The organism is Paenibacillus sp. GCM10028914 (assembly GCF_042666275.1).
In the GTDB taxonomy this organism is placed as follows: domain Bacteria; phylum Bacillota; class Bacilli; order Paenibacillales; family Paenibacillaceae; genus Paenibacillus_AQ.
Genome location: NZ_JBHTFO010000012.1, coordinates 1 through 115,343, shown reverse-complemented (window position 1 = coordinate 115,343; position 115,343 = coordinate 1). Strand labels below are relative to the sequence as shown.

The 115,343-nt window shown below is 42.7% G+C and carries 77 protein-coding genes, 1 rRNA gene and 1 riboswitch (1 of these 79 running past the window's edge); of the genes, 67 read left to right on the top strand and 11 right to left on the bottom strand.

Going from position 1 to position 115,343, the window contains the following annotated elements:
• Window positions 1-676, top strand: partial view of an ABC transporter permease gene (locus ACFQV5_RS10710; protein ID WP_379246507.1) — the 3' portion only. Its footprint begins 299 nt before the window's first position; only the last 676 of its 975 coding nucleotides appear in the window; its start codon lies beyond the left edge, outside the window; its stop codon occupies window positions 674-676.
• 117 nt (window positions 677-793) lie between these two features.
• The gene (locus ACFQV5_RS10705) at window positions 794-1,804 is read left to right on the top strand and encodes an ABC transporter substrate-binding protein (RefSeq protein ID WP_379246505.1); all 1,011 of its coding nucleotides are present in this window, start codon (window positions 794-796) and stop codon (window positions 1,802-1,804) included.
• A gap of 74 nt (window positions 1,805-1,878) precedes the next feature.
• Here ACFQV5_RS10705 and ACFQV5_RS10700 read toward each other — a convergent pair whose 3' ends face one another.
• Window positions 1,879-2,742, bottom strand: a complete 864-nt coding sequence (locus ACFQV5_RS10700; protein WP_379246503.1) for an AraC family transcriptional regulator — start codon at window positions 2,740-2,742, stop codon at window positions 1,879-1,881.
• 157 nt (window positions 2,743-2,899) lie between these two features.
• Between ACFQV5_RS10700 and ACFQV5_RS10695 the strand changes: the two genes are divergently transcribed.
• From ACFQV5_RS10695 to ACFQV5_RS10580, 24 genes are all read left to right on the top strand, one after another.
• Window positions 2,900-4,690, top strand: coding sequence for an L-fucose isomerase (locus ACFQV5_RS10695; RefSeq protein WP_379246501.1), 1,791 nt, complete (start codon window positions 2,900-2,902; stop codon window positions 4,688-4,690).
• A gap of 32 nt (window positions 4,691-4,722) precedes the next feature.
• Window positions 4,723-5,382: a class II aldolase/adducin family protein gene (locus ACFQV5_RS10690; protein ID WP_379246499.1), complete on the top strand. Its 660-nt coding sequence runs from the start codon at window positions 4,723-4,725 to the stop codon at window positions 5,380-5,382.
• Window positions 5,383-5,440: 58 nt separating this feature from the next.
• Window positions 5,441-6,943, top strand: coding sequence for a rhamnulokinase (locus ACFQV5_RS10685; protein WP_379246497.1), 1,503 nt, complete (start codon window positions 5,441-5,443; stop codon window positions 6,941-6,943).
• Between the two features lie 55 nt (window positions 6,944-6,998).
• Window positions 6,999-7,430 (top strand): L-fucose mutarotase, encoded by a 432-nt coding sequence (gene fucU, locus ACFQV5_RS10680; RefSeq protein ID WP_379246495.1) that lies wholly within the window; start codon window positions 6,999-7,001, stop codon window positions 7,428-7,430.
• A 290-nt stretch (window positions 7,431-7,720) separates the two neighbouring features.
• Window positions 7,721-9,496: a sensor histidine kinase gene (locus tag ACFQV5_RS10675; RefSeq protein WP_379246493.1), complete on the top strand. Its 1,776-nt coding sequence runs from the start codon at window positions 7,721-7,723 to the stop codon at window positions 9,494-9,496.
• A 293-nt stretch (window positions 9,497-9,789) separates the two neighbouring features.
• A complete protein-coding gene (locus ACFQV5_RS10670; protein WP_379246491.1) occupies window positions 9,790-10,965 on the top strand; it encodes an ABC transporter substrate-binding protein in 1,176 nt (391 codons plus the stop codon).
• Window positions 10,966-10,989: 24 nt separating this feature from the next.
• Complete coding sequence (locus tag ACFQV5_RS10665) at window positions 10,990-12,627, top strand: response regulator transcription factor (protein WP_379246488.1); 1,638 nt, start codon at window positions 10,990-10,992, stop codon at window positions 12,625-12,627.
• A 187-nt stretch (window positions 12,628-12,814) separates the two neighbouring features.
• A complete protein-coding gene (locus ACFQV5_RS10660; protein ID WP_379246486.1) occupies window positions 12,815-13,828 on the top strand; it encodes an S-layer homology domain-containing protein in 1,014 nt (337 codons plus the stop codon).
• 275 nt (window positions 13,829-14,103) lie between these two features.
• Window positions 14,104-19,266: an endo-alpha-N-acetylgalactosaminidase family protein gene (locus ACFQV5_RS10655; protein WP_379246484.1), complete on the top strand. Its 5,163-nt coding sequence runs from the start codon at window positions 14,104-14,106 to the stop codon at window positions 19,264-19,266.
• A gap of 100 nt (window positions 19,267-19,366) precedes the next feature.
• On the top strand, window positions 19,367-23,332 hold the full coding sequence (locus ACFQV5_RS10650; protein WP_379246482.1) for a family 20 glycosylhydrolase: 3,966 nt from the start codon (window positions 19,367-19,369) through the stop codon (window positions 23,330-23,332).
• 29 nt (window positions 23,333-23,361) lie between these two features.
• A complete protein-coding gene (locus tag ACFQV5_RS10645; RefSeq protein WP_379246480.1) occupies window positions 23,362-28,767 on the top strand; it encodes a glycoside hydrolase family 2 TIM barrel-domain containing protein in 5,406 nt (1,801 codons plus the stop codon).
• Window positions 28,768-29,004: 237 nt separating this feature from the next.
• The gene (locus ACFQV5_RS10640) at window positions 29,005-33,891 is read left to right on the top strand and encodes a discoidin domain-containing protein (RefSeq protein ID WP_379246478.1); all 4,887 of its coding nucleotides are present in this window, start codon (window positions 29,005-29,007) and stop codon (window positions 33,889-33,891) included.
• A 27-nt stretch (window positions 33,892-33,918) separates the two neighbouring features.
• Window positions 33,919-36,939 carry a DUF4838 domain-containing protein gene (locus ACFQV5_RS10635; RefSeq protein ID WP_379246476.1) on the top strand — a complete coding sequence of 1,007 codons (3,021 nt, stop codon included), beginning with the start codon at window positions 33,919-33,921 and terminating at the stop codon, window positions 36,937-36,939.
• Window positions 36,940-37,016: 77 nt separating this feature from the next.
• Complete coding sequence (locus ACFQV5_RS10630; RefSeq protein WP_379246474.1) at window positions 37,017-40,112, top strand: cohesin domain-containing protein; 3,096 nt, start codon at window positions 37,017-37,019, stop codon at window positions 40,110-40,112.
• Between the two features lie 51 nt (window positions 40,113-40,163).
• Entirely contained in the window at window positions 40,164-40,889 is a 726-nt protein-coding gene (locus tag ACFQV5_RS10625; protein ID WP_379246472.1) for a cohesin domain-containing protein, read from the top strand.
• A gap of 48 nt (window positions 40,890-40,937) precedes the next feature.
• A complete protein-coding gene (locus tag ACFQV5_RS10620) occupies window positions 40,938-43,949 on the top strand; it encodes a sialidase domain-containing protein (protein WP_379246470.1) in 3,012 nt (1,003 codons plus the stop codon).
• 108 nt (window positions 43,950-44,057) lie between these two features.
• Window positions 44,058-47,858 carry an alpha-L-fucosidase gene (locus ACFQV5_RS10615; protein WP_379246468.1) on the top strand — a complete coding sequence of 1,267 codons (3,801 nt, stop codon included), beginning with the start codon at window positions 44,058-44,060 and terminating at the stop codon, window positions 47,856-47,858.
• 247 nt (window positions 47,859-48,105) lie between these two features.
• The gene (locus ACFQV5_RS10610; protein ID WP_379246466.1) at window positions 48,106-49,836 is read left to right on the top strand and encodes a DUF4091 domain-containing protein; all 1,731 of its coding nucleotides are present in this window, start codon (window positions 48,106-48,108) and stop codon (window positions 49,834-49,836) included.
• A 250-nt stretch (window positions 49,837-50,086) separates the two neighbouring features.
• Entirely contained in the window at window positions 50,087-51,457 is a 1,371-nt protein-coding gene (locus ACFQV5_RS10605) for an extracellular solute-binding protein (protein ID WP_379246464.1), read from the top strand.
• Between the two features lie 85 nt (window positions 51,458-51,542).
• The gene (locus ACFQV5_RS10600) at window positions 51,543-52,439 is read left to right on the top strand and encodes a carbohydrate ABC transporter permease (protein WP_379246462.1); all 897 of its coding nucleotides are present in this window, start codon (window positions 51,543-51,545) and stop codon (window positions 52,437-52,439) included.
• Window positions 52,440-52,485: 46 nt separating this feature from the next.
• A complete protein-coding gene (locus tag ACFQV5_RS10595; protein WP_379246991.1) occupies window positions 52,486-53,319 on the top strand; it encodes a carbohydrate ABC transporter permease in 834 nt (277 codons plus the stop codon).
• A gap of 44 nt (window positions 53,320-53,363) precedes the next feature.
• Complete coding sequence (locus ACFQV5_RS10590) at window positions 53,364-57,488, top strand: beta-N-acetylglucosaminidase domain-containing protein (protein ID WP_379246460.1); 4,125 nt, start codon at window positions 53,364-53,366, stop codon at window positions 57,486-57,488.
• Between the two features lie 171 nt (window positions 57,489-57,659).
• Window positions 57,660-59,150: an amidase family protein gene (locus ACFQV5_RS10585; RefSeq protein ID WP_379246458.1), complete on the top strand. Its 1,491-nt coding sequence runs from the start codon at window positions 57,660-57,662 to the stop codon at window positions 59,148-59,150.
• A gap of 79 nt (window positions 59,151-59,229) precedes the next feature.
• Window positions 59,230-59,760 (top strand): hypothetical protein, encoded by a 531-nt coding sequence (locus tag ACFQV5_RS10580; protein WP_379246456.1) that lies wholly within the window; start codon window positions 59,230-59,232, stop codon window positions 59,758-59,760.
• A 97-nt stretch (window positions 59,761-59,857) separates the two neighbouring features.
• Here the strand turns inward: ACFQV5_RS10580 and ACFQV5_RS10575 are convergent, their stop codons facing one another.
• Complete coding sequence (locus ACFQV5_RS10575; protein WP_379246454.1) at window positions 59,858-60,997, bottom strand: zinc-dependent alcohol dehydrogenase; 1,140 nt, start codon at window positions 60,995-60,997, stop codon at window positions 59,858-59,860.
• 202 nt (window positions 60,998-61,199) lie between these two features.
• Here ACFQV5_RS10575 and ACFQV5_RS10570 point away from each other — a divergent pair, with 202 nt between their 5' ends.
• Together ACFQV5_RS10570 and ACFQV5_RS10565 are read left to right on the top strand one after the other, a co-directional pair.
• A complete protein-coding gene (locus ACFQV5_RS10570; protein WP_379246452.1) occupies window positions 61,200-61,544 on the top strand; it encodes a PadR family transcriptional regulator in 345 nt (114 codons plus the stop codon).
• Window positions 61,545-61,548: 4 nt separating this feature from the next.
• Window positions 61,549-62,556, top strand: a complete 1,008-nt coding sequence (locus ACFQV5_RS10565) for an HAAS signaling domain-containing protein (protein ID WP_379246450.1) — start codon at window positions 61,549-61,551, stop codon at window positions 62,554-62,556.
• A gap of 108 nt (window positions 62,557-62,664) precedes the next feature.
• On the opposite strand, the gene ACFQV5_RS10560 is transcribed toward ACFQV5_RS10565, so the two are convergent.
• Window positions 62,665-63,924: an MFS transporter gene (locus tag ACFQV5_RS10560; protein ID WP_379246448.1), complete on the bottom strand. Its 1,260-nt coding sequence runs from the start codon at window positions 63,922-63,924 to the stop codon at window positions 62,665-62,667.
• A gap of 212 nt (window positions 63,925-64,136) precedes the next feature.
• Here ACFQV5_RS10560 and ACFQV5_RS10555 point away from each other — a divergent pair, with 212 nt between their 5' ends.
• Entirely contained in the window at window positions 64,137-64,658 is a 522-nt protein-coding gene (locus ACFQV5_RS10555; RefSeq protein WP_379246446.1) for a hypothetical protein, read from the top strand.
• A gap of 57 nt (window positions 64,659-64,715) precedes the next feature.
• Here the strand turns inward: ACFQV5_RS10555 and ACFQV5_RS10550 are convergent, their stop codons facing one another.
• Window positions 64,716-66,707: a S9 family peptidase gene (locus tag ACFQV5_RS10550; RefSeq protein ID WP_379246444.1), complete on the bottom strand. Its 1,992-nt coding sequence runs from the start codon at window positions 66,705-66,707 to the stop codon at window positions 64,716-64,718.
• A gap of 206 nt (window positions 66,708-66,913) precedes the next feature.
• Between ACFQV5_RS10550 and ACFQV5_RS10545 the strand changes: the two genes are divergently transcribed.
• From ACFQV5_RS10545 to ACFQV5_RS10515, 7 genes are all read left to right on the top strand, one after another.
• Window positions 66,914-67,309 carry an MmcQ/YjbR family DNA-binding protein gene (locus ACFQV5_RS10545; RefSeq protein ID WP_379246442.1) on the top strand — a complete coding sequence of 132 codons (396 nt, stop codon included), beginning with the start codon at window positions 66,914-66,916 and terminating at the stop codon, window positions 67,307-67,309.
• Window positions 67,306-68,289 carry a LacI family DNA-binding transcriptional regulator gene (locus ACFQV5_RS10540; RefSeq protein ID WP_379246440.1) on the top strand — a complete coding sequence of 328 codons (984 nt, stop codon included), beginning with the start codon at window positions 67,306-67,308 and terminating at the stop codon, window positions 68,287-68,289. The genes ACFQV5_RS10545 and ACFQV5_RS10540 overlap by 4 nt, the downstream gene beginning before the upstream one ends.
• A 160-nt stretch (window positions 68,290-68,449) precedes the next feature.
• Window positions 68,450-69,928, top strand: coding sequence for a glycoside hydrolase family 32 protein (locus ACFQV5_RS10535; RefSeq protein WP_379246438.1), 1,479 nt, complete (start codon window positions 68,450-68,452; stop codon window positions 69,926-69,928).
• 22 nt (window positions 69,929-69,950) lie between these two features.
• A complete protein-coding gene (locus ACFQV5_RS10530; RefSeq protein ID WP_379246436.1) occupies window positions 69,951-71,363 on the top strand; it encodes a sucrose-specific PTS transporter subunit IIBC in 1,413 nt (470 codons plus the stop codon).
• Window positions 71,364-71,485: 122 nt separating this feature from the next.
• Complete coding sequence (locus tag ACFQV5_RS10525; protein ID WP_379246434.1) at window positions 71,486-71,665, top strand: hypothetical protein; 180 nt, start codon at window positions 71,486-71,488, stop codon at window positions 71,663-71,665.
• A gap of 54 nt (window positions 71,666-71,719) precedes the next feature.
• Window positions 71,720-71,797, top strand: a riboswitch (ZMP/ZTP riboswitch).
• A 71-nt stretch (window positions 71,798-71,868) separates the two neighbouring features.
• Complete coding sequence (locus ACFQV5_RS10520) at window positions 71,869-72,714, top strand: bifunctional 5,10-methylenetetrahydrofolate dehydrogenase/5,10-methenyltetrahydrofolate cyclohydrolase (RefSeq protein WP_379246432.1); 846 nt, start codon at window positions 71,869-71,871, stop codon at window positions 72,712-72,714.
• A 166-nt stretch (window positions 72,715-72,880) separates the two neighbouring features.
• On the top strand, window positions 72,881-73,156 hold the full coding sequence (locus tag ACFQV5_RS10515; protein WP_379246430.1) for a hypothetical protein: 276 nt from the start codon (window positions 72,881-72,883) through the stop codon (window positions 73,154-73,156).
• Window positions 73,157-73,171: 15 nt separating this feature from the next.
• On the opposite strand, the gene ACFQV5_RS10510 is transcribed toward ACFQV5_RS10515, so the two are convergent.
• Window positions 73,172-73,396, bottom strand: a complete 225-nt coding sequence (locus ACFQV5_RS10510) for a hypothetical protein (protein ID WP_379246428.1) — start codon at window positions 73,394-73,396, stop codon at window positions 73,172-73,174.
• Window positions 73,397-73,649: 253 nt separating this feature from the next.
• On the opposite strand from ACFQV5_RS10510, the gene ACFQV5_RS10505 reads away from it, so the two are divergent.
• From ACFQV5_RS10505 to ACFQV5_RS10475, 7 genes are all read left to right on the top strand, one after another.
• Window positions 73,650-76,508 (top strand): Na+/H+ antiporter subunit A, encoded by a 2,859-nt coding sequence (locus ACFQV5_RS10505; RefSeq protein ID WP_379246426.1) that lies wholly within the window; start codon window positions 73,650-73,652, stop codon window positions 76,506-76,508.
• 2 nt (window positions 76,509-76,510) lie between these two features.
• The gene (locus ACFQV5_RS10500) at window positions 76,511-76,849 is read left to right on the top strand and encodes a Na(+)/H(+) antiporter subunit C (protein WP_379246424.1); all 339 of its coding nucleotides are present in this window, start codon (window positions 76,511-76,513) and stop codon (window positions 76,847-76,849) included.
• Window positions 76,842-78,323 carry a Na+/H+ antiporter subunit D gene (locus ACFQV5_RS10495; RefSeq protein WP_379246422.1) on the top strand — a complete coding sequence of 494 codons (1,482 nt, stop codon included), beginning with the start codon at window positions 76,842-76,844 and terminating at the stop codon, window positions 78,321-78,323. Before ACFQV5_RS10500 ends, ACFQV5_RS10495 begins: the two co-directional genes overlap by 8 nt.
• A 5-nt stretch (window positions 78,324-78,328) precedes the next feature.
• Entirely contained in the window at window positions 78,329-78,805 is a 477-nt protein-coding gene (locus ACFQV5_RS10490) for a Na+/H+ antiporter subunit E (RefSeq protein ID WP_379246420.1), read from the top strand.
• Complete coding sequence (locus tag ACFQV5_RS10485; protein WP_379246418.1) at window positions 78,805-79,089, top strand: Na(+)/H(+) antiporter subunit F1; 285 nt, start codon at window positions 78,805-78,807, stop codon at window positions 79,087-79,089. Before ACFQV5_RS10490 ends, ACFQV5_RS10485 begins: the two co-directional genes overlap by 1 nt.
• The gene (gene mnhG, locus ACFQV5_RS10480) at window positions 79,082-79,474 is read left to right on the top strand and encodes a monovalent cation/H(+) antiporter subunit G (protein WP_379246416.1); all 393 of its coding nucleotides are present in this window, start codon (window positions 79,082-79,084) and stop codon (window positions 79,472-79,474) included. The genes ACFQV5_RS10485 and mnhG overlap by 8 nt, the downstream gene beginning before the upstream one ends.
• Window positions 79,475-79,547: 73 nt before the next feature.
• Window positions 79,548-80,057 (top strand): hypothetical protein, encoded by a 510-nt coding sequence (locus ACFQV5_RS10475; protein ID WP_379246414.1) that lies wholly within the window; start codon window positions 79,548-79,550, stop codon window positions 80,055-80,057.
• Window positions 80,058-80,147: 90 nt separating this feature from the next.
• On the opposite strand, the gene ACFQV5_RS10470 is transcribed toward ACFQV5_RS10475, so the two are convergent.
• Window positions 80,148-80,756: a TVP38/TMEM64 family protein gene (locus tag ACFQV5_RS10470; RefSeq protein ID WP_379246412.1), complete on the bottom strand. Its 609-nt coding sequence runs from the start codon at window positions 80,754-80,756 to the stop codon at window positions 80,148-80,150.
• 333 nt (window positions 80,757-81,089) lie between these two features.
• Here ACFQV5_RS10470 and ACFQV5_RS10465 point away from each other — a divergent pair, with 333 nt between their 5' ends.
• Window positions 81,090-81,956, top strand: coding sequence for a YitT family protein (locus ACFQV5_RS10465; protein ID WP_379246410.1), 867 nt, complete (start codon window positions 81,090-81,092; stop codon window positions 81,954-81,956).
• A 71-nt stretch (window positions 81,957-82,027) separates the two neighbouring features.
• Here ACFQV5_RS10465 and ACFQV5_RS10460 read toward each other — a convergent pair whose 3' ends face one another.
• Both ACFQV5_RS10460 and ACFQV5_RS10455 read right to left on the bottom strand, forming a co-directional pair.
• A complete protein-coding gene (locus ACFQV5_RS10460; RefSeq protein ID WP_379246408.1) occupies window positions 82,028-82,240 on the bottom strand; it encodes a hypothetical protein in 213 nt (70 codons plus the stop codon).
• Window positions 82,241-82,276: 36 nt separating this feature from the next.
• Complete coding sequence (locus ACFQV5_RS10455) at window positions 82,277-82,846, bottom strand: thymidine kinase (RefSeq protein WP_379246406.1); 570 nt, start codon at window positions 82,844-82,846, stop codon at window positions 82,277-82,279.
• Between the two features lie 472 nt (window positions 82,847-83,318).
• On the opposite strand from ACFQV5_RS10455, the gene ACFQV5_RS10450 reads away from it, so the two are divergent.
• Entirely contained in the window at window positions 83,319-84,641 is a 1,323-nt protein-coding gene (locus ACFQV5_RS10450; protein ID WP_379246404.1) for an ATP-binding protein, read from the top strand.
• A 44-nt stretch (window positions 84,642-84,685) separates the two neighbouring features.
• On the opposite strand, the gene ACFQV5_RS10445 is transcribed toward ACFQV5_RS10450, so the two are convergent.
• Window positions 84,686-85,759: a branched-chain amino acid aminotransferase gene (locus tag ACFQV5_RS10445; protein ID WP_379246402.1), complete on the bottom strand. Its 1,074-nt coding sequence runs from the start codon at window positions 85,757-85,759 to the stop codon at window positions 84,686-84,688.
• A gap of 123 nt (window positions 85,760-85,882) precedes the next feature.
• Here ACFQV5_RS10445 and ACFQV5_RS10440 point away from each other — a divergent pair, with 123 nt between their 5' ends.
• Together ACFQV5_RS10440 and ACFQV5_RS10435 are read left to right on the top strand one after the other, a co-directional pair.
• Window positions 85,883-86,776 (top strand): LysR family transcriptional regulator, encoded by an 894-nt coding sequence (locus tag ACFQV5_RS10440; protein WP_379246400.1) that lies wholly within the window; start codon window positions 85,883-85,885, stop codon window positions 86,774-86,776.
• A 36-nt stretch (window positions 86,777-86,812) separates the two neighbouring features.
• Window positions 86,813-87,154 (top strand): DUF952 domain-containing protein, encoded by a 342-nt coding sequence (locus ACFQV5_RS10435; protein ID WP_379246398.1) that lies wholly within the window; start codon window positions 86,813-86,815, stop codon window positions 87,152-87,154.
• Window positions 87,155-87,271: 117 nt separating this feature from the next.
• Here the strand turns inward: ACFQV5_RS10435 and ACFQV5_RS10430 are convergent, their stop codons facing one another.
• Window positions 87,272-89,338, bottom strand: coding sequence for a beta-galactosidase (locus ACFQV5_RS10430; protein ID WP_379246989.1), 2,067 nt, complete (start codon window positions 89,336-89,338; stop codon window positions 87,272-87,274).
• A 66-nt stretch (window positions 89,339-89,404) separates the two neighbouring features.
• Here ACFQV5_RS10430 and ACFQV5_RS10425 point away from each other — a divergent pair, with 66 nt between their 5' ends.
• From ACFQV5_RS10425 to ACFQV5_RS10355, 15 genes are all read left to right on the top strand, one after another.
• Complete coding sequence (locus ACFQV5_RS10425; protein ID WP_379246396.1) at window positions 89,405-90,823, top strand: sulfatase family protein; 1,419 nt, start codon at window positions 89,405-89,407, stop codon at window positions 90,821-90,823.
• A 221-nt stretch (window positions 90,824-91,044) separates the two neighbouring features.
• The gene (locus ACFQV5_RS10420; protein WP_379246394.1) at window positions 91,045-94,701 is read left to right on the top strand and encodes a hypothetical protein; all 3,657 of its coding nucleotides are present in this window, start codon (window positions 91,045-91,047) and stop codon (window positions 94,699-94,701) included.
• Between the two features lie 75 nt (window positions 94,702-94,776).
• On the top strand, window positions 94,777-97,071 hold the full coding sequence (locus ACFQV5_RS10415; protein WP_379246392.1) for a helix-turn-helix domain-containing protein: 2,295 nt from the start codon (window positions 94,777-94,779) through the stop codon (window positions 97,069-97,071).
• A 188-nt stretch (window positions 97,072-97,259) separates the two neighbouring features.
• Window positions 97,260-98,891 (top strand): type 2 periplasmic-binding domain-containing protein, encoded by a 1,632-nt coding sequence (locus ACFQV5_RS10410; RefSeq protein WP_379246390.1) that lies wholly within the window; start codon window positions 97,260-97,262, stop codon window positions 98,889-98,891.
• Window positions 98,892-99,017: 126 nt separating this feature from the next.
• The gene (locus tag ACFQV5_RS10405; RefSeq protein WP_379246388.1) at window positions 99,018-99,938 is read left to right on the top strand and encodes an ABC transporter permease; all 921 of its coding nucleotides are present in this window, start codon (window positions 99,018-99,020) and stop codon (window positions 99,936-99,938) included.
• A gap of 15 nt (window positions 99,939-99,953) precedes the next feature.
• A complete protein-coding gene (locus ACFQV5_RS10400) occupies window positions 99,954-100,847 on the top strand; it encodes a carbohydrate ABC transporter permease (protein ID WP_379246386.1) in 894 nt (297 codons plus the stop codon).
• Between the two features lie 204 nt (window positions 100,848-101,051).
• A complete protein-coding gene (locus ACFQV5_RS10395) occupies window positions 101,052-101,828 on the top strand; it encodes an ABC transporter ATP-binding protein (RefSeq protein WP_379246384.1) in 777 nt (258 codons plus the stop codon).
• Window positions 101,829-101,872: 44 nt separating this feature from the next.
• On the top strand, window positions 101,873-102,892 hold the full coding sequence (locus ACFQV5_RS10390) for an aliphatic sulfonate ABC transporter substrate-binding protein (RefSeq protein WP_379246382.1): 1,020 nt from the start codon (window positions 101,873-101,875) through the stop codon (window positions 102,890-102,892).
• Window positions 102,893-102,923: 31 nt separating this feature from the next.
• Window positions 102,924-103,781 carry an ABC transporter permease gene (locus ACFQV5_RS10385; RefSeq protein ID WP_379246379.1) on the top strand — a complete coding sequence of 286 codons (858 nt, stop codon included), beginning with the start codon at window positions 102,924-102,926 and terminating at the stop codon, window positions 103,779-103,781.
• Entirely contained in the window at window positions 103,778-104,614 is an 837-nt protein-coding gene (locus ACFQV5_RS10380) for an ABC transporter permease (protein WP_379246377.1), read from the top strand. Before ACFQV5_RS10385 ends, ACFQV5_RS10380 begins: the two co-directional genes overlap by 4 nt.
• A gap of 30 nt (window positions 104,615-104,644) precedes the next feature.
• Window positions 104,645-106,012 carry an LLM class flavin-dependent oxidoreductase gene (locus ACFQV5_RS10375; protein ID WP_379246375.1) on the top strand — a complete coding sequence of 456 codons (1,368 nt, stop codon included), beginning with the start codon at window positions 104,645-104,647 and terminating at the stop codon, window positions 106,010-106,012.
• 198 nt (window positions 106,013-106,210) lie between these two features.
• Complete coding sequence (locus tag ACFQV5_RS10370) at window positions 106,211-107,029, top strand: DUF2935 domain-containing protein (RefSeq protein WP_379246373.1); 819 nt, start codon at window positions 106,211-106,213, stop codon at window positions 107,027-107,029.
• A gap of 258 nt (window positions 107,030-107,287) precedes the next feature.
• Entirely contained in the window at window positions 107,288-108,181 is an 894-nt protein-coding gene (locus tag ACFQV5_RS10365; RefSeq protein ID WP_379246371.1) for an EamA family transporter, read from the top strand.
• Window positions 108,182-108,386: 205 nt separating this feature from the next.
• The gene (locus ACFQV5_RS10360; protein WP_379246369.1) at window positions 108,387-109,127 is read left to right on the top strand and encodes a GTP pyrophosphokinase; all 741 of its coding nucleotides are present in this window, start codon (window positions 108,387-108,389) and stop codon (window positions 109,125-109,127) included.
• Window positions 109,128-109,161: 34 nt separating this feature from the next.
• Entirely contained in the window at window positions 109,162-110,559 is a 1,398-nt protein-coding gene (locus ACFQV5_RS10355; protein WP_379246367.1) for a protoporphyrinogen oxidase, read from the top strand.
• An 89-nt stretch (window positions 110,560-110,648) separates the two neighbouring features.
• Here the strand turns inward: ACFQV5_RS10355 and ACFQV5_RS10350 are convergent, their stop codons facing one another.
• Entirely contained in the window at window positions 110,649-111,428 is a 780-nt protein-coding gene (locus ACFQV5_RS10350) for a Crp/Fnr family transcriptional regulator (RefSeq protein ID WP_379246365.1), read from the bottom strand.
• 279 nt (window positions 111,429-111,707) lie between these two features.
• Between ACFQV5_RS10350 and ACFQV5_RS10345 the strand changes: the two genes are divergently transcribed.
• The 5 genes from ACFQV5_RS10345 to ACFQV5_RS10325 form a co-directional block, all read left to right on the top strand.
• The gene (locus tag ACFQV5_RS10345) at window positions 111,708-112,145 is read left to right on the top strand and encodes a GAF domain-containing protein (RefSeq protein ID WP_379246363.1); all 438 of its coding nucleotides are present in this window, start codon (window positions 111,708-111,710) and stop codon (window positions 112,143-112,145) included.
• 132 nt (window positions 112,146-112,277) lie between these two features.
• Window positions 112,278-112,931: a response regulator transcription factor gene (locus ACFQV5_RS10340; RefSeq protein WP_379246361.1), complete on the top strand. Its 654-nt coding sequence runs from the start codon at window positions 112,278-112,280 to the stop codon at window positions 112,929-112,931.
• A complete protein-coding gene (locus ACFQV5_RS10335; protein ID WP_379246359.1) occupies window positions 112,924-114,078 on the top strand; it encodes a PAS domain-containing sensor histidine kinase in 1,155 nt (384 codons plus the stop codon). The genes ACFQV5_RS10340 and ACFQV5_RS10335 overlap by 8 nt, the downstream gene beginning before the upstream one ends.
• A 199-nt stretch (window positions 114,079-114,277) precedes the next feature.
• Window positions 114,278-114,841 (top strand): hypothetical protein, encoded by a 564-nt coding sequence (locus ACFQV5_RS10330; RefSeq protein WP_379246357.1) that lies wholly within the window; start codon window positions 114,278-114,280, stop codon window positions 114,839-114,841.
• Between the two features lie 346 nt (window positions 114,842-115,187).
• Window positions 115,188-115,343, top strand: a 16S ribosomal RNA gene (locus ACFQV5_RS10325); the annotation flags it as partial.

Genomic DNA, 115,343 nt, shown 5'->3' with positions numbered 1-115,343 from the left:
AATATTGACAGGCGCACTCTGTGGATTGCTCTCCGGAACCGCTGTCGCTAAGCTCAAGATTCCGCCGTTTATTGCAACACTGGCAATGATGATGATTGCTAAAGGATTAGCTTTGGTTATCTCAGGAGCGAAGCCGATCTACTTTAATGATGATGAGATTTTTATGGAGGTTGCACAAGGTTCTATACTCGGATTTTTGATACCTGGCTTTGATATTCCGAATGCGGTTCTTATCTTCTTCATCGCCGCGATCATCGGTTATATCATTCTGTCGAAAACCATCATTGGTCGATACAATTTTGCGCTTGGAAGCAACGAGGAGGCAACGCGCTTATCCGGTGTTAACGTTAACTATTGGAAGATCGTCATTTATACACTGACCGGGGCTTTTACCGGGCTCGCTGGTGTACTGATGGCATCGCGACTCAATTCAGCGAATCCAGCCTTAGGTGCGGGATACGAGCTCGAAGCCATTGCAGCGGTTGTAATTGGCGGAACTTCTCTAAGCGGGGGGAAAGGAACGATTGTAGGGACGGTTATCGGAGCATTGATCATGAGCGTGCTTACAAACGGTTTGCGTATTCTGTCTGTTCCTCAAGAGTGGCAGACGGTTGTTGTAGGGATCGTTATTATCTTGGCAGTGTATGCTGATATCCTTCGTCGCCGGAAAGCTTAGAACAGAAATCTATACTTATTTCCGAGTTCAATCCAATGCAACACTTTACTAGGTAGACGCTTCCTGAAGAAGGAGGATCTATAGATTGCAATCATTTCATAAACAAGGGGAGAATGGATGATGAAAAAGCTTTCAATACTTGCGATGGTACTTATGTTAACAACAAGCCTGCTTGCAGCGTGCGGGACGTCAAAGAATGCTGGAAACGGCGGTGATCCAAGCCCTAGCGACAATGGATCAGGCGCACAAGCAGCGGGGGAAATTTACATCCCGATTGTTTCGAAGGGGTTCCAGCATCAATTCTGGCAAGCAGTGAAAGCGGGAGCAGAGCAAGCAGGGAAAGAATTTAATGTGAAGATTACTTTTGAAGGTCCGGAGACGGAGTCTCAAGTGGATAAGCAGATTGAAATGCTGCAGGCTGCGCTTGATAAAAAACCAAGTGCCATCGGATTCGCAGCGCTTGACAGCCAAGCTTCCATCCCACTTTTGAAGAAAGCGAAGGAGAATAACATTCCGGTTATCGCTTTTGACTCTGGAGTGGATAGCGACATCCCGCTTGCAACAGCATCTACAGATAACTTGGCAGCATCTGCACTGGCAGCTGACAAGATGGCAGAGTTGATTGGTAATGAAGGCAAAATTGCAATGATCGTCCATGATCAGACGAGTGTAACGGGAGTTAACCGCCGGGATGGATTCAAGAAGCAGATTGAAGAGAAATATCCGAACATTCAAATCGTAGATATTCAGTATGGCGGGGGAGACCACTTGAAATCGACTGACCTTGCCAAAGCGATTATGCAAGCGCATCCAGATCTTAAGGGCTTCTTCGGAGCTAACGAAGGTTCAGCGATTGGTGTGATCAATGCTGTTGCGGAGTTGAAGAAGGAAGGACAGATAACGGTTGTTGGATTCGATTCAGGTAAACAACAAATCGATGCGATTAAAAATGGTAGCATGGCAGGAGCGATTACTCAAAATCCAGTTGGTATTGGTTATGAAACGGTAAAGGCGGCTGTCGCAGCGATTAAGGGTGAGAAGATTGAGCCAGTTATCGATACTGGATTCTACTGGTACGACAAGAACAATATTGATAGTGATGAGATTAAGGCTGTTATTTACGAATAGTAGTTTCTTAGGTGAAATCGGGTCGATTAGAAAAGAAAATGTCTTCTTTTCTAATCGACTTTTTTGATTGGTGTTTAGTTCTTGAATTGAATGTCTCGCTCTTGATCCCTGAAGGAGCTCGGAGTCTGTCCTGTTACCTTCTTGAACAGCATAGAGAAGTACTTCTCATTCCCGTACCCTACCTGGGATGCCACTTCGTGCACGGGATTATTGGTGTTTGTGAGAAGTCGCTTAGCTTCTTCAATTCGCCGGGATATCAAGTAATTAAAAGGAGAATCTCCAGTCTCTTTTTTGAACAGGTGGGACAGATAGTGCTGGCTAACATATAACGTATCAGCAATGTCTTTCAAGCTGATGCTCTGTGTATAATGCTTATCAATGAATTGCTTGGTACGTAGCGCGATTTCATTCTTTCCCTTAAGTTCTTGAAATTGATGCTTCACATCCACAATCCGGTAGATGACCGTAATCAGAGACATGAGCAGGTTCGTGCTTAGTGTCTCATAACCCAGGACCTGAGAATCGCACTCTTGTAATATCTCTGAGAGATAGCTCTCAACTTTATATGCATATTTCTCACAAGAAATAACCGGATCAACATAGGGTGGAAGCAGCATCCCTTGCGGAACACCGTCGATATGAAGGTTATCTACACCACAGTAAATAACTTTTATGGGACCGGATGCTCTAAAATGCTCTTCATGAGGCACGCCCGGGTTATATACGGCGACATCCCCTTGGTGAAGCTCATAGGTTTTGCCTCCAATCATAAACTCTCCGCTTCCTTCGACGATGTATATAATTTCGCAGTAATCATGAATTTGCGGAGGACCGTAGAAAAAAGATTCATCTATAACCTGACCGGCAAATAAAAGTTCTGGATTGCGTTTAAAGCTGAATTGATCACTCTTGCTGTAAGGTATTTCGATTTTAGGCACCAGATGTCCCTCCAAAATCCTATGATAGCTTCATTATATAATAATCTTCACTATATTGCTGTCTTGCCATCAAGAAACAACAATATAGTGGGTTATCCGCTGGTATAAACCTCATTAGAATATACGTAAAGATAGTAACTAAAGGAGGTAATAGAATATGATTGAAAGCGATTACAGATGGAAAGATGGATTTCCTAAAATAGGCATACGGCCAACGATTGACGGAAGAAGAAAAGGGGTACGAGAGTCGCTAGAAGACCAGACGATGAATCTGGCAAAGGCTGTTGCGAAGCTGCTATCGGATAGTCTCCGCTATCCGAACGGCGAGCCTGTAGAGTGTGTCATCGCGGATACTTGCATCGGTGGTGTGGCAGAAGCAGCTGCAGCAGCGAAAAAATTCAAGAATTCTGAAGTTGGTTTGACGATTACTGTTACACCATGCTGGTGTTATGGTACGGAGACGATGGATACGGATCCATCCTTGCCGAAGGCTGTTTGGGGCTTTAATGGCACCGGTCGTCCAGGTGCTGTGTACTTGGCAGCCGTTTTGTCTGCTCATGCTCAGAAGGGACTTCCTGCGTTCGGTATTTATGGTGAGGACGTTCAAGATGAGGGAGATAGCGTCATTCCGGATGACGTTCAGGAGAAATTACTTCGTTTTGCGAGAAGTGGTCTGACTGCTGCTCAAATTCGTGGCAAATCTTACTTGTCGATGGGCTCTGTATCTATGGGAATAGCCGGTTCGATCGTAAACGATTCGTTCTTTCAAGAATACCTCGGCATGCGTAATGAATATGTAGATATGAGTGAGTTTACACGTCGTTTGGAAGAAGGTATCTATGATCCGGAGGAATATGAAACAGCGCTAAAATGGGTGAAGGAAAGCTGCAAAGAGGGACCTGATAACAATCCTGAGCATTTGCAATCCAGTCGGGAGCGCAAGGATCTGGAATGGGAAACAGTTGTCAAAATGACGCTGATTACACGCGATCTCATGATTGGAAATCCTCGTCTGGCAGAGCTTGGCTTCGAGGAAGAAGCGCAGGGCCACGCTGCCATTGCATCCGGATTTCAGGGACAGAGACAATGGACAGACCATGCGCCGAATGGTGACTTCCTGGAAACCATTCTGAATTCATCCTTCGATTGGAATGGCAAGCGTTCCCCGTATATCGTAGCTACAGAAAACGATAGCTTAAACGGTGTAAACATGCTCTTCGGTCAATTATTGACAAACACGGCGCAGATTTTCGCTGATGTTAGAACATACTGGAGTCCGGCAGCGGTAGAGCGCGTAACCGGATATAAGCTGGAAGGCGTTGCAGAGGGAGGAGTTCTGCACCTTATCAATTCGGGTTCTGCAACACTCGATGGCACAGGGGAACAGGAACGTGACGGTAAACCTGTCATGAAGCCTTTCTGGGAAATTACCGATGATGAAGTAGAGAGAACTTTAAAGGCTACACAATGGAGACCAGCTTCTGTGGAATATTTCAGAGGTGGCGGCTTCTCAACCGATTATTTAACTCGTGGCGGTATGCCTATGACGATGTCCCGTCTGAATATGGTCAAAGGACTCGGTCCGGTACTTCAGATCGCTGAGGGTTATTCCGTAGATCTTCCGGAGCACGTGCATGACACGCTTGATAAGCGTACCGATCCGACATGGCCTACAACATGGTTTGTACCGAATATTACGGGCCAAGGTGCTTTTTCTAGCGTTTATGAAGTGATGAACAATTGGGGAGCGAATCATGGGGTAATCAGCTATGGTCATATTGGAGCAGACTTGATCACGCTAGCATCCATCCTTCGAATTCCTGTTAATATGCACAATGTTCCAGCCGAGAAGGTTTTCCGTCCAAGAGCATGGGGAATGTTCGGTACAGATCATGCAGAAAGTGCAGATTTCCGGGCATGCCAAAACTTCGGTCCATTATATAAATAATCAGATAATTAGATAGCGAAGGGAGAAACCTTATGTACAACATGGATACACGAAACGAGCTATGTAAGTATGCACGTAAAATCGTAGATAACGGCTTGGTGGTTGGACCAGGAGGGAATATCAGTGCCAGAGCCGGAGATAAGATGTATTTATCTCCGAGCGGCTTTGCACTTGAAGAGATTGAACCCGAGCAATGGATCGAGGTGGACATTCCTACGGGTGAGATTACGGATATCGGTCTTCGCCCTTCTTCTGAGGTGCTTATGCACTTGTATGGCTACCGTGCGAATCCAGATATGGGTGCGATGGTACATACCCATCCGTCTCACTGTATCGCGTTTACACTGATTGAGAAGGAGCTTCCGGTGATGTTCCCGGATCAAGCGGCACTCGTTGGAAGAACGGCATATATTCCCTATATTATCCCCACAACAGATTTGCTTGCTGATGCCGTAGCCGAGAAAGTGGTTCTCGCAAGTTCGATCTTGCTCGGCAATCACGGACTGGTTACGACGGGCAGGAATTTACGCGAGGCTTACTACCGTACACAAGTTGTTGAAGAAAGTGCGAAGATTTATTTGAGTGCACGTGCGGCTGGTACCCCAGTGCCACTAACTGATCAGGAAGTTGATGATATTGCTGCGCTGGAAAGTGAAGATTATCGTATTCAGTTACTCCAAAAAATGAAATAACGATAGTCCGCCTAGGATTTTCTTTAATTGAACAACCTCTTAAAGGGTGGTGCTAGTGATGAAGGATTCTTCTGCGGTGCTTGCATTTGATATGGGGGCGAGCAGCGGCCGTGCGCTGATCGGAGAGATCATCCGGCAGGAAGAGGGAGACCCGGGATTGCTTCGAATCACAGAGATTCATCGTTTTCCCAATATACCTGTACAAATTGGTGAGCATTTGCACTGGAATATCGCTGCTCTTTTTCAAGAAGTGAAGCATGGGATCCAGAAGGCATTTCAAGCCGGATATTCGCCGGAAAGCTACGGGATGGATACCTGGGGGGTTGACTTCGGACTTGTTGATCGCAACGGTGAGCTTGTCGGTATTCCTTATCATTACCGAGACACACATACGGTCGGCATGGTGGAGAAGACATGCGCTCAGGTGGGGCGTCAGCGCTTGTTTGATGAGAGTGGGCTAGCATTCATGCCTTTTAATACGATTTTTCAATTGAATGCGATGCTGAAAGCAAACTCGCCTAAGCTGGAAATTGCAGATAAGCTGCTATTAACGCCTGACTTGCTGCATTATTTTTTAACAGGTCAGAAGGTCTGTGAGTTTACGATGGCTACGACTACACAGCTGTATCATGTGAAGAATAAAGCTTGGAATACCGAGCTTATCGAAGAGCTTGGCCTTGATCCATCCTTATTCATAGATCCGATAGAACCAGGAACTATTATTGGGCAACTACAGGAATCGATCTGCCAGGAATTGAATGTTCCAGCCATGAAGGCCATTGCAGTAGCATCACATGATACGGAGTCAGCTGTTGTAGCTGTGCCTGCAGGTGCTGGATCGTTTGCTTACCTGGTGTGTGGTACATGGTCACTCCTCGGTACGGAACTCAGCGAGCCGCTTATTCATCCGGATGTGCTCGAGCTTGAATTCTCGAATGAAGGTGGTGCCTTCGACACTTTTCAACTGCTTAAGAACATTATGGGACTGTGGATTATCCAGGAATGTAAGAGGCAATGGGATCGTGATGGAGACGGTTACTCGTTTGGTGAACTTGTGGAATTAGCTCGTGATGCTACACCATTCCGCAGCTTTATTGCGCCGGATGATCTGCGATTTATGAATCCAACTGACATGATTGCTGCCATTCAGCAATACTGCCAGGAAACAGGACAGCCGATTCCTCGAAGCCAGGGTGAAATTGTCCGCTGTATACTAGAGAGTCTTGCCTTGAGATATCGGGAAGTGCTGGAAAGAGTTGAAACCCTTACAGGCAACCTTTATTCGGGCTTGCATATGGTCGGCGGTGGTATTCAGAATGAACTCCTCTGCCAGTTTACGGCTAATGCTCTTGGGCGCCCCGTATGGGCGGGACCTATTGAAGCTAGCGCAATCGGTAACATGCTTGTTCAATTTATTGCGAGTGGTACCATTTCTAGCCGTGAAGAGGGGGTTGAGCTTGTTAAGAGATCCTTCCCTATGTCATCGTATGAACCAGACCAAGGTCAAGAATGGAACCAAGCTTTTGCTAGATTCAGCAGCATAACTGCGGTGTCTGTATAGAATAGCTTGCTTTAGTATTAACGTAGATAGATCCCTTGTGAAAGGTTGCGTAAATATGCTAAAAGGAATCTCAAGCTTGATATCTCCTGAGCTGCTCAAAGTATTAATGGAAATGGGACACGCTGATGATATCGTGTTCGGTGATGGCAATTTCCCTGCAGCAAGCCACGCACAGCGTCTGGTTCGCGCTGATGGTCATGGTATTACAGAGCTGTTAAATGCTGTGCTGCCCCTGTTCCCGCTTGATATCTATGTGGAATCCCCTGTTGCATTGATGGCTGTTACACCGGGGGATACCGTGAAAACGCCAATCTGGGATGAGTACCGTAATATTGTTAGAGAACATCATTCCAAAGAGATCGAACTAGAAGAGGTTGAACGATCTGCATTTTATGAGCGTGCCAAAAAAGCGTATGCTGTCGTTTCAACGGGCGAGAAGGCGCTTTATGCCAATATCATTTTGAAAAAAGGCGTTGTTGTTGAATAATCAGTTTCTTCTTTATGTCAAAAGATGTCTTAAGGTCCAGTGACTTTAAGACATCTTTTGTTTGTTATGCACATAAAAATCTATAATCATTAGCTATGAGAACAGTATACATTCGTGTCGAAAAACATGAATGTGCTCGGATTTTGCTTGCTAAGTAAGTCTGTATTTGTAACATTGTTTGTACTTTTGTCAGCTTGCAGGTATGTCAGATTATGATAGGGAATATGTTTCTTCCATATAGGAGGTGGAAGAGACAGCATATGAGTTTATCTCTTAAAAGGGAGGATTTTGTGAGGAAAAATTGGCGAATGTCTAGCACGTTAAGGCTCTTCTTTATACTTGTTGTCATTCTTCCAATTATTCTATTCTCCATCATTATCTTAAATATTTATGAACGTGACATCCTTCAGCAGAATACGTTACGTTCCCAACAAACAGCTCAGGCTCTATCATACTCGGTCAGTCAGGAAGTTAACAGGTTGACTGGTTTATTTGCCTCGATTGGTATGGATAAGGATGTCCTTGCGAAACTCAATGATATTCATCAAAAGATAGGAATCGAGAAACAGCAGGCCGAGTATGAGTTGAAAGTTCTGATTGAAAAGTATACGGCATCTATATCGGGACGAGTATTGTCTGTCAATTTTTTTTTCAAAGACCATCAATCCTACTCTTACTTAAGGAACTTAAATATGGATGATTCTTACTTTCGTCAGTTGTCATGGTATAAGGGTGTGTTACAAAATCCAGACAGTGTTCACTTCTTAGGGATGATGTCTAACTCCTTGTATGGAAATTACAATCCTTATAATATGGTGGCTGCTCTTTCTCCAAGTGTGATTAATCCATTATCCCATCTGGAAATGATGTTATTTACTTTTGAAAGCAGTGCCTTTGATCATATTTTACAGCCGCGTGACAATACGGAATCTACCCTGCATATCGTCACAGAAGAAGGCCAGATTATTTCATCGAACACCCTAGCTTATAGAGGTAGCGAATTATCGATGCATTGGTTTGCAAATCGTGGGCAGGAAGACAAAGGGTACTTTGTAGATATGAGTGAGGAGAATAAGAAACTAATCACTTATGCAAAAATTGACCAAACGCAGTGGTGGCTTGTACAATCCATTCCGTATGCTGACCTGACAGCCAATTATCAAAGTGTAAATTATATCGTCTGGATATTTGCGATTATGATTATTGTGGCATTTATTTTAGTCTCCTTCTATTTAGTGTCGAATGTCACCAAGCCGCTGAGTGAGCTGTTACGCCAAATGGATCGGGTTACTGAAGGAGATTTAAACGCTAAATTTATGGCTTCTGGCAGCTTGGAATTGATTAAGTTAGGATATTCTTTTAATCACATGACTGACCGTGTTCAGGAACTGTTACTAGAACATGAAAAGCAAGAGATCGAGAAAAGAAAAGCAGAGTTTGCAGCACTGCAGTCTCAAATAAATCCGCACTTTTTAATCAACACCCTAAATTCGATCAAGTTTATGGCTTTAATCAGTAAGGCAGATAATATTCGGAATATGACACACGCATTAACAAGATTATTAGCGTCTTCTTTTAATCGAGGCGGAATTCTGACCACGATTGGTGAGGAGATGGATCACTTGAAACATTACATATACATCATGGAGATACGCTTCGGCAGACCTATCCAAACCGAGTGGGAAGTAGATGAGGGGTTATCCGACTATTACATATTAAAACTGCTACTCCAGCCTATTTTAGAGAACAGTATTATTCATGGATTGAAAAATGTTGATTATTCTGGAATCATTCAGATCACTGTAAAAAGACAGGGGGAGGATCTGGTTATTACAATAGCCGATAATGGTGTAGGCATGATGGATATAGAGACACAGGAAGTAAACAGTAATGGAAAACGTCATCAACATTCTTTTAGTGGGATGGGAAATAGTAACGTACATAACCGAATTCAACTTCATTACGGGTCTGACTACGGATTGAATTATCAGAAGAACATCCCCCAAGGGACGATAGTCTCGATAAAACTACCTCTAATCCAAACAGCTGAAGAGAATGAACCGTAAAGAAAGTTAGAAGAAGGAAGATCGTAATCATTCCGGCTTGATCGATCATAAAAGATCATGTCCAAGCTAAAAACATCATTCAGATGTGATCTTAGAGACGGTAAGATTCATTTAATGTTGTAAGCGTATTCTTTAGCTGTTTTATATTTTTTCGAAGGCTGTGATGATACGACGTGAAAATCCTACTCCGCGCTTTCTATATTGGACTGCTTTCTTTTATTATCATGGGCTGTATTCTATCACTGAGCACACTCAAGCGAACGGGAGAACCCCTGCTAGATACACATGATAAGGTGAACCAGGATCAACCGATCAAGATTAAGTTTGGAATGTGGGAGGCGAAGAGTGATATCGAGTTCTGGACGGAAAAGGTAAAAGAGTATTCCGATATCAAACCTAACGTAACGGTTGAAGTAGAGACAATTCCGGACAATAGCGGTCAATACTTAAAGGTTCGTTTAGCAGCTAATGATCTACCGGATATTTTTTACTTGAAACCAGCCGATTTGATTACTTACAAAAGTGCTCTTCTACCGTTAGATGACCTAAAAGCCAGTTCTCAAAATAAATATCCAGCTAAAATCGATGATTCGATTCTGGGACTGCCGCTTGTTTCTTTCTCTGAATATGTCTATTACCATCCGAGTATTTTTAAAGAGGTGGGCGTGGAAGTCCCACAAACGTTTGATGAGTTTATGGATGTGTTGATGAAGATTAAAGAACACGGCAAATATATTCCGATTGCAATAGGCGGGAAGGACAATTGGACATTCTATCCTTTCTTAGAATTCGGTCCTCCGTTGTTATCTAACAATGAGAATTATTTGTCATCAATCTCCCAAGCCAATCGTCCATTCGGAAAGGGGTCTCCTTTTGAAAAAGCTGCCAAGATGATTAAAACGATGGCAGAGCATGAACTGGCAGGACCGGATGCTCTCAATATTGGTTTTGATCAGGCAACTCAGTTGTTTCAAACAAACGATGCGGCCATGTTAGTTCTCGGTCAGTGGTACTTCAGAGATCATTTATCCATGGTTAAGAGTGATAAGGATTTAAACGCCTTTGCTTTACCATGGAGAGAGACTACTTCAGAACGTTTGCAGGCGATTACCATGCCAGATCAATATTTGGCTATTAACAAAAATTCTAAGAATACAGAAGAAGTAAAAGCATTCTTCGAATGGGTGTTTAGTCCGGAAGTTTATCAAGTCTATATTAATTATTCTCAAAATTCATCCACATTGAGAGATGTTGAATCGGTTCTTCCGTTTTTCAACAAAGTGCAGGAGGAGCACCCTTTTGAGTCATTTATGTATTTAGGAATCGATGAAAAATTTGAAAAAGTGAAAAATGTGGTGCAGTTTGATGAGAAGAAGACAGCACAGGAAATATATTCAGGGGCGGAGATTCCATATATCCAAGAAAAACTGAATCGTGAATGGGAAAGAGCGGTTCAGGCTTTGAAGTAATCATGTGATCAATTGGAGGGAATTATGACGAAATTTAAAGCTCTCATTGTTGATGATGAACCATTAGCCAGACTAGCACTTCGGGAATATATATCGATTGCATCGACTGATTTTGAGATCGCAGGAGAAGCTGGTGACGGCAGGGAGGCTTTGAGCATGCTTCAAGCCCGCCAGGATGTAGACCTTGTTTTGGCAGACATTCACATGCCGAATATGAATGGGGTTGAGCTCCTTGAAGCACTCAATAATACCTCTTATCCCAATCAACCGCTAACGATCATGCTCAGCGCATACGGAGACTATTCTTATGTAAGAGATTCGTTTGTGCATGGTGCTTTTGATTACATGCTTAAAGCCAAATTGGATGAAACCTACATTGCCCCAGTATTACACAAGACGGTAGATGAATTGAAGAAGCGGCAGAATTCTTCAAAAGCAGCAGCTGATCAGGAAGATAGCAGTGCCTCTGTCTGCGCTGTTCTGCACCGACTTTCACTGTCTGATTCATTAGAGACCATGGGAGAAGATGATGAGTTCTCATCATCTTTGGAACTTGTTCGAACTCATATGGGTGAGAAAAATCTGGAGGTTGCTCTTATCCGGCTGTCTGATTCAGTTCAGTTTGAAGATTCACACCGTATGATTATGCAGACTATTCGTAATGTGACGAATCGAAGCAGAAGCGAAGGAATATGCCATGTTTGCCGCTATGACGACAGACATTACGTATTGTTCTTCGCTTTTCCTGAACAAATCAGCCTTATGGCTGTTCGCAGGCAGACCGATGTGATTTTGTCTGAGGTGAGTATGAGACTGAAGCAATTTATCAATTTGAATCTATCCATGGGAATCAGTGATATTGCGGATGGAGTGCAACAGTGGAACCGGTTATTCCGTCAAGCTGAACGGTTGGCTGGCTTAAGTTACTATCAAGGATATAACCGATTGTATTATCCGGAAGCTGAAAGACGGCCGACAATTCAACCTGATACCTGGAAAGAGCAGTGGTATTTGGTCAGAACTGAAATGCTAAAATCACTTAGCGATGCGGATACAGCAAAATGGCGAGAAGTATATGAACGCTGCTGCAGATTGCTAATCGAGAGATATCCATCTTCTCCCGATCATATAAAGTCGGATTTGGTTGATATGATCTGGGAAGCCGGTGCGTTAATTTACCAGAAAGGACTGTCTTGGGAAAAGCTTCATGATCAATTGCCATACCCAATCACGGATCATATACATAAACAGGAGACTTGGGAGAAAACAGTTCATTGGTGCCGCTTATTTCTAGATAATCTCCATCAAAAGCTGCATCCGAAAGACAATGCAAAGATTTCTACACTTAGCTCTGTTGTTGCTAAAACGAAAGAACTGGTAGAGAAAAATTTTAGTGAAGATATTCATTTATCATATATTAGTCAGATTGTTGGTGTTAGTGAAAGCTATTTAAGTAAGCAATTTTCGAAAGAAATTGGAATCAATTTCATTCAGTTTTTAACAAATTTACGGATCGAAAAAGCGAAAAAAGCACTGGAGGGTGGGATGAAAATATATGAGGTCTCAGAGCAAGTGGGTTATGTAAATCCAGAGCATTTTAGCCGTATATTCAAAAAAGTTACTGGTGTTAGTCCTCTAGCTTATCGTAAAGAAATGGAATAATGTTTTTGAATAAAAAAAGATCATAGAAATAACAAAGCATAACAAAAAAAATCAAGGTTTAATCAAAATAAATCATGTGTATCCGCTTTCAGAATTTATATGATTAAGGGGAGCTGTAAAGAGAGGAGAATTGAAGAATTCATACATAGGCATTGAACTATAAAAAGTTAGAGAAGGGATGTTCATAATGAAACGAAAATCATTAATGATCGCACTAATCTGTACACTCTGTTCGTCGATGTGGCTGAATGCAGTTCAAGCGGAGAAATCTTCAGATTTTGAGATGAAGACTTCCGCAACTGAATCTGCCGATTCTACTTTTACAGTTACATTAAAAGGGAAAGACATACAGGACTTGTATGCGTATGAAGCGAAATTTAATTTTGATCCTAAAGTACTTGAGATCGTAAAAGCGGAAACGAAGATCAAAGGTTTCTCTGTATCTCCAATAGTCAAAAACAACGAAATTACAATTGCCCATACCAAAATTGGCAATGTGAGTGGTGAAAAGGGCGACTTGGATATAGCGACGATCACATTTAAAACTAAAAAGGCAGGTACGACCGCTGTGAAATGGACAGCGCTTAAAATGCTTGACCGAAACCTCAAAGATCAAGTGTTTACCCCGAATCAATCCTCAGAATTTACCAAGATATTCAGTGACATCGTAGGGCACTGGGCGAAAAAAGATATCATGGAAATGGTAAACAAAAACATCGTTGAAGGTATGGACGCTGATACCTTTGCTCCGAATAAAAATATTACCCGAGCCCAATTTGCTGCACTTATAGCTAGAGCATTAGATCTTAAAGAAGGAACTGGAAGCAATCCGTTTACAGATGTTAAAGCGGGCGTATGGTATGAGGACACCGTTAAAAAAGCATATGCAGCTGGAATTATTAGCGGTATGTCTAAGACTAAGTTTGCGCCGGATAAGAGCATCACTCGTGAAGAAATGACCACCATGTTGATGCGTGCAAAAGCATACGCTTCCGGAGTGAAGGTAGACAGTCTTGCTTCAGGATCAACCAAATCATTTAAAGACGATAATAAGATTAGCCCTTGGGCGAAAAAATCAGTCGGTTTTGCCTTGAAGTCTGGCTTAATGAAGGGCAGAACAAAGACTACATTTGCTCCAAAAGCATCTGCTACAAGAGCAGAGTCCGCCGCAGTTATTAAGAGATTGCTAAACTCCAATTAATTAAGATATACGAATGAAGCTTGTAGCCGGCTCTTCGCAGAATCAGCTGAGATGTAGTGATACCTTTTGGCTGTTGTGACGGGTATAGTTTTCTGTACGAAGAGCCGGAAACAAATAGATTTGAACAAATAACATATGACGAGCCTTCACAGGGAAGGAGGGTTCTTTATAAGAAAATAATGTAAATAAATTACAAAATATGAATAAAAAGGTTGTGAAAATGAAAGGGATCTATTATGTCTATTCAATTTACTATGAAATGAGGTTCGTAGTGGATGAGAAAACGCTTCAAGTCGTTTAGCTTTCTGTTAACGATGTTGCTTGGCATACAGATGTGTCTGCCCTCAGCGGCCATCTTTGCAGCAGAAGAAACGGACATATATTTCAAAGATTACAATGATGGCAACATCGCTGGATGGACGGCGTTTCGAGGAACAACTACATTTACAGCAGATCAAGGTGCGGTAAAGGCGGTGACTCAAGGGGCTGTTTTTTTAGCAGATCAAGAGTCACCTCAAGTTGCGAATGCTGAATATGAGGTGAAGTTAAAGTTTAATCAAGCAGCAACTCGTTTTGGATTGGTCTACCGTTACAAGGATCAGGATAATTTTAATGCTATTCAGTATGATGTAGGCAGCTGGGGCTGGTACCAGATGAAAAATGGAGAGGCGACATATGGAAATATTTCTTCTCCAGCATTTACGTTTGCTGCAGGTCAACAGTATACCTTTAAATTGCGGTATGAGAAAGACACCGTGGACTTATCGATTGACGGCAACAATGTACTCACGACGAGCCTTCCAAGCTTATCTACAGGTGCAGGTAAGATTGGGCTTCGCAGCTGGTTTGATAACAAGACGATACTGATCGATGATGTGAAGGTAACCCCAATCATCACAAACGATCCGGTGCCGAAACCAATTACGATTATAGAAACTCTCAGATCCAATGCATTGGCTGTTGAAATCGATCAGGAATTCCCGCGTGTGAAAAAATACATATGGACAGACAACGGCGCGGAAATGAACGGACAGATAAACGGTTTTAATGAATTGAAAATAAACGGGAAGTCTTATTTCCCTGTGGCTTCTGATTTCACTAAGAAAGAAGCAGATGCCAATCAAGGGGAGTCGGCTTCTTACACACTTCAACTTCCAGAAATTAAAGTGAACATTAAAGTTGAGATGGAACTGAAGGACAATGTTCTTCACTTTAAAGTGACAGGCATTGAGGAATATGGAACGGTAAAGGTTAACAAGATTGAATTCCCGAATCATGACCTCATCTCTGTGCTGGGAACTGAGCCTAAAGCAGAGGAGACAGCTGCCTGGATTACCGGTGAGTGGAATATTGTGAAGGAAGAATACAACTATCTTACAAATGATTCACCAGCGGATGTAAGCGGGAGCCGTACTTATGCATTTTTAAACAACGATAAACTGGCAGCGAGTGTAATTACGAACGTTGTTGATGGCTTTGACAAGGTACGTGTTAAAGTGGCGACAGATACGGTATTGAATACCAAGAAGGCGGCACTTTCTGGTGGGGCATGGACGTATCGGGGTAGCACTGTGCTTGATCCAGAACCACTGCCTTGGGCAAAAGTTGTATTGACACCGGATGCAAACAAAGACGGCGTAGTAGATTGGCAGGATGGTGCAATAGCATACCGTGATCACGCTGATGCTCCATATCAAAGTGAACTGATCCGTGACAACATTTCATATATCAGCATGAACATAGGATCTACTACAACGTCTCCGTTTTTACGTGCTTTTGACAATGCGAAGAAAATAGCAAATCTTACGGACGGATTTGGACAGATTATTCTGTTCAAAGGTTACCAAGCTGAAGGCCACGATGATTCTCATCCTGACTTCGGCGGGCATATCGGTATCCGACAAGGTGGAGCGGAAGATTTCAACTATGTTCTGAGTGAAGGGAAGAAATACAATATCCGCGGCGGTGTACATATTAACGCAACGGAGTATATGTTGGATGCTTTTGAAATTAAGATGGAGAACTTGAATCAACCGCTTAGTAAAGGATGGGGCTGGTTAGACCAATCGTTCTATGTGAACAAAACGAAGGATTTGGAATCCGGCGAATTAAAGCGTCGTCTCGATATGTTGAAAAGCGATACCGGCGATAATCTGTCCTTTGTTTACGTGGATGTTTATACAGGTGCCGATTATAACGCGAAAAAGCTCGCAGAGTATATTAACGGGAACGGCTGGATGCTCGGTACCGAATTTGCTGGCCCACTTTACGAGCAGTCTACTTGGGTTCACTGGGGAACGGATCCTGGATATCCGAACCAAGGTAATGATAGTAAAATCATTCGTTTTATCCGAAATGAAACATTAGACGGATTCTTAACAACTCCACTGCTTAAAGGAAATAAGCAGGTTGGCGTAGGTTATTGGCAGAACAGTGCTCCATTCTACAGTTACCAATCAACAACTGCCGCATTCTTCAATCATAATCTACCAACGAAGTATATGCAGTATTTCCCGATTATCAAGATGACAGACAACCGAATCGATTTTGAAGAAAATGTGGTTGTTGAAAGAAAGAATGGCAAGATTCATCTAAGCAAGGATGGTCGTGACATTGCGATCATGACAGACAGCAGCAACATTAGTGATAGCACAGTGTTTATCCCTTGGAGTCCTGTAACAGAGGATAAAATCTATCACTGGAATCCTGCAGGTGGCAAGTCCACTTGGACACTTCCTGAATCGTGGAATGGAGTAACGACAGCACAGCTTTACAAACTTACTGACTTAGGTCGTGAACATGTTGGCAGTGTTGAAGTTACGGGAGGAAAAGTAACTCTTACAGCAGAGAAAGGCATTGGTTATGTCCTGTATAAGACGACCGCTCAAGAACAACCGGAAATGGTATGGGGCGAAGGAAGTCCAGCTAAAGACATGGGATTTGACAGCCAAGCATTCGGTTATTGGAAGAAATCTTCCACAGCTGCGAATACGGATCATATTAATTTTGTGAAGAACAGCAATGCGGATGACCAGCTTCAAGTTAAAGGTCCTGGTGATGCGCTCATCGAGCAGACGCTTACAGGTCTGACACCTGGTAAGACGTATTCTGCATCCGTATGGGCGAAGATCGATGGAAAGCGTAACGTTGAAATCGGTGTAAAACAGGGTGATGATCAAGTCACGAATGTTCTGGATAACACAGAGCATAAATACTTGTCCGGCCAGCACAAATATGTGGGTGCGAGTTTCCAACGGATTAAGGTTTCGTTTGACGCCGTCAGTGAGACAGCTGATCTTTACTTTAAAGTAGAAGAAGGAAATTCTACAGTAACCTTTGATGATGTGAAAATATGGGAGAACCCGACCAAGACCGATGCGGGAGATTCCGTGTTGTTTGAAGATTTTGAGAACGTAGATGAGGGATGGGGACCATTTGTTTATTCAAAATCGGGCCCAGTACGTACCCATCTGGTTGAAAAAGGCGGCAATCAGAACATGACTTATGTTTTGGATGGAACATGGTCGCTGAAGACAAATGAAGAAGGCACAGGTGAATGGCTGCGTACGCTGCCTCACACACTCAGGATGGAGGAAGATCATCGTTACCATCTAACAATGGACTACAATTCCGACGAGACAGACATGTACACCGTGGCAGTTCGTGTTAATGAGAATGGGGTTGTTCGTGACCTGGTTTCTGAGAATTTGAAAGAAGGTCGTCATACGCTGGATCTGTCCTTTTCAACGGAAGGGGCGAAAGACGCCTACCTAGCCATTATCAAGAACAAAGTGAACAATCAGAAAGAGTTAACTGGCACGCTTGTTGTGGATAATATTCGCGTCGATGATGAGGGTGCAATCGTTCCGGAGGAAGGCGTTTTGGTCACCAAAGTAACCTTTGCGCAGAATCAACTCGATCTGAATAAAGGAGAGTCTGCCGCCATTACCGCTCGTGTTGAACCGGTAAATGCGTATGATCGGTCATTACAGTGGAGCTCTGACAAACCTGAGGTTGTATCAGTGGATCAAACGGGTAAAGTGACGGCTCACCAGCCGGGTACTGCTACTATTACCGCAACAACGAAAGACGGTAGTAAGATAAGTGCAAGTGCAACAGTGAACGTGCATGCACCTAACGAATTAATTCCACAATCGCAGATGTCTGCAAGTGCAAGCAGCTTCCAGGCAGGTGATGAACCTAGCAATGCGATTGATGGAGATGAAACGACATTATGGCACACCAAATGGAGTCCAGCACATTTACCGGAGTCTATTACGCTGGATCTTGGAGGCAAATATAGCATTAATCAGTTTAACTACAAACCGAGAGCAGGTGCTTCCAACGGTACAATAACAGGCTACAACTTGTACACTAGTGTTGACGGAACGAATTTCACGAAAGTCGCAAATGGTTCATGGGCACGCGATGAAAAAACGAAAATTGTCCGTTTCAATGCTGTTGAAGCGACACATATAAGGCTTGAAGCCGTGGAAGGCGTAGGTAATTTTGCATCTGCAGCTGAGCTGAATGTGTTTAAGACCGTGGGTGAGTCCGAAGAGATTAAAGTGACTGGTGTTACAGTCGATAAAGAGCGGCTAGAGCTTAAAATAGGCAGTTCGGGTGAACTGAATGCACTCATTCAGCCTGAAAATGCATCGAATAAATCCTTACAATGGAGCAGCAGTGACGAAACCATTGCTACGGTTGAACAGAATGATGGAAAGGCGGTTGTCAAAGCCCTGAAAGTTGGGGAAACCGTGATTACGGTAACAACGACAGACGGCGGCTTCACCGCATCAACGCAAGTAATCGTAACTGAAGAAGATGTTGAACAGAAACATGCTTCATCTTTAACAGCGCCAAGTCAAGTTCAATCAGGAGAGCAATTCAGAGTTCAATATGGATTACGTAACCTGACAGAGACGATCTACGCGCAGGACATCAATATTGAGTACGACGCAGACAAGATGGATTTCGTTGATGCAAAGTCTCTGATTACAGGAGTTAGCATTATTGATTCAAACCACAGCACTCCTGGGAAACTCCGTTTTATTGTCGCTAGCGAAGGAGCAACGAATGGGATTAACAACAATGCAGAAGTGTTGGAGTTAACCTTTATAGCGAAGGAGATTGACCAGACAGAAAACGGTACAGTAGCCGTTAAGAGTGCAGTCATATCAAATGATCAAGGGAATGAGATCAATACCGTTGTATCATCAGTGAACATTGAAATCAGTAAGACGGGCACGGTTACAGACGGCGACATCAACGGTGATGGCAAAGTAACCATCGGGGATCTTGCAATAATTGCAGCTCAGTACGGTAAGACAACAGCAAGCCCAGATTGGGAACAAGCGAAGAAAGCTGACATCAACAATGATGGTAAAGTCGGATTGGAGGATCTGGTAATTGTAGCTCGTAAAATTGTTCAGTAATACGGCAAACGATGACAAGGCTAGGTACATGTGTGAGTAACAAAGCATGCTGTACCTAGCCTTGAAGTTTATAAACCAATTATTTTGGGGGATGAGAAAATTGAAAAGATGGGTTTCTGCTTTAACTATTTTTTGTTTGTTATTTTATTTGATACCGCTTCAAGCGGCATCCGCAGCGGTAGGGGAAAATGCCAAACCGAAAGTAATTCCAAGTCTTCAAGAGTGGACGGGAGGCAGCGGTTCGTTTGAGATGACCGCGAGTTCTCGAATCGTAATCACGACTAACACCTGTTCTTGTAAGTTACCTGCTGTAGCTGAAGTGTTTCAAGAAGATCTTCAAGAAATTACCGGATATGATCTACCCGTAGTAGTTGCCAAATCAGCTTCTAAAGGTGATTTCTTACTAATGATTGATAAAGAAGCCGACGAGACGATCGGTAAAGAAGGGTACTTCTTTGAAGTTGGAGATTACGTGAAAATCCATGCAAACACCGAGACTGGTGTGTTCTATGGAACTAGAACAGCACTTCAAATTTTGGAGCAGGATCCTGAGAAGTCGAGCATTGTGAAAGGGGTAGCGAAGGACTTCCCTAAGTATGGTGAACGTGGCTTTATGCTTGATGTAGGGCGCAAGTTTTTCACGATTGATTACCTGAAGGATTACGCTAAATTTATGTCCTATTATAAAATGAATGATTTTCAGCTTCATCTGAACGATAACGAAATCTTTAAGGATAACAGTCGGGAGCATTGGAACAAATACACGGCTTTCCGCTTAGAAAGTACCAAATATCCGGAATTAACGGCAAAGGATGGGCATTACACGAAGCAGGATATGAGGGAATTGCAGGATATCGCGGGAATTCGAGGACTTACGATAACACCGGAAATTGATACACCAAGTCACGCCCTATCCTTTACTATAGTTAGACCTGATTTGGTCAAAGACAATTTACCTGTCGATCATCTGGATATTACTCGTCAGGAAACTGTCGATTTCATCAAGGATGTATGGGATGAATATTTGGACGGACAGTGGTTTGATGCGGAAACATTTCATTTTGGAGCAGATGAATTCGCTCCGAATGATAGGTCCACATTTGAGGATTATCGAAAATTCCTCAATACGATGAATGAACATTTTAAGAGCAAAGGCAAAAAAGCAAGAATGTGGGGCAGTTTGTCTGCATTCCCTGGATCAACACCAGTGGATAAGGATATTGCAGTAAACGCTTGGAATAACGGATGGCAGGATCCGGTCAAATCCGTTCAAGAAGGATTTAAAATCATTAATACCGTGGATGGCCTGCTATACATCGTGCCGAAGGCTGGATATTACTATGATTATCTGAATTCTGAGTGGCTTTATAACAACTGGGACCCTACCAATTTCGGAGGAAATGTCCGTCTTCAGGAAGGTGAACCGAATCTGCTTGGCGGTATGTTCGGTGCATGGCACGATATGATGGGCAAAAAAGTGAGTGAAGCCGATGCTCATGACCGGATAAAGCAAGCGATGCCTGTCCTAGCCGAAAAAATGTGGAGAGGGAAATCCACTGATGGCACGTATGCCGAGTTTAAACAATTAGCAGCAAAATTAGGAGAAGGTCCTGGAACAAATCTTTTGCTGGAAGTTGAATCTGCTGGCGATGTTGTTGTTCATTATCCTTTCGAAGAGGGAACAGAGACGACAGTTGATCAGTCGGGCAATACTTACGATGGAACAAAGAGTAATGGTGTTACTTATGTGGACGAAGGCAAAACAGGGAAAGCTGTGAGATTCGGAAGCGTTTCAGATCACATCGAAACACCTCTTAAGGTGAAAGGTCTTCCTTGGACTGTCTCAGCTTGGGTTAAGCTTGATGAACAAGAGGCAGATGAGATGATATTGATGGAATCTGCTTATGGTGCTCTTAAATTGAAACAGAAAGGCACCCCGTATGCAGGATTTAGCCGAGAAGGTTACGATTTCAACTTTAAAGCTGCGATTCCGGTCGGGCGTTGGGTACATGTAGCGTTCAAAGGCGATTTGAGCGGAACTTCTCTATTTATTGATGGGGAGCTAAAAGGAACCGTTTCGGAAACAACATATCTTCACACAGCGGTTGTTGGCAGCAAGTCGAATTCATTTAAGGGGCTGCTCGATGAGTTTAAGATCTTCAATCGTACCCTTTCAGGCAAGGAAATTGCACAAGAGGCGGGATCGCCTGATTGGACGATCAATTTGGCTGCACACAAAACAGCGGTAGCTTCATCCGTTGAAGTACCTCAATTTTCAGCTAACCTTGTTGTGGATGAGATCACTTCCGGTGCATCACGCTGGTCCTCTAAGTATACGGACAATGAGTGGATCTACGTTGACCTTGGCCAAAGCATGGACATAAACAAAGTTGTTTTTACATGGGAAAACGCCTATGCGAAGGGATATAAAGTTCAGGTATCCGATAATGCGGAGAACTGGCGGGACGTATTTACGACGAGCGCTGGAGTTGGTGGCGTAGAAATCATTAAATTCCCGACCGAAAAGGCGAGATATGTTCGAATGCTGGGCACAAAACGCGCTGGAAGTTATGGTTACTCCATGTATGAATTTGAAATCTACGCACCTAATCCAGATGATCCTGTAGATGTTCCGGAGCCAGTGAGATATTCAGCAAACTTTGAGAACAATTCATTGGATGGATGGGAGCATGTTATTGGTAAAGGCGTAGGGAAAATGGAGCTAGTTGAAGCACCTGATCAGGCAGGAGAACATGCCGTCAAGTTCACCTCGAACAGTGTGAACAATCTGTTTGTAGATCAGCAATCTCCAATCGTCGGTGATGGTGAAATCGAGTTCAAGATTACTCCGCAAACGGATACGATTCGATCTGGAGTTGTCTTCCGTTATGTCAATAATGATGCCTGGGCATATGTGGGCTTTGACCAAGGGTCTTGGTATTGGGTGAACGCACAAGATACTTATGGTGCATTAACCAACGCACAGGGAGCAAGGTTGAAAAAAGGTGAGACAGCGACAGTAAAGGTCAAGTTTGAAGGTAAGCATGTGACGTTGACTGTCAATGGCACGACATATTATGAGGGTGCTATTGCGCAGCTTCCAACAGAAGCTGGAAAAATGGGAGGCAGAGTCTTCGGTCCATCTGTCTCGGTGTTTGATAACTTTATGTACAGCAATAACGTTGCGGAAGTTCCGGTAACGAGTATCGAGCTGGATAAAGCTGAGATTTCACTGAATGCAGGAGAAACAGAAGTGCTAACTGCTTCACTAAAACCGGGGAATGCAACGAATAAGCAAGTGACTTGGTCCAGCAGTGATGAGACTGTTGCTACGGTTCAAGTTCAAAATGGGAAAGCCGTCATCACTGCCCTCAAGGCGGGTACAGCTGATATTACTGCGACTACCGTGTCCGGCGGACATAAAGCTGTAAGCAAGGTTACCGTAGTTTCAGATGTTCCAGGTGAGACAGCGACACGTTTAACAGCTCCACAAACCATTCCGTATGGACAGAATTTTGATGTAAGGCTAGGTCTTCAACATGTTACGGAGTCCGTGTATGCGCAAGATATCACGATTGACTACGATTCTTCGCTGATGGATTTTGTATCCGCAAATTCGTTAGTGGATGGCGTTGGCGTCCTTGAGACAAAGAATTCAGAAGGAGTCGTACGGCTGATTTTGGCTAGTCAAGGTTCTGGGAAAGAAATTAAAGGAGATGTCGATGTCGTTGATATTACCTTTAAGGCAAAGGATCTAACAGAACCACAATCTGGACGTATTGCTGTGAAGAGTGCAGTTCTGGGAGATAGCGAAGGACAGGAAACAAGTGCACTAGCTTCATCGGTTCAAGTAGAGTTTACAACGACGACGAATCCTGAACCTTCTACAGATTTGAACGGTGACGGTAAAGTCAGCATTGGCGATTTGGCTATTGTAGCAGCGAACTACGGTAAGACTTCTGCAGACGCAGGATGGGATAAGGTGAAACACGCAGATCTTAATGGCGACGGTAAAATCGATCTGATGGATCTAGTGCTGGTAGCGCAAGACATCGTTATTAATTAGTTATTAAAACGAGTGGATGGTGAGAATGAATGAAGCTAAAGCGAGTTCTGCCGTTGTTATTACTCTTCTCCATGATTTCTGCTAATTTCACAGGACTTCACACGAATGCAGCCGTTTCGCCAGATTATCCGGAGTGGAACAACAATCCGGAAGTTTTCCAAGTTAACAGGGAAGCTCCCCATGCTTCCTTTATCCCTTATGGTGATGTCAATTCCGCGCTGAAAGGCGCGGATATGATGTCAGCGATGCTTGACTATCCCTCGCCTTATTATCAGTCACTAAATGGACAATGGAAGTTTAATATGGCGAAAAATCCAGCTTCCAGGCCGGTTGATTTCTACAAAGAAACTTACGATACAAGTGCGTGGAAAGACATCAAGGTTCCGGGGAATTGGCAGTATCAGGGGTATGATTTTCCTATCTATACGAATGTGACATACCCTTTCTGGGGAAATGGAAACAGCACAAACGTTCAACCGCCATTTGCTCCAACGGAATATAATCCAGTCGGCTCCTATCAGCGGACATTCACCGTCCCCGCTAATTGGGATGGCAGACAGACATTCATCTCTTTTCAGGGCGTGGAAAGTGCATTCTATGTATGGGTGAATGGTGAAAAGGTTGGTTACAGTGAAGATAGCTTTACAGCCAAGGACTTTAACATTACCCCTTACTTGAAAGCTGGTGAAAACAAACTATCGGTTGAAGTGTATCGTTGGTCGGACGGTAGTTGGCTCGAGGATCAGGATTTCCTTCGTCTTAGCGGAATCTTTCGGGATGTTTATCTGTTCAGTACACCATCGGTTCAAATCCGTGATTTTACCGTAGTTACGGATTTAGATGCGGAGTATAAAGATGCTTCCTTGAATTTGAAGGTGGATGTCCGCAATTTAACAGATGATACTCCTGGTAATCATACCGTTGAAGCTATGCTATTCGATGCGAATGAGCAACCGGTGTTTCAAGAACCTATCATTATGGATGCCAGATTGAATGGAAAATCAGAGGTGGAAGTGACCGGAACGAAACAGGTGACGAATCCTTTGAAATGGTCGGCTGAATCACCGAACTTGTATACACTCGTCTTCAGTCTGAAGGATTCAAGCGGAAAGGTGATTGAAGCCGCTGGTACAAGAGTCGGTTTCCGGGAGTTTGAAGTCGAGGTAGCGGATGATGGCAGTGGAAAACAGCAAATGAAGCTGAATGGTAAGCCAATTTTGCTTAAAGGCGTGAATCGTCATGAAGCAAGTCCGGACACGGGACGCGCGCTCGATCCGGATCTCATGATTAAAGATATCGAACTCATGAAGCAGTACAATATAAACTCTGTGCGGACGTCTCATTATCCGAATCATCCGTTTTGGTATGATCTGGCGAACCGTTACGGCATTTATGTTTTGAATGAAGTGAACCTTGAAACTCACGGGGTTTGGAATTCCATTCCGACGAATAAACCGGAGTGGCTGGAGAATGTTAAGGACCGTTCGGCAAGCCTCGTGGAAAGAGATAAGAATCATCCATCGGTTCTGATCTGGTCGCTTGGGAATGAATCCGGAACGGGCTCTAACTTTATCGCACAATCTGAGTACATTCGTAGTCTGGATCCAACACGGCCGATTCATTATGAAGGGTACAACGATGCAAGAGTTACCGATATGGTCAGCCACATGTACTCCCCGGTTTCAACCGTAGAGACGTATGCGAAGAGTAGTGATCCGCGTCCTTATATTTTGTGTGAATATGCTCACGCGATGGGGAACAGCGTTGGAAATCTGCAAGAGTATTGGGATGTCATTCGTAAATACCCGAATCTGCAAGGTGCGTACATTTGGGATTGGGTCGATCAAGCCGTTCGGTTAAAGACACCATCTGAGCGAACTTATTTGACAGACGATAGCCAATCTTTTGAAGCGGATTATACAGGTGTTGTTGAGGCGAGTGACGGTGATGTTACAGGCGTACTTAAGCCGAACAGCAACGTGTCTCCTTCCGTGACACTGCCGAACGAATCGAAGTTTAACCTTACGGGTCCATTAACGGTGGAAGCATGGGTGAAGCCACTTGCTAACATTGCGAACAGCCCAATTGTGGCAAAAGGCGATACTCAATTTTCCTTAAAAATGAACGGGAATAACAAGCTTGAGTTTTTTGTATATCGAAATGGTGTATGGACAGCAGCCACTGCGGATTTGCCTTCAAATTGGTTGAACAACTGGCATCATGTTGCAGGTACTTATGACGGAACGGACTTGAAGCTTTTTGTAGATGGAAAGATCGTGGCAACCAGAGCGTTTACAGGAAATATTTCTGCTAACTCTCATCCTCTGACAATTGGTAAGGACGCACAATTAGGTAGAACTTCAAACATGATGTTCGATAAAGTGCGTGTCTACAACAAGGGGTTAACGCTTGAAGAGCTGAATGACAATACGCGTACACCAAACCAAAATACCGTACTATGGATGGACTTTAATCCTGCGAATGCGAAGTCTGAGCCGCTGGAATCCATTGAATACCTTGGCTACGGTGGAGACTATGGAGATTCTCCGAATGACGGTAATTTTTCGGCTAACGGACTGGTTACATCGGAACGTGTTGTTCAGCCTGAACTGTTAGAAGTAAAGCAGGTTTATCAGGACATATTGGTTAAAGACATTGATTTATCGACTGGTAAAATCGAGCTTAAAAACGAGTTTTTGTTCACAAATTTAAATGAATATGAAGGAACCTGGGAAGTAAAAGCCGATAATCAGGTGATCGAACAAGGAGTTATCGATGAATCGGCACTTAATATCCCTGGACTTTCCACAAAACAGATAACTCTTCCTTATAAGATGCCAACTTCCAAGCCTGGAGTAGAGTACTGGATTAACATCAGCTTTAAGCTGAAACAAGACAAATTATGGGCGGAAAAAGGGCACGAAATTGCGAAGCAGCAGTTCAAGCTGCCTGTAGATGTGGAGAACTCACCGGTTCTGGATCTTTCAAAAATGCCGGAACTTACGGTGGAGGAAAATGATCAGCGAGTAACTGTATCAACAGAAGATATGGAGATTGTGTTCAACAAATCAACAGGTACGCTCGGTTCATTCCAATATGAAGGAACTGACCTGATCAAGAATGGACCAGTTCCGAACTTCTGGCGAGCACCGATTGATAATGATGTTGGAAATGGTCATCCAAATAGAACGGCAACTTGGAAAAACGCAGGAAAGAATAGAACCGTGAACCGTGTTCAAGTAACCAAGATTGGAGAAAAGACAGTACGAATTGATGTGGAAGAAACACTTCCAACATCAACGGCATCCTCTTATAAGACATCGTATACGATTTTTGCAAACGGAGATATCAAGGTATCAAACGAACTGAAACCGGGCGCTGCAACCCTGCCAGAAATTCCTGAAGTAGGTAATCTAATAATGATCCCTGGACAGTTCGAACAGATGACTTGGTACGGAAGGGGACCGGTAGAGAACTATCAGGATCGTAATTCTGGATCGGATATTGGTCAGTATAGCGGTGCTGTTAAAGACCAGTTCTTCCCTTATATTAAACCTCAGGAGACGGGGAATAAAACGGATGTACGCTGGGTTGCACTCACCAATAATGATGGGGCAGGACTCATGGCCATTGGAAGTCCAGTCATTGAAGCGAATGCCTTGCATTATGCACCGGAGGATCTGGACGGTCCGAAACATCCTCATGAATTGCAATATCGCGAGGATATTACACTTCGGTTGAATTACAAACAGATGGGACTTGGAGGTGACAACAGCTGGGGAGCTAAGCCTCATGCTCCATATATGCTTCTAGCTAATAAGACGTACAACTATAGCTATACGCTTAGACCAATTCCTGCGAACACGAACGATCTTATGAGCTTGAGTAAAGGAGTCTCAACGATACATCTTGTTCAAGCTATTAAAGTCGATGGAAAAGCTCTTGCCGGTTTTGATCCGGAGAAATCCAGCTATACCTATAACGTGCTGCGGGGCACGACTAAAGTGCCTGTGGTTACCGCTGTAACAGCGGGTGAGAGCGTCGTTATCGATATCAAACCTGCTAAGGACCTCACGGGAACAACTGTAGTTACGGCAACATCTGAGGACGGTAAGACAACCCAAACCTACGAAATTAAGTTCAATGTGGTGGATTACTATTTAAGTGATATGAATTGGAAAAGTGCGACTACGGGCTGGATGACCGTACAGAAGGATAAGAGTGTGGAAGGCAACCCGATCCGCCTCATGGGATCTTCTGGAGTCGTAACTTATGAAAAAGGTATTGGGACGCATGCAAACTCAGAAATTATCTATGATTTGAGCGGACAGTCTTTCAAAACCTTTGAAACCATCGTTGGGGTTGACCAAGAAATTGGGAGTACAGCTGCTGGTAAGAACACAGTCGTGTTCCAGGTGTTTCTTGACGGGGAAAAAGCCTATGACAGTGGATTAATGAGAGCTGCTACACCAGCGAAAGAGGTTCGCTTAGACATTAGTGGTGTCAAGGAATTAAAACTGGTTGTCCTTGATAATGGAGACGGTAACGAGCAAGACCATGGTGACTGGGCGGACGCCAAGTTGATCAAAGGCGAAGAGCAGGAACCTGCAACGGATACCCATATCACAGGTCCGGATCAAATTACAGCTGGGAAGACCTTTGATCTGGTTTACAACCTTGGCAACACACCTCAAGAAGCATACGCTCAGGACTTAACTTTTACGTATGATCCAACACAACTAGAGTACATTTCCACTGAAAAAGCAGATGAGGATACGATGATTGTGAATGAGCTGAAGACTTCAGGGCAAATTCGACTCATTCTTGCCAATCCAAATGGAGGAGATGCCAAGGGAGAAACACTGAAGCTCCGCTTTAGTGCAAATGCAACAGACGCAGAGCAAACCGCTACAATTACGCTTGCTAAGCTGCTGATCGCTAACAGCCTCGGGGAGGAAAAAGAGCTGACTGGTGGTTCACACCAGATTCATATCAAGAAGGGCAGCATCGTTAATAAGGAAGCTCTCATTGCCCTTATTGCCGACGCTCAAAGTAAGCTTGACGCGGCGGAAGAAGGTAATGATGAAGGACAGTATCCGGTTGGATCGAAAGCTGTGCTCCAGGCTGCAATTGATAAAGCTCAAGTTGTCGCTGACGATTCAAGTGCTGAACAATCCGAGGTCGATCAATCGATCCTTGATCTGACAAATGCACTGAACACGTTCCTGGACTCTGTAATCAAACCAACAGGTGAGATCGGTGACCTTAATGGAGATGGTAAAATCTCGATCGGTGACCTGTCCATCGCTGCGGCTGCTTATGGAAAAACTTCTGCAGATCCAGATTGGAACAAGTACAAAAAATCCGATGTGAACAAAGACGGTAAGGTAGACATTAGTGACCTTGCATTTATCGCACAGAAAATACTTCAGTAAAAAAACGAAAGACCTATAACATCATGAATAGCGGCAAGACAGGGATTTCATCACAGCTAATGCTGTAGTATCTTGTCTTGCCGCTTCATTTATTTTCTAGGAAGTGAGTGCAATGAATTTAACACCAAGATCAAGGAGGTGATAATCAGCGCTAGAGTATTGAGGGTACGGGGGCAAGAAAGTGGAGAAATAGAGTAAGCGGCAAGATCAATGAATCATTTGAATGGAGGAAAATGATTGACGACGACTATTAATCGCTTCGGTACATGGATGCTTGCAGTGGTGATCCTTATCTTTACAGGGCTCATGCTACGCCCGGAAATCGCCCATGGTGCTACCGTGGGGAACATTTCCGATTTCGCTCAGAAGAATGATAATACCTTTGAAATCACATCTGGTTCAGATAAGATTAAAATCATTTTTCAGCGAGAAGACATGGTAAGGATATGGCTTGGCGTGAATGGTCAATTTAAGGAACTGACAGGCAAAAGCACCGAAAAACCAATTGAACCTATTGTTATTAAGGAAGATTTCGGATCGGTACAAGTAAAATGGTCCGATGAAGGCAGCTATTACAAGATGGAGACGAACAAATTTATACTGAGAGCTTACAAAAGCCCTTTGAAATTCGCTATGTACAAAAGTGATAACGAAACCGTGGTATGGGAAGAAGCAGCAGGTTTGAACTACAACGGACAGTCCACATCCCAGCAACTGGTCAGAGGTGAGGACGAATATTATTACGGTGGCGGAATGCAAAATGGATTTTTCAACCATCGTGATCGTAAAATTGCGATTGCCAATAACTATGGAGACTGGGGAAGCGGAACGGTATCCAATCCATCGCCGTTCTACTTGAGTACTGCAGGATATGGTGTTCTTCGAAACACGTTTCAAAGCGGTACATATGATTTCGACACGACTGTTAACTTGACCCATAACGAGAACCGTTTTGATGCTTACTATTTTTATGGTGAGACGATGAAAGACATTTTAAATGCTTACACAGATCTAACAGGTAAACCTTCTTTGATCCCGCGTTGGGGAATGGGTCTTGGGGATGCGGATTGTTATAACAGAGCTCCTGAAAAGACCTCTGACGTTGTTGATCTAATAGCAAAAAAATACCGTGAACATGATATGCCAGGAGCCTGGATTTTACCGAATGACGGATATGGCTGTGGTTATCAGGACCTGAAATACACGGTGGATGAACTCCATAAGGAAGGTTTTTATACCGGATTATGGACCCAAAATGGGGTAGATAAAATTGCACAGGAAGTAGGCGTAGATGGCACTAGACTAGCGAAACTCGATGTAGCCTGGGTTGGACCTGGGTATGACTTTGCTTTAGGCGCAAGCAAGCAGGCATATACAGGGATTGAAGATAATTCGGACAGCCGAGGTTATGTATGGTCCGTTGGTGGTTGGGCGGGCACTCAGCGTTATTCTACAGTATGGTCAGGAGATCAGTCGGGGAACTGGGAATATATTCGTTTCCATATTCCTTCTATGATTGGTGCGGGTTTATCCGGAATTCCTTATTCGACCGGGGATGTCGATGGGATTTTTGGTGGAAGCGCTAAAACATACGTACGGGATCTGCAGTGGAAGATATTCACTCCTATTCTGATAAACATGTCCGGCTGGGCCGCGAAAGATAAGCAGCCATGGGTATGGGGTGAACCTTATACAAGCTACAACCGAGAAGCGCTGAAGCTAAGACAGCGATTGACCCCATATTTGTATACCTATTTAAATGAAGCCTATGAGAGCGGAGCTCCGCAAGTAAGAGGTATGATCTATTCCTATCCGGATGATCCGAACTCCAAGGGAACGTTAACCCAGTATCAATTCATGTCAGGTGAGTCATTCCTCGTAGCACCTGTGTATACCGACACGACTATGAGAAATGGGATTTACCTTCCTAAAGGTAAATGGATTGATTATTGGACGGGAGAGGAACATTACGGTTCGAAAATGTTGGATGAATACGAAGCTCCGTTGAATCGTTTGCCGCTTCTAGTTAAAGCGGGAGCTATCATTCCTATGTATCCGGAATCTTTATATGACGGTGAGATCCCTCCTGATCCAATTACTTATGATATTTATCCTTATAAATCGTCGAGTTTTACGATGTATGAAGATGATGGTACATCGAAGGAGCATCGCAGTGGCAAATTTGCAAAAACATTAATTACTTCCACCGCTCCTGAGCAAGGAACCGGAGATTTGATTATTAAGGTTGGAGCAAGTGTTGGTGATTATAAAGGCAAATTGGAGACACGTAAGAATCAGTTTACGATCCACATGCCAGATCAACCAACTGCCGTAAGTGTAGGAGGATCCTCTTATGCTGAACTGCAGACAAAAGCTGCATGGGATGCGGCTACAAGCGGTTGGTATTATGATGCAGCTGAGAAAGGCGGTATTCTCTACGTAAAAACACCATCTTTACCAACAAATCAGGAATTTGAAGTCAAGGTATCAGGCTTCACGGCTGATACAACTCCGCTTATCGATGCAGTCAAAATCGAATTGCCTAAAGAGGATACCGATCCAAGTCGTATTCCACAGGAAGATATGATTGCAACGGCAACGAATGCTGCATCGGATACGCCTGCAGCAAATGTACTGGATGGCAGCTACGAATCGATATGGAGCACCACGAAGGGTGGAAGCGCAGGACTTCCACAGAGTATTACGTTGGATCTCGGAATTAAGCAGTATATAAATAAGCTTAAATATTTACCGAGACAGTATGGCGGCAAGGACGGCACGATTACAGCTTACAAACTGTATACAAGTATGGATGGAACTAATTATAGCCTGGTAAGCACTGGACAGTGGAATGATGACAAATTGGAGAAGACAGTAAGCTTTGATACGGTTGAAGCTGTTTTTGTGAAGCTGGAAGTAACCGAAGGTGTTGGTGGCCTTGCATCCGCTGCCGAAATCAATTTGTATCGTGATCTTTCACAACCATCACCGACAGCAATACCTAAAAATGAGATGACAGCATCAGCGAAAAGCTTCCAATCTGGCGCTGAAGCCGCTAAAGCGATTGATGGAGACCGGAATTCCGTCTGGCATACGAAATGGGACGGATCCGACAAGCTCCCACAATCCATCATTCTAGATCTTGGCAAGACCCGAAATATTAGTCAGTTCCGGTATGCTCCGCGTTTAGATGCCGGCAACGGAACCATTACTTCATACAACTTATATGTCAGTAAGGACGGTGAAACCTATACGAAGGTTTCCACGGGTACCTGGTTAAGAAACAACCTTAAAAAGTACATTCTTTTCGACAGTGTTTCTGCACGTTATGTCAAGTTAGAAGCTACTGCCGCTTTAGGAGGTTTTGTATCGGCTTCGGAGCTTGATGTCTACGAAGCACCAAAGGTAGCCCCGTCAGTAGAACTAATTTCAGAAGGAAAGCCGGCAACGGCGGATAGCTCTGATCAAGCGCATCCTGCAGGTCACGCTAACGATGGAAACATGGATACCTACTGGGCAGCAGCGGATGCGAACAATGGTCATAGCTGGACGGTTGATCTCGGTGTGATGCACTCGATTCAATCATCCGAGGTTTCTTTTGAACACAGTAACAAGGCATATCAGTACAAAATTGAGGTTCGGGAGACTGCAAACTCCAATTGGATTACGGTAACGAATCGAACCGAAAACCAGGCAACTGGCACGATTCAAGATACATTTGGAAGCCAAGGTAGATACGCCAGAATTACGATCACTGGACTGCCTGATGCGGAGTCAAAGGCTGCTATTCGCGAATTCAAGTTGTTCGGCATTCCGCTGGAAGACGGACAGAAAGTTACGGGCATTAAACTTGACCCTAAGACACTCTCACTCAAGGTGCTGGACGCTCCGGTTCCGTTAACAGCGACAATTGAGCCTGAGAATGCCGGTAATAAGACTGTAAAGTGGGTAAGCAGTGATCCTGGTGTTGCCAGCGTAGACAGTAAGGGAATAGTTACTCCAAAAGGTCCGGGTACAGCAACGATTACCGCGACGACGGAAGAAGGCGGGTTCACGGATACAAGTGAGGTGACAGTTACTGGACAGAGCAACCTAACCGAAATTCCGCAAAGTCAAATGAGCGCTGAAGCTACGAGCTCTGAAGCAGGCGTAAACGATCCTAATCTTGCACTCGACGGAAATCCAGATACACATTGGCATACGAAGTGGTATAACGTTGACCCACTTCCACAGTCGATTATGGTGAATCTGGGTGGAGAGTATACCATCAGTAAGCTTGGGTACTTGCCTCGGCCGGATGAAGGTAATGGCACAATTACGGCTTACAACGTGTACACAAGCACAGATGGTGTGAATTACACTTTGGTGACAAGCGGCAACTGGCTGAGAAATAAACAGCTTAAGGAAGCGAATTTCGTTCCGGTGAAAGCAACTCACATTAAACTTGAAGCTGTAAAAGGTGTTGGTGAATTTGCATCCGCAGCTGAGATTACGGTGTATCAAGTACAGCAGGAAACGGCTCATGTGCAGGCCGTGTTGAGTGCTGATTCGTCTGTTACATCCGGCAAGCCTCTTGTTGTTCGGTATGATGTGAACAACATCTCCGGGAAGGTATTTGCACAGGATATCACCATTCAATACGATGCTGACCGCATGGATTATGTGTCCGCTAAATCGCTGATCCAAGGTGTTGCTATTGTAGAAGAGTCAACCAAAACCCCTGGAATACTTCGTCTAATTATGGCGAGTGAAGGTGCGGAACACGGATTAACAGGAAATCAGCAAATTGCCGAGCTGACATTCCAAACCAAAGAAGTATCTGAGACCGTCACTGTCAATATTAGCGTTTCAGATGTACTCCTAGGTGATGAAGATGGAACCGAGACGTCGGCGGCACCGGATACCATCTCTGTTGAAGTGAAACCAGAACAAACAGGAGGAGTATCAGGTGATCTTAACGGCGACGGAAAAGTCAGCATTGGTGACCTGGGTATTGTTGCTGCACACTATGGCAAAGATTCTTCAAGTCCAGATTGGCAGCAAGCGAAGCGTGCAGATGTGAATGGTGACGGGAAGATCGATCTCATGGATCTAGCCGTTATTGCTCAAAAAATCGTTCAATAATCTTTTTCGTGATGAGGAGGGTACAAAGTGATTCGTGAAGTGCTAACGAAGCGTCTTGTACCCGTCATGATTCTGTGTCTGATTCTGCAATCTTTCTCCATGAATCCTTCTGTTAGCGCCTCTGCTTCTAACAATGACATGAAGCAGAGTGGGCTAACCTTGATCAACAATAAACGAGTGGAGTCAGCCGTAATCTGGTGGAGTAAAGATAGCAGCTCCACTGTGACGCCTTATGCTGCAGCAGAATTGCAGAGTTATCTCAAAAAAATGACGGGTAGTAAAGTACCGATCGTGAAAGGAACGCCTGCTGGTGAGAGCAGCGGACTTGATCACCTATCGAGTGCACTTATTGTTGTCACTGGGGATGACGCTAAGAACTATACGGACAACAATCAAGGCGCGAGCTTCCCTATTGAGTGGTTGAGTTCCGCTAACAACAAGCTTAACGGAGCGAAAGAAGATTCATTTGTGACCGAGACAGCAGGGAATCAAATTGTACTCGCTGGGGAGAATGATCGGGGAACTTTGTATTCCGCTTACGAAATGCTAGAAAGTCTGGGTGTACATTTCTTTGCTCCTAATTTTAAGTATTACAACAATTTTGCAGAGTTAGTACCTCAGAACAGTACGGTTGTGGTTTCAAGTTTAACCGAAGGTATTCATGAGCCTGACTTTAAAGTTCGAAGAAAGTATGTTGAGGAAGGCTGGAGTCATTCATCGGAAAATTTACCTGCACTGATCGATTGGATGGCCAAGAATAAACTGAATACACTAGTGGTTCCCTATGATTATATTGCTGAAGGGAATACACGATGGGATGATTGGCGTCAACAATTGATTCCAGAGCTTAGTAAGCGGGACATCCTTGTTGAGGTGGGAGGACATGGGTTTGAAAGCTTCCTCCGCAAGGATAAATACGGAGCTGCTCATCCGGATTGGTTCATATCTGGGTACAATGTGTTCAATATTGCGAACGAGGAAGCAGTAGATACTTATGTAAGCGAGGTTATTTCTTATTTGAAGGAGCGTCCTGAAATCGGAATTTTTGACGCATGGCCTCCAGATGTCGCTAGCTGGCCTCCTGTCGTAATCGCAAAGTTCGGCAGCTCCGCCAATGCATATGCTTATGTCGTAAATAAACTACACGCGAAAGTACAGCAAGAACTGCCTGGTGTCAGAATTGAGGCGATCGCGTATTCCACACATGATCAGCCTCCAAGCAGTGAGTATATGTATGATGAGTCCATATTGATTGATTTTGCTCCATACTTCCGTAGTTATCGGGATTCCGTATTCGATCCTAATTCTTCAGTCAACAAACCGTCGGTGAATTTGATCAATAAATGGAGCAGCGTATTTAGCGGAGATCTTACCATGTACGAATATTACCGCAGGTATGCTTTCCATTCACTTCCGGTCGTATTTCCAAAATTGATCGGTGAGGAACTTCCGTATTACAAAACTATTGGGATGAACGGCATCGGCACATATTCGGAGCCTGGAGATTGGATTACGTTTGAGATTACGCACCTAATCTTAGCGAAGATGTCCTGGAATTCGGACTCGAATCCGGAAGAGCTGATTAGTAATTATGTTCAAGCGAGATTCGGTAACGCTACCGATGAGATGGCTCAATATTTCAACCTGGTTGAGGAGGCTGGCAGAGCTGTATTTAATCAGCCGACAGGTGATTATAACAACTTAAATGCAGTGACCAAAGCGCGGAATAATTACTTGCAGGCAAAATCGCTGTTGTCTACTGCTCTGGAAAAAGCCCCAAGCGCAAGTTCCATGGCGTTTATGATTGAGCGATTGGGATGGAACATAGACTTTGCCATTGCAGATACTGAAGCGGAGTTTTACAGATTAGGTAATGATACGGCGAAAGTGAGGGAAGCAAAGCTTCAAGCGCAAGCATTGCTATACACCCATCGTTTCGATGGCATCATGCTGCAGAACTCTTACTCTCTTCGCAGATATCTGAGTGGTTTCGGGCAATCGGCTTGGATTTATAAGCTGAATCGCGGAGAACTGAAGCAGGCGCCAATGACTTCGTTTGGAACTTACCAGAATAATGATATTGGTAACATCGTGGATGGGAATGAGGAGACGGTCTACTGGTCGAATGTGAATCCTGTTAGCGGAGATTATGTGGGAGTTGATCTTCAATCGGTTCAAAAGATTAAGCAAATTAACCTGCTTATGTCTACATCGGCAAAACCGAATGATTACATTCGTCAAGGTGTAATTGAGGTGTCCAGTGACTTTAAAGAGTGGAGAACAATTGCTGAATCTACGAATCAAGCGGAGATAAAACTCACGATTGAAGATGGAACAGAGGCCAGATTTATTCGCTTCCGTTCAATCGGCTCACAGACCCAATGGGTCATCGTTCGTGAGTTCACTGTAAGCGCCGAAGCCATTGATGAACCAGGTGAAGATGGCGAACTTCGTACTACGCTTGTGACGGATAAGAGTGAAGTTCTTCCTGGTGAATCGGTGAACGTAGTAATGGGAATTAAAGATATGTCTAATCCTGCTTACGCGCTGGATATCAATCTAGAATACGATCCTAGTGTGTTGGAATTTGTGTCCTCGAAGTCGATTAAAGATGGAATTTCCCTTGTGGAGACGAAAAGCTCCTCCGGAAAAATACGATTAATTGCAGCGAGTGAGGGTGAACAGCACGCACTTTCAACAGGAGCTGATATTGTAGAACTTACTTTTGTCGGCAAAGAAACCGATGTGCCAGTTACCGCTGCCATTAAAGTACAGGAAGCTGTACTTGGTGATTCAGAGGGAGAAGAGGTGCAGGCTGCTTCATCTTCAACAAGTGTTACAGTACAGCCGGATACAACTCCAATTCCGGACAGTGATGTCAATGGAGATGGTAAAGTAAGTATCGGCGACCTCGGTATCGTTGCAGCTCATTATGGCAAGGATTCGACAAGCCCGGATTGGCAGCAAGCGAAGCGTGCAGATGTGAATAAGGACGGCAAGATTGACATTGCTGACCTGGCTCTGATTGCTAAAAAAATTACAGAATAGCATTGCAAACAAGGTAGGGCAGCCTTTCTTGAGGCTGCTCTCCTGCCTTACTTGTTAATTGAAGGGAGAAACGTCTGATGCAAGGACTTTACCGAAGATCGCTGATGCTTCTGGCAGGAGCACTAGTATGTATCATCGTTGTTGTCAGCAGGACAGCACTTGCAGACGCAGCAGAACAGGCAAAACCTAAAATAGGTGTAAACGCTTACCATGTTGATTGTTCCTCAACTGTTGATGGAAGCGGCACATTGATCAGTCCTTTTTCCAGCTTAAGCTCGATTAACAGTATGGAACTGCAACCTGGAGATTCTGTTTTGTTTAAGCGGGGGGCCACTTGTCTTGGTCAATTCGCTCCTAAAGGCTCAGGTTCTGAGACGGAGCCCATCGTGATTGGCGCTTATGGTACGCAAGATGTAAAACCTATTATTAATGCCGATGGCCAGACCAATGCGATTTTATTGAAGAATATGGCCTATGTCCAAGTATCTGATCTAGAACTGCTCACACCCGGCGATAATCGTACGCCGCGCCGCGGTATTTATGTTCTAGGTGTGGATGCTGGAGATTTGCCCGGTGTTGTGTTACGTGATTTGTACATACACGATGTTCGAGGCCAAATGCCTTCAACAACGGGTGGAGGATCGACTTCAAGTGCAGGTAAATTTGGAAACGCATCTGGCGGCATTATTGTGGAAGCACAAGGGTCTATAACACCCACTGCTTATCATGGCATTCAAATCTTGAATAACAGGATCGAGTCTGTAGATCGAGGAGGGATCTATTTCTGGTCCAATTGGTGTAAAAGACCGGATCTTAGCCGTTGGGCTAACGATTGCTCTGCCGCGTGGTACCCTCACAAGGATGTGCTCATTCAGGGTAATCAATTATCTGACATTGGAGGAGACGGAATCGTTGCCAAAATGACAGATGGTGCTCTTATCGAACGTAATGAACTTGAAGGGTTTAATGTACGTGCTAAATCTTATAATGCCGGAATGTGGACAGCGAACTCCGATAATATTACCTTTCAATACAATCGGACGACAGGAGGCATAAGTACACTGGACGGCATGGCCTACGATATCGATCATGCGACGAATCATGTGACCTTCCAGTACAACCTTTCCTATAACAACGAAGGCGGGTTCTTCCTATTCTGTCCAGACTCTGCGAATACGAAAGACTTTATTGTGAGGTACAACATCTCGATCAACGACCGTGCACAAATATTCCTTCATGGCTGTGGCGGCAAAATTGTGAACGGAAAAATTTATAACAACACGATCTACATTGGAGATGGCTTGTCCCCGAATGTCTACTCACAGAACGGTTCACCAATTCAGAATGTGGAGTTCTTCAACAACATTGTCTACAAAGCTGGATCAGGTTCTGTCGGCTGGGGTCTAAATTCAAATGAATTCAAGCTGGATCACAATGTGTTTTACCGTCTTACGTCAGTCCCTTCTTGGGCTACGAATTCGATTACGGCTGATCCGATGCTATTGAACGCTGGAACGATCGAGCCTAGCGGCTATCGCTTGAGAGAAGGTTCACCAGCATTAGGTGCAGGAGTCTTGATAAATGAGAATGGAGGTAAGGACTACTTCAGTAATCCAGTTTCCAGCGCATCCGTTCCAAATATCGGGGCTTACGAGGGGAAGGGCATACCAGCAACACCGGAAGCAGGGTGTACGCCAACGCTGAATACCAGATATGAACAGGCGTCTGCGAATCAAGAAAAGGCAGTCATTATAGCTGAACTGACCAATTCGTGTGCAGGTAAGTTTACAGGCTTAACCTTAACTGCGAGTAGTCAGCCTAATGTGATCATCATCCCTGCTACAAAACCGATAGCCAATCTGGCACCAGGTGAGACGATCACTTCCGAATTCAAATTACAAGATACTTCGGGTGAAGCTGTAAGTGTATATCCAGTCGATATTTCTGTAACTAATGCTCAAGGTAAAGTGCTAGCTAGTTCACTTACGGAGGTAGAGCAGATTGCATCTTCATGGAAAAAGGCAGCGGCAGAGGATTTCGAGAGCATGACCATCGGTCAGTCACCTTCTGGATGGGAAACGAATGGCAATAACCCGCCCATCGTGGTGAACCAGACAGATGACCGTAAAGCGTTACGTTTAACTCAGTCAGGAACGCTTAACAAGAGTGTCTGGACGTTTCCTGAATTGAGCGATTCCGTGAAACTGGTGGCCAAGGTGAAACCTGGACAGCGAAACACACCTCTAGGTGTACACTATTTGGATGCTCAAGATGGGGAAGTTCTGAAGCTCAGTCTGAATTTATCGGGAACAGTGAGTTATACGGGGCAGGGAACCTTTATAGATTCTCCAACTCCATATTCAGCTGATCGTTGGCAGACGCTCGAGGCTATTATTGATCGTAACAGCTCAGAATACATTGTCTTCTTAGACGGTGTCAGAGTGGGCAAGGGGAAACTAGGGCCTAGCATCAAATCGATTGCTAAGTTAAGGCTTCAAGTACCTAGCGGAAATACGACTGGTAGCTTTCTTGTAGATGAGGTGTCTATTGAAGTGCCAGATAATAGCGCGATTAGCCAGGAGTTCAGAACGGTACTTAGCGGACCAGAAAAGGCTCATCCGGGTGAATTGATTTCGGTTAATTACGGTGTTGAGCAGGCAGGACATCCATTCACAGCTCAAGATATTGTGTTCAATTACGACGCTGATGTTCTGGAATACACTAACATTGCTTATGCATCTGGTTTGAGTATGGTTTCTGAGAAAGAACTAAATCCAGGTTCGGTACGGTTTATTGTGGCGAGTAATGGCATAGAGAATGCGGTGATAGGTGATCAATTACTTTTTAACCTTCAATTTATAGTGAAACATGCTGAGGGGAAATCTGCAGCGAATGTAGAGGTCAAAAGTGCGTTATTCGGGGACGCAGATGGCAATGAGTTTACTGCCGAACTAGCTTCGACATCTTTCGAAATTGGCACGGATTCGATCATCTACGATATTAACGGTGATGGCAAAGTGAGTGTTGGCGATCTCGCTATCGTAGCAGCCCATTATGGTAAGGATCTATCCAGCCCGGATTGGGAGCAAGTTAAGCGTGCTGATCTGAATAAAGACGGAGTGATCGATATTACAGATCTTGCTCAATTAGCAAGTCAAATCGTTAATCAATAACGCGTTAGATATTCCTGAACTAAAAATTATAACGATGAGGGTGAGAAGAAGATGAAAAGTATTCGAATGTATCAAAAGGCAGTTATGGTGACCCTTATGGCTATTATTTTAAGCTGGGCATCTATTATGAATCCAGTAGTTAACGCCGATGCATCTGAATTAGAGACTTCAACGACGTTAGTTGGAAGTAAAGATGTTGTTAACCCTGGAGAATCTTTTACCGTGAAATACGGAATCACCAATGTCTTAAGCGAAGTGTATGCACAGGACCTTACGTTAGAATATGATCCGGCTGTCATGGAATACGTTCCTGATTCAATCAGATCTCTTCAAGAAGGCGTAATTATTGTTAATGAGCCAGAAACAAGTGCTCCCGGTAAGCTGCGAGTTTTCATGGCAAGTTTGGGAACTCAATATCCGATTATCGGCGATGCTGAAATCGTTGAACTTAGCTTCAAAGCAGCAAGTGTAACACAAGACACTGATGGGGTTATCGAGTTAACTCAAGCGATTTTAAGTAACGATCAAGGTGAAGAATACGGAATTAATCCGGCAGCCTTAACGATTCAGATAAAAATGAATACGGGATCATCTGAAGACGTAAATGGCGATGGCAAGGTAAGTGTTGGAGACTTGGGGATTATCGCAGCGAAGTATGGCTTAGATTCGAGTAGTCCGGATTGGGATAAGGTGAAACATCTCGATCTTGATGGAAGCGGTGCGATTGATATTGCCGATCTGGCCATGGTAGCGAAGAAAATAGTAGAACAAGAGTAAATATTGGTAGTCAGGAAACTTGATCCATTATTAGGGAGGAATATCATTTTGAAAAAATTTGCGACAATCTTTCTCTCAATTATGATGCTTGCGGCTATGTTGCCATTCACAGCGTTAGCCAATCCTGCAGAACAACAGGAGCAGGTAGATCCAAGACTCGTGCTTAGAGCTGAGAATCAACAAATTCGAAATGCTAATTTTACGAACTTAAATGATAAAGTTGATGCTCTTAAGGTGCTTGACGAAGGAACGATTGTTGTCCGTTTCCGCTATACGGGTTCTTCCATCATGTCCTTATTCTCACTCAGCAATAATACTTTACCGAATGGACATTTTCATTTGTATATCTCACCTTCTGCGATCGGGAGTGAGAATCGATACGAAGAACCTGGGAAGACGGCTTCCAACACGCATGTAAAAGCGGATGTGACATTGAAAGAGAATGAAGTGCACACACTGGCTATGGTTGTTGATAAAGAAGCGGGCTACAAGTACTTCCTCGATGGAAAGCTCGTTAAGCAAGATACAACTTCAGCAAGAAAATTTCTAAGCAATATTTATGCTCCAAACAGTTCGCAGTTAGGTAGAACTGAAAGAAGAGCGGGTTCAAACAACTATCCGTTTAATGGCGAAATTGATTTTGCTGAAGTCTACAGTGAACCGCTTGGCGATCAAGAATTGATAGCGGTTACGGGCGTTACGAATAGAGATCCTATTCAGAATCCATTGCCGGATAATGCGCTGATCACAGATCCGTATTCTGTATTTTATCCGGGGTTGTACGGATCAAATGCATACCGAATACCTGCACTCCTCTACACACAAGATGGCACTCTGATTGCAGGTATTGATAAACGGATCAATCACGGGGGAGATTCACCAGCTAATATTGATATGATGGTTCGACGCAGTCTTGATAACGGAAAGACATGGGAGAATGATGGCATTCTTATCAATGACTATCCTGGAAATGCCTCAAATATCGACCAAGCGCTGCTTCAGGATCAGAGCACAAAACGTATCTTCTCTCTAGTTCTTGGATTTCCTGAGGGCGGAGGATTTCCTACCGCTGAGAGAGGCAGTGGATATAAAAGTGTGAATGGAACGAAATATTTGGTGTTAAAAGATCAAAGCAACCAAGAATTTACCGTCCGTGATAATGGTGAGGTCTATGACAGCTCAGGTGCAAAAACTACGTATACCGTGGACTCATTAAGAAACTTATATAACAACGGAACTAAAGTAAGTAATATTTTTCTGAACAATTCCCCTCTCAAGCCGCTTAAGACTTCTTATTTAGAGCTGTGGCACAGTGATGATGAAGGGCTGACCTGGGAAGGTCCTGTGAATCTTAATGATGCAGTAAAAGAAGATTGGATGGTATTTCTAGGTGCGGGTCCAGGTACGGGTATTCAATTAACGGAGGGGCCGCATGCTGGAAGACTTGTTTTCCCTGTGTACTTTACGAATGAGAACAATAGGCAAGCTAGCGCTGCGATCTATAGCGATGATCATGGAGTAACCTGGCATCGTGGAGAGTCTCCAAACCATGGCCGAATCGTAAACGGTGTGACACTTGATGAGAGAACCTTTAACGGGGCTTCCAATGAAATTACAGAAGCACAAGTGCTAGAGATGCCAGATGGTCAGCTGAAGATGTTCATGCGCAATTATTCAGGTTTCGCTCAAATCGCAACCAGCTTTGACGGTGGTGAAACTTGGGATTCTGAAGTGGTGACGGAGCGTGACTTGATTGCTGCGTATTGCCAAATGACTGCAATCCGTTATAACGGACAGATTGACGGGCATGAAGCTGTCATTTTTGCGAGCCCTGGGAATTCTTCCAGTAGAATTAACGGAACGGTAAAAGTAGGCTTAATTAAGGAAGATGGAACCCATAGCAACGGTAGAACGAAATATAAGTTCGACTGGAAGTACTCCCAGTTGGTAAAGGAGGGGCATTACGCTTACTCCAGTTTAGCCAATCTGAACAATGGAGAAATCGGGTTATTTTATGAAGGAACTGGCAGTGAGGCGATGAGCTTCATTAAGTTCAATACTGAATATCTCAAATGGCAGCGCCAAGGCATACAACCAGATCCTAAATTAGCCTCTATCGTAATTGATTCGCTGCAGCCTGAGGGTTACGCGGCTAAGGATAAAGTACGAGTTAAAGCAACTTTCGATCGATATGTCATGCTTAGTGGTGATAGAAGCTTACAAGGGAAGCTTGGGGATAGTGATGTCCTGTTCCAACTGGTTAGCTCCAATGCTGCGGGTACAGTATTTGTCTTTGAAACCGAGTTCCCAGAGCTAGCTGCTGGTGAGTATTCACTGGTAGCAGGATTCAACTCGAATCTTCAAATTCGAAATGTGTACGGGAAAGCGTTAGATACTCAAGCTAGCAACAACAAGTTGAATGCCGCAATTATATCCAAAACGACGAGTGAACAAGGCCAAGAACCTGCTACTGCTCTGACAGGTCCTAACCAAGTGGCCTCGGGTGAAGATTTCAATGTTCAATTCAATTTGAAGAGGATCAAAGATCCTGTGTATGCACAAGACATTACGATTCAGTTTAATTCAGATATTGTGGAATTTATATCAGGAGCATCCTTAGTTGACGGGGTCCAGCTGGTTGAAACTGTAGCTTCTGAGCAGGGACAGAGCCGCTTTATCCTGGCAAGTGAAGGCGAAGATCATGCGGTTTCTGGAGATATTCAGCTGATGGAGCTGAGCTTTAAAGCGAAACAGCTGCTCGAAGCTAAATCTGGTGAAATTCAAGTATCCAATGTGACGGTAGGTGATGCAAACGGCGTAGAGACGCAGGTTGCGGGCTCTTCCTTGACCATTGAAGTGTCCCCTGAGAACACAGGCGTTTCAGGAGATCTTAACGGCGATGGCAAGATAAGTATCGGAGACCTTGGTATTGCAGCGTCCCACTATGGCAAAGACTCAACAAGTCCAGATTGGAATAAAGCGAAGATTGCGGATTTGAATAAGGATGGAAAAATCGACATCTCTGATCTTGCAGCTATTGCAACTAAATTAGTGGAATAACGAAAGTGGGCGAGGAGATAGGAGCTGTTTTATCGCTCCTCGCCTAATTCATGGCATAATTCTCAAGCCGTGAAATTAAACAATTTGTTGTTAAGGAGGAAAAGTTCATTGAGAAAACGATTATCTTCTCTATTATTGGTCGCATGCATGGTGCTTGGGACAATCCCGATATTTCCTTCCGTTTCCAATGCTGCTTTGAACAGTCAATCGATGCTTGATATTGGATTTGGGGGTTCGTTCTCAACCGAAAAGGGATATACAGCTTCTACAGGTGAGACAATGGACGGAAAGGTGAACCGCCGTACTGGTAATGAACAGCTTGTCTTCGGTGAAGGTGTAGTATTAAACGGTGGCACGAACGGAATAGAGTTCCTTACAACGAACTCCTTTGGATCAACGACAATCGATGAAACTTTTATTGTTGAAACCGTCTTCAAACCTCAAGGATCACAAAATACATTAGGAACTTTAATTGGGGTGATGGGTAATTTGTATGCCCGTTACCAGTCAGGAACGACACTGGAATATGGTTTTGCCGTGAACAACAATGGTACCTGGACGGAGTACAAGGGTACGACATCTGCGCCTGAAGCGGGTAAAGAACATGCTATTGCTCTCGTCTATCAACCTACATCTTCTGGGGCGGAGCTAAGGGCATTCCTAAATGGTAAAGAGTTGACTCCAGCCGTATCCAAGAATGGCCGTGCAGCAATCAGCGGTGGGGGCAGTGAGAAGGGGAAATTCAGCTTTGGTAATGAGGTGCATACAGCAGCACTTAATCGGGGATTCAAAGGCTCCATTTCACAGGCTGTAGTGGCAGGATTTCAAGGAGATTTCAGTCCTTCTTTATTAAAAACGATGAGCCTCTCAACCATCACTAGAACACTGTCGGTGAAGGCTTTAGGGACGCTCAATCAAACGGATTATATTCCTTCAGAAGATGAAGTGATCAAAGGAAAGTTAAATGTCGAAGGAGGTCAAATCACGGGACTTGGACGTTTGAATATGAACGGCGGACAATCCAAAATCGTGTTTACGCCAAATACTCCTTTTACAGGGGAAGGGAAGCTGGCATCTGATTTCGCTGTCGAAATGACGACTGCTCCTTCTTCAATCCAGCCAGGTACTGTGTTGTTCGACGTTGGAGGAGCTGTTGAGGTTCGTCGTTCTGCAGGAGAGTCATTGGAAATTGTTAGTCATGGAGAGACTTTAGGGAACGTGGATGTTCAAGGAAAGTTGACGGGTGACTTCGTTCATTTATCACTTGTTTATAAAGGGAATAGTAATGGAACAGGCTCAGTTAGTCTTTGGAGTGGGCAAGAGCAGCTAGGAAATTCGCTCTCCTTGTCAGAAATTCCAGCTGCAACTAGAGAAACGATCGCTTTTGGAGGTATGTCTGATTCATCCACTGGCGAGAAAAGCTTGAAAGGAGAAGTGTACGGTGTCGCATTTGGCACATTGGAAGGAAACTTCAAACCCGAACTGCTAGGGTTGTTAGGCGGTCCATGTATGCTTCCAACAGGTCTTAATCCTGGCTACCGAATCCCGATTAGCCAGAATGAGTGCCCAGCAGCACTTGCTGCCAAAGCATCTCTAGTACGACCTGAACCTCGGCAGGTGACATGGCAGGAATACGAGCAAACTGCGTTTTTACATTATGGTATTAACACTTACTATGACGTGGAATGGGGGAACTTTAACGAAGATCCGAACAAGTTTCAGCCGACAGAGCTTGATACAGATCAGTGGGCCAAATCGCTGAAGGAAAGCGGTTTTAAGATGGCGATTCTAACGGTCAAACATCATGACGGTTTTCTCCTGTATCCGTCACGTTACACAGATTTTAGTGTGAAATCGAGTTCATGGAAAGACGGAGAAGGCGATGTCCTTCGGGAATTCGTGACATCCATGCGTAAATACGGTATCAAAATTGGCGTGTATCTATCTCCAGCTGATCATAATGCTTATACAGAAGGAATTTTTGGCAATGGAAGTCAGCCTACCTTACGAAATATCCCTACATTGGTTGAAGGGGATGACCGTGCTGGAAACACAGAACTTCCGACATTTAATCTTCCTGCAACAGATTATGGTTCAAGAATGCTCAATCAACTGTATGAGGTATTAACAGAGTATGGTGAGATTGATGAAGTATGGTTTGACGGTGCGCAAGGCAACGTCCCAGGAAATAGGTCTGAGAAATATGACTGGGAAAGCTATTATTCGATTATTCGTGCTCTTGCACCGAACGCTGTAATCGCTGTATCCGGGAATGATGTTCGTTGGGTAGGTAATGAATCCGGCCGCGCAAGGGAGAACGAGTGGAGTGTACTCGGTGCGAAGATAAATGAAGAAGGAAAACAGGTGTATCATCCATCCTACACGTCTCCGGATCTCGGGAGTCGGGCGGCCTTAGCTGATGCTGCTTCGAAAGGGATGGAGTATTTAACCTGGTTCCCAGCTGAGGTGGACGTAAGCATACGTCCAGGTTGGTTCTACCACGCCAACCAACAACCGAAATCTGTGAATGAACTTAGAAATATTTATTATCAGTCTGTCGCCAGAAACTCTGTGCTCCTGCTAAATATCCCTCCGGATAAACGCGGGAAGCTTCCAGATGCCGATGTGGCACGCTTGAAAGAGTGGAATCTGCGAATGAAGCGTGATTTTGCAGTGAATCATGCTACTCGTGCCACTGTTACTTCAGAGAACGGAGCAGTAGGTACAGATCCTGCTAAGGTGATTGATGGAAACAATAAGACATCATGGCAGTCGTCTTCCGTTGAACCGAGCAGTCTTGTGTTTAAGCTAGATCAGGACGTGGAAGTTGATAAGGTGCTTTTGCAAGAAGATATTACTCAAGGTCAACAAGTGGAATCGTTCGCGGTAGATATCCGCCGCGCAAATGGGGATTGGGAGCAAATTGCATCAGGCGGAGTCATTGGATACAAACGAGTCTTACTGCTTCCATCTGCTGTAACAGGTAAAGAATTCAGAATCAGAATTCTGAAATCAAGAGGTCCTGTTCATTTAGCAGAAGTTGGGCTTTATCCAACCGTTTCTCAAATTTCTGATACAGCGGAGCTGGATTCACAAATTGCTGAATCGAAGCGTATTCATGATGATGCCGTGGAAGGAACCAAGACCGGTCAGTATCCAGCTGGGTCCAAACCATTGCTCCTCCAAGCAATTCAAGCCGCTCAATTGGTTTCGGGTGATCCAATGTCCACGCAAGAACAAGTGACCAAGGCTAAAGATTTACTGAAAGCCGCACTTGATAAGTTCAAATCATCCGTCATTGGAGAGCAGACTTTAACGGCAACGATAACTGGGCCAGATAAGGTAAAAGGCGGAGAAGCCTTCGATGCTAAAATCGGGTTAAATCACGTATCGAACAACATATTTGCTCAGGATATGACCATTCAGTTCGATGATCAGATCATGGAGTTCGTATCAGCTGAATCGTTAATAGAGGGAGTTCAGATTGTAGAAACGGTCACGAAGATTGCTGGTCAGGTTCGAATTATTGCAGCGAGCGAAGGCGCAGAACATGCTGTGGCAGCAGATGCGGATATCCTGAATCTCAAATTTCGGACGAAGATAACAGAGGGAGTCTCTTCAGGAAAAATCTCAATATCTGATGTGACACTTGGTGATGAGAATGGAACAGAAACGAAAGCAGAAGTTTCTTCGCTTACAATCGATATCATAACGGACACACCTGTTAACTCGGGGGATCTGAATGGTGATGGCAAGGTGAGTATCGGCGATTTGGCGATTGCAGCTTCTCACTATGGTAAAGATCAGAACAGCCCGGATTGGCAGACGGCTAAACGTGCAGATGTCAACGGTGACGGTAAGATTGATATTTTAGACCTGGCCACTATAGCGTCAAAAATAACGCAATAACAGGAATTAAGTAATATTTCTTCATAAAAAGACAGTTCAAGATCTAATCTTGGGCTGTCTTTTGTCGTGTATCATTTTCATGTCAGCTATATATAAGATAGTAGAAAATATATAGAAAATGAGGCAGGGAATCGATCCTCTGAGAGAGAAGGTTCATGTAAAGAGTCACCACAGCATATAAGAGAGTGAATGGGCGGGTACAACTTACAATGTGGACTCGAAATTGACATCGGAGAGGATGATATCGTTGAACAGTCAAGAGAACAGAACTTTTAATGGTGCTGTTGGAACAACGGATATGCATTATGTAGTTGAGAATCTATTTGATGATTATAAGCGTGTGGATTATAACGAAACGATCCAGATGAAGCAGACAACATGGAAAGGAACTGCATGGAAGGGGGATCGTGCAAGCTCTCAACTGGTATTATGGACAACGAATGAAGAACAAGATCAGGTTACTCTATCAATCAGCGATCTAATCAGTGACAATAATAATCGAATTGAAGCGTCCGACATTCATGTTCACTATGTGAAAAAAACCAAGGCTGCCAGAGGAAATCCATCGCAGGGAAATCCGCAAGAAGTAGTCCCGGACATCTTAGGTACAATAGATCCTGTAAACATCAAACCGTTCGATGTACAACCAATCTGGATTTCTATCGATGTTCCAAGAGATGCTTCAGCTGGAATCTACCGTGGTCAATTGACAGCAAATGCGGCATCAAGTGAAAGCGTTATCTTTGAACTTGAACTAGAAGTGCTGGACCTAACATTACCAGAGGTAAAGGATTGGTCATTTGCGCTGGATCTATGGCAGAATCCATATGCTGTTGCAAGGGTGAATCATATTCCGGAGAATCAGCTATGGACAAAGGCACACTTTGATGCCATGAAGCCACATTATGAGATGCTGGCTGCAGCGGGTCAGAATGTGATTACAACGACAGTCACCTATGATCCTTGGAATTCACAAACCTATGATCGTTACGACACGATGGTGAAATGGACCAAGAAAGCAGACGGCCAATTCGATTTTAATTTTGATATCTTTGATCAGTGGGTTCAATTTATGTTGGATTTAGGTATTAATAAACAGATTGATGCGTACAGCATGGTATCGTGGGCAAGTAAAATTAAATATTATGATGAATCCCAAGAGTGCGACATTATCGAAACTGTGCCGGTAGGCGATCCTAAATGGTACGAGATGTGGCGGGCTTTCCTTGAGGCATTTGTTCCTCATTTGGAACACAAAGGCTGGCTCGATATTACGACCATGGCGAATGATGAACGTGCCTTAGATGATATGATCAAGGCGGCGGATTTGATTGAAGAGGTGTCCGGTGGAAGACTGAAAATCTCGGCCGCTATGGACTACAATAACTTGAATGATGCTAGACTGGATCGAATTCACAACATATCTATTGGTTCTATATACATCGAGCACGACAGCAAGCAATTAACGGATATATCAGAGCATCGAAGATCACTCGGGCTCATGACAACGATATATAATTGTGTGGGGCATTATCCGAACAGCTTCACACGCTCTGTACCAGCCGAATCGGTATGGATCTCGTGGTATGCACTTCGGCACGCAGTAGACGGATATCTTCGGTGGGCTTTCGATTCTTTTGTAGAGAAGCCGTTTGATACGACAGACTTTAAGACATGGGAATCTGGTGATTCGGCTCTGGTATATCCTGGTCTCATTAGCTCTGTTCGATTTGAACGAATGAAGGAAGGAATACGTGACGCAGTTAAGGTTAGATATATCGCTGGCGAGGATTATACGTTAGGAAAAGAAATCGAAGCTGAAATTTGGAATATGGAGGGTGTCGGCAGTATCGCACACGATCCTTATAATGGTGTGAAAGATCCCGGCAGAATCGATATTGCACAAGAAGTCAATCGCTTGAAGGCTGTTTTGGACAGCGCATCTAGAAAGTTAATCGAAGAAATGAAAGTTCGCTAAAACCTTAAAAATATTACATATTATAAGTAGTTAATGTTCATAGGATGCCTGAGTTTCACTCAGGTGTCTTTTTTTTGTAGAAAAAGAAGTTTCTATAGTACAAAAAGTATCAACTTTACATCAAAATAGATCATTTGGTTACGTTTTCATTCGCTCTATAATGAAAAAAGTCTTACAGATTTAACCGTAAGAATAGCGAATAAGGTACGACATACAGCAAGTAAGCAAGATTATTTTAGGGGGATAGCCTATGAAAAGCAAGGGAAAAAAGAAAGCGGCATTAAGTCTAGTTATGTTGTCGATTGTATTGTCTCTCGCAGGATGTGGTGGAGGAACAAAGGCGGCAGATCCTCCTGCTCCTGAGAAGACACCTACGACTCAGAATGAGCCAGCGAAGACAGACGATACCAAGCCCGAAGAGCCGAAAGTAGCAGGAGACCTTGAAATCCAATACTTTGTCGGTGGATATGGAGATGGCTGGTGGAAAGAAGTTATTGGTGAATTTAAGAAGAAGTATCCAGATGTAAACATTAAAGAGTCCGCAGGTTCTCAAATCAATGAACAAATGAAACCACGCTGGATTCAAGGGAATCCACCAGATGTCGTGTATATCGACGGGGCGGGATCGAACGAAACGCAAATGGTACTTGATGATCAATTGATGGATATTACGGATTGGGTGAAAGATGCGAAGAATGTGGACGGTGAACCACTTACCGGCAACTTGATCGCACCTCCGCAAGATTATGATGGAAAGAACTATACGATTCCATTGGTATTCGGATCTTGGGGAACATTCTATGATGAGAACCTGTTCACAGAAAAGGGCTGGGAAATTCCGAAAGATTGGGACAGCTTCCTTGCTACAAGTGAAAAAATTAAGGGCGATGGAATATATCCATACATTCATACCGGTAAATATCCGTACTACATTGTTGGAGGTCTATTGAATACTGGTTTCGTATCCGAGAATGGGGACGATCCACAAATTCTGAAAGATCAAGAGGCAGCTAAAGAGGGCTCCTTTAAGAATGACGCTGTAGCCAATACCTTGAACAAGATTGTTGATATGAGAGAGAAAGGTTATTTCGACAACGCTTCATTCGGAATGAACCACACGGACTCCCAAATGCTGTTCTTGCAGCATAAAGATGCAATGATTCCTAACGGCTTGTGGCTTGAAAATGAAATGAAAAAAGATGTACCGGAAGGCTTTAAATTCGGATTTATTCCATCCGTGATGCAAAAACCAGGCGGTAAATATGTTGCTATTCCTTATACAAGTAACATTGCTATTGCTAAAAAAGCTAAAAATCCAGAAGCTGCAAAAGCATTTATCGAATTTATCTTTACGAAACAGACCGCAGTACGTTGGGCTGAGCTGACAGGCGCTTTAATGAACGTTAAGGCGGATCTGGAATCTTCAGGCGCAAGTGACGTTGTAAAAACAGCAATGAAGTATTTTAACGGAAGTGACACGATTGTAGCTCCAGTATTTAAATTGAGCGCGGATCTTGAGCAAGCAGAGAATGATGCGACGATCGCATTGCTGCAAGGTTCCATTACACCAGAAGAATGGATGGACCGTATGGAGAAGGCGGCAGCCAAAGTCCGGAAGTAGGTTCAATACTCTTCTTACCGAGCAATCAGAGGACATCTGTTCCTCTGATTGTTCTTTCAAATAAAAGGGGAGGATACTTACGCCCATGAAGAATAATAAATTGTGGAAACGAAATTTGTTCATTGCTAGTTTCTTGTTGCCTACGTTTGCTGTTTTTTGTTTATTTACGATTTACCCGCTGTTTCGAGGGTTGTACTTAAGCTTCTTCGATTGGTCAGGCGGTTCCGAGTCGATGAACTTTATCGGTATTGATAACTATAGGGAGTTATTTTCAGATGAAATCATACCAAAAGCCATTTCAAATGATTATTTCTTGGTTTTTTGGAAAGTCATCTTAATTATGCTGCTGGCAACGTTTTTTGCGGTGTCTTTGACCAGACTTAAATTGAAAGAGTACGGTTTTTACCGTGTGGTGTTCTTCTTTCCGAATATCATATCCGTAGCCGTTATCGGTGTATTGTGGAGTTTTATATACAATCCCCGTCTTGGGTTCCTGAATGCGTTTATCTCTTTATTTACAGGAAAACCTGTTGAAACGAATTGGCTTGGTGATGCAAGCCTTGCAATGTGGTCACTCCTTCCTCCAAGCGTATGGGCCGGTATCGGATTCTATATGCTGCTCATCATCGCCTCCATTCTAGGTATTCCTTCCTCACTCTATGAAGCAGCAAGTATCGATGGTGCTGGACAATGGAAGCAGTTTACACGAATTACGCTGCCGCTGATCTGGGAGCAATTCAAAACCTCAATCATTCATATCGTAATCACAACATTAAACGGCTCCTTTATTATCGTTAAGTTGATGACGGATGGAGGTCCTGATAATCAGACGCAAGTTCTTGGATATTATTTGTACCAGATGGGCTTCAAGCAATTCCATCTTAGCTACGGGGCAACCATCGGGGTGCTGATATTAATACTGTCTTTAATTACAACGCTGATTTTGCAGCGCATTCTTCACCGGGAGTCCATTGAAATGTAAGGAGGTATAAACTTTGAACGATAATCCCGCCACAAAAACACTGCTAATGTTATCGAAGATAGCTGTCCGATTCTTCCTTATATTATGGAGCCTGGTAGTCCTATATCCAGTTATTTGGACATTCCTAACTTCTCTAAAGGATAATCAGCAGGTCATGCTCGGGAAACCGTGGGATTTTCCAACTGTTTTTCGTTTTGAAAACTATGCAAACGTATGGAGTAGAGCAAATTTTGGCGATTACTTCTTCAATTCCATTATTGTAACCGTGTCTAGTACACTACTATCACTTATCATGGCTGCGACAACAGCATACATATTAGCTCGTTTTACATTTAAAACTAGAGGCCTGTTTTATTTTGTATACATTGCTTCGATGATGATCCCAACGACACTTGGCTTAATCCCATTGTTCTTTCTTCTTGCCGATATGAACCTGTCCAATTCATTAGTTGGGCTTACTCTGGTTTACTCTGTCGGTACGATCGGCATTCTTCCGTTTGGGATATTCTTTCTAGTCGGATTTTTCAAGACACTTCCTAGAGAGCTTGAAGAAGCTGCTACTATAGACGGATCGTCATTATATGGCGTCTTCTTCAAGATCATGCTGCCTTTATCGAAACCGGGTCTTATCACAGTCGGAATTATGAACGCTTTAACAGTCTGGAATGAGTACATCATGGCCACTGTATTGATCAATGATCCTTCGAAATACACCATTCCTGTAGGGATCGCTATTATGCAGGGTGAAATGCAATACAGAACAGAGTGGGGGCCCCTGTTTGCAGGACTCGCCATCTCCATGATCCCTGTTATTGTGATGTATGTGCTTTATCAAAGACAAATTACCGGCGGGCTCACAGCAGGGGCTTTAAAGGGCTAACGGTGTGAAAGGCATTCTAATAAGCTATTGGAGGTGTTAAGAAGATGTCCAAAAAGGTATTTAGTGCTTTTCTCACACTCATGATGGTGACGGGCCTGTTCTCAGGCTTCGCTGGTGCAGCGGACTTGTCAGGTGATCTACCTCATAAAAACGCGAAGGCAACGGAATCTTATGAAATTTATCCACTTCCTCAAGAGCATATTGAACGAGAAACAACTTTATCTATTACCTCCGATGTAAATGTTGTAATTGAGGATTCAATTGACGAACCGACAAGAAAGCTGCTACGAAAAGTCCTTGATTCTAAGTCGTTAACAATGTCAGAGTCAGAAGCAGTCGTATCAGGAAAAACAAATATCATCCTCGGTACTCGAAATTCATCGGGCTACGTGGACAACTATTTTTCTCAGCATATCCCATATGATGCAGCTAATTTTAATCAACTGGATACTTATGTGCTGAGCATTAGCAGTGAACAACAGAATAAAGGTGTTATCGCAATTCTCGGCAAAGATACCGATGCAGCTTATTACGGTTTGGCATCTTTAAAAATGATATTTGAACAAATCCCCGGTAAAGAGGTTCGTGATCTTATAATCCAAGATTTCTCGGATACTCGCTCTCGGGGATTTATTGAGGGATTTTACGGATTTCCGTGGTCGCATGAAGATCGAATCAGTCTAATGCGTTTTGGTGGAAATTTGAAGATGAACTCATATATTTTTGCTCCTAAGGATGACAAGTACCATAACTCGGCTTGGAGAACGCTTTATCCATCAGTAGAGCTTGCCAAGATTAAAGAACTGGTTGATGTTGGTCATGAGACAAAGACTCAATTTGTATGGGCAATTCACCCAGGTTTCAACATGATTAATTGGAATAATTATGATGCAGAACTGCAGACATTAATCGCTAAGCTTGAACAATTGTACGGTGTAGGTGTAAGACAATTCGGATTGTTCATGGACGACATCAGTACATCACAATCGTTAACCGACAAGGATAAGCACGTGAAGCTGATTACCGATGTTGCGAACTGGGTAGCTTCCAAGAAAGATGTTAAGCCCCTGATTTATTGCCCTCCATTCTACAATAAGAGCTGGACCGGGACATCTGGGAGACCTTATCTTGAAGCTTTAGGAAATGTGCCCGCTAACGTTGATATCATGTGGACTGGAAATAGTGTTGTTGCTCCAGTTAACACAGCGGATATGCAGTGGCCGAAAGACGCACACGGCAGAGATCCTTATATGTGGTTGAACTGGCCTGTAAATGACTACAAAGATGCAAGACTTATGCTGGGTAAGGCTGAAGTTCTTCATCCGGGAACGCATAATATTTCCGGGGTTGTATCCAATCCGATGGGCCATGCTGAACTGTCTAAGTTAGGTTTATTCGCAGTGGCAGATTACACATGGAATGTGGATGAATTTAATCAAGATCAGAGCTGGCTTGACTCCTTTAAATATGCTGCTCCTGAAGTTGCTTCAGAATTGAATACGATCGCATACCATCTTAGTGATCCTTCACCTAGCGGTCATGGTCTTCAAGTAGGTGAATCGGAGAACATCAGAGCCGAGCTTGAGCAGTTTTTAAGTAATTATTCAGCAGGTCAACCGGTAGAAGCGACTGCTAATACGTTGCTTCAAGAATTTGATTCCATATTAAGCGCAATCGATTCATTTAAAGCCAATAGCAAAAATGAAAAAATGAAACAAGAAATTGATCCATGGTTAAACAGCTTGCGCCAAGTTGTTTTGGCTGATAAATCCGCTATCCTGTCAGCATTGGCAGTACAAGAGGGTGATGCAGATAAGGCTTGGGAAGAGCTTGCCAAGGCGACTAGTGCACTCAACACGTCAAAAACGTTCCAAATTAAGAAACTGAACTATCCAGATGTAACGGTTGAGTCTGGAGCAAAGCGTCTTGTACCGTTTGCACAGCAATTGATTAACAAGCTGGATGCTCAAATCTACACATCCATGGATCCGGAATATGTTAAACCTTTGCCTATGAGTTCCTATGGTACCCCTGCAGCGATAAGTAATATCGTTGATGGTGATCTTGCAACCAATGTCTATTTCCAGGTCCTTCAGAAGAATGGAGATTGGTATGGTTTAGATTTTGGTAAAATAATAAAAGTGGAAGATATCTCGATTGTACAAGGAAGAACGGATACAGATCATGATATTTTTCAAAGAGGGATTTTGGAGTATTCGATAAACGGCCAAGACTGGTCCCCAATCGGAGATGAGCGTTCGGGTGTCAAAATCTCGGCATCTGGACTGAGTATTGAAGCGAGCATGGTACGCTATCGACTAACTCATGCTGGTATACCAGGTGGAAAGCCTGATTTATGGACAGCTGTACGAGAGTTTGCAGTGAATTCGGGGAAAGGGAAGGTAACGGTATATACGGATGTGCCTGAGCTCTCTAGCACTCCGATTACTGTAACCGGTAATTCAGCTGAATTATCGAACCTAACTGGAATTACTTTAAAGCCATCCCAGTATGTAGGGATAAATTTGAAGTCTATAGAAGCGGTTAGTCAAGTGTTGTTTGAAGGCACGAATGAAGATTTTCAGTTGGAATCTTCGGAGAACGGAGTGGAATGGAGTACTATCCAATCTGGTACCGGGCCATATCCAAGCGCAGCTTATGTAAGGATTATGAACAATGGGAATGAAGATATCACGTTGGACCTTAATCGCTTGATGGTAACACTGAATAAGTTCTCCGCACCAGTGATTACACATAACTACGGCAGCATTTATCAGGGTTCTATCGACAATGTGTATAATGGAGCGTTGGAGAACAAGGTCTGGTTTGGCGCAGAACAATCGAAAGGCAAGTATGTGCAAGTCGACATGGGTGGCGTGGTCAATGTCCAGAATGTAGCTGTCGTCATAGGCGATGGAGAGGGAGATTACTTCCGCCAAGGAGATCTCCAGCTGTCACTAGACGGACAGACTTGGGATACGATCCATACCTTCGCTAGCCCGAACGATAGAGCCTTGAATTTTCCAGAGCACGAAGTTCCTTACCGGTATAAACGGGTTCAAGTTGACGGTGGCAAGGAAGCAAGATATGTGAGATTGATTTCAACGGTAAATCATAATGCATGGCTTGCACTTAATGAAATCATTGTTAATGAAGGAATTGAAAGACCAGGAGCTTCTAATTTGGCCATTCAGGCTAACCCGGCTGGAAGTTTGGGAAATGAAGCGATGCAGTCGGTAGATAAACGACTTTCAACTTTTTACTCCCCTGCTTCTGGAAATGCTGGTTATTTGAATTACAAATTGGCGAAGGATACGCAGGTGAAAGAAATTATAATACTGCAAAATCCTTCTGAGAGTTCAAATGCAGAGGTATCGATTCGGGATATGAATGGCTGGCATTCAGTAGGCAACTTAACTCGTTCCTACAATACATTTGATACTTCGAAGTATAGTCATGTTTTAGAAGTGAAGGTTCAGTGGACGGGGTCGGTAAAACCTAAAATTCATGAAATCATCACAGTCAAAAAAGAAGGTAACGGTGAGGTTGAGCCTCCTATCGGTGTGATGACTTCGGTTCTTACTGGAGTAAACTCTGTTGCAGGTGGAAGTGATCTTCAGCTCGAGTTTGGTGTAAAGAGTGTAAAAGATAGTGTGTATGCGATGGATGTAACGATGAGTTATGATCCTGAACTGTTAGAATTTAAAACCGCTGCCTCGATGAAAAGCGGTGTTCAATTGTTAGAAACCTCCAATGACACGCCAGGTAAACTGCGCTTTCTAGTAGTTAGTGAAGGTGCGGATAATGCAGTGACGGGTAATATGCAGTTATTATCCTTGGATTTCCGTGCTAAGAGCGTAACAGGGGATGTCGAAAGTACGATCCGAATTGATAAAGTCACTGTAGCCGATGACGAAGGTAAGGAAAGTGACACGGCTGTATCAAGTCATTCGATCAAGATTACTGCAGAGGATCAGGAACCTGTTATTTCGGGCGACGTGAATAAAGATGGCAAAGTTTCAATCGGTGACCTAGCTATCGTGGCTGCAAATTACGGCAAGGATTCGAATAGTGCGGATTGGGCTCAAGCGAAGCGCGCTGACGTGAATAAAGATGGTGTGATTGACTTGGAAGACTTGGCTCTGGTTGCAAGAAAAGTTGCAGAATGAAGCGAAGACAGAAAGATTCAATCAGTAACGGAGGTTACTGAACAGAACCTAAATGAAAAAAGCAGGTCACCAAAGTGTGGCTTGCTTTTTTTTGCTTTCTTGTATTTAGAGGATTATATGTAATTCTCCCCGAATTGATAGAGCAATCTAACAAATATATGGAGGACATAGATGCGATTGGATAAAGAAAGTTGGATTATAGAAGCGACGATTACAGACATGCAGGAAGCAATGGATAAAGGCTGGATCAGCTCAGAAGAACTAACGCAATTGTACATAGACCGTATTCATAAATATGATCCAATGCTGCGGTCAATCCTAGAGATAAATCCGGATGCTACGGAGATTGCCAGAAGCCTGGATACAGAACGCCGGGAACAAGGGAGTCGTGGGATGCTGCATGGTATTCCTATTGTGTTGAAAGATAATATTGATACAGGAGACCGGATGCATACGAGCGCAGGTTCATTATCCTTAGCTGATTCATATGCGGCAGAAGACTCTTTTGTTGCTGCGAAACTAAGATCTGCTGGGGCGATCTTGCTTGGCAAAGCGAATATGACAGAATGGGCAAATTTTATGTCTACGACGATGTGGGCAGGGTATAGTTCCAGAGGTGGACTCACTTTGAATCCATACGGACCGGGCGATTTATTCATTGGAGGTTCAAGTTCTGGTTCTGGAGCAGCGACAGCAGCAAATTTATGCGCAGCAGCTATAGGTACTGAAACATCCGGTTCCATTATCAGCCCAGCAAGCCAAACCAGTCTGGTCGGCATAAAACCTACTGTTGGCTTAGTTAGCCGAAGGGGCATTATTCCGATCACTTATACGCAAGACTCGCCAGGCCCGATGACAAGAACAGTTAGAGATGCAGCGATTATTTTGAGTGCATTAACAGGCGTAGATGAACGGGATGAGAAGACATTTGCTAGTGCGGAGCATGTGAATCAGGACTATACCGAATATTTGGACAAGGAATTTTTGAAGCAGGCAAGAATAGGTATCCCTCGTCACTACTACAAGGATCTGGATAAGGACAGGCTTGAGGTCATTGAAGCAGCAATTAAAGTTATGAAAGAGCAGGGGGCTACCATCATCGATCCCGCCTATCTTCCATGTCAGGAAACACCATGGAGATCTGTTGTCCTTAAGTATGAATTCAAAAAATACGTGAATGACTATTTAGCTAGACTGGACGAGTCCGTGCCTGTACATTCCTTGAAAGAAGTCATTGCGTTTAATCAGGAACATGCAGCGCAAACTTTAAAATATGGTCAAAACCTGCTTGAGATGTGTGAAGAAACAAGCGGAACGCTTACAGAGCAGGAGTATCTGAACAGTGTCGAGCAAAACCTGGAATTGGCTGGCAAACAGGGGATTGACCATATTCTTCATGAGCATCAACTTGATGCGATCATGTTCCTTGGCGATGAAGACTGTAATGACCTGGCTGCCCAGCTCGGTTACCCATCAATCACCGTTCCCGGAGGCTATGCGAAAGATGGGGTTATTGCGCCAGGTGGTTATAATACAAAAGGTCCTCAAGGCATTACATTTGTAGGAGCTGCCTTTAGTGAACCTACTCTATTCAAGATAGCTTATGGATATGAGCAGGCGACTCAGCTTCGCAAACCTCCAATAATGGAAGTTTTACGTTAATTATTCTTCAATATTGGGGAATAGTTAAGTAGAACAACACTGCATATATATCATGTTGCCAGAAGAGGGGAGAAGTTGTATGAAACGCAATTTGCAGCATGTTCCGTACGGCTACGAGCCGCCTAAAGAAGAAGTTAAGGGGACTCTGATTTACTACGATACGTTTGAAGATACACGGGAGACGGACTTGAACAAGGCGTTAGAAGTATTTGATAATCTGTCTTTTAAGAAACTCGTCTTATATCCGCTCCATGAGGAAACGGTGAAAAGGATGTCGAAGGAGCCGGTAAGTGCATTTTACAAACGGGAGAAGCCTCTTTTAGCTTGGGAAAAAGAGGTTAGTCGTTCTAATGTTATCATCGAATCGTGGGAGGGAAAGCGGAAGAAGTATACGCCGATTGATACGGCACTTCGTCATCTGGCCGAGAAATATCCTGCACCGCATTTTGTTTATATGACGCCAGAAATGGCAAATGCTTTTGCATCGTTCTCCTCGTTTGAGGAATGGATGGTTAAGCTAAGACTTATCTTGGCAGCTAAACCGAACCAGCCTCATCCTAGATTGGAGAAATTCAGTCATCGCTGGGATACAGTAGAGGAATTAGAGTGAGCGGTTGAATTGTCCATAGTTATATAGCAGAACCCCCTTCAAAAGGAGAGCATCCATTTGAAGGGGGTATTTTAATTGAACACTAAGCTTGGTTACGTTAAGGCTTCAAGATAACTTTAATGCATTCATCCTCGTGATCATTAAATATCTTATAAGCGTCGCTCGCTTTTTCTAGTGGAATCTTATGGGTTACAATCTCCGTAGGATCAAACTCTCCTGCAGTAATCTTCTTAAAGAGCTCAGGCATATAATGAATGACTGGAGCTTGCCCCATTTTCAACGTTATATTTCTTTCGAAAATATCCCCCAGCGGGAACTGATTATATTTCGAACCATAAACCCCGGTAATTTGAATGTTGCCGAATTTTTTGACCGCTTTTATGGCGATCTCCAATGGTCCGAGTGTTCCGCCTTGCAGTTTTAGCTTTTGCCCCACTGCTTCTAAAGCAGATTTCTTCCCATCCATTCCGACGCAATCAATGACAACATCGCTACCACCCTGTGTCATTTCACGAAGATAGCCACCCATATCCTCATAATCATCAAAATTATAGATTTCAACATGATTCATCTTTTTGGCATGCTGTAATCGATAGGGTACATGATCTATGGCGATTACCCTTTTCGCACCCTTCATCCATGCGAATTTCTGAGTCATTAGTCCAATTGGTCCGCAGCCCAGTACGACAACCGTATCACCGGGTTTCATGCCAGAGTTTTCAACACTCCAATAAGCGGTCGGAAGTACATCTGACATGAACAGGAGAGCCTCATCTTCAAGCTCGCATGTTTCAGGGATGACAAAAGGCATAAAGTTGCCGAATGGAACATTCAAATATTGTGCCTGACCACCAGGGTAGTTGCCATAACGTTCTGTGAAGCCAAAATATCCACCTGTATCAATATCTGGATTCCGGTTGGAATGATCACATTGACTTTCCATATCATGCTCACAGTAGAAGCAGTGTCCACATGAAATATTGAATGGCAGAACGACACGATCTCCTTTTTTTACCCTAGTCACCTCGGGACCTACTTCTTCAACAATTCCCATCGGTTCATGTCCTATTACATAGTCTTTTTGAGCTGGTAAAGCGCCTTGGTAAATATGAAGATCCGAACCACAAATCGCAGTAGAAGTAATACGAACAATAATATCGTCTTTTTTTTGTAAAACGGGATCCTGAACTTCCTTCACTTCGATATTTTTTGCTCCTTGGTAAGTTACTGCCTTCATATATTCCCTCCTTTAAATAAAAGCTCCCCAATATTTACCCGATTTTTATATATACGAACAGATGAAATGTATGAATCGAAGGATTCTTTAAATTTAGGCGGGTATTTTTTTCACTCTCATAGTTAATATTGTGTAATAAATGATATTTGTTTATTTACAATAGTGTGCGGCATACAGTATTATAGTTGTAGGAGTTGATTATATGGCTGACGTTAATGAGATCATCAATGGATTAATGCAGGAATTAAGACGTGGAACCATTATTTTAGGCGTATTAAGCCAGTTGTCCGAACCTCAATACGGATATTCACTCGTATCTGTGTTGGAGGAGAAGGGAATTAGCGTAGATCCCGGGACCCTATACCCGCTCCTTCGGAGATTGGAAAAGCAAGAGCTTTTAGAGAGTCAGTGGGACACTCATGATACTCGACCAAGGAAGTATTATTCGCTTTCTCCATTAGGGAAAGAAGTGTTTGAACAGCTTTGTGTGGAGTGGAAGAATTTGATCGGCAGCTTGGAAGGCTTAATTGATCAAAGGGGAGGTTAAGATATTGGAGCTGGTTAATAGGTATGTGTATGCTGTTACGCAGAAGCTTCCAGAGCAACAAAGAGCTGATATCGAAAAGGAACTTAAGGGTTTGATCGAAGATATGTTGGAGGAACGAACGGAGGGTGGACCTGTTCTTGAGAGTGATGTAGAAGAAGTGCTACATGAACTTGGAGATCCTTCAGCATTAGCAGATAAATACCGGGGGAAAGATCGCTATTTGATCGGTCCAGAACGATTTGATGCCTATGTATCTGTTGTAAAGATCGTATTGGTTTCGGTTTTTATAGGGATAACGGTAGCTTCAGTCATTGAGTTTGTTATGAATCCTGTTCGTGTGGTAAATCATTTTGCTGAATACATGGCAACATTGTTTTCTGTATGTATTCAAGGCTTCGCTTGGGTAACTATGATTTTTGCAATACTCGAATATATGGGGATGCGAGATTCAAATAACAAACTCACTTCCAAGAAGCAATGGAATCTTTCCGACTTACCACTGCTTCCAGATTCCAAAACAATGATCAAGCCTAGCGAACCTATAATCGGAATTATTGTCTCCGTTTTGGCCTTAATATTGTTCACCTTCGCATTAGATCTAGTGGGAGTCAACAGATATAATGAAGGCCTCTCTTGGGTGATTCCAGTGTTTAATGGAGAAGTGTTTAGTAAATATGTACCGTTCATTTGGTTGATTACAGCAATTAGTATTCTTAGAGATTGTTTGAAGATGGTAAAGAGAAAGTGGACGAATGAAATTGTTATCCTACATCTTGTCTTTAATATTATCTCACTGGTTCTTATGTTTGCGATGTTTACTAATCCATCGATCTGGAACCCTGGGTTTATTAATGAGCTAGTTCATGCAGGAATCATCACTGAGGGCAGTGAAGCTTATAATACGGTAGCAACAATCTGGGACAGCTTTACCGGTGGACTCATTTATATTATAGTGCTGATCACCTTTATTGATTCTGTAGCCGTTAGTTTAAAGCTATTCCTTCGAAAATAAAGCCGTTTTATCGAACAATATATTTAAATGATATGTCCTTATATAATATAAATCAGGCAGGCACTCTCATGAAATGGGTGCCTGCCTGATTTATTATCATGCATGTGCTTATATCAATTCATTTCTTTTACGTAGATATACGAATAGGATAGCACAGGTTGCGGAGCATAGAAGGGCAAGGACTGCAATAAATCCATAACCAGCTTGAAGACCGATGATAGAGCTCTCTGCAGCATCTCGGCTATTTTGGAAAATGGCGCGGACACCATCAATAATGACACCTATCAGCAAATTACCTATAACGCTGGCGATACCCATGAGTGTAACCGTAAAAGTGATGGCTGAATCTGTACTGCTGGGATAGCGTTTGGCTAATAAAGCCATCACCGTTGGATAAATGGGGGCTATCCCGATCCCTGCAATTGCGAATAGTATGGCGCCTTGTTGTCCGATCAGAATGGCTGCAAGACTACATATCCCGGAGAAAGCGGATAACAGCATAATCGAGAGGGTATACCCAATTTTATCTGTAATCGGCCCGAGAAATAAACGTGATAGCATGAAAAAGAGGAAGAATATCGAAAGCATGCCTGAAGCTGAATCAAGTGACCAGCCGTAGGCTTTTTCCAAGTAATAAACGAGCCAGCCCCCTACAGCTAACTCCGAAACCACCCCGAAAGACAAGACAGCTACAATTAACCAAGCAACCTTATCCTTAAAGAAATGTTTCAGTGGTATACGATCTTCGGCAGTTTGTTCATCACCAGGAAACTTTCCTAAGACGGAAGGAATGATAGGTAGCAGTGAGAGAGAGAGCATAACAAGATACATACCTCGCCATCCAAGCTCCCCACCAAACAAGTTCCATCCCATCATGGAAGACGCAACAATTGGAGCTACTGTAGAGCTTAGCCCATAGAAAAAGTGAGATAAATTCATCATCGTGCCTGTGTTTTTGGTGAAGATTCGAGCAGCCATGATCGCTAGACCGATCTCAAGCATGCCATTGCCTATGTACATTAGAAAATAAGATGCAGATAAGAACGCGTAATTCGTAGACAGATACATGAGAACTCCAGAAATTGCCATGGAGCTAAAAGCAAGAATTCCGGTCCATTTGATTCCGATCCGTGATGATAGGAAACCTGTGAAAGAGCAGGCGATCAAATACCCAAGAGAGTTAAAGGCAAGCAGTAATCCGAGCTGCATTTCGTCGAGTTGAAATTCTGACTGCATACGGGGAATCGCGGGACCTTTAATATTCTCTGAAAATCCAAAGATAAGAAAACCGCCAAAAACGACAAGCAACAAAATAAAATAATTCAGCTTAGGGTGTTCAAACTTTTTGATCTTAGATGATGTTTGCAAAACGGTACTCCCTCCGAAACGATCACATTCCGTGTTTTAACCATAATATTACTGCAAAACGTATTCAATAAGAATAATAATCTTATCTTTTCTGAAGTTCATAATGGACGAGATCAATGCGAGGAGTAAATACAAGAATGTCCCGATAAAATTTTTGACGAAAATGTGTCTTTGATGTGTCTAAATTGTGTACAATGGTGGTATAATAAGGTATGATGTTTGTAAGCACTTACATTCTTGTTGTTAATCACACGGATTGGAGCGGATTTATGATGAACTATCAAATTAAATATGCTACCAGAATGAAAGAAGTTATCTTCGTATCTCTCTTATTTAGTATCATTATGTTCCAGATAGGTGTTTGGACGCAGCAATCATTTCCGGTATTGTTTTATGCTCAGATCGTAGTCAACCTGATTATGGTAACGGCGCTTGTGGTTGAAATATATGCTAGAATGGTGAAACGTCGTGTAGAAATTCAAAGTGAATCTAATGTAATCAAAATACATGGAGAAACCATTCACGCTGAAGATGTTGAAGTCATTCGTGTTTCAGGTTGCTTGAGCGCAGCATTCAATTTTAAATTGAAGGGAAAGAAAAGCTCCTGGGTAGCGAGCCGCTTTAAATTTATGGATGCCAATTGTGAAGGGATTCGTGAAATTATTCGTTGGGCTGATCTGCACAATATTGAAGTGATTAAGATTGGACCTCAAACTTCAATTAATAATGCTTAACATTTCAGCTAACTAAAAAGACTTTGACCGATTTTAATGGTCAAAGTCTTTGTTTATTTATCTCTCAATATGCTCTTCAAACCAGCGCACGATGTGGGCCAATCTTCTGACACGAAGATGTGGATGACCACTTCTGGATAAATTATGATCCGCTCCTGGGAAACGGATAAGTTCTGTTTTTTTATCAAGACGCTTCAAGGCGACAAACAACTGTTCACCTTGCTCGATTGGGCAACGTAGATCTTGTTCACCATGAAGGATCAAGAGTGGTGTTTGAACATTTTTTACATAAGCGAGAGGAGAGTGTTTCCAGAGTTTCTGGGTATCGTCCCAAGGGTTGCCCCAAATTTGATCCTCTGTAAAGTAGTATCCAATATCACTTATTCCATAGAAGGATACCCAGTTGGATATGGATCGTTGAGTGACAGCTGCTTTAAAGCGGTTTGTGTGGCCTACAATCCAATTGGTCATAAATCCACCATAACTACCTCCGGTTACACCTAATCGTGTCTCATCAATGTAAGAGTAAGTATTAAGGACATAGTCCACGGCTTCCATAAGATCCTGATAGTCACGCCCTCCGTAATCTCCGCGGACTGTGTTTACATGTACCTGACCATAACCATGACCTCCACGAGGATTGGTATAAAAAACAGCATAACCTGCTGCGGCTAATAGTTGGAACTCTTGCATGAATGTAAAGCCATACATCGCTTGAGGACCACCATGAATTTCAAGAATAGCAGGGACTTTAGAATCTTGTTCAAAACCGACAGGCTTCATGATCCACCCCTGGATTGGCCAGCCGTCCGATGTTTCAAAAGTAAATACTTCCGGTTCACTTAGTATAAGTTCAGATAGCAGTTCTTGATTACAACGGGTTAATCGGGTTTCCTCTCCACTACTGCGGTTATATGTAAAAAGATCACCTGGCTGCAATGGATCGGCAGCAGCAAATATCAAGTTTTCGTCAGCTGTAAGTGCGAACTGATAAATCTCTCGATCTCCGCTGACAACAACTTGATGTCCTGATCCATCCAGTGCGAAGCGACCGATATGTACACCGCCATTCTGGCTGAGTTGTACATATACAGATTTCCCGTCTTTACTGAACAGTGGCGGCGTTCCTGCGCCAGAGCGCATATCACTGACACAGCTATGTTCCAGCTGAACATCAAGACCATCGTATAGAACGCGATAATTCCCGCCATTTGCAGGAATCATATAAATGCGAGTCAGTGTGGCAAACCCATGTGACAGGTCATTTGCCAGCAAGAGAATGGATTGCCCATCCGGTGTGTATGTTATAAAGCCGATGGATAGGGTTCCGTCAGTCAGCTGTTTAGTTGTTTTATTATTCCGATCAACAGTAAAAAGATCATTTGTTAATCTCATATCCGGGTCTGGATATTGTTCCGATGATTTCTCAGTAGTATAAGCAATTTCTTGACCGTCTGGTGACCATGCGAATGAAGCCACATCGTAATTTCCTTGTGTAAGCTGGATGCTTTCCTTAATAGACAGGTCTAAGATAAATAGATGATTTCTGCGGCCTTTCCATATTCCGCCACCGTCTGCTTTATACTTGATCCGTTTAATTATTAGCTCTTCAGGGAGTTTGGATTGCTCTGATTTTTCGCCTTTATCTTCGTTTTCATTCCCGTCGGTTGTTCCCGTATGAAGAAGCAGGGATGTTCCATCAGGTGACCATTTGAATGCGTTAACCCCATGTTTCATATCCGTAATGGCATGAGCTTCACCCCCATGCGCTGGAATGATCCAAACTTGACGCTGATCTCCTTTTTTTCGCAGAAATGCAAGCTGTGATCCATCAGGGGACCAAGCAGGAGCTGAATCTTGTTCTCCCGCAGTAAAAGAAACCTCCCGATCTCCATCGATCAGCTGGATATGTGATTGGTACCCATCATGCTCTGGACTTACTTTTTTTAGAACATAGGCTACCGCTCCATTTTTCGGAGAAACGACCGGATCATTCACCCATTGCATACGGTGTAAATCTTCAGTCGTAATGATACGTTTATCATTCATCCTAAATATCCTCCTAATCCGTAATTATGTAATTGATTCTAGATTCTATCCCACATTATCCCAGATAAAAGTATGGAAATCTATTAGAATATACAAATAAAGTTGTCATTTAATTATCAACTGGTCATTTAATGTGTAAAACTATTCTTAGATCCTTTGGACATGATATATTTAAGGGAAATTGAAGGATGAAGGAGAATAATTTAATGCATGGCGAAATACTTACCCATTGCTTCTCAAAGATAGGCGCTACAGAGGACTATCCATTCGGTCCAGAGCCGCTCGTTATGAAAGTTGGCGGTAAAATGTTTGCTTTAATCTCCAAATCAGGAGAGGAACAGATATCGAGTATATCGCTAAAGTGTGATCCAATGATCGCTGCGAATCTTCGTGAACAGCACGCCGCTGTACAGCCGGGCTATCATTTGAACAAAAAACATTGGAACACCGTCACGGTAGATGGTTCTTTAACGATTTCTGATCTGCAGGATATGATCGATCATTCCTATGACCTGGTATATAACAGTCTTCCGAAGAGGATGCGAGTTTCTATTGGAGAAGCGGGAATAGATTCAAGCTCTATATCTGGTGTTTATAAATGAAGAGTACAATTGCAGATATTGCCAAAATTGCAGGCGTTGCAAAAAGCACTGTATCTCGTTACTTAAATGGTGGTTCAGTCAGTGATATTACTCGTCGTAAAATCGAACAAGTGATTAAAGAAACGGGATTTACCCCAAATACTTTCGCACAGAGCTTAAAGGCAAAAAAGACGAATATGATAGGTGCCATCATTCCCCGGCTTGATTCATTCTCGGCCTCGCAAACAGTGACGGGTATGGATGAAGAGCTACGAGCACATGGCTACCAGCTGCTTATCGTTAATACAAGTCAAGATTTAAATCGTGAAATCGAAGCTCTATATGATTTAGCAAGACAAAAAATATCTGGCATCATCCTGTTCGCTACACAAATTACAGAAGCTCACATGCAGGCGATTAAGGAGATTGAGATTCCGGTCATATTCCTTGGACAACAACATAAAGAGGTTCACAGCATCATTTACAATGATTATGCAGCCGGATACGAGATCGGCCGCTACATTCTGAATAAGGGACACAAGCATATTGCTTATTTGGGCGTAACTGAAATGGATGTGGCTGTAGGTGTTCAACGTAAACAAGGCTTTCAAAGCGCGTTAAACGAGCAAGCTCAAGCTGTTGCTACATATTATGAAAGTGGATTTAAAATGTCTGACGCAGTCATCGCGGCTTCAGCTATTCTTGATGAGAATCCGCCTTCTGTGATTGTATGTGCTACGGATAATATTGCGCTCGGCGTTATGAAGGCAGCATTTATGAGAGGAATTCACATCCCAGAGCAATTATCGGTAACAGGTTTTGGCGGATATGACATCACTGAAGTGATTCACCCTGGGCTTACCACAGTCAAATATGGATACATGCAGGGGGGGCGATTGGCAGCAAGACAGATAATTAAGTTGGTTAATGATGAGACAGTCGAAGCGCTTACGGTTCTAGGTTATGAACTTATGGATCGCGAAAGTGTTGACAAAGTTTAATATCGTCATTTATACTAACCTTGGAACCGGTTCCAAACAGGATATACATCAGCCATTGGAACTGAGTTCATTTTTTTGAACAAAGTTGGAACCGGTTCCGTTTTTCCTTGTTTTTTCATAATATAGTTTTAATTAACAGATTTTCATAAGGAGAGAAGAAATGAACAGAGAACAAAAATACAGGCTTCTGGAACAAGCTTCTCCCGAAGAGATTACCGCTTTAACTGATCTGGTGAACGAATGTCCATGGAGACAGACTTTTCATGTCCAGCCTATCATGGGCCTATTGAACGATCCCAACGGATTTTCATTTTATGAAGGTGAGTATCATCTATTTTATCAGTGGTTTCCCTTGGGTACTTATCATGGAATGAAATATTGGTATCATACCAAGTCAAAGGATCTAGCATTTTGGCACAATGAAGGCATCGCCATCGTTCCCAAGGATCCAATAGATTCCCACGGTGCTTATTCGGGTAGTGCGATTGTCAAAGATAATAAATTACATTTGATATATACAGGCAATACACGAGATAGCAAATGGAATCGGCGTCCCTATCAATGCTTGGCCATAATGAATGAAGAGGGTTTCATAAACAAGCAGAACACACCGCTTGTAGACCATGTTCCCGAAGGTTATACCGATCATTTTCGTGACCCTAAGGTCTGGAAAGACGATGATATGTATCGCTTTGTCATCGGTGCCCAAAGAGAAGATTTAACTGGAGCAGCAGTAGTGTATGAATCTTCTGACTTTAAAGAATGGCGGTATCAAGGAGAGATCAAGACAAACCTAGGTCATTTCGGATACATGTGGGAATGCCCTGATTATTTTGAATTGGAGGGAAAGGGGGTATTCATCTTTTCTCCACAGGGATTAACTCCAGAGCAAGACAGATTTCAGAATATATATCAATCTGGTTATTTAATCGGGAAGCCGCTAGATCGAAAAACCTTGGAGTTGGATCATGGAGAGTTTGAGGAACTGGATCGAGGATTTGACTTTTATGCACCTCAAACGATGGTTGATGAGAAAGGACGCCGGATAATGATAGCTTGGATGGGTCAGGCTGAGGTTGCTTACCCAACGGATTCCCATGGATGGGCGCATTGCTTAACGATTCCGAGGGAGCTTAAAATTCGTCATGGAAAACTGATTCAACAGCCTGTACCGGAATTGCAGAAGCTTCGGGGGCGGTCGATTGTAATACAAGATATGATCGAGAATGAGGTTCGAACCTATGAGGGAGTAAGAGGTACAACCTTCGAAATGGTATGCGAGTTTAGTGCTGTGAAGGCTGCTGCGGTTGGGATTGTCATTCGTGCGAGTCAGCAAGAGCAGACGATCATTCGATATGATAAAACCAACAAAAAAATAACGCTAAATCGCGCAGAGTCTGGCAATCTGAGTGACGGTACAAACAATGCGATTAGATCGTGTAGGTTGGATAGTGAGAACATTAAATTTCACCTTTTTGTAGATACATCCTCTGTTGAGGTTTTTATAAATGATGGCGAAGAGGTATTCACGAGCAGGATATTTCCGCAATCAGGCAGCGAGGAAATTCGCTTCTTCACTGAAGAGGGCAGTGCACATATGACAATGACAAAATGGGATCTTGCACAAGCAGTAGACTAATAATAAAAGGGGAGAAGGAAGAATGGCGAATAATCATGATATTGCAAAATCAGTAGTAGAAGCAATTGGCGGGAGAGAGAATATTGCTTCTTTTGCTCACTGTGCAACAAGGCTTCGTATTATGGTTCACGATGAGAAGAAGATTGATCAGAAAAAGGTAGAGAATATCGAGAAGGTTAAAGGCGCTTTTTTTAACTCGGGCCAATATCAGATTATCTTTGGTACCGGTACGGTTAATCAAATATTTGAAGAGGTCGAAAACCTTGGATTAGAAAGCACAAGTAAAGAGGCGTTAAAAAGCGAATCAAAGAAATCAGGGAATGCTTTTCAACGTGCAATTCGTACTTTCGGTGACGTATTCGTTCCGATTATCCCCGTATTGGTTGCAACAGGATTATTTATGGGACTTCGGGGGTTACTGACACAAGAACAGGTGCTTGCGTGGTTTGGTGCAACACCAGCTGATATTTCACCGAACTTCCTGCTCTTTACACAGGTGCTAACGGATACGGCATTTGCGTTCTTGCCTGCTTTGGTTGCTTGGTCCGCATTCAGAGTATTTGGCGGTAGTCCGGTCCTCGGGATTGTCTTAGGCTTGATGCTTGTAAATCCTGCATTACCTAATGCTTATGAAGTAGCTAATGGGTCATCAGAAGCACTTATATTCCTTGGATTTATACCGGTTGTTGGATATCAAGGGTCCGTTCTGCCAGCTTTTTTTATGGGATTACTAGGTGCGAAATTTGAGCGTTTTCTTAGAAAGAGAATTCCTGAAGCCATTGATTTGATCGTAACACCATTCTTAACCCTTGTTGTCATGATTATTCTTGGACTATTCGCGATTGGTCCCGTATTCCATTCAGTTGAAGAAATCGTTCTGAACGCAACAACGTTCGTGTTAGAACTTCCTTTCGGTTTGGCAGGACTTCTCATTGGCTTCCTTAATCAGATTATTGTCGTTACGGGTGTGCATCATATCTTTAACTTTTTGGAGATCCAATTACTTGAGCGGACAGGAGCCAATCCATTTAACGCAATCGTCACAAGCGCGATGGCTGCTCAAGGCGCAGCTTGTCTTGCAGTAGGCATGAAGACGAAGAATAAGAAGCTGAAAGCGTTGTCGTTCCCGTCTTCGTTCTCCGCATTATTGGGTATTTCAGAACCAGCTATATTTGGTGTCAACCTGCGTTATGTTAAGCCGTTTGTTATGGGTTTAATCGGTGGGGGTGTAGGCGGATTCATGGCATCGCTATTCCAGCTTAAAGCTACTGGTATGGCAGTCACCGTTATACCAGGAACGCTCCTTTACTTGAATAGCCAGCTTCCACTTTATATCCTCTGTAACATAGTAGCCATGGCAATAGCATTTGCATTAACCTGGTTCTTTGGGTTTAATGATAAAATGCTGGATGAACTGAGTTTGAAAAATAAATAGTAGATATAGAAAGCTCGCCGCATTGCTGGCGAGCTTTTTTCTTGTACGGAGAAGAAGTTACTTCTGCTGGAGAACATTGTATAATGAGTGACAGAAAGCTTAAATGTGAGGAGTCGTGCATCATGTTTAGAGGTTGGAAGCTATCTGTGCTTGGCATAGTGATTGTCGGCATCACTGCCGGGATCGCGCCCCAGTTCGGATTAATCGACTATTACAGATCTATATCCATGTTCATTTTATTCGTCTTGTTTATCGTAGCACTAGAAGTGATGGATCGATTCAACCGCCGAAAAAAAGAATAATAACATCCCAAAGATAGATGCGCATTGCTTCAAAACGTGATATATTTAACAAAAGTCACTATGTGTAACTGGCGTAGCATGGAACACCATGAGGGAGCACATAGATAACAGCCGTACGCCTGGGCAGAGGTAAGGAGATTCTCGAAGAATCTCCTTACCTCTTTGTGTTTTATAAACATAACTTGTCGAAAGGGCTGGTAAACATGAAGAATGAACCATTGATCTTGGATGGTAATCAAGTCGCAAATCGTATTAAAGAGGAATTGAAAGAGCGTGTCGAACAATTGGTACAGAATGGAGTTACGCCTTGTTTGGCAACTATACTTGTCGGTGATGACCCTGCCTCAGAGACATACGTTCGAATGAAGGGGAATGCCTGCAAGAGACTCGGGATCGATTCCAAACGTGTAGTGCTGGAAAGCTCAACTTCTACGGAAGAATTAATTAACGTTATTCGTGATCTAAATAATGATCCGTCTGTTCACGGTATATTGCTTCAGCATCCGGTCCCGCATCATATTGATGAACGCGCTGCTTTTGAAGCAATCTCGATTGAAAAAGATGTAGACGGTGTTACCATGCTTGGATTTGCTCAAAATGCATTTGGGCAGGCAGCCTTTCCTTCCTGTACGCCAGCAGCTATTCTGGCAATTATGGACGAATACCAGATTCCGATGGAAGGAAAGCACGCTGTCGTTGTAGGCAGAAGTCCGATTCTCGGAAAGCCGGTGTCAATGATGCTTCTGAATCGGAATGCTACCGTGACCATTTGTCATTCCAGAACGCAAAATTTAGACCAACTGGTATCCCAAGGGGATATCGTTGTGGCGGCAGTCGGAAAACCTAACTTCATTCAAGGAGATTGGATCAAGCAAGGCGCAGTTATTATGGATGCTGGATACAATGAAGGCAATATCGGAGATTGTGATTACGATGCTTGTTATGAGCGTGCAAGTGCGATAACTCCTGTTCCCGGTGGTGTTGGGCCGGTTACGATCGCTACATTACTGAAGCATACGGTTGATGCTGCGGAGAAGACCGTGAATTAAACGTAACAACAATGTAAGTATCATGAGACGGCTATTTATCCTGTATGGATGAGTAGCTGTTTCTTTTCATATGAAAATTTTGAATTGATTAAGATTATGCTACAATGATTGCTAAGTACGAATACCCTGAGACTACATTCTTGAACTTACGAACAGGAGGGCAAATATGGAGTGGTTAGCTGTACAGCCCTATTATAAAATCCGGAGAGAAGTTGGAAGTACGGAACAAAGAACGATTGAGGAAAACCGTACTTTATATTTGTATAATGATAAGATCGTAACTCAGTATCGTGAGTTTCCGATAACCGATGTGTTTGACGTGTCTTATCGTAAGATGGGGGAAACGGGTGGATTTCTTTATCTGCATACGAAGCTAGGTGTATATTCGTATACGGTTAAAGATAACCCAGCCAGCTTCATTAAAGCTTTCAAAAGTCTGTAATCAAGTGGGCCTGAATTACTCGGTTGTACGGATGATTCTGATGTATTCTCGCGGATAAAAGGACGCGGCACCATTGTTTGTTTCTTTTAGGCTGCGATTGTTTAAATGATCTGTATAGCTAAATGGCTCTAGGTTTGATTCAGGGTAATGTATTCGGTTAATATGCCTGTCCATCAACGCTGCCCCGATGATTAGAAAGGCGAACAGCGTAACACAAACGGTGACTTTCCGGGTAATCATTATTATCACTCCTCACCTAAGAGTGATTCCCCATCTCAGATTTTTCATTCATAATTCTTTTGACAAAAGCGCCAAAATTAAGCTATACTGATTCTCAGTTTGAGACTGAACGCGAACTATATATGGAAATAACCGGAGGAGCCTGCCAACAGCGGGCTCTTTTTGCGTTTTTTTGGTCTTACGATCTATGTATTGGTAATAATTTTGGCAATACTAAGGAAAGATTACATTTTTGGGCTAAGGAGGAATCAACTTGTCGCTGCTTCACGTCGCCATTATGGTACCTATTCTTTTTGCCGTTTTGGTACCTCTGTTTTACAAGTTTATGAAACGAATACACACAGGATGGTTTATCCTGCCTGTCCCTGCGATTTTGTTCGCCTATTTCATCAGCAGGATTCCTTCGGTACAGGAGGGGGGAGAAGTACTCTCTACCTTACGATGGATACCTTCTTTAGGCATCAATTTCACCGTATATCTTGATGGACTGAGTCTGTTATTTGCCTTGCTGATTACGGGCATTGGTATGCTTGTTGTCTTCTATTCTGTGTTCTACATGGATAAGAACAAAGAAGCGATCCACCGGTTTTATGTATACTTGCTTCTGTTCATGGGGGCTATGCTCGGTGTCGTGCTGTCCGATAACGTGATGGTACTTTACGGATTTTGGGAATTGACGAGTGTATCTTCCTTCCTGCTGATCGCTTTCTGGCATACTAGAGATCGCTCCAGATACGGAGCGCTAAAATCCATGCTTATTACCGTATTTGGTGGTCTTGCCATGTTCACCGGTTTTCTTATGTTATCGATCATGGCGAACAGTATGAGCGTCCGAGAAATCATTGGAAGCGTCGGTGAGATTACGGACCATGTATTATTTATACCTGCTATGTTTCTCATTCTTCTGGGCGCTTTTACGAAGTCGGCTCAGTTTCCGTTTCATATTTGGTTGCCGGATGCGATGGAAGCACCAACACCTGTCAGTGCTTATCTTCATTCCGCTACGATGGTAAAAGCCGGCCTTTATTTGGTTGCCCGTTTTAGCCCCGTGTTCGCGGGTCATGCCGAGTGGTTTTGGCTCGTGACAGCGGTTGGACTAACCACACTGATCTATGGATCTATTCGTGCCATTAAACAGACCGATTTAAAAGCATTGCTTGCTTTTTCTACGATTAGCCAGTTGGGATTGATTATGAGTTTGCTCGGTCTTGGTTCAGCTGCAGCTTTTTATTCTGGTAATCCAGAGTCTCTGGTTTACACAAAAGCGACAACAGCTGCTATCTTTCACCTCATAAATCATGCCACGTTCAAAGGCGCACTGTTTATGGTAGTAGGGATTGTAGACCACGAAACCGGTACACGAGATATCCGGAAGTTAGGCGGTCTTATGTCGCTCATGCCGATCACATTTACAGTTGCTGCGATTGGTGCATTTTCGATGGCTGGATTACCACCGTTTAATGGATTTTTAAGTAAAGAAATGTTCTTTACAGCAGTGCTTCAAGCGACAGAAATGGATTTCTGGAATGTTCAAACATGGGGTGTACTCATCCCTGTCGTGGCTTGGGTGGCAAGCGTGTTTACATTCCTGTACAGCATGATTTTGGTGTTCAAAACGTTCTCAGGCAAGTTTCAACCGAGCAAGCTCGATAAGAAACCGCATGAAGCACCGCTTGGGATGCTTATTCCACCGGTTATTTTGGCAACGCTAGCCGTGGTGTTCGGATTCTTCCCGAATCTGTTGTCTTATTCGTTAATTGAGCCGGCTATGGCGGCGATTTCACCTGATTTGTTAGCACCAGGAGAAAAATTCCAAGTGAAGATTGAGTTCTGGCATGGCTGGACAACTGAGATCTTTATGACAATCGGTATTATCATCCTGGGTACAATTCTTTACAAAGTTTATGGGAAATCCCGAGTGTTAAATCGCCCGCTATTTAATAAAATTTCGTTTAACCGGGTATATGACAGAGGACTTGCATCTCTTGAACGTAGTGGCAACAAAGTCACGGGTTCCTATATGACTGGTTCGATCCGTCACTATGTTATATATATTTTTGCATTTATGATCGCTCTATTGGGATACGCCATGGTTTATTCAGGTGGCATCAAGATTGATACCTCGAGTTATGCACCGATATCGTTCTATGAGGCGGTCGTCTTGATTGTGCTAGTTGCTTCGGTTCTGGCACTACCATTTGTCCGGACAAGACTAGTTGCCATTATTTTGACAGGGATGTCTGGTTATATGGTTACATTGTTCTTCGTTATATTCCGGGCTCCAGACCTTGCACTCACGCAGATGATTGTGGAGACAGTCTCTGTCATGTTGTTCCTATTATGTTTCTACCACTTGCCAAAGCTTAAGAAGGAGATTGTTTCACTAAAATTCAAATGGACAAACGCCTTAATAGCCATTGGTGTAGGTGTAGTGATGACATTGATCTCCTTAGGGGCGACAAGCGGTAGAATGTTTGAACCCATATCGGATTTCTTCATAAAGGGAAGTAAAGAGCTGGCTGGCGGTAAGAATATCGTTAATGTCATCCTGGTAGACTTCCGTGGATTCGATACAATGCTTGAGATTACGGTTCTATGTATTGCTGCCTTGGGCATTTATGCCATGATCAAGATTGATCCGGGTGATGCCATTCTTGGACAGCGGGAGATGAGACTTGATATTATTCTGCCGAGCAGCAATGACGTGATTTTGAGAACGATCTCGAAGGTTGTAATCTTTATTATCCTGACTTTTGCGCTGTACTTATTCCTTGCCGGACATAACAGTACGGGGGGCGGATTCATCGGTGGACTGATGACAGCCTCAGCCTTGGTGCTTCTGTCAATGGCGTTTGGAATGAATGTAAGCCAGAAGATTGTTCCCGTAAATTACAGAGTGATGACAGCTGTCGGTCTTTTGATCGCATATCTCACTGCTATGGGGTCCTTCTTATTTGACGCACCGTTTCTCAGTCATGCTTTTGGACATTTTACACTCCCACTGCTGGGAGATACTGAGCTTGCCACCGCTGTATTATTTGATTTAGGTGTGTACTTAGCGGTAGTTGGGGTCACTATGACGATCATTTATTCAATTGGGAGGGACGAATAGCCATGGAGTTATATATGTCACTAGCCATCGGCGTTTTATTCGCCGTTGGGGTTTACTTGATTCTCTCCAAAAGCTTGCTTCGCATCATTTTGGGAACTTCGCTACTTACGCACGGGGTACATCTATTGTTACTAACAACCGCTAAGCTGAAGACAGGGGCAGCTCCACTGCTTGGAGAACAGGCGGATTCTTATGTTGATCCGCTCCCGCAGGCGCTGATTTTAACGTCTATTGTCATTAGCTTTGGTGTAACATCATTCTTCTTCGTGCTTGCCTATAAAGCGTATCAGCGGCTCGGAACAGATGATATGGAAGAGTTGAGGGGGGAAGAAGATGAATAATCTGGTTGTTCTCCCGCTCCTGATCCCTTTGCTAACGGCTGTGATTCTAATTTTTCTATCGAAGAGAGTAAAAATACAACGATGGATCAGTCTAATCAGTGTCTTTCTTAATATGCTGTCGGTTGTGCTTCTTATTAACCAAGTACAGGATAAGGGAATTCAGACATTGTACATGGGAGGCTGGATGCCGCCTTATGGCATTGTGTTCGTAGCGGATATGTTTGCGCTGCTGCTTGTTATGACTACTCTTGTCGTGGCTGCAGGGTGTCTCTTGTATGCTTTTCGCACAATCGGTGAGCAGCGAGAGAAGTATTATTTTTATCCGTTCGTTCAATTTATTCTGGCGGGTGTTATTGGTTCGTTTATAACCGGGGATCTATTTAATCTGTTTGTCTGCTTTGAGGTGATGCTTATTTCGTCTTATGCATTGATCGTGTTAGGAGGAACGAAGCGGCAGCTCAGGGAAACGATTAAGTATGTGTTGATTAATATCATATCGTCCAGCTTGTTTGTAGCGGCGATGGCTTATCTGTATGGTGTGGTCGGGACACTTAATATGGCTCATTTATCCGTACGTGTAGCCGAAGCGGGGCAAGGCGGCATACTAAGCGTTATCGCAGTGATGCTCCTTATCGTATTCGCTTTGAAAGCAGGATTGTTTCTCTTTTTCTGGCTGCCCGGGTCATACAGTGTACCACCAACTGCAATAACAGCATTATTTGGTGCACTGCTGACAAAAGTCGGTCTGTATGCGATTATCCGAACATTTACGCTCATTTTCTATCATGATCAAAGCTTTACACATAGTATTATCGCCTGGATGGCAATTGCTACGATGATCTTGGGTGGACTGGGAGCAGTGGCGTATAAAGACGTTTATCGCATACTGAACTATAACGTGGTTATAAGTGTCGGTTTTATCGCCTTCGGGCTGGCTGTTGCAACTAAAGAATCACTTGATGGTACAGTCTTATATTTAATGCATGACATGGTAGCCAAGGCGTTGATGTTCATCCTGGGAGGAATGATTATTGCTGCCGCAGGAACGAACAGACTGAATGAAATGGGCGGACTTATTAAACGATACCCATGGATGGGTTGGATGTTCTTCATCCTGACACTGGCTCTGGTAGGAATTCCGCCTCTTAGCGGCTTTCCTGGGAAAGTGCTTATGGTACGTGGTGGTTTGAATGAAGGAGAATTCTTGCTAACAGCTTTCGCTGTCGCTTCCAGCCTTATTGTGCTTTACTCCTTGGTTCGCTTGTTTATGGGAGCATTTTGGCGGGAGGATCACTTGCTTCCTGTGCGGGATCAGAAAAAATGGCATAGTACGGCATATGTATCTGTGATCGGATTATTTATATTGGTTATCGCTTTAGGCGTTGGTTCGGAATGGATTTATTCCTATGCCGGACAGGCGGGTGAAGTATTAGCCAATCCGTCTATATACATTGATGCTGTATTAAAGGAGTAGTGGAGATGGGCCATCAAATCTTATTAAATCTAATCATTGCCTTTGTCTGGATGTTTCTTTACTCGGATTGGTCTCCGCAAAGATTCATTCTGGGATACTTAATCGGTGTAGTTCTCATTGGGCTCTTGAGTCGCTTCTGGCCGCATGATTTTTATTTGCGGAAGCTTTGGGCGGTTATAGCTCTGCTCATGTTGTTTCTGAAAGAGCTGTTTAAATCAAGTTTTACCGTTCTTGGCCAAGTTTTAAGACCTAAACTGAACATTCGGCCGGGTATATTCGAGTATGAGACAGAGCTGAAATCAGACTGGGAGATTACCGTCTTATCATGTCTTATATGTTTGACACCTGGGACACTGACAATGGAAGTCTCTCATGATAAGCGGAAGCTATACATTCATGCGATGGATATTGAGGATAAGGGTGAAGTTGTTCAGCAAATTAAGAACACCTTTGAAAAAGCGATTTTGGAGGTGACCAGGTAATGTTGAACACGATGCTTGTTGCAGCGCTTGCCATTTTGTCACTGGCTATGCTTGGTTCGCTATTCCGCTTAATTAAAGGGCCTTCCATGAATGACCGGATTATGTCACTCGATACGATCGGGATTTTATTGTTGTCCATGATCGCCGTGCTGTCGATGTTGTTTAGGACGGAAGCGTATTTAGACATCATCTTATTGATCGGTATTTTGACTTTTATAGGCACTACAGCCTTGGCAAGATATATAGAGAGGGGTGATGTCATTGAACGGAGTAACGATGAGTGAAATCGGAGAATTATTGATCGGGTTAATCGTTTTGTTTGGTGCTCTGATTAGTGCGGTCAGTACATTTGGCTTAATTCGTTTGCCTGATGTCTATTTACGATCACATGCTGCTACTAAAAGTTCAACACTTGGTGTTCTACTCATTCTAACAGGGGCTTTTCTGTACTTTATGTTCTATGTAGATCATATCAGTGCCAAACTGTTACTTGGCATCATCTTTGTGTTTATAACGGCTCCTGTAGCGGGGCATCTCAATGGAAGAGCTGCATATCGCTCAGGGGTTCCGTTATGGAACAATAGCACGAGTGATGATCTTCGTCCTGCACTGGAGAAGGAATATAAGGATAGCAAGTTGGGAAAAGAAAAAAACCAAGGACTCGACTAGTAGATGTATTGACACTGATCTATTGTAAAGTGATAATCACTCTAAAGGAGCTGATCTATTGCTAAGAGTGTGCATGAATCGTAATGAATTCAATTTGCTTGGAGGGCTTTCCCTCGAGAATGTGTGCTTTGATCCATTAATTCAAGCTTTTAAGGAAGTGCGAATGCGTGGTGAAGAAGAAAGTCGTTTCTACGAGGGGATGACAAAGGGGCAGCAGTTATTGTTTATGTACCGTGTGTACTATGATCATGTGAATCATTCACCGGAAGAACTGTATTGGTGGAGCGCTTATTTTTGGGCTCAACCGCCGAAATGGATGGCTCTAAAAGCAAGCTTCCGTTATTTCGGGAGCGAAGATGCCTCCTTGCTGTTGGAGAGCATAGAAGGCTTTCTGAAGACTAACGGGTACCCGAGCAGTCTCGAAGGCTTTAATGTTTCCCGTACAGCAATGGATGATGATCCAGAATTGTTGAATTCATTTCGTGCATTCTATGAACGTTTCTTACAATGTGATAAAGTCATTCATCAAAGGATAGCTCAGTATATTCACACTTGTCCTGAGGAGTTTGTGCAGTTCATATAATTGCATTTACCTTAAAAGTTATAACGATATAATTAAACAAGCTGATTTCTGTGTGATGCAGAAATCAGCTTGTTTGTTTATCCGGCGTATTTAGGCATGATGATAACGGTTTTCTAGTTTTTTACCAGCCAACCAGAGCAGCCACAACACACCTAAAGCAATTAGAAGCTTCCATGGTTCGTGAATAAATCCTTGCCAGTCATGACCGATAAAAGCGATGATAAAGATCATAACTGATTTTCCTGCCATAACGGCAATGGTGAACGTTGACAAGGAGACTTTACTAATCCCAGATGCCACATTGATGAGTGCGGAAGGCGTAAAGGGGAAACAGTAAAGAATGAATATCGGTGTGAAGCCTTTTTCCTCGATCCAATGAAAAAAACGCTGTGTACCAGGCATTCGTTTTTGTATGTACATGCCAAGCCTGCCCCCAAGCTTACGCGCTATCCAGAACACAGTTATAGATCCTATGCAAACACCGATCCATGAGAATAAAAATCCCCACCACAATCCATAAGCAGCTGCATTTCCCATCACGATGACAATGAGCGGTAAAATAGGAAGAAATGCTTCAATAAAAGTAAGCAATATGCCTGGCAGGGGACCTAGTCTAGAGTAATTCTGAAGCCAAGTTTCAACTTGATTCATATCGATATTTTTCATAAAGGTGAATGCTTGTTCAATCCAATCCAACATGATGTATACGATCTCTCCCCATGATAACCTGGTAATTGCGTAACGCTATCTATTGTTACTGTGATTAACACATGTCATTATATTTTAAAAATTCAACGAATTTTATTATAGCACAACAATCGATAGTACTGCATCCAACTAAACCTAATGAAACCTTTAACTCATTGTTAGGTGAATAAATATGTAAGTGATGATTATATTATTATGGCTATAAATTCAATTAATTAGTTAGCAGGATTTGAACAATACTAAGAATTCCTATATTATTATTTAATAAATATTTCGACATTTATCGCGTTAGCGGTGATATTCTACACTGAAGGAGTTCAAAGTATGACCAAAAAGCATCGAAAACTATCTGTAGGCGAAATCATCAAACGTTTTATTTTCATCACCCTTGGAGCTGTCCTGATGGCAGTTGCCCTGGAAATATTCCTTGTCCCTAACACCATTATTGATGGTGGGATAACCGGTATTTCTATCGTATTATCCAAAATCACCCCGATTGCACTCGGCGCATTCCTGTTCATCTTTAACCTTCCGTTTCTGTTTATTGGTTATAAGCAAATAGGTAAGACATTTGCCTTATCGACTCTGTACGGTATTATCGTGTTATCTGTTACAACTGTTTTGCTTCACGATGTTCAACCATTTACTAATGAGAAGATTCTAGCCGTTCTATTCGGCGGTCTAATATTAGGTTTTGGGGTTGGTCTGGTAATCCGCTACGGCGGAGCGCTTGACGGTACTGAGATCGTAGCCATTCTACTCTCGAAGAAGCTGCGTATCCCGGTTGGTCAAATTGTTATGTTCATTAACGTGTTTATTTTTATTGTGGCTGGTTTCGTGTTCGGAGCTGACTCAGCAATGTTCTCTATTTTCACCTATTATATAGCAGCGAAGGTTATGGATATTGTTGTAGAAGGTTTGGACGAGTCCAAGTCTGTTACAATTATATCCAGTGATTATGAAGAGATATCTGATGCAATTAACGATCGTTTGGGACGCAGTACAACCATGTTATATGGTAGAGGAGGATACTCCAAGGAAGAGACTCAAATGATTTATTGCGTAGTTAACAGACTTGAGGTTTCCAAACTGAAAACGGTCGTTCAAGAGATCGATAAGAATGCGTTTATTTCTATTCAAAATGTTGCAGATGTTCTTGGCGGCAGTGTTGTGAAAAAAGATATTCATTAAAAGAATATAATAAGAAACAAACAACCCTGTTCGTGGTTATTCCACCGAACAGGGTTGTTTGTTTCAGAGCCTCATTTTCGCACTTCAAAAAATTCACATTCTTCACGTTTATGATAACCGAGCGAGCTGACACCTGATTGAGTAACGATCGTGTCACTTGTAAAGCGAATAACGATCGTTCCGGAATCGACGAGATGATTGTCTTTAAATATCCGGATCTTATACTTGCGATCCACTGCTTCCTGAAAATCTTGATCTGTATTCAGGGGTCTGACGATGGGCATAAGTTCGCAGCCTCCTTCAAGATAGTATTATCGTAATTACAGTGGGGGATGGGTGTGGCATTTGCGGCAAACGGGGAAATAAGTATCGTTTCCACCAATTACGATTTGTTCACCACTATATACAGGCTTACCATCCTTTAAACGAAGGTTCATTGTTGCTTTGCGTTCACAAAACCAACAAATGGTTTTCATTTCCTCGATTTTATCAGCGTAGAGAAGCATGTAACGACTACCTTCAAAAAGCTGATTCTGAAAATCGTTTTTCAGTCCGAATCCCATCACGGGAACATCTAGTTCATCTACAATTCGGACAAGCTGGAGTATGCTATCCTTGGTAAGAAATTGACATTCATCGACGAGAATGCAGTAAGGTTTTGGCTGATGTCTCTGAACGATTCCGAATATATCCGTATCTTCTTTGATTGGAATAGCTTGTCTTCTCAGACCTATACGAGATGAAACATAGCCGACTTCATCCCGATGATCTAAAGCTGAAGTAAATATTAGAACCGGCTTATTCTGTTCCTCATAGTTGTGTGCAACTTTCAAGATTTCAATTGATTTCCCGCTGTTCATTGCTCCGTATTTGAAATATAACTGTGCCATTCTCATTTCCTTTCCCGTTAAACATGTAAGCCAGACCCTATTTTCTCATTATCAGGCTGTATGTGTAAACAACAAATCTTATGAAATATGTAGAGACTTCGTCTTATTTTGTAAGAATATGATTTTCTTAATTTATCTGTTCAGAACACCTAATATGTTATAACATATGGAAGGGAATTATTTGTATAAATATGTATGCGAAGTATAGGAGTGATTGAGTTTGTCGATTAAAATTTTCAAGCTCCTGTTTGTTCCGTTCATAACTATTTTCATTACTTTCTCATCTTTAAGTTTAGATAGACATGTGAATTTTGCGCTTTTGTTAGTGACAGCATTTTTATTTGTAATGAGTATGGCTCTGGATCGCGTATATCCCCAAATACTACCTTTTCAATTTATGTTTCTGGGAGCTTTCCATTATGCCAGTAGCTTGAATTGGTGCATTCTTCTCTATTATATTTTGATCATTAATATGGTACAACATAAACAAAAGTTTAAAGAAACGATGTCGATTGCGCTACTTCTAGTCTTTCAATATTCGTTCATTCGAATGCAATATTCTCCTCTGAATAGTTACACGATACTTGTAATATTTTTTGACATCATAGCATCATTTGTGGTGAGTATAACATTTCATATCTTTATCAGGATTGAATTTGAGAAGAAATCATTAACCAAACAGAATGCTTACCTCATCAATCACGATCCCCTCACCGGTTTTTTAAATTATGAAGGCTATATGAAAAAAGTACAGAATCTTATAGAAAAGAACTGGCACTTTCAACTTATACTGCTCGATATTAACAACTTCAAATCTTTAAATGCCAAAGATATTACCTCGGCTAACGAGATCTTAATCAATTTCTCACGATCCATCAAGAATGACTTTCCGAATATGCTTGGAGCCGCTCGGTATGCAGGAGACCGCTTTGCGATTCTTCTTCCTAAGGGGGATAAAGTTAAAGATCTAATGTCTTTTGATGAGTTAGGCATACAGGTTACCTACAGTGTGACACGATACCCTCAAGATGCATCAACATTCCAAGAAGTTATTAGTATGGCTGAAGAACGAATATTTCAAATGCGTAGAGAAAGCTGGCTTAAAAGCCAGGAAGAATTTATGCGCTCGGCTAAAATGAAAACAGTAGGCGAATTAGCGGCGGGCATGGCTCATGAAATACGAAATCCTTTAACTTCTATTAAGGGGTTTGTCCAGCTCTCCAAAATTCAAAATTATAATATTGAACCCTGGTATGATGTCATCATGGGTGAAATTACGAGGGTGGGTGAGTTAACTGCAGAGTTTCTCCAGTTCTCCAAACCTCATGTTAGCAACATGAAATTGGATTCTCTCCGATTTTGTATGACCAGAGTGTATTCTTTATGTGAATCCGAGGCAGCATCCAGAGGACATACATTCACAACAGATATTCCAGAAGACCCAGCTATGGTATTTATGGATAGAGACAAGATTATTCAGGTGTTGATCAATCTGATTCGTAACGCTTTTCAGGCTATGGAGACCACAGGTAATGTTCATTTCTCGTTGCGTATCGATAAGATGGCAGCAATTATTCAAGTACAAGACACGGGTAAAGGAATCGCTAAGGATGTCATTGATCAGATTTTCGATCCTTTTTATACAACAAAAGAAGAGGGGACAGGACTAGGACTATCATTATGCCAAAAAATCGTTGAAGATCATGGGGGATCAATTTATGTATGCAGTGAAATAAATATAGGAACTACATTTACCGTACGATTACCGTTATCGGAAGAATCGGAAATTTTATAAAAAAAGGTTCCTGGCGTTTTTCATGCCAGGAACCTTTTCAATTATTAAATGTTAACTTCAACCAGCCATCCGAATGGATCTGGAATTGTGCCACGTTGAATACCTGTTAGTGTATCGTAAAGTTTGCCGGAGATATCACCAGTTTTACCATCAGCTATAACCAGTTTTTCCTCGTTCCAGTAGAGTTCACCAATCGGAGAGATAACTGCAGCCGTACCCGTACCGAACGCTTCTTCGAGAGCTCCGCTTTTCGCAGCATTAGCCAGATCTTCAATAGCGATTGTACTTTCTTCTACAGGGATGTCCCAATGACGAAGTAGTTGAATGATAGAATTGCGAGTAATACCATCTAGTATACTTCCGTTCAATGCAGGGGTATACACGGTTCCATTAATCTTGAAAAAGACGTTCATGCTTCCAACTTCTTCAATATATTTGCGATGGACCCCATCAAGCCACAGTACCTGAGAATAGCCTTTTTCTTTTGCGATTTCTTGTGCTTTCAAGCTCGCAGCATAGTTTCCTGCTGTTTTCGCTTCACCGATTCCGCCTTTAACCGCACGTACATAATCATTTTCCACATATATTTTAACCGGATTTACACCCTCAGCGTAGTAGTTACCTACCGGTGACATAATGATTATAAATTTATATTGTGTCGAAGCATCCACACCAAGTGCTGGTTGAGTTGCAATGACAAACGGCCGGATGTATAAAGAAGTTCCTGGCGCTGTAGGAATCCAGTCTTGATCTATGGCGATTACTCTTTTTAGTGCTTCGAGGGCGAACTCTTCATCGATTGCCGGCACACCAAGTCGTTCATTTGAACGATTTAAGCGTTGGAAGTTTCTTTCTGGTCTGAAGAGTAGAACTTTACCTTCTTCGGTTTTATAAGCTTTCAATCCTTCAAAGATAGTCTGACCATAATGAAATACTTTGGCAGCAGGATCGAGTACAAGCGGTTGATAAGGTACGATACGAGGATCATGCCAACCTTGAGAATCGTTATAGTCCATTATGAACATGTGGTCTGTGAAATGAATACCGAAGCCTAACTCATGTTGAAGCGGTTTTTGCTTTTTCTTTGTTGTTGTTTGAATTTCTATCGTTCTAGCCATTGTTTCCATCGCTCCCTAACAGATTTATTCTTACATTGAATGCTACCACTTTAAAAGGTATATTTAAAGTATCTCTTTTGTTTGATAATTATACCATTTAGGTATGGATGGGTGGTAGGGAATGTGGACTTGCGACAAATGAAGTATTTCCTAGCTATTGCAAGGGAGGGTCAGGTTACTAGAGCGGCAAAAATCCTCAATATGGAGCAACCGCCGCTTAGCCGGCAATTAAAGTTGATGGAAGAAGAGCTCGGCGTAAGGTTGTTCGATCGAACCTCCAAACGTTTAACGCTGACGGACGCAGGAGAACTTCTTAGACAGAGAGCAGAAATTCTATTGGCTCAGTTTGATGAAACAGTAAGAGAGGTTAAGGAGCTAGAAGAAGGGATACGAGGGGTCCTATCCCTTGGATCGGTAGTATCTTGCATTTCCTTACTACCAAAAAGAATACAAATATTTCGGGCAAACTATCCTCAAGTAACTTTTAAAATAATGGAGGGTGACCACGTATATTTGGGTGAACTTCTTCAGAAAAGAATTATCGAACTTGTTGTTGCTAGACTTCCGTTTGAGGCTGTGACCCACATAGATCACTACGAAGTACTACCTTTACCTTCTGATCCATATGTAGCCGTCATTCCAAGTACATGGATACCTCAGATAGGTAAGAGAACGGTTAAAATGAATGAATTAGCCCCGTTTCCATTTCTCACCTTAAAGACAGATAAAACAACCAGAATGCACGAACAGGTGATGAATGAGTGCAAGCGACATGGATTTGAACCGAATATCATATGTGAATGTTCAAGTGTATCTATTATCATGTCATTAATTGCTAGTGGCATTGGAGTAACCATTTTTCCTAGATCGGTAATGTCATCGTACCCGGCGAACTTTGTTCAGATCCTTGATATTGAAGATGCAGATTTTCAATCCGAAGTAGGGATTGTATGGCTTAAAGATCACTACATATCCAAGAGTGCACAGCGGTTCATTCAGAGTTTTAAAGAAGAATAGAAGAGATACTAAATACTATATTGAGGTGGGAAATCGATGATTTTGCATATCTTGAATTATTCGACGTGGAAACAAACATTACTTGATGGAGAATATGCCCCTTCCAGTTTGGATAGTGAAGGATTCATTCACTGCTCAACAACAGATCAGGTGTTAGGTGTAGCGAATTCTATATATAAAGGAAAATCCGACTTGTTTCTGATGCTCATTGACGAAGATAAAGTCGAGTCTAATGTTGTATATGAAGACTTATACGATTTAGGGAAGCTCTTTCCCCATATTTATGGACCGCTAAATATTGATGCTGTGATCAAGATTGTGGAATTTCCAGCTGATGAAGAAGGGAACTTTAAATTACCAGCTGAAGTGCTTGGATGAGGTTTTTACAATGATTGCATCAGACAACTGGAGATCGAAGTGCGTGACAGGTATTCCTAGTCTTATTCGCACTTAAGATCTCCAGTTTTTTGTGTTTGATTTATGGAAATATACTTTCTATTTCTCCTGATTCAGTACACGTACTTGGTAGGGATGAAGTGTAATCGTATTATGTACGTTTTCCTGGTTCCATACATCAACCATAGATCCGTTCATATCCAACCGGATATCATGATCTGATTCATTAATTAGGAAAATGAGTTCTCTTCTGTTTTTGTCCGTTCTCATCGTTACTTCCACTTCGGCAGGAGGCACCATATTCAATAGTGGTGATAATCCGATATGACTGCAAAGGAAAGCGATAAAATCCTTATAGAACAGATCCTCCGCAAATGTGGCAATGAACCAGCATTGTCCGTCCCCCTTTTCATGCTTCGTAACCGCAGAGTAATCTGTATACCATATATTCTGAAAGCTTCCTTCGGTTTGGGCAGTAGTAGGTTGAATTAGTTCACTGAAAATACCGCCTTTATAAGTCCGTCCTTGCCAGCGAAACTGAACCTCATTATCTTTGCTGGTGGTAGCTACCTCCAAAGTGCGTACTCCCAAAAGCTCTATCATACCGGGGTGTAAACGTTCCTTGAAATAGCAAGCTTGTTCATTCTTAATGCCGCTCATGGGGTGAAAGACAACAATACCACCTTGTTCTGTGAAAATGTGGAGCTTGCTCACCAGTTCATCGTCCACAATGGGCAGCATCGGGACGAGTAACAGTTTGTAGGATGAAAAATCACTTTTTCTACCCACAGCATCGCAATTATGCCCAAGCAGTCGCACTGTATGATACAGCATATTGATCTGCTTAAGATAAACGCTGCTGTCTCCTGTCCAAGGGGATGGATGCTCTACATGCCAGCGGCTTGGAAAATCATACAGCACCGCAATATCACTGACGACATGTGTGTCTCTGAGCATTGGCGCGATGCCTGATATTTTTCTTCCGATTGCTTTACATTCTTCATACATTCGAGTTGGTTGTCCGTCAAAATCAGTTATTGCTCCATGGTTCTGCTCACTGCCGAAAGGGAATCGCTTCCACGGGAAATAGAATACGCCATCCGCACCATTCGCAATCGTATGCATGGTTAATCGTTCGAGTTCACCGGGGGCAGGTGTATTACCCATGGCACCCATAATGGCGTGACCTTCATTACGCAGCTCATATACGTGAAAAGGAGCATTTTTAAAGCTGCGGTTCGCTGCTAGTCCGAATGAAAGTACCCGAGCGCGTTCTCCATAGGGAGGATAATAATTTGTTCCGGTGACATCCAGATACTTGGCCATTTCGTAGTTGTCAGTACGGTTGTTCCATGGCATCTGGTTATTGGTTGTTATGTAAGATCCATTACTCAGATGAGGACGTACCGCTGCTGCAAGAAGCTCTACAATCTCAATGTTGCATGCACTTCGGAATTTACGCCAGTCTTGAATAAAAGAAGGGTTATAATCCGCTTTGGTCACTCGTGGAGTCGGTATTTGCCCGAAATGATCATATTCCATCGACCAAAACACGGTCCCCCATAGCTTATTAAGTGTCGCGATATCACCATATTGATGGACTAACCAATTCTGCCATTTTTCCTGACAGAGACTGCAGTGGCAGTCTGGTTCATCACCAATTTCATTATCCAGATGCCAGCCGATCACTTCTGGATAACTGCCAAACTTCTTGGCCATCTTTGCGGCAAGCGAAAGCGACTTCTGCCTTAGAGTAGGATGATTAATACAGAAGGTATATCTGCTGGCATGTTCAAGCCGAGTTCCGTTCTGAACTTGTATAAATAGAGAAGGGTTATGTTCACTTAGCCACATTGGAATCGTACGTATAGGAGGACATAGAACGAGATGAATGTTGTACTGTGCTGCTAGCTGAATGAATGCATCAAGCCATGAAAAATCATACATTCCATCCTTGGGCTCAAGTCTGTTCCAGGCAAACTCACCTACACGAAGAGCGTTTATACTTGCGGCTTTCATTAGACGTAAATCTTCCTCCCAGCGGTCTGCATCCCTATGTTCTGGATAATAGCATGCCCCATATAACAATTTGAATACACCTCTTTTGTCATTGTCAAAATCATAACTGAATACTATAATAAAAAGGAGTATATATAAAGCGAACATTCTGAACATGGGTATAACAAATTGAAACATCAGTCTTAAATCCAAACACAGAAAGGATAATTTCCGATGGATTACAATGCTGCGAAACGTCCTAACATTATTTTTATTATGAGTGATGATCATGCTGCCCACGCGATTAGCTGCTACGGAAGTAAAATTAACGAAACACCGAATATTGACCGAATTGCCAACGAGGGTGTGCGTTTTGATCAGTGCTTTTGTACAAATTCAATATGTACACCAAGTCGTGCGAGCATATTAACAGGTACATACAATCATGTAAACGGTGTCAAGACGTTGTCTGACAGGTTGGATGGTAGACAAATGACAGTGCAAAAACTGTTAAATGAGGATGGTTACCAAACGGCGATGATCGGAAAGTGGCATCTAGGGCACGGCGGAAATAGCGATCCAACCGGATTTGATTTCTGGAGCGTATTGCCAGGGCAAGGGGATTACAATGACCCTAAGTTTTATGAAATGGGAAAGACCATTCAAGAAGAAGGCTACGCCACCGACGTTATTACTGATAAGTCGATCGATTGGATAGATAAGCGGGATAAGGATAGACCTTTCTTCTTAATGTGTCACCATAAAGCGCCTCATCGTCCATGGATTCCGGATAAGAAACATGCCCATTTGTATGAAGATATCGATATTCCAGAGCCGGAAACATTTCATGATGATTATTCAAACCGTGCAAGTGCTGCCGCAGCAGCGGAGATGCGAATTGACCGCGACTTGACGAAGACGGATTTGAAGATGGATCCTCCTGCGGATTTGGAAGGAGATGCACTAAAAAGCTGGAAATACCAACGATACATTAAGGATTACTTGCGATGTATTGCCTCTGTAGATGATAATGTGGGCCGTTTGCTCGATTATTTAGATGAAGAGGGATTGAGCGATAACACCATGGTTATATACACATCTGATCAAGGCTTCTTTCTGGGCGATCACGGCTGGTATGACAAGCGGTTTATGTACGAAGAGTCGCTGAAAATGCCTTTTGTAGTTCGTTATCCTCGTGAAATTCCGGCTGGGCAAGTAAGTAAACATATGGTGCTTAATGTTGACTTCGCTCCAGTTTTCCTTGATTATGCGGGAATACCTGTGCCTGACTCGATGCAAGGTGTAAGCTTCCGCCCGATTCTTGAAGGGGGAGTGCCGGATGGCTGGCGCACTTCAATGTACTATCGTTACTGGATGCATATGTCTGAGCATAATGTGTATGCTCATTACGGTGTTCGAACCGATCAATACAAATTGATCTACTATTATGCTGATGCGTTAGGCTCTGCTGGTGCGACGGATGAACCCAAGACGCCGGAATGGGAACTGTTTGACTTGAAGAAAGATCCATACGAGATGATTAATGTTTATCATGATCCGGATTATGAACGTGTTGTATATGTCTTAAAGCAAGAACTGGACCGTTTGCAACAAGAGGTGGGTGATCAGCCTTATGTGTGTTCGGTTAAATAGCTGAAGTTGATCATTAAAGGGGCCGCAACTCAAGTCTTGACCTAAGAATTGCGGCCTTTTTGAATGCGATTATTGATTTCACTTATATTTGTTTATTTGACTGATTGGTATTTGAGACTGAAATTGTTAATTTAGAAATGGTTGTAAACGCTTACGATGATTTGGGGGGGAGGAGACTTAAGCCGGCAATATCCAGGAATGGACAATAATAATGGAGGTGTATGATGATCGTTAAGTTCAATCGGGTAAGGAAGATCTCATTCTATTTAGCTCTCTTTATGATGCTTCAATGGGTTATCCCTTTAGGAACGTCTTTGGAATATGTCAAAGGGGATACCCCTCAGAATGAGGCTCTTATTCAATTTGGAGATTTTGAAGCGGGAGAAGAATCCGTTACCGTAGATCAGGCGGAGGTCGATCATTTTTATTCAAAACTCAATAATTATGAAATGGTATCCTCCTTGGATGTACTCAGTGGAGCCTATGCACTGAAGCTGGGTAAGGATGCATCACTTCCGGAGAAGATTGCCTATTCAAAAAAGGATTTAAAACCGGATACCAACTACCGAATTACCTTTGCAGCGAAGGTCGCTGATACGAAGAGTACTTTAGGTTTTCAAATATCAGGTTATAAGAATAATGATCCAGCTGACCGGAATAATGTAATGAACTTTATAGAACATACACAGATCAAGAATGGGAAATGGTCGACATTTTATTATGACTTCGAGACGAGCGAGCAAGCAACAAGTGCTTATATTGAATTTTCGACTCGCGCTGGAAGCACTGCATTCGTGGATGATGTGGTCTTAATAGACTCAGGACCGACAGACCCGAAGCCTCTTGAACCTGAATTATCCAGAGGAAGCCAGTTGTTTATTGAGAAAGGCCTGCAGTTCCAGGCATGGACTGCAACGGATGAAGCCGTGGAACTGAGAAAATGGATGAAATATCCCTCAGCAGAGGATGTAATGGACATGGGATTGACTGCCCTCCAGTACAATGATGCGCCAAACTACAATTCCGTGTTGCACGAGCAGCTTCCCAATTTGAAATGGGGAGTGGCATTTGGCCCGGAGGCCAGACATTTATCTAGTTCGTATTTCGATCAGGAAACAATTGCAGCGAACGATCCGAACAAAACGGGTTCCCCAACGCCGGAGCAAGTGAACAATGGCTTTCTGACATCGGAACAACTTGCCAATGTTATGAATTTAGTGAACTTTGGTTTTGGCGATGAAGAGAATTACTCAGATACACTTATTCAAATTCTTAAAGACTGGTTTGAAGTTTCTAAGCAGCATTATCCGGATGTCCTTGTTCATCATAATCAAGTGGGAAATACCCCGCCTGCGCAAATGAGCTTGATCTCCACCTTTAATGAGCAAATGCTGCGTAAATATATGCGAACGGCCAAACCGGACTTTTTATCCTATGACATGTATTACTGGCGTGAAGCTAGAGAGTCCCAGGAAGTCGGAGGGACGGTCATACCTTTCTATGACGATTTAAACAGGTATAGAAAGGTAACCTCAGAGGGTTATGACGGTACAGGTAGTTCGCCCATTCCTTTCGGGAAATACATGCAGGCTTGGAGAACGGGTCCTGGGGCGGCAACACCGGAGAAACGGGGTGACGGCTGGTATGAAATGACAGAATCCCAGATGAATCTTGAGGCCTTCGCGAACTGGACTTTTGGAGCCAAATGGTTAAGTATCTTCCGCTGGCTGGACGACAACCCGGGGTATCTGTTTACCGATTCAAGAGTCGACGAGGACGGGAATCCCGTTAAATATCATATCTACGATCAGTTTAAAGAGATGATCAGGCAGAGTAAAAATTTAGGTGAGCATCTTGTCCGCATCAACAGCACAGATGTCGTTATCGTACCCGGGTTCCACAAAGATAACGGAGAGACCGTTCGGAACAATAGACCTGCGGGGAATGCGGAATGGAGTAAGTCAATAGATCAGGCTTATATCGATACAATCGAAGTGGTGAATACAGGGTCAACGAATGAAGGCCTTCAAGGTGATGTGTTTATCGGATATTTTGACCCCTTGCCTGGGATCGATACGACGCAGTATTTCACCTCAACAGCGCCGAAATACTTCATGCTGCTGAATGGTCTAACTAGCGGTGAAGGATTGCCGCCAGAAGCTCAAAGGGGATCAAGCTCCGAGACAAGACAGGAAATCACTTTGACCTTTGATTTAAGCAAAGGGATCGATCCGAATAAACTCAAGAAAGTAAGCCGCTTAACAGGTGAAGTTGTTTCTGTTCCTTTGAAGCCGCTTGGCAATGATCAGTATGAACTTACGACGCTCATCGGTGGAGGGATGGGGGATTTATACTTCTGGGAGCTTGGCGACAGCAATCGAGAGTCATACGTCTTGGAAGAAGACCCGAGTGACTTCAGGCTCACGGGAGATCCCGAATATGCGAATACGCGTGAGATTCGTGATTTGAACGGGCAGACGGTTACCATTGGATGGATTAAAGATACGTACAGTCCTATACCTCAACAGTACAAACATATTGATTTTGCGTTCACTAAGGATGCGGATGGGAAGCTGCAAATGAAGAACGGTGATATAGGAACGTATTTCTCACGGGATTATGAGCTAGATCTCTGGAATAAGCGGATAGAGCGGATTCAGAAGGAAAGCCATGTGAATATTCAATTTGTTCCCGATATGGAGTGGACGAAGGAAGAGCTCATCAACCGGGTAAGGTCAGTTAAGTCGGGCCACGTGGACGCGGAACTTCCGGATATTTTGATCGTGCCGGATGAATGGACGTGGAGCGGATTAATACAAGAAGATATGATTATGCCAGCGAGCATGTTTAACGAATTCAATTTCGATGAACGAAAATGGAATAAGGCGTACAAATCCATGACGACAGTGAATGACAAAATCTATGGCATGTATGCTGGCCCGACGATTGGCGGAACCGGGCTGTTCGTTAATAAGACGCTTCTCACTTCGATAGGTGTCAGTGATGATCTTATGAATCTGCAGCAGCAGAACAGCTGGGACTTTAGCAAACTCAAAGAAATTGCCGCAACATTTAAGAATAACCCGCAGAATGAAGGCAAATATTTGATTGCGGATACTGATGAATTATTCCGTCAGATGCTATACTCTAATGAAGCTGCACCTGGAAGTCTTACCATACGGAAAGGAAAGGACCTAGCTCAGTACTTACGTAATTTTATTACAACCGCACAGTTATATAGTGATTGGATGAAAAGCGGCTTAATTGCCATCAAACCTGAAGGTTCGTCAGATGATTGGTATGTTGAACAGTTTAGTAAAGGAAATGTGTTGTTCATGGTTCGCCCTTATAACAAAACGGTTGAACAGCTTAAGGTTTCTTATAAAGTGCAGGATGCCACTGTTGAAATGCAGGATGGTATGTATCTTGGTAAACCCTCTAAAATTCCAGTCATTGTTGATGCAAGCGAATCGATCATACCGGATGGTGAGTATGCCATGCCTCAAGATTCGTGGGTATTCCTGATGTTCCCGAAAGGACCGGCGGCTAAGGAATATCAATCAATGTTAGAATCTCCATCCTATCCCGTTATGCTTGCTTCTGCCACGAGCCCATCTGACGCTGCGTATGTCTGGAATTTATTGACCGAAGAGTATACGGGCGTTGCTTACACGAGATTTTTAAAGACTTATTTAAATCAAAGATCTGCGGATATGAACACGCTGCAGCGAATTGGTTTGAAAGAAGGCGTATGGGATGCTTTGAGTGGAACGGGATTATGGAAGGAAGAAATGAAAGCATCCGTTATGCCAAGATTGCAAGACGGTAAAGTGAATCCAGGATTGTATTCTGGAATCAACAAGCTGTTTAGGTATTAATACAAATATTGCAGAAGACTATTTCCATAATATTGGGGATAGTTTTCTGCTATTTGAGGAAGAAAGGATGAGACGATGTCACAAAAATCATGGAAAATCCCTTTGTTTTATCAATATTTACTGTCTTATTTACTTGTTCTGGGAATTCCTATACTGATTATCGGATTTACGGTATACTCTCATTTTGTCTCATTGATGAAAGAGCAATCTTTCGAAGCGAACCGGAGTATGCTGGCCCAGGTCCGTGACATCGTTGATTCCAAGTATCGGGAAATTATGAGTATGGCAGGTACCATTTCCAATGATCCAACGTTTAGCTCCAATTTGCCTGAAACGACGTATGATATTCTCCTTGCCAAGAATCGTTTGAATTTTTCTGCAGGCAATAAATTTGTAGAAGAGCTGATGTTTTATCCTCGTGATGGAGAATACATATTTTCTTATAAAAGCTCCTATGGCTTCGATTTCTTTAAAGAGATCTATCAGTTTCAGGAATGGAAACCAGCACAATTAAAGACGGAAATGGAACTGCTCAAAAAGCCTAAATTATTGCTGGCGACTCGAAAAGACGGTAATAGTGTCTCCAATCAAATTGTGTATATGATTCCTATTCCAGTGAATAGTTTGAAGCCTAAAGGTACTGCTGTATTCTCGGTCAATGAATCTTCGTATCAGGATTTATTCAAGACTTCTATGAAACTAAAAGTGAAGAATACGTTTGTTATTAATAGAGATGGACAAGTGCTTACTTCGCTGTATCCATTCGAACAGTTGGATCGCGATATTTTTCAGAGGGTTGATCTATCGGATGATGAAGGTACCAGTGCCGTAAAGTCAGGGAAGGAATGGTTTCATGTATCTTATGCGAAGTCACAGGGCACAGGGTGGACATATGTAACTATCGTTCCCGATCTTGAACTTATGAGGCCTGTCACGGATATTAAGAATAAATCGATATTTGCTGCAATATTGGTAGTTGTTATCGGAGTTCTGTTAATTTATGCCGGAATGCGTATGAACTATAATCCGTTAAGGTTACTGATCCGGCAGGGGGATGCGAAGTGGGGATCCTTACTGCGGGGCGCACACGGATTTGAGAGTATAAGAAAAATAATGGAGCATGCTGAATCCATTCAAGAACGTCTGAATGAACAGGTGGAATTTACAACGCCCGCTCTCCGTGAGCATTTGTTAAACCGCTTATTAAAAGGACAGTTCAATAACAAGGAGCATTTCAATGAGGATGGACAAGGAGTTGGCCTTACGCTAAACCAATCCACTTATCAGGTGGCTATTTTACAATTTGGTGATCGTTTATCTGGAGTGGATGAGGATAAACACAATTTCTATAAGATCTGGCATGCCTTATTTAGAGAGGGGATAGAGGTTTATCTGGTTGATCTCATTGAGGATGGCAGGACAGCTTGCATCATTTCCATAGACGAGAACGAACCTTGGTCTGAGCAAGATTGGCAGCAGCTCCACGAGCGATTTACCGAACAAACGTCCATGTCTCTCACCTTGGGCGTTGGCAATCCATCATCGGATGTCGGTCGTCTGTACAAGTCATTTATTGAAGCATCCACGTCACTGCAGTATTCCATCATAAAAGGTAAAAACAAGGTCATATTCTTTCGGGAAACGTCGGCTGAACAAAACGACCGATTCTGGTATCCGGATCATGAGCTTACACATTTGATCCGTGCGATCCACAAAAATGAAACCGAAGAAATTCTGAAGAATGCAGATCTACTTATTGATAAAATCCGCGATAATAGCACAACCATGTTTATGGCCACCTATTTGTGCTTTGATGTCGTGCAGTCTGTCTGGAAGACAATGCAGGAGTTATACGGAAACAAATTTCAGTATGAACCGTTTCCTGATGTGATGACTTTGACTCGGATGGAGAGTTTTGATGAACTGGCCTCTATTGTTCTAGAAGTGTGCTCATTTGCAGTTACACAGATGAATCATAACGATCACTCTACAGAGGATGAACTTTACCAGGCGATGCTTCACTATATTGAGCAAAATGGCTTTGATTATCATTTCTCCGTTCAGAACATGGCGGAATCTTTATCCTGGTCCGCTTCCCACATTCGAAGGGTGTTCAAGGAGAAGTCGAATATGACCATATCGGAATATGTGAATGAACAACGTATTATTCGTGCCAAACACCTCTTAATTACAACAAAATCCTCTTTGCAAGATATCGTTAGTCTCATTGGATATACAGATGTATCCAGCTTTATACGTAAATTCAAACAACACACTCATACTACCCCTGGTGACTACAGAAAACTGAATGCCATAAGAGAATGTGACAATATGCGAAATGAACATGAACTAAGCCAAATGAAAACCTAAAGAGCAGAAACTTCTTGTAATGACGGCTATTCCCGGTTCGACATACGCTATCTCCATTTCGCTGATTGTGAGATAGAGGACACGGTTGTTAAGGTAAACACAAGCATAGCCTTGTGAGCGAGTGTGTATCGTTCAGCTCATCCAGCAGGTATGCATTATTTTGAATGAAGGGGAGAGTTGATATTAAGATGACAAAAAAATGGGGGCTCTTGTTGTTTACATCGTTGCTTGCAGTTTCTACAGCACTTACAGGATGCAGTACAAATAAAGGAGAGAAAGAACCTGTAAAGAATGAAGCGGCTCAAGAAACGAAGGAAATTGTATTTCCATTAGAACAACCCGTGGACTTGACGATGTTTACGGTAAAGCATCCACAGGTGAAAAAAGATTATAGTGAAATGCAGTTCTTTAAGAACATGGCTGAAAAAACAGGTGTAAATGTAAAGTGGAATCTGGCTAGTACAGCAGATGGTCAGGAACAGATGAATCTGTTGTTCGCAAGCGATGATCTGCCGGATGTCTTCTTTGGCCCCTACTTGATGTCTACATCCGATATTGTTCGATATGGATCAGACGGACAAATTGTACCTCTGGATGACATGATTAATGAAGAATTGACTCCAAATATCGTCAAGCTGTTTGAGAAGCGGCCTGAATATAAGGGTTATGTAACGGCACCAGATGGTCATATTTATACGATACCTATGATTTCCGAAACGATGGAGAATACGATTCCAGATGCGATGTTTATCAATCAAAAATGGTTAGATAAACTTGGATTAGATATGCCAACAACGACTGATGAATTTTATGCGGTATTGAAAGCGTTTAAAACAGGTGATCCGAACGGCAACGGAGCAGCTGATGAAATACCGTTTAGTGTTGTTAATATGAAAAACGCAATTCAAGGCCCTCTTTCTTTAGCAGCTGCCTTTGGAAAATCATGGCCTAGTGGTAATGCCGCCAACTTCTATGTTGAGAATGGGAAAATTACGTTTGCACCTCTTTTGGAAGAAAACCGTGACTTCTTAACGTACATAAACAAGCTTTATAAGGAAGGCTTGATCGATCAAGAGATTTTTACTCATGATGCTTCGGTTTATGCTGCAAAATTGAACAGTAAACCTTCCAGCGTGGGAGCATTTTTCTTCTGGAATGCAAGCGCACTTCCACCTGAAACACGTGATGATTATGTCATCGTACCTCCATTAAAAGGACCGAGTGGTGATACGGGTTGGAACAGGCAGGATCCGAACAACAATCCACATGGGTTCTCGATCACGAAGGAGAATAAACATCCTGAGATTACAATGAAATGGTTTGATGAATTGTATGAAACGAATACATCACTCGAAGCTACATACGGACCGTTTGGAATCAATCTCGAAAAAGTGGATGGTGGATATACTTTAGTTCCGAGTGATGATCCGGGATTCCGTTACTCTGAAAGTGCAGGGGCACAAGCTCCTGGGGCCGTACTGGCGGAGACATTCGCAACGGCTGTTCCAAGTCCGGATGCACCAGCTGATCGAAAGATGGAATATGTGCAGCTACTTAAACCATTCACCGATTCAGAAATCTTCCCAAGGAACTTAATGATCTCACTTGAAGACGCTGAACTAGCTAAACAATGGGGGATTGACGTAATGGCTGAAAATGCGTATCTGGATCAGGCTATTGCCAAAATTGTAACCGGAAATGATCCAGAAGGAGAGTGGAAGAAGATGGTTGAACAACTTAAGAAGTACGGACTTGAAGATTATACAGCGATGATGCAGCGTAACTACGACAGCTATATTTCTTCAAGCGAAGCCAAATAACCGAGCATAAACATAAACGGGATTTGAAATCGCTAAAGAGGCCGCAATGAAGGTTATGCGGCCTCTTTACTTCTTAATTAACCATCTGAGCTTCAAATTATATTCCTCTGAAGGGGGTTGCCATCGATGGCAAGACAAGTACTTCGGCGAAGTATATGGATGAAAGTATTCCAAAACTATCAGTTGTATTTGCTACTACTACCAACGCTCGTATATTTCATAATCTTTCAATACGGACCGATGTATGGTTTGCAGATTGCGTTTAAGAACTATTCACCAGGCAAAGGAATCTGGGGAAGTGATTGGAGTGGATTTGATCATTTCTTACGCTTTTTTAATTCTGCACAATTTTGGCCGACACTTCAGAATACATTAGTTATTTCACTTTATGAGCTCGTTCTTTTTCCAATTCCGATCATACTGGCACTGCTTATGAATCAGCTGATAAGCAGTAAAATGAAGCGAACAGTGCAGACGATCGTTTACGCACCTCACTTCATTTCCATGGTTGTACTTGTAGGTATGATGTATTTGTTCTTAAATCCACGGAGTGGCCTCTTCAATATAGGGCTTGGAGCTTTTGGTATTGATCCCGTGAACTTCATGGCGGAACCGGGATGGTTCAAATCCCTATTTGTATGGTCCAATGTATGGCAGAATGCAGGCTGGGGCACGATTATCTATTTGGCGGCATTAACGTCGATTAATCCCGAACTACACGAAGCTGCCATCGTGGATGGAGCGAGTAAAATACAGCGTATTCGCAATATAGATCTGCCTGGAATTATGCCGACGGTTATGATTCTACTTATTTTGAACATGGGATCTTTCATGTCTGTAGGCTTTGAAAAAGCATATTTAATGCAAAATGCTATGAATGCGGGCTCTTCGGAGATCATCCAAACCTATGTTTATAAGGTTGGAATCGTAGGGGCACAGTTCAGTTATTCTGCGGCTATCGGGCTTTTCAATAATGTTGTAAACTTTATCGTTCTGATCACCATGAATACGTTAGCGAAGCGAATGAAACAGACCAGTTTGTGGTGAGGAGGCCTTATATACATGGACAATATTCGTAATCGAAGCAGAAATGATAAAATATTTGATCTGTTAAACACATTGTTTTTTATTGTTGTTTCCCTTATCGTAGTCTATCCTCTGTATTTCATGCTCATCGCATCGTTTAGTGATCCCGATGCTGTAAATACCGGACAAACATTTCTATGGCCTAAAGATATTACTCTGAACGGATATAAAGAAATTTTCTCAAACAGTCGAATATGGGCAGGTTATAAAAACTCAATTATTTATGCCCTTCTTAGCATGATTATCCGGACCTCGTTAACGATTACAGCAGGCTATGCTCTTTCTCGCAAGGATCTTGTGGGTCGAAATTTCTTCATGATGATGATTATTTTCACCATGTTTTTCGGTGGTGGATTGATTCCAACCTACTTAATCGTGCGTGATTTAGACATGATAAATACCGTGTGGGCGATGATCATACCAGGCGCCGTCAGTGCGTATAACTTGATTATAGTTAAAACCTTTTTTCAACAGACCATTCCGGATGAACTGCTGGAGGCGTCAGCCATTGATGGATGCAGCAATATCCGGTTTTTTACGAAAATAGTATTGCCTTTATCTCTGCCGATCATTGCGGTTATCGCATTGTTTAGCGCAGTTCAAGAATGGAATAGTTATTTTTCGGCTTTAATCTATCTAAGAGATGCAGAAATGCATCCACTGCAGTTAATCTTGCGAGATATTCTAGTCCAAAATCAGGCACAGGATTTACTCAGTGAGGATGCAGTTGAAGCAATGCAGCGGCAAAAGGCTGCTGAGCAGATTAAATATGGGGTAATTATTGTGTCCTCCGTTCCGATGCTCATTCTATATCCATTCCTTCAAAGATTTTTTATTAAGGGAGTGATGATCGGTTCGGTAAAGGGATAAGCAAATATTTCAGAAAAAATTGTTTGACAATGATAAAAGTAGTTGCTAAAATGACGATTAATTAAATCAATCGACCAGACAACTGGAGATTATAGCGCGGTACTGGGATAACTGCAGTACTATGGTGCGCTAAGTCTCCAGTTTTTTTTGTGAATAATCCTGAGTAAACAGGTGTGAATTATCAAATATAGAGGGGTGAATTTCATGGCATTAGATACACTAGTCATCGAGCAATTGCATAAGACATTTGCAGCGCCGACAGGAACGGTTCAAGCTCTTCATAACATTGAGCTTTCTGTTCAGAAAGGTGAGTTCGTTACGATTATTGGACCGAGTGGCTGCGGGAAGAGTACCTTGCTCAAGATTATTGCGGGATTGGATACGGATTATACGGGCAAGGTTCTGCTTAATGACAAGCCGATTGAAGGACCGGGTATCGAGAAAGGTTTTATCTTTCAAGAGCCGCGGCTTTTTCCTTGGATGACGGTAGAGAACAATATTGCCGGAAATTTATCTCTTAAAGATCCATACATCAGGCAAAAAGTGAATGATTTGATTGGACTTGTAAGGCTAAAGGGATTTGAAAAATCGTTTCCCCGGGAGTTGTCCGGCGGTATGGCACAGCGCGTTGCTATCGCACGAGCGCTTCTTCGTAATCCTGAGGTGCTGCTGTTAGATGAACCATTTGGCGCGCTTGATGCATTTACACGTTCCCATATGCAGGAAGTACTGCTTGATATTTGGCAGCAAAATCGAACGACGATGATGTTTGTAACGCATGATTTGGATGAAGCGGTCTTCTTAGGTCAAAGGGTTGTGATTATGAATCCGAGACCAGGCCATATTCGAACTGTATTGCCGATTGAACTGTCCTTTCCTAGAAAGAGAACATCGCAACCTTTTCAGGATTTTCGGCGTAAGGTTTTGGATGAATTTGAGAAAGTAGAGGGGCCGGAAATTGATCATGGCGCCGGAATATAAGTGGGTTGTAGAAAGAATCTTTTTTATTAGGGGAGAGATTGTTGATGAAACAAATGCGTTCGATAGCCATCATATTATTGCTTTTAACCGTATGGATTAGCGGGTGCGCTAAACCGGGTCAGGATGCGAGTGCAGATAAATCAGCGAACAAAGGCAGTTACGAAGGGTTAACCGTTAAGCTTGGTGTCCAAGGAAGTGGAGGTTTGTTCGGTAAAGCACGCGAAGAACGGTGGTTCGAAGATGAATTTGGTAAACTCGGTGTCAAAGTAGAATGGGCAGAGTTTCAAAGCGGACCCCCAATGACCGAAGCGATGGCATCTAATCGTCTGGATTTTGCGGGGCTTGGCAACATGCCAATTGTTGCTGCTCAAGCAGCGGATATTCCCTTTAAAGTGATCTCCCAGACGCTTGAGGGTAAGAACAATGTGGCCATTATTGTGCCACCGGACAGTACGGCTAAGGAATTGAACGATCTTAAAGGGACGAAGATAGCGGTAGCCAAAGGCAGCAATGCTTATAACTTTCTATATCGAAGCATTTCTGAGGCCGGAATTAAACCATCTGATCTTGAGATTATTCAGCTCCAGCCTGACGAGGCACAGCCGGCTTTTGAATCAGGTGGTGTAGATGCTTGGGCAACATGGGACCCATATATTACACTCAATGCCTTAACCGGAAAAGGTAAGGTGCTTGTGGATGGTGAGAAGCTGGGAGTTCTCTCTCCTTCATTTAACATCGTTCGTAAGGACTTTGCGGATCAGTATCCTGATCTTGTTACCTTGTATTTAAAAGTGCTGAATAAAACATTAGCCTGGGAACAGGAAAATCGGGAAGAAGCAATTCAATTATATGCTGAGGAGCGTGGTGTTCCGATTGAGGTCATTCAAGGTACCTTCGACAGAGCCCACATGATCAATATACCGGTTAGCGATGAGATTATCGCTGAACAGCAGAAAACAGCGGACTTTCAATATGAACAAAAGACCATTCGAAAGAAGATCGATGTAAAGGAAGTATTCGATAACAGATACATTGAAGAAGCTTTGAAAGATGAATTGAAATAATGAACGATTCAAATGAAAGGGGGTTAGAATCATGTTTCAAGAGGGCATAAGTCAAACAGCTGTAAAACCGACAACTCATCGTAAACCGAGAGTAACTAAGAATCGTCGTATTTCGATATCTGTAACGAATGCGCTTCTGGGCATACTTCTTCCGGTGATTCTGTTAATCATCTGGGAAGCAGCTGGGGCGCTGAATATGCTAAATCCGATTCTTCTCCCAGCGCCTAGCGATATTATGGGAGAGCTCATCAGTCTGACTCGTTCAGGAGAGTTGGCCAGCAATTTCGGAATTTCAGCTTACAGAGCGCTTCTTGGCTTTCTGCTTGGAGGAGGCCTAGGACTAGCAGCGGGTGTTTGGGTTGGATTCTCATATCGTGCAGAGCGTCTGGTTGATCCATCACTTCAAATGCTTCGCACACTGCCTCATTTGGCTATTGCCCCTTTGTTCATTTTGTGGTTTGGATTCGGTGAGACTTCCAAAATACTGCTTATCGCTAAAGGCTCCTTCTTCCCACTGTACGTCAATACCTTTCTGGGTATTCGTTCTGTTGACGGTAAGCTGTTCGATGTGGCTCGTGTCTTACAGTTCAGCCGCTGGGATATGATTACGAAACTGATCATTCCAGCGTCACTTCCCAATATATTTCTTGGAATCCGGTTGTCCATTGGTGTCGCGTGGCTTGGCTTAGTTGTAGCAGAAATGATGGGGTCGAGTTCTGGAATCGGATATTTAATTAATGATGCCCGTTCGTTCTCATTAACAACGGTTGTCTTTTCTGGAATTATTGTGTTCGCATTGATCGGTAAAGGTTCAGATTCCCTTGTTCGATGGTTAGAACGGCGGACGCTAAAATGGCAGGATAGCTACCGTGGAGGTGGTCCGTCATGAGTAAAGAAGCTGCACAGAATCTTAAGACAGGAAGTGACGTTCATCATAAGAAGACGCGTAAAGATTGGCTTCATTCGATTCCGGAGCCATTACATGCTTGGATTTTACCGGTATTTCTGCTAGTTATTTGGCAGGCGGCAGGCAGCCTTGGCTGGATTGGACCGAACCTACTGCCTACGCCGTACGCCATCGTTCGCCAGTTCTTCAGACTGGTTGCGAGTGGGGAAATGCTGGAGCACTTTAGGATTAGTCTTATAAGGGCCATGTTCGGATTTGTACTTGGCGGATTAACCGGCTTTCTTCTTGGATTATCTACAGGGTTAGGCAAAATAGCGGAGAGAACACTTGATCCATCTCTACAAATGCTGAGAACCGTACCGCTTTTGTCGCTCATACCGTTATTTATTCTTTGGTTTGGAATCGGTGAGTTCTCAAAGATTCTAATGATTTCACTGGGTGCATTTTTCCCGATGTATGTGAACACATTCCTCGGAATACGTAATGTAGATGTTAAATTGTACGAAGTTTCACGGATTTTTCAATTTTCAAAATGGCAGCAAATCAGCAAACTCATCATTCCTGCTGCGCTTCCAAATATTTTACTCGGTATTCGTTTGTCTCTTGGTGTTTCGTGGCTTGTACTCGTTGTTGCGGAGATGATGGGAACTAGCGCTGGGATTGGATATATGATTCAGGATGCAAGAGCATACTCTCAGACAGATATTGTATTTGTAGGAATCATCTTTTTTGCTATCGTTGGCAAGCTGTCGGATTCAGTTGTACGGGTGCTGGAGAAGCGCTGGCTGCGGTGGAGAGACACTTATAAAGGCTGAAGACTAGCATAGAAAAAGGAGAGAATGAGAATGGGAAGAAGAAATGAGCAGATGCATTTAGGAGCGTTTATATATTATACGGGGCACCATCATGCCGGTTGGCGTCATCCCGATTCGGCGGTAGAGCAGCTGTTTGATATTGAATTGTATAAAAAACTGGCAGAAACTGCGGAACGGGGGAAATTCGATATACTCTTTTTCGCAGATCTATTATATGTTCATGTTCAGCAGGTAGAGCAGTCGGTTTCAGGTATGCTTGACCCGATGACATTGCTGCCTGCGCTATCCATGGTAACACAGAAGATTGGGCTTGCAGCTACTGTCTCTACAACCTATAACGAGCCTTATAATGTAGCGCGTAAGTTTGCATCTCTTGATTTTATAAGTGGTGGCAGAAGCGCCTGGAATATTGTTACATCTCAATTAGACGTTGAAGCCCGTAATTATGGCAAAGAGAAGCATCCAGAACATGGTTTGCGGTATGAGATGGCACGTGAATTCGTCGATGTAGCAACTCGGCTTTGGGATAGCTGGGAGGATGATGCACTGGTACTGAATCGGGAACAAGGAAGGTTCGCTGATTCTACGAAGGTTAAGTCAGTTGATTATAAAGGACAGTGGCATTCCACCGGGGGGCCACTGAATGTACCTAGACCTCCACAAGGATATCCTGTGCTGATTCAGGCAGGTTCATCGGAGCCAGGGCAAGATTTTGCTGCGGAATACGGTGAAGTGATATTTACAGCTCAGACGTCACTTGATGCTGCGAAAGCTTTTTATGATTCCTTGAAATCTAAGCTGTCCAAATACGGCCGTAAAAACGAAGAGGTCAAAATCATGCCCGGTCTTTCTCCAGTAATCGGAAATACGGAGCAAGAAGCATGGCGTAAGTATTATGAGCTTCAAGCTCTCATACCGGAATCAACGGCTGTGGCAGTGTTATCCGGATTTTTGAATTATGATTTGAGTGGACTTTCCCCAGATCAACCGTTGCCATCTGATATTCCTGATCCTGTAGCGGCTTCCAATGGAATGAAAAGTCGTATTCAGCTTCTTTTGGATTTGGCATATAAAGAAAAACTTTCGATTGCGGAGCTTGGTAGAAAAGTGCTTGCATCAAGAGGACATATGCAGTTTGTTGGCACACCTGAACAGCTTGCTGACTTTATGCAAGAATGGTATGAAGGTTACGGTTGTGACGGGTTTAACATCATGGCACCGGTTCTTCCGGGTGGTCTGGAGGAATTTGTTGATCATGTAATTCCGATCTTGCAGGAAAGAGGGTTATTTCGTAAGGATTATACAGGTTCAACGTTGAGGGAACATCTTGGATTACCTCGCCCTAAAACAGGTCATTTTCATAAGGTTGAGTCGACGAGTCCTGTATTGTCCAGTTAATGAGGTCAAACGCTAAAGACAAATGTCTTTAGCGTTTGTTTGTTTTGAAATTGTTTGGAATGAATGTTATTTACTATCGTGAACCAAGGTCGCTTCGGCGACCTTTTTTTGTTGCGGCATATTGAAACAAGCAGATGACATATATCTTAGATAGGAATGTCAAGTTGAATTATTAAGACTTGAAGAGGAGGAATAGGGTTGACGGATGCATTTGTCGCACGCTCGTTAGACGAGATACAATTTTGGTCGAGAATCATGAAAGAGCATTCCATGTTTCTTCGATTAGGTTTTAGAGCAGAAGACACTGAACTCATTGCGGAGGCAAATCATTTTCAGGCTATTTTTGAAGATATCGAAAGGAGATCTCACGCTTTTTCTTTAAATACCGACCCAGCCATCATTCGAGAATTTAATTCGGAAGTACAAAATGCTGCAACCCATATCTGGGCATTCAAAAGAAGGATACTTGGTTTGATTTTACGATGTAAACTTCCTGGCCAGACCAATTTCCCTCTTCTAGTAGATCATGTGAGCAGGGAAGCGAATTATTTCCGAAATCGTTTAGAAGAACTGAACTGTGGAAGGCTTGAGCCGTTGCATGATGCCATTATTGACGAGAATGTATTTTTCTTAAGAATTATGGCTGATCACGCAAAATTCATTGGCCATTTACTTGATCCATCTGAAAGGAAGCTAGTAGAGCAAGCACGAGAATTCGGGCATGAATTCGATCAATTGATGTTCCAAGCGATTGATTTAAGTTCGATGCGTCCACAATCGCAAACCGTCCCTCTATTAAGTCAATTTGTTGATGAAAATAAAGTATCTGTGAAGTCTCTACGCGATTTTAAGAAAACAGCTGCTGACTTGATTGAACAGTGCCGCATTAAGAGCATCATACATCCTTTGTTAGCCGACCATGTTTTCCGAGAAGCTGAAAGATTCCTATTCATTCTTGAAATGTTTGATCGATCCTTATCAGGTTATCATGTTAACAAAAAAGAGTTACTATTCTAATACACTAAGTATATTGAGGTATCATAGGCTGCCGTTTATGGCAGCCTTTTTGTTGTTCTTTATGGATCGTTCTCTTGATGATGATCGGTTGTTACTAATATTTTTCAGAGGGAGAAAAATAAAAAACGGTTTACTTTCACAACAAATTATCTTAGAATGTATTCTAATTTGATAATTTCAATTTGCAACCCCACTTTTTTTTGTTTTCTGGTATCCAAAACAAAAAGGAGCGGGGTTTTTCTGTGGAGGAGAGGCAATTTGTATCAATTACTTAAAAATTCACTGTATGTATTCTTGGGAGCTTGCTGCTTCGGTATTCTGTCTACTGTAGTAAAACTGGCTTACAGTAAGGGGTTTGAATTTCAGGAAGTGATGATTAGCCAGTTCGGAACCGGTTGGCTGATCTTACTTGTGTTAATGCTTATCTTTGCTCGAAAGAGGATCACTTTGAAGCAATTCGGCAGGCTTGCCTGTGTTGGGCTCTGCACCTGTATGACAGGGGTAACTTATTACTTATCCCTACAGAGTATTCCCGCTTCAATTGCAGTGGTTCTCCTGTTTCAGTTCACCTGGATGGGTGTCGTAATAGAAGCTATTGTGAACAAAAAGATGCCGTCAAGAGCAACGCTAATATCTGTTGTTATATTACTCGTTGGAACCGTATTGGCCGGCGGAATTATCGGAGCAGATCAACTGCAGCTTAACTTGAAAGGTACGCTTCTAGGTCTTGCGGCAGCCCTTATGATGGCGCTATTTGTATTCTTTAGCGGAAGAGTGGAGACACAGATGTCACCGATCACTCGAAGTTTTTATATGTCATGTGGCGGATTAATCCTGCTGACTATAATATTTACACCCAAAGTGTTTGTAGAAGTATCACTCGCCAATGGTTTGTGGATATACGGATTGATTTTAGGTGCATTCGGTGTTGTGCTACCAGTTCTGTTATTTGCGCTTGGTGCACCGAAGATCAGTACGGGGCTAGCAACAATCCTTGGCGCGGGGGAGCTTCCAGTTGCAGTGATTGTATCAATGATGGTGTTAGGTGAGCATGTGTCGGTATTGCAGTGGCTTGGCGTTTTTGTTATTTTGCTTGGAATTGCATATCCGCAGATTGCTACTGTAAGAGCTAGAAATGCACAAAAAGTTTAAAAGAACAGAGGTAAGGAACTGGAGTTGACTCTAGTTCCTTTTCTTGTAACAAACACATCATTATATGTTCCAATCCAGTTAATATTTAGTTGTGTTATATCTGTGAAAGTTGCAGTCTTATGTCTTCAAAGCTTAAAATTATAAAGAGAAGAAATAATAATATAAATTCAATTGATCTAATAAGCAATCGAAAGGAAGACTAGAAATGAATTCACAGCAAATTGGACAACTCAAAATTATGCGAGAAGAAATTACCCGCTTTATGATGAAATATAAATTCGCCTTGGATGAAATGGAGACAAAAATAGAAATATTGAAAGAGGAGTTTCAAGCTCTGCATGACTACAGCCCGATCGAGCATACTAAATCGCGGTTAAAGTCGCCTGAGAGCATTTTGAAGAAACTATCTCGCAAGGGTCTTAGTATTTCGCTCGAATCTTGTGAAGAACATATTAAGGATATTGCGGGACTTCGTATCACCTGTTCTTTTCTCTCTGATATCTATAAGGTCAGTGAAATGCTCCAGAGACAAAGTGATTTGAAGGTTCTAGAGGTGAAGGATTATATTAAGAATCCTAAGCCGAATGGCTATCAAAGCTTGCATTTACTTCTTGAAGTACCCGTATTTTTATCAGATCGTGTTGAAAATGTATGTGTTGAACTGCAAATTCGGACGATTGCGATGGATTTTTGGGCAAGTCTGGAACACAAAATATTTTACAAGTACAATCAGTCTGTTCCAGAGCGGTTGTTGCAAGAATTGAAACTTGCAGCGGATACGGCGAACGCGTTGGATCATCAAATGGAACGTTTGCAGCATGAAGTACAGCTTATCAAACAATCACAGCCTGAAGATTCCTTATTAGAAGAGTTGAGAAGCATTCAAATCAGTAATCAACAATTCAAGCTTCCTTCGGGTCTGTTAGAGGTGCTATCGAAGGATTGATGTTCTTAACTTTTATATATGAGGTGTATTAATAGTGCCAACAACTGTAGTTATTGGTGGGGGAATTACGGGTCTGTCTACATTGTATTATTTGCAAAAAGAAATAAAACAAAACCATTTAGATATGCAATTGGTGCTTCTTGAAAGCAGTGAAACCCTAGGCGGGAAAATTCGCACCGTTTCTAACGGAGAGTTCATTATGGAGACGGGGGCGGACTCCATCGTTGCTCGTAAGCCTAATATGGCTCCTTTATTGGAGGAGCTGGGTTTATCGGATGAGGTTGTTTATAATTCGACAGGGATCTCTTACATCTATACAGAAGATGGACTTAAGAAAATACCAGCTGATAGCGTGTTTGGCATTCCGACTGATCTAAAATCCCTTGCTGAAAGTGAACTTGTATCTGCTGAGGGTAAAGTAGAAGCATTAAAAGATTTTTACACACCGAACGAAACCTTTGAGAAAAAGGATTCACTCGGCTTGTTTTTGGAGACATTCCTCGGAAAAGAACTTGTACACAAGCAAATTGCTCCCGTCATATCAGGTGTTTATTCCGGAGATTTGCATGATTTGACGATTGCATCTACGTTTCCCTATTTGCTTGATTATAAGAATAAATATGGCAGTATTATTAAGGGCTTGTCTGAGAATAAACATATATATTTAGGTGCAGGGAACAAAAAGTTTATCTCTTTTAAAAATGGTGTGTCTGCCTTGGTTGATCGACTTGAGCAAGTGCTGGCAGATGCCGAAATTTATAAAGGAAGTAAAGCGGAATCACTGCAGAAGATGGAAGACCGTTATGTTATTACGATGGAGAATGGCCGCCAGATAGAAGCGGATTATGTTGTCCTTAGTGGAGGAAGCCGTCAAACCCAAGAGTTGCTTCAGGATGAAACACTCTCGAATCATTTTGTGCAGCTCCATACGAAGTCGATGATTAGTATTTACCTTGGCTTTGATATACCGGATCATCAGCTTCCGAATGATGGAACAGGATTTATATCCGCTAAAGAAAGTGATCTATTATGCGATGCCTGTACATGGACAAGCCGGAAATGGGAGCATACATCCCGTAATGGAAGACTCTTGCTCAGACTGTTTTATAAAAGCTCAAATCCGGAATACGATAGACTAGTCACTCTATCCGAAGAAGAACTGATCTCTGTGGCACTTCAGGACATTACCAAAAGTCTGGGTTTGAACGCGAAACCCATTTCAGCTGAGGTAACAAAGTGGCACAATAACATGCCGAACTATCATTTGAAACACCGAGAAATCGTGGATATACTAGAGCGAGATTTGAAGCAAAGATTTCCGAATGTATTTTTAGCGGGATGTTCCTACTATGGTGTGGGAATTCCAGATTGTATCGCGAACGGGGAAGAAACAGCCAATAGCATCATGGATCGCTTAAAGGATCGACAATAATCCAGTTTAAAATTCTTTAATGAATTTAAGCATAGCAAAAGACACCAGCTTACTATGAATAAGCTGGTGTCTTTTTATTTTGCGATGAATTACAGACGGCATACTTGAACTGGGCAACCTCCAGCATGTGGACATTTGCAAATATCCCGCAAATTTTGAATATTGCGAATGATCATCTTTCCATCTTCAAAATCAATGGTCTCATCATTTCTCCATTCACCCAGCATACGATTGACGCTCTCACGAGTACATCCGATCATTTCTCCAAGCTCTGCATTTGTTAGTTTTATTTGAATATGAATAGATCCATCAATGGCTGGAATTCCGTAGGTATTGCTCATCCGAATTATTGTCGAGGCAAGTGCGCCTGGCTTACCATGCAGAAGAAGATCCCGCAGTTTAGATTCGATGATTTGATTGTTTAATCCCGACCAGTACATGAATTGCAAAGCGATATCCCCACGATGAATCAATAGTTCTTCTAAATCTTTTCGTAAAATAACGCCTACTTTCACGTCATTCATCGTTTCGGCACTAAAACCATACTGAGCATTTGTGAGACCGTTGAACTGTGCGATCAAGTCTCCTTTTTGCATAACGGAAATAATGAGGTCTTTACCTTCTTCCGTGGATTTCAGAAGTTTCACTTGCCCGGAAATAATATAGTATAGTTTATCAGCTGCTTCGCTTTCCCAAAATAAATAAGATCCTTTTGTAATCTTTCTCTTCTGCATAATTGCTTCCAAAGATCCGAACTGTTCCTCAGATAAATATTGTGCAATGCCTTTAAGCTTCGACGTTTCAGGCGTGGATTTACCCGGACTACAAAAAGTTCTAAAAGTTTGTTGTTGTTCAATCGTCATGGCCATATTAATCAGCCTCCCGTGTTCTCTTTGTTATCTTCATCATAAAAGATCTCACAGTTTATGAACATCAGGGAACGCTCTGAATTTATATGGAGGGTATCCCTGATTTTCAGTGAACTATATCACAGAAGATCGTGGGTGGATTCTGTATAATATCGCTTGATTTTATGATTATTCTACATATACCCTTAGATTTATTTCAGGGAGTTCCCCGATCCACATTTAAACATGATCGAGCTACAATAATTAAGAATTCATATCAATGTATTGGAGGGACCCGAAATGAATGCCGGAGATGCGGATTGGGAAGTATATTTATCGGAATTGCTTAAGTTGTCTGGAAGCGATTTTTGCTCAGTTGCATCCTACGATACATCCGCACGACAAATTCGATGGATTGCAGCTTCGGGTAACACGAATGAAAAGTTCCGCCATATCGTAAACCGCCCAAGTCAAGGAATGACGGGTGAAGTTATTCGGATTGCGCGGACTGTCCAGAAGATATGTACAACAGATGAACAGCGACGAAACAGTGATTCCATCATGCTCGCTGAACGACTGATTGTTGCAGCAGCAACACCTATCAGTACAGCTAATAACGAAATTGTAGGGATTTTGCTGATTGGCAGACGGACGGATCGTTTATATACAGCGACTGAACTCACTATGTTAGAGAATGCGGCTAAGTGCTTATCGATAAATACGGAAACTGCTTCATGAATGTCAATTTTAACAATTAACAGGCTGAAGACCACTATATTCTAAACGAAACAACAATCCAATTTGCTGGGATTGTTGTTTTCTTATATTATGATATAAGTCACATACAGGAACGGATATAGGAGGGGAACCATGATACGTCTGTTGATTGTAGATGATCACGCTGTAGTTCGATCCGGACTCAAGTTGTTGCTAGGCCAAAAGCAAAATATAGAAGTGGTCGGTGAAGCGGCTGACGGAGATGAAGCTATTCGCCAAGCAGAAGAGTTAAAGCCGGATGTCATATTGATGGATCTAAGTATGCCGCATGGTAAAGATGGAATGACAGCTACAGAAGAGCTGAAAAAGCTGCTGCCGGATATATACATATTAATTCTCACGATGCATGATGATGAACAATATTTATTCCGGGCGATTCAAGCGGGTGCATCGGGATATATTTTAAAAAATGCTCCCCACGAAGAGTTGCTAACTGCTATTCAATATGTGGCTGCAGGAAATGCTTACTTAACGCCTCTGGCAACCAAACGTTTAATGGGACAGTATATTGAAAAAGTGAAGAATGGGGAAGCGTCAGATGAGTTTGAATCCCTTTCTGAGCGTGAAAAAGAAGTCCTTTCTTGGACGGCCAAAGGATACTCTAACAAAGAAATAGCTGAGAAATTGATTATCAGTGTAAAGACGGTCGAGACTCATAAAAGTAATTTGATGGAGAAGTTAGGACTTAAATCACGTCCTGACCTTATTAAATATGCAATGCAAAAGGGGTTGTTAACCTTTGAATAATAATCAAGACACTCATTATCCTGAGGTTATTGGCCAACATGTTACGAAGCTACTGAAGCAGTTGGATGAGATTGAAGCGGATCCAAATGTTTTGGACCATGTGAAAAATTCGTTACGCCAGTTAAATGACTTGAAAATCGCTTTAGATGAATCGTCTATTGTTGCAGTGACAGATTATAAGGGACGGATTCTTTATGTGAACGATAAGTTTTGTCAGATATCTAAATACTCTCGAGATGAGTTGATTGGTAAAGACCACAGGATAATTAACTCAGGGCAACACAGCAAGGAGTTCATGCGATCACTTTGGGAGACGATTAAATCAGGCTCTGTATGGCACGGTGAAATACGAAATAAGGCTAGGGATGGAAAGTACTACTGGGTGGACACGACGATCGTCCCTTTATTTAATGAATCAGGACAGCCAGTTCAATTTCTGGCGATCCGGCATGAAATTACTCGTCTGAAAGCTGCAGAAGAAGAAGTGAAACGTATGATGGTAAAAGTTATGGACATTCAGGAAGAAGAACGTAAAAGGTTCTCACGTGAACTACATGACGGAATTGGACAGAGTTTATTTTCACTTCTAATTAGTATGGACCGAATCCTTATATCCGAGCAGGAACGTGAAGAGTCTCCGACTGAGAGTCAGAATTCTAGAGGGAAATCAATGGTAGAAGAGTTAGCGTTGGTCCGTCAGGAGGTCTCTAATATTATAGAAGATGTACGAGGTCTGGCCTGGCAGCTTCGTCCATCCATATTGGATGATCTAGGTGTTGTACCTGCCATTCGCACTTACATTGAGAATTTTACCGAACACTATGGGATAAGAGTGGACTTTAAGTCCAGTTTGACTAAACGCTTGAATTATCAGCAAGAGACTGTGATATATCGAATTATTCAGGAGGCTTTATTAAACATTGGTAAATATGCTGATGTGGAACAAGCAGAAGTTCAAATAAACCAAACGGAGACATTTATAGAGGTATGTATCATTGATAAAGGAGTAGGCATCGTTCGTACAGAGGAGAGACACGGCGTTGGACTATTCAGTATGGAAGAACGAGCACACGGAATTGGAGCGCAATTGCATATTAAGACAGCGCCGGGTGAAGGCACTGCTATTAGATTGGTTATTCCAGTCTGACCAAAAGAAAACCCTTTGTTGATGCGATTCAACAGAGGGTTTTGCTATGTACGAATATTTGGACAATCATATTCAATGTAATTCACTCAATACCGAGAACCTGCATTTTCCAAGGGAAATGGGGTGTTATACGTTTGAACAGCATAAATTCGTTTAATAAAATAACGTATAGTTTGAATTTACATCAGGAGGAGACAGAATGAAAACTCAAAAAATCAATCTTAAAAGACACTTTTGTGTATTACTTCTTTCTTTAATTTGTATTAGTACTATACTTAGTGGCTGTGCTAAGGAACAAACAGAATCACCAGATTCTAATACTGCAGCTGAAACTCCGTCATCTACAGAATCAAATACAAATAATTCCGCAGAACAAACAACAAATCCAAATCCTGATTCTGCCGAATCGAATACGGATGGACTTCCATCGGGTGTAAAAGTTAAAAAGATTCTTAAAGATGAATCGATTAAGAATGGCTATCATAAAAAAGTCGAGCTTTTGACAGATGGGGGAAAGCGGAAAACGATCACTGATCCGAATGGCGATATTATTATGAAGTATATTGAATATGAAGGAATCATCTTAAAGGCTGATGGTAATAAAGTAGATGTTCAAGTTGAACAAGGAGAAACGCAAACTTTGGACATACCTGATCAAGTAGTCATTGAGGACGAAGATAGAGTTGGTTTAAAACAAGGTGTTGAAATTGAGTGGGAGGTAAACACCGATGGGCAGATTCAAAGTGTGGAATTAGATGATTAAGTATTGTTAAGCCGCTGTTGATAAGGAATCGATAGCGGCTATAACATACAGGTAGGAATAGAATAGATAAAAAATAAAATGGAATATATTACAACTAGTAAGTTAGCGAGCAAGATGTTATATTATAAATCCGGCCGACGAACAAATCGGTTGGATGAAAAAAGTTTTAAAAAAAAGCTTGCAAATATGATTCAAACATGATATATTATAAATCCGGTCGCCAAACGGCTGGACAAGAAGTTGATCTTTGAAAACTGAACAACGAGTGAGTTAAATCGATCTTACTTCGGTAAGATCAAAATGAGAATTTTATTTCTCGTCAGTTTTGAAATGAGCAATTCAAACTTTAATGGAGAGTTTGATCCTGGCTCAGGACGAACGCTGGCGGCGTGCCTAATACATGCAAGTCGAGCGGACTTGATGAGGAGCTTGCTCCACTGAGAGTTAGCGGCGGACGGGTGAGTAACACGTAGGCAACCTGCCCTCAAGACTGGGATAACTA

What these genes read in the sequence shown, in the direction of transcription:
- ACFQV5_RS10705 (WP_379246505.1), top strand. Translation starts at nt 794, where the DNA reads ATGATGAAAAAGCTTTCAATACTTGCGATGGTACTTATGTTAACAACA.
- ACFQV5_RS10695 (WP_379246501.1), top strand. Translation starts at nt 2,900, where the DNA reads ATGATTGAAAGCGATTACAGATGGAAAGATGGATTTCCTAAAATAGGC.
- ACFQV5_RS10690 (WP_379246499.1), top strand. Translation starts at nt 4,723, where the DNA reads ATGTACAACATGGATACACGAAACGAGCTATGTAAGTATGCACGTAAA.
- ACFQV5_RS10685 (WP_379246497.1), top strand. Translation starts at nt 5,441, where the DNA reads ATGAAGGATTCTTCTGCGGTGCTTGCATTTGATATGGGGGCGAGCAGC.
- fucU (WP_379246495.1), top strand. Translation starts at nt 6,999, where the DNA reads ATGCTAAAAGGAATCTCAAGCTTGATATCTCCTGAGCTGCTCAAAGTA.
- ACFQV5_RS10665 (WP_379246488.1), top strand. Translation starts at nt 10,990, where the DNA reads ATGACGAAATTTAAAGCTCTCATTGTTGATGATGAACCATTAGCCAGA.
- ACFQV5_RS10660 (WP_379246486.1), top strand. Translation starts at nt 12,815, where the DNA reads ATGAAACGAAAATCATTAATGATCGCACTAATCTGTACACTCTGTTCG.
- ACFQV5_RS10655 (WP_379246484.1), top strand. Translation starts at nt 14,104, where the DNA reads ATGAGAAAACGCTTCAAGTCGTTTAGCTTTCTGTTAACGATGTTGCTT.
- ACFQV5_RS10645 (WP_379246480.1), top strand. Translation starts at nt 23,362, where the DNA reads ATGAAGCTAAAGCGAGTTCTGCCGTTGTTATTACTCTTCTCCATGATT.
- ACFQV5_RS10630 (WP_379246474.1), top strand. Translation starts at nt 37,017, where the DNA reads ATGCAAGGACTTTACCGAAGATCGCTGATGCTTCTGGCAGGAGCACTA.
- ACFQV5_RS10625 (WP_379246472.1), top strand. Translation starts at nt 40,164, where the DNA reads ATGAAAAGTATTCGAATGTATCAAAAGGCAGTTATGGTGACCCTTATG.
- ACFQV5_RS10605 (WP_379246464.1), top strand. Translation starts at nt 50,087, where the DNA reads ATGAAAAGCAAGGGAAAAAAGAAAGCGGCATTAAGTCTAGTTATGTTG.
- ACFQV5_RS10600 (WP_379246462.1), top strand. Translation starts at nt 51,543, where the DNA reads ATGAAGAATAATAAATTGTGGAAACGAAATTTGTTCATTGCTAGTTTC.
- ACFQV5_RS10595 (WP_379246991.1), top strand. Translation starts at nt 52,486, where the DNA reads ATGTTATCGAAGATAGCTGTCCGATTCTTCCTTATATTATGGAGCCTG.
- ACFQV5_RS10590 (WP_379246460.1), top strand. Translation starts at nt 53,364, where the DNA reads ATGTCCAAAAAGGTATTTAGTGCTTTTCTCACACTCATGATGGTGACG.
- ACFQV5_RS10585 (WP_379246458.1), top strand. Translation starts at nt 57,660, where the DNA reads ATGCGATTGGATAAAGAAAGTTGGATTATAGAAGCGACGATTACAGAC.
- ACFQV5_RS10580 (WP_379246456.1), top strand. Translation starts at nt 59,230, where the DNA reads ATGAAACGCAATTTGCAGCATGTTCCGTACGGCTACGAGCCGCCTAAA.
- ACFQV5_RS10575 (WP_379246454.1), bottom strand. Translation starts at nt 60,997, where the DNA reads ATGAAGGCAGTAACTTACCAAGGAGCAAAAAATATCGAAGTGAAGGAA.
- ACFQV5_RS10570 (WP_379246452.1), top strand. Translation starts at nt 61,200, where the DNA reads ATGGCTGACGTTAATGAGATCATCAATGGATTAATGCAGGAATTAAGA.
- ACFQV5_RS10555 (WP_379246446.1), top strand. Translation starts at nt 64,137, where the DNA reads ATGATGTTTGTAAGCACTTACATTCTTGTTGTTAATCACACGGATTGG.
- ACFQV5_RS10550 (WP_379246444.1), bottom strand. Translation starts at nt 66,707, where the DNA reads ATGAATGATAAACGTATCATTACGACTGAAGATTTACACCGTATGCAA.
- ACFQV5_RS10545 (WP_379246442.1), top strand. Translation starts at nt 66,914, where the DNA reads ATGCATGGCGAAATACTTACCCATTGCTTCTCAAAGATAGGCGCTACA.
- ACFQV5_RS10540 (WP_379246440.1), top strand. Translation starts at nt 67,306, where the DNA reads ATGAAGAGTACAATTGCAGATATTGCCAAAATTGCAGGCGTTGCAAAA.
- ACFQV5_RS10535 (WP_379246438.1), top strand. Translation starts at nt 68,450, where the DNA reads ATGAACAGAGAACAAAAATACAGGCTTCTGGAACAAGCTTCTCCCGAA.
- ACFQV5_RS10530 (WP_379246436.1), top strand. Translation starts at nt 69,951, where the DNA reads ATGGCGAATAATCATGATATTGCAAAATCAGTAGTAGAAGCAATTGGC.
- ACFQV5_RS10525 (WP_379246434.1), top strand. Translation starts at nt 71,486, where the DNA reads ATGTTTAGAGGTTGGAAGCTATCTGTGCTTGGCATAGTGATTGTCGGC.
- ACFQV5_RS10520 (WP_379246432.1), top strand. Translation starts at nt 71,869, where the DNA reads ATGAAGAATGAACCATTGATCTTGGATGGTAATCAAGTCGCAAATCGT.
- ACFQV5_RS10515 (WP_379246430.1), top strand. Translation starts at nt 72,881, where the DNA reads ATGGAGTGGTTAGCTGTACAGCCCTATTATAAAATCCGGAGAGAAGTT.
- ACFQV5_RS10510 (WP_379246428.1), bottom strand. Translation starts at nt 73,396, where the DNA reads ATGATTACCCGGAAAGTCACCGTTTGTGTTACGCTGTTCGCCTTTCTA.
- ACFQV5_RS10500 (WP_379246424.1), top strand. Translation starts at nt 76,511, where the DNA reads ATGGAGTTATATATGTCACTAGCCATCGGCGTTTTATTCGCCGTTGGG.
- ACFQV5_RS10495 (WP_379246422.1), top strand. Translation starts at nt 76,842, where the DNA reads ATGAATAATCTGGTTGTTCTCCCGCTCCTGATCCCTTTGCTAACGGCT.
- ACFQV5_RS10490 (WP_379246420.1), top strand. Translation starts at nt 78,329, where the DNA reads ATGGGCCATCAAATCTTATTAAATCTAATCATTGCCTTTGTCTGGATG.
- ACFQV5_RS10485 (WP_379246418.1), top strand. Translation starts at nt 78,805, where the DNA reads ATGTTGAACACGATGCTTGTTGCAGCGCTTGCCATTTTGTCACTGGCT.
- mnhG (WP_379246416.1), top strand. Translation starts at nt 79,082, where the DNA reads ATGAGTGAAATCGGAGAATTATTGATCGGGTTAATCGTTTTGTTTGGT.
- ACFQV5_RS10475 (WP_379246414.1), top strand. Translation starts at nt 79,548, where the DNA reads ATGAATCGTAATGAATTCAATTTGCTTGGAGGGCTTTCCCTCGAGAAT.
- ACFQV5_RS10470 (WP_379246412.1), bottom strand. Translation starts at nt 80,756, where the DNA reads ATGTTGGATTGGATTGAACAAGCATTCACCTTTATGAAAAATATCGAT.
- ACFQV5_RS10465 (WP_379246410.1), top strand. Translation starts at nt 81,090, where the DNA reads ATGACCAAAAAGCATCGAAAACTATCTGTAGGCGAAATCATCAAACGT.
- ACFQV5_RS10460 (WP_379246408.1), bottom strand. Translation starts at nt 82,240, where the DNA reads ATGCCCATCGTCAGACCCCTGAATACAGATCAAGATTTTCAGGAAGCA.
- ACFQV5_RS10455 (WP_379246406.1), bottom strand. Translation starts at nt 82,846, where the DNA reads ATGGCACAGTTATATTTCAAATACGGAGCAATGAACAGCGGGAAATCA.
- ACFQV5_RS10450 (WP_379246404.1), top strand. Translation starts at nt 83,319, where the DNA reads ATGGTACAACATAAACAAAAGTTTAAAGAAACGATGTCGATTGCGCTA.
- ACFQV5_RS10445 (WP_379246402.1), bottom strand. Translation starts at nt 85,759, where the DNA reads ATGGCTAGAACGATAGAAATTCAAACAACAACAAAGAAAAAGCAAAAA.
- ACFQV5_RS10435 (WP_379246398.1), top strand. Translation starts at nt 86,813, where the DNA reads ATGATTTTGCATATCTTGAATTATTCGACGTGGAAACAAACATTACTT.
- ACFQV5_RS10430 (WP_379246989.1), bottom strand. Translation starts at nt 89,338, where the DNA reads ATGTTCGCTTTATATATACTCCTTTTTATTATAGTATTCAGTTATGAT.
- ACFQV5_RS10425 (WP_379246396.1), top strand. Translation starts at nt 89,405, where the DNA reads ATGGATTACAATGCTGCGAAACGTCCTAACATTATTTTTATTATGAGT.
- ACFQV5_RS10420 (WP_379246394.1), top strand. Translation starts at nt 91,045, where the DNA reads ATGATGATCGTTAAGTTCAATCGGGTAAGGAAGATCTCATTCTATTTA.
- ACFQV5_RS10415 (WP_379246392.1), top strand. Translation starts at nt 94,777, where the DNA reads ATGTCACAAAAATCATGGAAAATCCCTTTGTTTTATCAATATTTACTG.
- ACFQV5_RS10410 (WP_379246390.1), top strand. Translation starts at nt 97,260, where the DNA reads ATGACAAAAAAATGGGGGCTCTTGTTGTTTACATCGTTGCTTGCAGTT.
- ACFQV5_RS10405 (WP_379246388.1), top strand. Translation starts at nt 99,018, where the DNA reads ATGGCAAGACAAGTACTTCGGCGAAGTATATGGATGAAAGTATTCCAA.
- ACFQV5_RS10400 (WP_379246386.1), top strand. Translation starts at nt 99,954, where the DNA reads ATGGACAATATTCGTAATCGAAGCAGAAATGATAAAATATTTGATCTG.
- ACFQV5_RS10395 (WP_379246384.1), top strand. Translation starts at nt 101,052, where the DNA reads ATGGCATTAGATACACTAGTCATCGAGCAATTGCATAAGACATTTGCA.
- ACFQV5_RS10390 (WP_379246382.1), top strand. Translation starts at nt 101,873, where the DNA reads ATGAAACAAATGCGTTCGATAGCCATCATATTATTGCTTTTAACCGTA.
- ACFQV5_RS10385 (WP_379246379.1), top strand. Translation starts at nt 102,924, where the DNA reads ATGTTTCAAGAGGGCATAAGTCAAACAGCTGTAAAACCGACAACTCAT.
- ACFQV5_RS10380 (WP_379246377.1), top strand. Translation starts at nt 103,778, where the DNA reads ATGAGTAAAGAAGCTGCACAGAATCTTAAGACAGGAAGTGACGTTCAT.
- ACFQV5_RS10375 (WP_379246375.1), top strand. Translation starts at nt 104,645, where the DNA reads ATGGGAAGAAGAAATGAGCAGATGCATTTAGGAGCGTTTATATATTAT.
- ACFQV5_RS10360 (WP_379246369.1), top strand. Translation starts at nt 108,387, where the DNA reads ATGAATTCACAGCAAATTGGACAACTCAAAATTATGCGAGAAGAAATT.
- ACFQV5_RS10350 (WP_379246365.1), bottom strand. Translation starts at nt 111,428, where the DNA reads ATGGCCATGACGATTGAACAACAACAAACTTTTAGAACTTTTTGTAGT.
- ACFQV5_RS10345 (WP_379246363.1), top strand. Translation starts at nt 111,708, where the DNA reads ATGAATGCCGGAGATGCGGATTGGGAAGTATATTTATCGGAATTGCTT.
- ACFQV5_RS10340 (WP_379246361.1), top strand. Translation starts at nt 112,278, where the DNA reads ATGATACGTCTGTTGATTGTAGATGATCACGCTGTAGTTCGATCCGGA.
- ACFQV5_RS10330 (WP_379246357.1), top strand. Translation starts at nt 114,278, where the DNA reads ATGAAAACTCAAAAAATCAATCTTAAAAGACACTTTTGTGTATTACTT.